General features: G+C 35.2%; 100 protein-coding genes (1 of these 100 only partly in view). 56 read left to right on the top strand and 44 right to left on the bottom strand.

The annotated features are described in order from the left end of the window. Window positions 1–47: 47 nt before the first annotated feature. The 4 genes from ACJJVI_RS02250 to ACJJVI_RS02235 all read right to left on the bottom strand — a co-directional run bounded on the left by ACJJVI_RS02250 (window position 48) and on the right by ACJJVI_RS02235 (window position 3,577). Window positions 48–866, bottom strand: coding sequence for a GIN domain-containing protein (locus tag ACJJVI_RS02250; RefSeq protein ID WP_397300536.1), 819 nt, complete (start codon window positions 864–866; stop codon window positions 48–50). Between the two features lie 115 nt (window positions 867–981). Further along, the gene (locus tag ACJJVI_RS02245; protein WP_405350076.1) at window positions 982–2,739 is read right to left on the bottom strand and encodes a PspC domain-containing protein; all 1,758 of its coding nucleotides are present in this window, start codon (window positions 2,737–2,739) and stop codon (window positions 982–984) included. After that, window positions 2,736–3,077 (bottom strand): PadR family transcriptional regulator, encoded by a 342-nt coding sequence (locus ACJJVI_RS02240; RefSeq protein WP_006795574.1) that lies wholly within the window; start codon window positions 3,075–3,077, stop codon window positions 2,736–2,738. The genes ACJJVI_RS02245 and ACJJVI_RS02240 overlap by 4 nt, the downstream gene beginning before the upstream one ends. Then, window positions 3,074–3,577 (bottom strand): DUF4870 domain-containing protein, encoded by a 504-nt coding sequence (locus tag ACJJVI_RS02235; RefSeq protein WP_036584445.1) that lies wholly within the window; start codon window positions 3,575–3,577, stop codon window positions 3,074–3,076. The genes ACJJVI_RS02240 and ACJJVI_RS02235 overlap by 4 nt, the downstream gene beginning before the upstream one ends. Before the next feature lie 157 nt (window positions 3,578–3,734). On the opposite strand from ACJJVI_RS02235, the gene ACJJVI_RS02230 reads away from it, so the two are divergent. Beyond that, window positions 3,735–4,187, top strand: coding sequence for a DUF4442 domain-containing protein (locus ACJJVI_RS02230; protein ID WP_405350074.1), 453 nt, complete (start codon window positions 3,735–3,737; stop codon window positions 4,185–4,187). An 87-nt stretch (window positions 4,188–4,274) separates the two neighbouring features. On the opposite strand, the gene ACJJVI_RS02225 is transcribed toward ACJJVI_RS02230, so the two are convergent. Then, entirely contained in the window at window positions 4,275–6,746 is a 2,472-nt protein-coding gene (locus ACJJVI_RS02225; protein WP_405350073.1) for a T9SS type A sorting domain-containing protein, read from the bottom strand. 20 nt (window positions 6,747–6,766) lie between these two features. Beyond that, complete coding sequence (locus ACJJVI_RS02220; RefSeq protein WP_405350071.1) at window positions 6,767–9,325, bottom strand: T9SS type A sorting domain-containing protein; 2,559 nt, start codon at window positions 9,323–9,325, stop codon at window positions 6,767–6,769. 130 nt (window positions 9,326–9,455) lie between these two features. On the opposite strand from ACJJVI_RS02220, the gene ACJJVI_RS02215 reads away from it, so the two are divergent. From ACJJVI_RS02215 to ACJJVI_RS02200, 4 genes are read left to right on the top strand one after another with little or no spacing between them, the layout of a single operon-like run. Beyond that, complete coding sequence (locus tag ACJJVI_RS02215; RefSeq protein ID WP_405350069.1) at window positions 9,456–10,499, top strand: o-succinylbenzoate synthase; 1,044 nt, start codon at window positions 9,456–9,458, stop codon at window positions 10,497–10,499. A gap of 2 nt (window positions 10,500–10,501) precedes the next feature. Continuing rightward, window positions 10,502–11,437 (top strand): CPBP family intramembrane glutamic endopeptidase, encoded by a 936-nt coding sequence (locus ACJJVI_RS02210; RefSeq protein ID WP_405350068.1) that lies wholly within the window; start codon window positions 10,502–10,504, stop codon window positions 11,435–11,437. Continuing rightward, a complete protein-coding gene (locus ACJJVI_RS02205) occupies window positions 11,438–12,487 on the top strand; it encodes an AMP-binding protein (RefSeq protein ID WP_405350067.1) in 1,050 nt (349 codons plus the stop codon). Window positions 12,488–12,507: 20 nt separating this feature from the next. Next, entirely contained in the window at window positions 12,508–12,996 is a 489-nt protein-coding gene (locus ACJJVI_RS02200) for a hypothetical protein (protein ID WP_405350066.1), read from the top strand. Here ACJJVI_RS02200 and ACJJVI_RS02195 read toward each other — a convergent pair. Beyond that, window positions 12,993–13,466 (bottom strand): low molecular weight protein-tyrosine-phosphatase, encoded by a 474-nt coding sequence (locus ACJJVI_RS02195; RefSeq protein ID WP_405350065.1) that lies wholly within the window; start codon window positions 13,464–13,466, stop codon window positions 12,993–12,995. The genes ACJJVI_RS02200 and ACJJVI_RS02195 overlap by 4 nt on opposite strands. A gap of 9 nt (window positions 13,467–13,475) precedes the next feature. After that, the gene (gene dnaA, locus ACJJVI_RS02190) at window positions 13,476–14,903 is read right to left on the bottom strand and encodes a chromosomal replication initiator protein DnaA (protein WP_006795565.1); all 1,428 of its coding nucleotides are present in this window, start codon (window positions 14,901–14,903) and stop codon (window positions 13,476–13,478) included. 205 nt (window positions 14,904–15,108) lie between these two features. On the opposite strand from dnaA, the gene ACJJVI_RS02185 reads away from it, so the two are divergent. Both ACJJVI_RS02185 and ACJJVI_RS02180 read left to right on the top strand, forming a co-directional pair. Beyond that, on the top strand, window positions 15,109–15,522 hold the full coding sequence (locus ACJJVI_RS02185) for an acyl-CoA thioesterase (protein WP_405350064.1): 414 nt from the start codon (window positions 15,109–15,111) through the stop codon (window positions 15,520–15,522). A 50-nt stretch (window positions 15,523–15,572) separates the two neighbouring features. Further along, window positions 15,573–16,118, top strand: a complete 546-nt coding sequence (locus tag ACJJVI_RS02180) for a pyridoxamine 5'-phosphate oxidase family protein (protein WP_405350063.1) — start codon at window positions 15,573–15,575, stop codon at window positions 16,116–16,118. Here the strand turns inward: ACJJVI_RS02180 and ACJJVI_RS02175 are convergent. Continuing rightward, complete coding sequence (locus ACJJVI_RS02175) at window positions 16,115–16,720, bottom strand: YigZ family protein (RefSeq protein ID WP_042270099.1); 606 nt, start codon at window positions 16,718–16,720, stop codon at window positions 16,115–16,117. The genes ACJJVI_RS02180 and ACJJVI_RS02175 overlap by 4 nt on opposite strands. A gap of 85 nt (window positions 16,721–16,805) precedes the next feature. Here ACJJVI_RS02175 and ACJJVI_RS02170 point away from each other — a divergent pair, with 85 nt between their 5' ends. Then, on the top strand, window positions 16,806–17,366 hold the full coding sequence (locus ACJJVI_RS02170) for a hypothetical protein (RefSeq protein WP_036584475.1): 561 nt from the start codon (window positions 16,806–16,808) through the stop codon (window positions 17,364–17,366). 53 nt (window positions 17,367–17,419) lie between these two features. Here ACJJVI_RS02170 and ACJJVI_RS02165 read toward each other — a convergent pair whose 3' ends face one another. Next, window positions 17,420–18,286, bottom strand: a complete 867-nt coding sequence (locus ACJJVI_RS02165; RefSeq protein ID WP_042296208.1) for an EamA family transporter — start codon at window positions 18,284–18,286, stop codon at window positions 17,420–17,422. Continuing rightward, entirely contained in the window at window positions 18,283–19,296 is a 1,014-nt protein-coding gene (gene ribD, locus ACJJVI_RS02160; protein WP_405350060.1) for a bifunctional diaminohydroxyphosphoribosylaminopyrimidine deaminase/5-amino-6-(5-phosphoribosylamino)uracil reductase RibD, read from the bottom strand. Before ribD ends, ACJJVI_RS02165 begins: the two co-directional genes overlap by 4 nt. 272 nt (window positions 19,297–19,568) lie before the next feature. Between ribD and ACJJVI_RS02155 the strand changes: the two genes are divergently transcribed. The 3 genes from ACJJVI_RS02155 (at window position 19,569) to prmC (ending at window position 21,356) form a co-directional block, all read left to right on the top strand. Next, a complete protein-coding gene (locus tag ACJJVI_RS02155; protein WP_405350058.1) occupies window positions 19,569–20,045 on the top strand; it encodes a GNAT family N-acetyltransferase in 477 nt (158 codons plus the stop codon). A 1-nt stretch (window position 20,046) separates the two neighbouring features. Further along, window positions 20,047–20,196 carry a hypothetical protein gene (locus tag ACJJVI_RS02150; RefSeq protein ID WP_405350057.1) on the top strand — a complete coding sequence of 50 codons (150 nt, stop codon included), beginning with the start codon at window positions 20,047–20,049 and terminating at the stop codon, window positions 20,194–20,196. A 314-nt stretch (window positions 20,197–20,510) separates the two neighbouring features. Continuing rightward, window positions 20,511–21,356, top strand: a complete 846-nt coding sequence (prmC, locus tag ACJJVI_RS02145; protein WP_405350055.1) for a peptide chain release factor N(5)-glutamine methyltransferase — start codon at window positions 20,511–20,513, stop codon at window positions 21,354–21,356. Between the two features lie 197 nt (window positions 21,357–21,553). Here the strand turns inward: prmC and ACJJVI_RS02140 are convergent, their stop codons facing one another. Genes ACJJVI_RS02140 through ACJJVI_RS02130 form a run of 3 tightly spaced genes read right to left on the bottom strand, consistent with a single transcriptional unit; the run spans window position 21,554 to window position 27,063 of the window. After that, window positions 21,554–24,052, bottom strand: coding sequence for a glycosyl hydrolase 2 galactose-binding domain-containing protein (locus ACJJVI_RS02140; protein ID WP_405350054.1), 2,499 nt, complete (start codon window positions 24,050–24,052; stop codon window positions 21,554–21,556). Continuing rightward, the gene (locus ACJJVI_RS02135; protein WP_405350052.1) at window positions 24,042–24,773 is read right to left on the bottom strand and encodes a copper homeostasis protein CutC; all 732 of its coding nucleotides are present in this window, start codon (window positions 24,771–24,773) and stop codon (window positions 24,042–24,044) included. Before ACJJVI_RS02135 ends, ACJJVI_RS02140 begins: the two co-directional genes overlap by 11 nt. Window position 24,774: 1 nt before the next feature. Beyond that, complete coding sequence (locus ACJJVI_RS02130) at window positions 24,775–27,063, bottom strand: beta-N-acetylhexosaminidase (protein ID WP_405350050.1); 2,289 nt, start codon at window positions 27,061–27,063, stop codon at window positions 24,775–24,777. 49 nt (window positions 27,064–27,112) lie between these two features. Here ACJJVI_RS02130 and ligA point away from each other — a divergent pair, with 49 nt between their 5' ends. Next, window positions 27,113–29,167: an NAD-dependent DNA ligase LigA gene (ligA, locus tag ACJJVI_RS02125; RefSeq protein WP_405350048.1), complete on the top strand. Its 2,055-nt coding sequence runs from the start codon at window positions 27,113–27,115 to the stop codon at window positions 29,165–29,167. Window positions 29,168–29,170: 3 nt separating this feature from the next. After that, window positions 29,171–29,974 (top strand): hypothetical protein, encoded by an 804-nt coding sequence (locus tag ACJJVI_RS02120; RefSeq protein ID WP_405350046.1) that lies wholly within the window; start codon window positions 29,171–29,173, stop codon window positions 29,972–29,974. Here ACJJVI_RS02120 and ACJJVI_RS02115 read toward each other — a convergent pair. The 3 genes from ACJJVI_RS02115 to ACJJVI_RS02105 all read right to left on the bottom strand — a co-directional run bounded on the left by ACJJVI_RS02115 (window position 29,967) and on the right by ACJJVI_RS02105 (window position 33,134). Next, window positions 29,967–31,250 (bottom strand): ammonium transporter, encoded by a 1,284-nt coding sequence (locus ACJJVI_RS02115; protein WP_036584501.1) that lies wholly within the window; start codon window positions 31,248–31,250, stop codon window positions 29,967–29,969. The genes ACJJVI_RS02120 and ACJJVI_RS02115 overlap by 8 nt on opposite strands. A 160-nt stretch (window positions 31,251–31,410) precedes the next feature. Continuing rightward, window positions 31,411–32,337 (bottom strand): bifunctional metallophosphatase/5'-nucleotidase, encoded by a 927-nt coding sequence (locus tag ACJJVI_RS02110; RefSeq protein WP_405350044.1) that lies wholly within the window; start codon window positions 32,335–32,337, stop codon window positions 31,411–31,413. A gap of 11 nt (window positions 32,338–32,348) precedes the next feature. Further along, on the bottom strand, window positions 32,349–33,134 hold the full coding sequence (locus ACJJVI_RS02105) for a 5'-nucleotidase C-terminal domain-containing protein (protein ID WP_405350043.1): 786 nt from the start codon (window positions 33,132–33,134) through the stop codon (window positions 32,349–32,351). A 38-nt stretch (window positions 33,135–33,172) separates the two neighbouring features. Here ACJJVI_RS02105 and ACJJVI_RS02100 point away from each other — a divergent pair, with 38 nt between their 5' ends. From ACJJVI_RS02100 to ACJJVI_RS02030, 15 genes are all read left to right on the top strand, one after another. Next, on the top strand, window positions 33,173–33,685 hold the full coding sequence (locus ACJJVI_RS02100) for a DUF6913 domain-containing protein (protein ID WP_042270121.1): 513 nt from the start codon (window positions 33,173–33,175) through the stop codon (window positions 33,683–33,685). Window position 33,686: 1 nt separating this feature from the next. Continuing rightward, window positions 33,687–34,568, top strand: a complete 882-nt coding sequence (dapA, locus tag ACJJVI_RS02095) for a 4-hydroxy-tetrahydrodipicolinate synthase (protein ID WP_405350041.1) — start codon at window positions 33,687–33,689, stop codon at window positions 34,566–34,568. 116 nt (window positions 34,569–34,684) lie between these two features. After that, the gene (locus ACJJVI_RS02090) at window positions 34,685–35,479 is read left to right on the top strand and encodes an outer membrane protein assembly factor BamD (protein WP_036584515.1); all 795 of its coding nucleotides are present in this window, start codon (window positions 34,685–34,687) and stop codon (window positions 35,477–35,479) included. 8 nt (window positions 35,480–35,487) lie between these two features. Beyond that, entirely contained in the window at window positions 35,488–35,814 is a 327-nt protein-coding gene (locus tag ACJJVI_RS02085; protein WP_006795545.1) for a DNA-directed RNA polymerase subunit omega, read from the top strand. Between the two features lie 7 nt (window positions 35,815–35,821). After that, on the top strand, window positions 35,822–37,030 hold the full coding sequence (gene coaBC, locus ACJJVI_RS02080) for a bifunctional phosphopantothenoylcysteine decarboxylase/phosphopantothenate--cysteine ligase CoaBC (protein ID WP_405350291.1): 1,209 nt from the start codon (window positions 35,822–35,824) through the stop codon (window positions 37,028–37,030). Further along, window positions 37,005–37,910, top strand: coding sequence for a DUF4835 family protein (locus tag ACJJVI_RS02075; RefSeq protein ID WP_348022349.1), 906 nt, complete (start codon window positions 37,005–37,007; stop codon window positions 37,908–37,910). The genes coaBC and ACJJVI_RS02075 overlap by 26 nt, the downstream gene beginning before the upstream one ends. A gap of 85 nt (window positions 37,911–37,995) precedes the next feature. Continuing rightward, entirely contained in the window at window positions 37,996–39,675 is a 1,680-nt protein-coding gene (gene recN, locus ACJJVI_RS02070; RefSeq protein ID WP_348022348.1) for a DNA repair protein RecN, read from the top strand. 31 nt (window positions 39,676–39,706) lie between these two features. Next, complete coding sequence (locus ACJJVI_RS02065; RefSeq protein WP_036584523.1) at window positions 39,707–40,513, top strand: enoyl-ACP reductase; 807 nt, start codon at window positions 39,707–39,709, stop codon at window positions 40,511–40,513. A gap of 181 nt (window positions 40,514–40,694) precedes the next feature. Then, window positions 40,695–46,409, top strand: coding sequence for a choice-of-anchor J domain-containing protein (locus ACJJVI_RS02060; protein ID WP_405350038.1), 5,715 nt, complete (start codon window positions 40,695–40,697; stop codon window positions 46,407–46,409). Window positions 46,410–46,558: 149 nt separating this feature from the next. Beyond that, complete coding sequence (locus tag ACJJVI_RS02055) at window positions 46,559–53,569, top strand: fibronectin type III domain-containing protein (protein WP_405350036.1); 7,011 nt, start codon at window positions 46,559–46,561, stop codon at window positions 53,567–53,569. 73 nt (window positions 53,570–53,642) lie between these two features. Next, a complete protein-coding gene (locus ACJJVI_RS02050; RefSeq protein ID WP_042247756.1) occupies window positions 53,643–54,641 on the top strand; it encodes a glycosyltransferase family 2 protein in 999 nt (332 codons plus the stop codon). 6 nt (window positions 54,642–54,647) lie between these two features. Further along, complete coding sequence (locus ACJJVI_RS02045; RefSeq protein WP_405350034.1) at window positions 54,648–55,574, top strand: hypothetical protein; 927 nt, start codon at window positions 54,648–54,650, stop codon at window positions 55,572–55,574. Next, on the top strand, window positions 55,571–56,167 hold the full coding sequence (gene coaE, locus ACJJVI_RS02040) for a dephospho-CoA kinase (protein ID WP_405350033.1): 597 nt from the start codon (window positions 55,571–55,573) through the stop codon (window positions 56,165–56,167). The genes ACJJVI_RS02045 and coaE overlap by 4 nt, the downstream gene beginning before the upstream one ends. 113 nt (window positions 56,168–56,280) lie before the next feature. After that, window positions 56,281–57,825, top strand: coding sequence for a sensor histidine kinase KdpD (locus tag ACJJVI_RS02035; RefSeq protein WP_051788726.1), 1,545 nt, complete (start codon window positions 56,281–56,283; stop codon window positions 57,823–57,825). 4 nt (window positions 57,826–57,829) lie between these two features. Continuing rightward, window positions 57,830–58,546, top strand: coding sequence for a response regulator transcription factor (locus tag ACJJVI_RS02030; RefSeq protein WP_036584538.1), 717 nt, complete (start codon window positions 57,830–57,832; stop codon window positions 58,544–58,546). On the opposite strand, the gene miaA is transcribed toward ACJJVI_RS02030, so the two are convergent. The 6 genes from miaA to uvrA form a co-directional block, all read right to left on the bottom strand. Then, window positions 58,543–59,502, bottom strand: a complete 960-nt coding sequence (gene miaA / locus ACJJVI_RS02025; protein WP_348022344.1) for a tRNA (adenosine(37)-N6)-dimethylallyltransferase MiaA — start codon at window positions 59,500–59,502, stop codon at window positions 58,543–58,545. The two genes, ACJJVI_RS02030 and miaA, sit on opposite strands and share 4 nt — an antisense overlap. Beyond that, window positions 59,456–60,319, bottom strand: a complete 864-nt coding sequence (locus ACJJVI_RS02020; RefSeq protein ID WP_405350030.1) for an ion transporter — start codon at window positions 60,317–60,319, stop codon at window positions 59,456–59,458. Before ACJJVI_RS02020 ends, miaA begins: the two co-directional genes overlap by 47 nt. Continuing rightward, a complete protein-coding gene (locus ACJJVI_RS02015; protein WP_405350028.1) occupies window positions 60,319–62,733 on the bottom strand; it encodes a thiamine pyrophosphate-dependent enzyme in 2,415 nt (804 codons plus the stop codon). Before ACJJVI_RS02015 ends, ACJJVI_RS02020 begins: the two co-directional genes overlap by 1 nt. Before the next feature lie 58 nt (window positions 62,734–62,791). Further along, on the bottom strand, window positions 62,792–65,611 hold the full coding sequence (locus tag ACJJVI_RS02010; RefSeq protein ID WP_405350026.1) for an aminopeptidase: 2,820 nt from the start codon (window positions 65,609–65,611) through the stop codon (window positions 62,792–62,794). A 77-nt stretch (window positions 65,612–65,688) separates the two neighbouring features. Further along, window positions 65,689–66,378 carry a TIGR00730 family Rossman fold protein gene (locus ACJJVI_RS02005; RefSeq protein WP_042270141.1) on the bottom strand — a complete coding sequence of 230 codons (690 nt, stop codon included), beginning with the start codon at window positions 66,376–66,378 and terminating at the stop codon, window positions 65,689–65,691. A gap of 106 nt (window positions 66,379–66,484) precedes the next feature. Further along, a complete protein-coding gene (uvrA, locus tag ACJJVI_RS02000) occupies window positions 66,485–69,319 on the bottom strand; it encodes an excinuclease ABC subunit UvrA (protein WP_405350024.1) in 2,835 nt (944 codons plus the stop codon). A 253-nt stretch (window positions 69,320–69,572) separates the two neighbouring features. Between uvrA and ACJJVI_RS01995 the strand changes: the two genes are divergently transcribed. From ACJJVI_RS01995 to ACJJVI_RS01985, 3 genes are all read left to right on the top strand, one after another. Next, entirely contained in the window at window positions 69,573–70,055 is a 483-nt protein-coding gene (locus tag ACJJVI_RS01995; RefSeq protein WP_042270143.1) for a hypothetical protein, read from the top strand. Between the two features lie 83 nt (window positions 70,056–70,138). Further along, window positions 70,139–70,591, top strand: coding sequence for a hypothetical protein (locus tag ACJJVI_RS01990; protein ID WP_042270145.1), 453 nt, complete (start codon window positions 70,139–70,141; stop codon window positions 70,589–70,591). Further along, a complete protein-coding gene (locus tag ACJJVI_RS01985) occupies window positions 70,591–70,794 on the top strand; it encodes a helix-turn-helix transcriptional regulator (protein WP_036584559.1) in 204 nt (67 codons plus the stop codon). Before ACJJVI_RS01990 ends, ACJJVI_RS01985 begins: the two co-directional genes overlap by 1 nt. Here ACJJVI_RS01985 and ACJJVI_RS01980 read toward each other — a convergent pair whose 3' ends face one another. After that, window positions 70,795–71,502 carry a hypothetical protein gene (locus ACJJVI_RS01980; protein WP_042270147.1) on the bottom strand — a complete coding sequence of 236 codons (708 nt, stop codon included), beginning with the start codon at window positions 71,500–71,502 and terminating at the stop codon, window positions 70,795–70,797. A 57-nt stretch (window positions 71,503–71,559) separates the two neighbouring features. On the opposite strand from ACJJVI_RS01980, the gene ACJJVI_RS01975 reads away from it, so the two are divergent. Then, window positions 71,560–72,081, top strand: a complete 522-nt coding sequence (locus ACJJVI_RS01975; RefSeq protein ID WP_042270149.1) for a hypothetical protein — start codon at window positions 71,560–71,562, stop codon at window positions 72,079–72,081. A 124-nt stretch (window positions 72,082–72,205) separates the two neighbouring features. Here ACJJVI_RS01975 and ACJJVI_RS01970 read toward each other — a convergent pair whose 3' ends face one another. After that, window positions 72,206–72,748 (bottom strand): inorganic diphosphatase, encoded by a 543-nt coding sequence (locus ACJJVI_RS01970; protein WP_036584563.1) that lies wholly within the window; start codon window positions 72,746–72,748, stop codon window positions 72,206–72,208. A gap of 193 nt (window positions 72,749–72,941) precedes the next feature. On the opposite strand from ACJJVI_RS01970, the gene ACJJVI_RS01965 reads away from it, so the two are divergent. The 3 genes from ACJJVI_RS01965 (at window position 72,942) to ACJJVI_RS01955 (ending at window position 76,526) form a co-directional block, all read left to right on the top strand. Then, the gene (locus ACJJVI_RS01965; RefSeq protein WP_405350022.1) at window positions 72,942–74,087 is read left to right on the top strand and encodes a vWA domain-containing protein; all 1,146 of its coding nucleotides are present in this window, start codon (window positions 72,942–72,944) and stop codon (window positions 74,085–74,087) included. Between the two features lie 124 nt (window positions 74,088–74,211). Further along, on the top strand, window positions 74,212–75,675 hold the full coding sequence (locus tag ACJJVI_RS01960; protein WP_042270153.1) for a hypothetical protein: 1,464 nt from the start codon (window positions 74,212–74,214) through the stop codon (window positions 75,673–75,675). Between the two features lie 11 nt (window positions 75,676–75,686). Beyond that, the gene (locus ACJJVI_RS01955; protein ID WP_405350020.1) at window positions 75,687–76,526 is read left to right on the top strand and encodes a hypothetical protein; all 840 of its coding nucleotides are present in this window, start codon (window positions 75,687–75,689) and stop codon (window positions 76,524–76,526) included. Here the strand turns inward: ACJJVI_RS01955 and ACJJVI_RS01950 are convergent. Beyond that, the gene (locus ACJJVI_RS01950; RefSeq protein WP_042270157.1) at window positions 76,523–77,272 is read right to left on the bottom strand and encodes a co-chaperone YbbN; all 750 of its coding nucleotides are present in this window, start codon (window positions 77,270–77,272) and stop codon (window positions 76,523–76,525) included. The two genes, ACJJVI_RS01955 and ACJJVI_RS01950, sit on opposite strands and share 4 nt — an antisense overlap. A gap of 154 nt (window positions 77,273–77,426) precedes the next feature. Between ACJJVI_RS01950 and mazG the strand changes: the two genes are divergently transcribed. Further along, window positions 77,427–78,200 carry a nucleoside triphosphate pyrophosphohydrolase gene (gene mazG, locus ACJJVI_RS01945; protein ID WP_405350018.1) on the top strand — a complete coding sequence of 258 codons (774 nt, stop codon included), beginning with the start codon at window positions 77,427–77,429 and terminating at the stop codon, window positions 78,198–78,200. Between the two features lie 58 nt (window positions 78,201–78,258). Here the strand turns inward: mazG and ACJJVI_RS01940 are convergent, their stop codons facing one another. Further along, entirely contained in the window at window positions 78,259–78,414 is a 156-nt protein-coding gene (locus ACJJVI_RS01940; RefSeq protein WP_036584577.1) for a YqaE/Pmp3 family membrane protein, read from the bottom strand. A gap of 186 nt (window positions 78,415–78,600) precedes the next feature. Between ACJJVI_RS01940 and ACJJVI_RS01935 the strand changes: the two genes are divergently transcribed. Then, entirely contained in the window at window positions 78,601–79,299 is a 699-nt protein-coding gene (locus ACJJVI_RS01935) for a hypothetical protein (RefSeq protein WP_405350016.1), read from the top strand. Here the strand turns inward: ACJJVI_RS01935 and ACJJVI_RS01930 are convergent. Further along, window positions 79,294–79,464, bottom strand: coding sequence for a YqaE/Pmp3 family membrane protein (locus ACJJVI_RS01930; protein WP_042247515.1), 171 nt, complete (start codon window positions 79,462–79,464; stop codon window positions 79,294–79,296). The two genes, ACJJVI_RS01935 and ACJJVI_RS01930, sit on opposite strands and share 6 nt — an antisense overlap. Before the next feature lie 185 nt (window positions 79,465–79,649). Here ACJJVI_RS01930 and ACJJVI_RS01925 point away from each other — a divergent pair, with 185 nt between their 5' ends. Continuing rightward, entirely contained in the window at window positions 79,650–80,345 is a 696-nt protein-coding gene (locus ACJJVI_RS01925; RefSeq protein WP_317291758.1) for a hypothetical protein, read from the top strand. An 11-nt stretch (window positions 80,346–80,356) separates the two neighbouring features. Here the strand turns inward: ACJJVI_RS01925 and purB are convergent, their stop codons facing one another. From purB to ACJJVI_RS01890, 7 genes are read right to left on the bottom strand one after another with little or no spacing between them, the layout of a single operon-like run. After that, on the bottom strand, window positions 80,357–81,697 hold the full coding sequence (purB, locus tag ACJJVI_RS01920) for an adenylosuccinate lyase (RefSeq protein WP_405350014.1): 1,341 nt from the start codon (window positions 81,695–81,697) through the stop codon (window positions 80,357–80,359). 56 nt (window positions 81,698–81,753) lie between these two features. Further along, a complete protein-coding gene (locus ACJJVI_RS01915; protein ID WP_405350012.1) occupies window positions 81,754–82,338 on the bottom strand; it encodes an adenylosuccinate lyase in 585 nt (194 codons plus the stop codon). After that, the gene (locus ACJJVI_RS01910; protein ID WP_152565617.1) at window positions 82,316–82,960 is read right to left on the bottom strand and encodes a hypothetical protein; all 645 of its coding nucleotides are present in this window, start codon (window positions 82,958–82,960) and stop codon (window positions 82,316–82,318) included. The genes ACJJVI_RS01915 and ACJJVI_RS01910 overlap by 23 nt, the downstream gene beginning before the upstream one ends. Before the next feature lie 4 nt (window positions 82,961–82,964). Continuing rightward, entirely contained in the window at window positions 82,965–83,648 is a 684-nt protein-coding gene (locus ACJJVI_RS01905; protein WP_348022328.1) for an NAD-dependent deacylase, read from the bottom strand. 9 nt (window positions 83,649–83,657) lie between these two features. Next, complete coding sequence (locus tag ACJJVI_RS01900; RefSeq protein ID WP_405350010.1) at window positions 83,658–84,821, bottom strand: THUMP-like domain-containing protein; 1,164 nt, start codon at window positions 84,819–84,821, stop codon at window positions 83,658–83,660. Then, window positions 84,822–85,925, bottom strand: a complete 1,104-nt coding sequence (locus ACJJVI_RS01895) for an AI-2E family transporter (RefSeq protein ID WP_036584598.1) — start codon at window positions 85,923–85,925, stop codon at window positions 84,822–84,824. It lies immediately after the preceding gene. Window positions 85,926–85,928: 3 nt separating this feature from the next. Then, window positions 85,929–86,567: a DUF4159 domain-containing protein gene (locus ACJJVI_RS01890; protein WP_405350008.1), complete on the bottom strand. Its 639-nt coding sequence runs from the start codon at window positions 86,565–86,567 to the stop codon at window positions 85,929–85,931. A 130-nt stretch (window positions 86,568–86,697) separates the two neighbouring features. Between ACJJVI_RS01890 and ACJJVI_RS01885 the strand changes: the two genes are divergently transcribed. Beyond that, window positions 86,698–86,883, top strand: coding sequence for a hypothetical protein (locus ACJJVI_RS01885; RefSeq protein ID WP_036584600.1), 186 nt, complete (start codon window positions 86,698–86,700; stop codon window positions 86,881–86,883). A 13-nt stretch (window positions 86,884–86,896) separates the two neighbouring features. Here ACJJVI_RS01885 and ACJJVI_RS01880 read toward each other — a convergent pair whose 3' ends face one another. After that, the gene (locus ACJJVI_RS01880) at window positions 86,897–87,601 is read right to left on the bottom strand and encodes a 16S rRNA (uracil(1498)-N(3))-methyltransferase (protein WP_042270171.1); all 705 of its coding nucleotides are present in this window, start codon (window positions 87,599–87,601) and stop codon (window positions 86,897–86,899) included. Then, the gene (tsaD, locus tag ACJJVI_RS01875) at window positions 87,601–88,617 is read right to left on the bottom strand and encodes a tRNA (adenosine(37)-N6)-threonylcarbamoyltransferase complex transferase subunit TsaD (RefSeq protein ID WP_042296255.1); all 1,017 of its coding nucleotides are present in this window, start codon (window positions 88,615–88,617) and stop codon (window positions 87,601–87,603) included. The genes ACJJVI_RS01880 and tsaD overlap by 1 nt, the downstream gene beginning before the upstream one ends. A gap of 146 nt (window positions 88,618–88,763) precedes the next feature. Here tsaD and ACJJVI_RS01870 point away from each other — a divergent pair, with 146 nt between their 5' ends. Further along, window positions 88,764–93,128 (top strand): translocation/assembly module TamB domain-containing protein, encoded by a 4,365-nt coding sequence (locus tag ACJJVI_RS01870; RefSeq protein ID WP_405350006.1) that lies wholly within the window; start codon window positions 88,764–88,766, stop codon window positions 93,126–93,128. A gap of 44 nt (window positions 93,129–93,172) precedes the next feature. Here the strand turns inward: ACJJVI_RS01870 and ACJJVI_RS01865 are convergent, their stop codons facing one another. The 3 genes from ACJJVI_RS01865 to recF are packed head-to-tail and all read right to left on the bottom strand — an operon-like array spanning window position 93,173 to window position 94,945. After that, on the bottom strand, window positions 93,173–93,472 hold the full coding sequence (locus tag ACJJVI_RS01865) for a DUF721 domain-containing protein (protein ID WP_036584608.1): 300 nt from the start codon (window positions 93,470–93,472) through the stop codon (window positions 93,173–93,175). Continuing rightward, window positions 93,459–93,869: a lipocalin family protein gene (locus ACJJVI_RS01860; RefSeq protein ID WP_042247497.1), complete on the bottom strand. Its 411-nt coding sequence runs from the start codon at window positions 93,867–93,869 to the stop codon at window positions 93,459–93,461. The genes ACJJVI_RS01865 and ACJJVI_RS01860 overlap by 14 nt, the downstream gene beginning before the upstream one ends. Next, window positions 93,866–94,945, bottom strand: coding sequence for a DNA replication/repair protein RecF (gene recF / locus ACJJVI_RS01855; protein WP_405350004.1), 1,080 nt, complete (start codon window positions 94,943–94,945; stop codon window positions 93,866–93,868). Before recF ends, ACJJVI_RS01860 begins: the two co-directional genes overlap by 4 nt. 183 nt (window positions 94,946–95,128) lie before the next feature. Here recF and ACJJVI_RS01850 point away from each other — a divergent pair, with 183 nt between their 5' ends. After that, the gene (locus tag ACJJVI_RS01850; RefSeq protein ID WP_348022321.1) at window positions 95,129–95,917 is read left to right on the top strand and encodes a tetratricopeptide repeat protein; all 789 of its coding nucleotides are present in this window, start codon (window positions 95,129–95,131) and stop codon (window positions 95,915–95,917) included. A 4-nt stretch (window positions 95,918–95,921) separates the two neighbouring features. Next, window positions 95,922–96,443, top strand: coding sequence for a 6,7-dimethyl-8-ribityllumazine synthase (gene ribH, locus ACJJVI_RS01845; RefSeq protein WP_042296256.1), 522 nt, complete (start codon window positions 95,922–95,924; stop codon window positions 96,441–96,443). A 35-nt stretch (window positions 96,444–96,478) separates the two neighbouring features. Here the strand turns inward: ribH and ACJJVI_RS01840 are convergent, their stop codons facing one another. Beyond that, window positions 96,479–100,081: a S8 family serine peptidase gene (locus ACJJVI_RS01840; RefSeq protein WP_405350002.1), complete on the bottom strand. Its 3,603-nt coding sequence runs from the start codon at window positions 100,079–100,081 to the stop codon at window positions 96,479–96,481. Window positions 100,082–100,317: 236 nt separating this feature from the next. Between ACJJVI_RS01840 and ACJJVI_RS01835 the strand changes: the two genes are divergently transcribed. From ACJJVI_RS01835 to ACJJVI_RS01820, 4 genes are read left to right on the top strand one after another with little or no spacing between them, the layout of a single operon-like run. Further along, entirely contained in the window at window positions 100,318–100,599 is a 282-nt protein-coding gene (locus ACJJVI_RS01835) for a hypothetical protein (protein ID WP_036584620.1), read from the top strand. A 9-nt stretch (window positions 100,600–100,608) separates the two neighbouring features. After that, entirely contained in the window at window positions 100,609–102,441 is a 1,833-nt protein-coding gene (mutL, locus tag ACJJVI_RS01830; RefSeq protein ID WP_036584623.1) for a DNA mismatch repair endonuclease MutL, read from the top strand. A 1-nt stretch (window position 102,442) separates the two neighbouring features. Beyond that, window positions 102,443–103,144: a rhomboid family intramembrane serine protease gene (locus tag ACJJVI_RS01825; RefSeq protein WP_405349999.1), complete on the top strand. Its 702-nt coding sequence runs from the start codon at window positions 102,443–102,445 to the stop codon at window positions 103,142–103,144. Next, entirely contained in the window at window positions 103,144–104,007 is an 864-nt protein-coding gene (locus ACJJVI_RS01820; protein WP_405349997.1) for a rhomboid family intramembrane serine protease, read from the top strand. Before ACJJVI_RS01825 ends, ACJJVI_RS01820 begins: the two co-directional genes overlap by 1 nt. Before the next feature lie 62 nt (window positions 104,008–104,069). Here the strand turns inward: ACJJVI_RS01820 and ACJJVI_RS01815 are convergent, their stop codons facing one another. Together ACJJVI_RS01815 and ACJJVI_RS01810 are read right to left on the bottom strand one after the other, a co-directional pair. Continuing rightward, window positions 104,070–104,678, bottom strand: a complete 609-nt coding sequence (locus ACJJVI_RS01815; RefSeq protein WP_036584631.1) for a trimeric intracellular cation channel family protein — start codon at window positions 104,676–104,678, stop codon at window positions 104,070–104,072. Further along, complete coding sequence (locus ACJJVI_RS01810; protein ID WP_405349994.1) at window positions 104,679–105,401, bottom strand: RDD family protein; 723 nt, start codon at window positions 105,399–105,401, stop codon at window positions 104,679–104,681. Window positions 105,402–105,438: 37 nt separating this feature from the next. On the opposite strand from ACJJVI_RS01810, the gene ACJJVI_RS01805 reads away from it, so the two are divergent. The 9 genes from ACJJVI_RS01805 (at window position 105,439) to ACJJVI_RS01765 (ending at window position 113,913) form a co-directional block, all read left to right on the top strand. Then, window positions 105,439–106,419 (top strand): stage II sporulation protein M, encoded by a 981-nt coding sequence (locus tag ACJJVI_RS01805; protein WP_036585375.1) that lies wholly within the window; start codon window positions 105,439–105,441, stop codon window positions 106,417–106,419. Beyond that, window positions 106,388–107,320 carry a hypothetical protein gene (locus ACJJVI_RS01800; RefSeq protein WP_146128689.1) on the top strand — a complete coding sequence of 311 codons (933 nt, stop codon included), beginning with the start codon at window positions 106,388–106,390 and terminating at the stop codon, window positions 107,318–107,320. Before ACJJVI_RS01805 ends, ACJJVI_RS01800 begins: the two co-directional genes overlap by 32 nt. Next, window positions 107,317–108,075, top strand: a complete 759-nt coding sequence (locus tag ACJJVI_RS01795; RefSeq protein WP_036584635.1) for a DUF4129 domain-containing protein — start codon at window positions 107,317–107,319, stop codon at window positions 108,073–108,075. Before ACJJVI_RS01800 ends, ACJJVI_RS01795 begins: the two co-directional genes overlap by 4 nt. Continuing rightward, the gene (locus ACJJVI_RS01790; RefSeq protein ID WP_397300361.1) at window positions 108,072–109,385 is read left to right on the top strand and encodes a DUF4350 domain-containing protein; all 1,314 of its coding nucleotides are present in this window, start codon (window positions 108,072–108,074) and stop codon (window positions 109,383–109,385) included. Before ACJJVI_RS01795 ends, ACJJVI_RS01790 begins: the two co-directional genes overlap by 4 nt. Before the next feature lie 6 nt (window positions 109,386–109,391). Beyond that, on the top strand, window positions 109,392–110,546 hold the full coding sequence (locus ACJJVI_RS01785) for a MoxR family ATPase (RefSeq protein ID WP_036584639.1): 1,155 nt from the start codon (window positions 109,392–109,394) through the stop codon (window positions 110,544–110,546). After that, complete coding sequence (locus tag ACJJVI_RS01780) at window positions 110,546–111,892, top strand: DUF58 domain-containing protein (protein ID WP_405349991.1); 1,347 nt, start codon at window positions 110,546–110,548, stop codon at window positions 111,890–111,892. Before ACJJVI_RS01785 ends, ACJJVI_RS01780 begins: the two co-directional genes overlap by 1 nt. Before the next feature lie 158 nt (window positions 111,893–112,050). After that, window positions 112,051–112,311 (top strand): hypothetical protein, encoded by a 261-nt coding sequence (locus ACJJVI_RS01775; protein ID WP_405349990.1) that lies wholly within the window; start codon window positions 112,051–112,053, stop codon window positions 112,309–112,311. Between the two features lie 116 nt (window positions 112,312–112,427). Next, window positions 112,428–112,835 (top strand): DUF2141 domain-containing protein, encoded by a 408-nt coding sequence (locus ACJJVI_RS01770; RefSeq protein WP_397300350.1) that lies wholly within the window; start codon window positions 112,428–112,430, stop codon window positions 112,833–112,835. Window positions 112,836–113,001: 166 nt separating this feature from the next. Then, window positions 113,002–113,913 carry a TIGR01777 family oxidoreductase gene (locus ACJJVI_RS01765; RefSeq protein ID WP_036584647.1) on the top strand — a complete coding sequence of 304 codons (912 nt, stop codon included), beginning with the start codon at window positions 113,002–113,004 and terminating at the stop codon, window positions 113,911–113,913. 89 nt (window positions 113,914–114,002) lie between these two features. Here ACJJVI_RS01765 and ACJJVI_RS01760 read toward each other — a convergent pair whose 3' ends face one another. After that, entirely contained in the window at window positions 114,003–114,656 is a 654-nt protein-coding gene (locus tag ACJJVI_RS01760; protein ID WP_036584648.1) for a YceI family protein, read from the bottom strand. A 237-nt stretch (window positions 114,657–114,893) separates the two neighbouring features. Between ACJJVI_RS01760 and ACJJVI_RS01755 the strand changes: the two genes are divergently transcribed. Further along, window positions 114,894–115,343 carry the 5' portion of a nucleotide exchange factor GrpE gene (locus tag ACJJVI_RS01755; protein WP_405349987.1) on the top strand. Its footprint extends 111 nt past the window's final position, so only the first 450 of its 561 coding nucleotides appear in the window; its start codon is at window positions 114,894–114,896; its stop codon lies beyond the right edge, outside the window.

Below are 115,343 nucleotides of genomic sequence, written 5' to 3'. Positions count from 1 at the left end.
TTAAAATTGAGTTGTTGATTATTCAGTTCAACAAATGCAATCAACGTTTATTTTTTTATCAATTGCGTTTTTCCTGTAAATTTTTCTAAGATGACTTTAGGTGAATTGAATAGTTCTACTTTAGAACTATCGCTGGCAGCTAGAGTTAATTCATCTTTTACATTTACCTCGCAATCGGTATTTTGAGACGCTTTCATATTTAAGTTGTTAAATACTAGGTTATCGCCTTGAAAGCTGGCTTTATTTTCAAGTAATAAAGTACCTGATTTTACATCTCCTTCTAATTTTGCAACTGTACGACCTTTCATTGTTAGGTTTAAATCTTGAAATTTTAGCAATGCCTTTACATTAGCCTTATCGTCAAAATTAATCTTAGCATCATTACCTCTTAAATTCAACTCAGATCTAGAGTCTCCTTTTAGATTAAGAGTTAAATTACTAATGTTTGCGGTTAGAAATAATTTTGCATCATCACGTACTTCAATTTCTAACTTGTCCATTTTTAGTTCAGTGATAGCGCTTATCTCTGCCTTTTCTTTAGCAACGATTTTAGTTAGTCCAGCAGGATAAATTAAGCGTATCGTCATCTCTTTTTTAGAACGTATGTTTGCGGTAGAGCTAATACTTAAATTGCCATCAACTACAGCAACTTCTAAAAACTGATGTAGATTTGAATCTGTGGTGATTTCAACTTGAGGAACCACACCTTCTACGATTGCTACTTCATAATCACCACCTATTTCAATAACCGTAAATGGATCAACATCTGTAATAACGGTGCTAGGTTCGCGATTTCCTTTTACCTTTTCTTGTGCTTGAGAAACTGCAGCGGTAAGAATCAAGATTGCTAGTAATAATTTTTTCATTTGAGAGATAATTTGTTTAACAAAGGTAAAACAAAAACCGCTCCAAATGAATGAAGCGGTTTTCTAGTCAACAAGAATCTCTTAAAATACAGTTGACATCACATGAATCTTTATTCTAGAAACTTTCTTCTGTTTCTATTTCTATAGGTCCTAAGTCTATCGATGTTTTAATAGTAGTAGTTTCAGATGTTTTATTTTCCTCGTCTTCGTCATCTTCATATTTCCACTCATTATCATCTGTTGATCTAGAAGGTGAATTGATTTCATCTTTTTCAATGTCATCTTTACTTTCTTCTACAACAGGACAGTCTAGGCATACTGCTTTGCCATCTTTTACTTGATAAGTGTAAGAGTCATTACTACCTAGAGAGAATGCATCATTACTGATGTAATCTCTATAATGGTTTGCAAACTCATCATTCATTCTAGCTTTTGAACCTTCGGGAAGATTTACAATGATCTCAATTTTGTGGTTATTAAGACTACCACTATTAATTTTAAAGAAATCATCTAGTGTAATGATAGAATCTGTAATCACATAATTATATTCTATTTGAGAAGCTTTTTCTTTAGCCTCTTGAATAGATGGTCCTTTTGCCTTGAACTTAACGTTTATAGATGCAACGCTATCAGTAGTAGCAGCAATCGCCGTTTTAATTCCCATTAAACGTATTTCTTTAGCACCATCAAATTCTCCTATACTAAAATGAGAACCATTTACATAGATATTATCATAGCCTTCTAGAGTGCTATCTTCCATGTTAAGTTGAAACACTTTCTCTTTATTCACAGGGAATTTTTCTAAACTGTTTACGTTCCCATCAAAAGCTTGTGATGTTCCTATAGTTGCGATAATCACACACAGTCCAATTACAGATGCTACCCAAAGTAATCCTATAATAACTTTAGCCGTACGACCTATGGAAGCTAGATTAGATACTAACAATCGCAAACCTAAAACAGCAATAATAAAGAATGGAATCCCTATTAAGAAAAAGGCTGTTAAATAAATCCACCATGTAGATAGGTTAGAAGGTATGCTCATATTCATAAGTAACATAAAATCATCACTTTGTAATTGTGCTGTACCTATACCTATCAAGCTAAAGAATAATGCAATTAAACCTGTAGCACCTAGTAGGAACATAAACAGCCCTATGATCTTAGCTATAGCTTTAAAAATACCTTTAATAAAACGTCCTAAAAAACTAAAGAAACGTACTGTTCCACGCTTTCCCTTTTGACCTACAATACGGTAGTCGGCGTCGGTCTGCCCATCGACTACATCATCAAAACCCGACTTAAAGTTTTCACCTATGTTTGAGATATTTACTTCTTTACCCATCATCGCTAGACGTTGGTTTGTAGTGACAGCATCTTTAGCAACGATCCAGAAGATGATGTAAGTCAGTACATTAAACGGGAATGATATAAATGATATGACTACAAAAAAGATTCGTACCCATATGGCATCTATACCTAGAAAATGACCTAGACCAGCACAAACACCACCTATGTAACCGTTCAAGGTATCTCTAAACAACGGTCTGCTGAAACGTGATTTCATCTCTTGAGCAGTTGATTTTCTCTCACCTTCAAAGATTTCTTCATCTACCTCATAGTCTTCTGGCTGTCCCATTATGGAAATCACATCTTCGACATGAGTGATGGAAATGACTTGTTGTTCGTTAGCTCTTTTTTCTAAAAAAAGTTCAGCAACACGAGATTCTATGTCTGCCATGATCTCTTCAGATCCTTGCATACCGCTAAATGAGCGGCGCACAGCGGCTAGATATTTTTGTAATTTATTATAGGCATCTTCATCGATGTGGAAGAACAGCCCTGCGAGGTTTATATTTATGGTCTTGTTCATGATTTCTTAGTTTTTGTGGTGGTTACCAGGTTAACGGCGTTTTTAAGATCATCCCAGGTACTGGATAATTCTTTAAGGAAAATCTTTCCAGTTTCTGTCAGTCCATAATATTTACGTGGTGGACCACTGGTGCTTTCTTCCCATCTATAATTAAGTAAACCTGCATTTTTTAATCGGGTTAATAATGGATAGATTGTTCCTTCTACCACTAGTAACTTTGCATCCTTAAGAGTATCGAGAATCTCTGCTACATAAGCATCTTCTTCTTTGAGGATGGATAGAATGCAGTACTCGAGTACTCCTTTACGCATTTGCGCTTTTGTGTTTTCTATCTTCATGTTGTTGTGTTATTAGATTCTGTTTTTGTGCTTAAAAACGGGATCGTTAAAGGGTATTTAAAAAGCACCCCATCATTTGCTTGCATCGCTCCTCTAATTGTATAGACTAAATCTACAATACCGATGAGTAAAAGCGCACCGCCAAAAAGAATCCCTACACCTATCATGGTAGCAAAAATTCCCATATGTTCACCATGCATCCATTCATCGCCATCCATTCTATCTAGTCCTTCTAAAAATTCAATTCCACCAGATGCAAATGCAACTACCAGAATAATCGCTGCGATAACAGCTAGAGCTATTGAGTAAAGCGTCATGCTTAATTGAAAGTTGATGACCTGTTTTCCGTGATGATCTACAAAGTCAGATTTTTTTGAATTCACCATCCATAATAAAATGGGTAAAATGAAATTCCCTAAAGGAAATAACCATTTCCCAAAGCTCAACAAGTGCAAACATGTCGCTAAGTTTCGATGATTATTTTGTAAAGTATTCTCCATGGCATATTATTTTCTTATGCAAATATATATCTAAAAGATAGTATTATGCAATACAAAGTACCATATATTTTTATTTTTGTGAGATATTTTTTATTTCGCTTTCGCGAAAGCGTAACAACAACGCGCCTTTTGATTACATTTGTACAAAATGTTAAAAATGATAACTCCTAAGAAAATAAATGCATTTACCTTCTTAAAACTACCTAGTGCATGGTGGGCAGGTGTGCGATGTAAGACCATAAGTGAGGAATCTTGTACGGTAAAAGTGCGTCACAAGTGGTTCAACCAGAATCCATTCAAGAGTATGTATTTTGCTACTCAAGCAATGGCTGCTGAACTTTCTACAGGAGCATTAGTGATGTCATTTATTCAAAAAAGCGATGCAAGAGTTTCTATGTTAGTAGCCCGTAATGAGGCTACTTTTACTAAAAAAGCAACGGGCATCATCACATTTACTTGTAATGATGGTAAAGCTATTCAAAAAGCCATAGAAAAAACGGTAGCCACTGGTGAAGGTCAAACCGTATGGATGGAATCTCGTGGTGTGAACCAGGATGGAGTAGAGGTAAGCCAGTTCAGATTTGAATGGACGGTTAAAAAAAAGGCATAATTAAACCTGTCTCACATTATTTAAGTTAGATATTCTAATCTTATTAAATGGTAAGACAGGTTTAAAATAGTTAAATTAAAAGAGTAATTACTTTTTAATGAATTTTAAAACTTGAGATTTATTACCAGAAGTAACTCTAATAAAATATACTCCAGTATCTAAGTTGCTTACGTTAATATCTTTATCAGTTGTTTCTATTAACAACTGTCCTTGAAGATTCATAATTACAGCAAAATCAATTTTTTCTGACGTTTGTAATTGTACTATGTCTGCTACAGGATTAGGGTAGAGACTTATATTTAGAAATTCTTGATCGCTATTAGAAAGTGTTTGTACAATAGTAGTTGTAGCGGTATTGGTTATAATAGCTTCATTAAAATCAAAATATATATGAGCAGTGTTATCTATAAAATCACCAATTACTAAATTTTGTTTAGGTTTAATGCGGTAATAAATATATCCATGACTTAATGGCTCATTAGTAGTACTATCTGGTAAGTTGATATTAGGAAAATCAAAGTCGATGAATCTCTTGTTCTCAATATGAATCTCTCCTACATCATGACTCATGTCTATAGGTTCAAAGGTATCCCAGTCTAGGTTATCAGACAAGGTATCTTTAACGGTAACATTTATCGCACTAGCATTACCTGTGTTTTGAAACCGTATTCTGTAATGTAAGTATTCATCTAACTCTGTAGGTAGTATTTCTGCGCCTTCAAAAACGGTTTTATCATTAGGATCATAAGAGTTAACAATATTGTTATTATAATAGAAAACATTGTCTTGTGGATTTGCGTCACCAGGTATTGGGTTAATCGTCGCTGTCCATGCTTCTGTTTCTCCACCTATTAAAACAGGTGGTTGAGCTACTAGGAATTCTACATCAATACGTAATCTTTCAAACGGGCCTAAATTATATGACCAGTTCAACATACCCGTGGATACTGTATTGGCTGCTGGTACACTAGTTTGATAAGTGAAAAGATTACTGTTATATGGTAATTCAATGGTTCCAGATACTGGTACAGATCCTTTGTTAATGGCTATGAGTTTATAGCCTGCTGTAAATCCAGGTCTGGTAGCAATGGTTGCTATAAGATCTATAGAGACATCTTGAACCGTATTGGTAGTCTGTGCTTCAAAATCACCACTAGCCACATTACCGTATCCTGTAAAGTTGTTATTAAAACCATTTGCTGGTGTAAATGCAAACATGGATAAGTCTTCTACATCTGTATTGATATTACCAGTTCCTACATAATTTGAATAATCGCCATAGGCTTTAGAAAAGGTTGTACTAGTTCCCGTACTGTGTGTGCTAAATACTTTATAGTATGGAACTACTGCATCTGTAGCTGGTGAATAATCACCACTACCATTAGTGTCATAGTAGATAGTACCACCTATTACATTAAGTTCACATTCATTTGCTATTTCTTGTTCTGAAGCACATCCGGTTGCATTTCCATTAATAGTAGCTGTAGAAGTGGTGCCACTCAGGTAATTACAAACAACTGGCACATCACAAATGGCTAGCAATGGATTTCCTACAATACGCATGCCTGTTAAAAAATTAGCATTACTTCCACCTATGGCATTAATATCTGTTAATAATGGATTGTTTTCGATACTGATATAAGTTAAAGTGAGAGCATTTTGCAATCCATTTAAACTAGTTATAGAATCTACTCGTGTTACACGCAATATTCTTAACTGTAAGATAGTGTTGAAAAAAGATAAATCTTGAGATCCTATCATTTGATCTAATTGAATTGTGTCAACAGTTTGTATAGAACTAAAGCCACTAATGTCACTCAAGTTGATGTTTCCTTTTATAATAAGGTTATTTTGTATGAATCTCAATGATTGAAAAGATTGCGATATCGTTGATAGTTGCGAATTACGTAAAATAGATAGATTATCAATCATTGTCATCGTTCCAAAACCGTCTATAGAAGTCAGGAAGTCATTATCTTTAATAATCATCCATTCTACTTGATCCACAAGGTCAAAGGAGTTGATACTTGTTAAACGAGTATTGTCTAATTCTAAAAAATTAAGAATGACTAATTGATTCAATCCTGATAAATCATTGAGAACTGTATCATCTACAATCCATAGTTTATGAACGTCATCAATATTTGATAAACCACTAAAATCTGTTACAAAAGATCGTTCTAGTTTAATATCATTAATACTCGTTATCCCTTGAAATCCATTGAAATTGGTGATGCCTGGATTATTAAATAGATAGATATCTTCTAATTGTGTAAGTGTTGAAAAAGCGGTGAGATCATTCAGTAGCGGATTGTTAAGGATGTTTAATCCACCATCTAGTTGCACTAATCCTTGTAAATTATTAAGATTATTAATATCTGAACTTCCAGTAGCAGGACCTATTTGTAACCCATTTAATATTTGAGTACAGTTAGGATATGTTGATTGAAAGGCATCCACATCTGCTTGTGTTTCTAGTACGATAATACTGGTAGGACATTGTGCATGGCTGCATAAAGAAATGGTAAAGAATAGTAATATGGAGTAAATGTATTTCATGACTTAAGTAGTTTCTTTGGTTAGTTTTTTATGAACTTTAGTGACTGAGATTGACTATTTGAATGAATGGTTATAAGGTAAATACCGGAATTTAAATTGTTAACATTAATGTTTTTGGAATTGGTCTTTATCAATTCCTGTCCTTGAAGATTATAAATTGAAATTGAATCAATCTCTTTATCAGTTTTTAAAACTAGGGTTTCTTTAACTGGATTAGGATAAATGCTTATTCCTAAAGGTTCTTCATCATTTCCAGAAAGAGTTTGTACTAATGTGGTAACAGTAGTGTTTGTAACAATAGCTTCATTAAAGTCAAAAAATATGTGAGCCGTATTTTCCATTTGGTCTCCTATCACTATGTTTTGCTTTGGTTTAATGCGGTAATAAATGTATCCATGACTTAACGCTTCATTTGCAGTACTATCTGGTAAGTTGATATTAGGAAAGTCAAAGTCTATAAATCTTTTGTTTCTAATATGAACCTCACCTACATCGTGACTCATATTTATAGGTTCAAAAGTGTCCCAGTCCAAGTTGTTAGAAAGTGTATCGGTAACTTTTACATGAATAGCACTTGCTGTTCCAGTATTTTGAAAACGAATGAGGTAATGTAGATATTCATTTAACTGATTAGGTAGTATCTCATTGCCTTCAAAAACAGTCTTATCATTTGGATCATAAGAATTCACTACAGTTTGAGAAAGGACGTCATTGTTATTAGTAGCATCTACATCTGTAATTGAAGGTGTTATTTGTGCATTGAAATCTAGAATTTCGCCACCTATTAAGGTAGGTGGTAAGGCTACATCATATTGTATCTGTATGATTCTAGTTTCAAATAAGTTGAGGTTGTTATAGTTAAAGGTTATTAACCCTGCAGTTTGATTAATCGCTGTCACACTACTGCTGTTAAAAGTTAATTTAGTAGCGTCATAGTTAACGGTTACTACTCCAGATGAATTTTGTGTTCCTTCATTTTTTAAAATTAATCTATATCGAGCTTCAAATCCAGGTCTTGCTGCATTAGTAGGAATAATTTGAACAGACACATCGTTAAAAGCATTACTAATAGAGCCTTCAAAATTTTTATTTACATCTTGATTTCCTACACCACTAAAGTTTGAACTGTGACTGGCTGGCGCAAAAGAAAAGTTGGAAACAGCATCTATAGTGGTGTTTATAGCGCCATCATCAGTGAAATTATCATAAGAGCCATTCTGACGTGTGTAAGTAGTAAAAGTATCTGTTCCATTATCGCTAGTAATTTTAATATTTTGAACAGGAAGATCGCTTGAGTCAAAGATGTTATTACCATTTAAATCATAATATGCGGTACCACTAATTATATTTAAGTTACATCCAGTAGCGACTTCTAAAGGAGAATTACATCCTGGAGCGTTATCTCTTATCTCAGCATTTGCATTATTAGAATTGATATATTGACATATACTCGTTAGGTTACAAGTTGAGATAAGATCATTATCTACAATTCTCAAACTATTCAGCAACGTGAAGTCTGCATTTGTTACCGCGTTGATATCATTTAGAACAGGATGGTTAGATATATTTAAATATTGAAGTGGTCGTATATTTTGAAAAGTATTGAATTGCGTCAAAGCTAAGTTTGACGAAACGTTTACTGAGTTTACGTTGATTAGATTATTAAACCCAGTCAAACTTTGAAGACTATTATTGTTAATGAAAGTGATGCTTTGTATACTAGTCAATGCATTGAAATCATCAAAAGAAGTCATGCTAAAATTATTACCGATTGTAAGTAAACTATTGATGGTAGTCAGGCTAGAGAACGCATTATTCATGCTTATCAAGCCATTATCGTATATTCTAATTCTATTGACCTGTATTAAATTACTAAAGTCATTTATAGAAGATAGCATGGGATTGCCATTGATTTCTAAATTTGAGAGTACTTGCACATTTTGAAATGCATTTAAGCTGGTTAATACGAGATTATCATCTATTTGTATACTAGGTGTCGTAAATGGTGGGACACCTGTTAAATTTTGAAAAGCATTAATACTTGTGAGTTGACGGTTATTATTTATATCAATAAAATTGATGTTTGTAAAATGATCAAAACCACTGAGATCAACTAATACTTCATCAAATGCAATTCTTAATTGATTAAGAGACGACAGATGATTTAAAGCACTAAAATCACTCGTGTGATTATTGAAAAGCCTTAAATTTTCTAATGCGGTTAGGTTTTGTAAGCCATTTAAACTCGATAAGTAACTCTGTGAGATCCATAATGAATCTAAACTGTTTAAGTTAATTAAATCACTTAAATCAATAAGTTGATCTACTTGAGAAATTTGTAGTCTACCTGCTATAGAGGTAATCCCGTTAAGAGCATTTAAATTATTAATGTTGCTAAATGAGGATGTAGAATAACTACCTATGTATAAATCACCTAATATTTGAGTGCAATTGGGATAGTTAGATTGAAATGCGTCTACATCTGCTTGGGTTTCTAATATGATATTGCCAGGTGGACATTGAGCCATCGCAACGGTAGCAATACATCCTATTAAAATGACGAGTATTTTTTTGATCATGGCTTTTTTGATTGGTTATCAAATAGATGCATAACTACTCGATAGGTTGCGTGATGAAAATTTTAAATCACAGTATTAAATTTTATTAAAGCAATAGGTAACTCCATATTATGATGTTTATATTGCAGGAATGCAAGCTCAATTTAAAAAGTATATTTTAGAATTTAAGCGTCCGGCTGGTACCTCTCGAGGTGTTTTACGCATTAAAGAAACCTATTTTTTGTATCTATCAAATGGCGATAAATATGGCATCGGAGAATGTAATTTATTTAAAGGATTATCTATAGATGATCGACCTGGCTATGAAGGTAAGTTACAATGGTTATGTGATAACATTCATCTAAATCCGGCAGATTTATATCATAGCTTAATGGAATGGCCATCTATTTTATTTGGCTATGAAATGGCGCTCAAATCCCTGCAATCATCAGATGTATTTACACTTTTTCCATCGCTATTTACAGAAGGTATGGATACCATTAATATTAATGGATTAGTATGGATGGGTGATCAAGATTTTATGATGCGACAGCTTGAAGAAAAGTTAGCTAGTGGTTTTAACTGTATAAAATTTAAGATAGGAGCCATAGATTTTAATAAAGAATTAGAATTGCTGGATGCTGTACGGTCTCGCTTTCGCGAAAGCGAGATAACTATAAGAGTAGATGCAAATGGAGCCTTTACACCTGAAAATGCCATGGGGAAATTAGATGCACTTGCTAAGTATCAAGTGCATAGTATTGAACAGCCTATAAAGCAAGGACAATGGCAAGAGATGGCGTCACTTTGTCAACAATCACCTATAGATATTGCCCTAGACGAAGAGCTTATAGGTTTATATCATACCGAAGAAAAACAACGTTGTTTAGAAACCATAAAACCACAGTATATCATTTTAAAACCAGCGCTAGTAGGTGGATTTCAAAGTTGTAGAGAATGGATTAACATAGCTGGAAATAATAATGCTGGCTGGTGGATGACCAGTGCGCTAGAATCTAATGTAGGGCTTAATGCCATCGCTCAATTTACTTATACTTTAGGTAATTTGATGCCGCAAGGATTAGGGACTGGTGGATTGTTTACTAATAATATTGAAGCGCCATTAGAAATAAAAAATGGCACTTTAAAATGTAACGATATCTCAATATGGGATACTAAGAGTTTAAAATTATAAGAATGTATATAGAACAAGGATACAAAGGCAATCTAGGCGTGTGGAATTTCTTTTTAATTCCGGTAGGCTTCATGCTGTTTATGGTATTTAATTATTTTTCTACTCAAATGCTTGTGGAAGAGCAAGGTCAATCTGTAGAAGAGATTATGGCGCAAATGATAGAAATGATGGGGAAAATGCCTTTTCTTATTGTGAACTTATTGACTTTTGTAGTTGGTTTAGCCTCCATATTTGTTTGGGTTAAATATATACATCAACAATCAATAACATCGTTAACAACGAGCAGAAAAAAAATAGATTGGAAGCGTATTGGCTTTATGTTTCTCTTTTGGGCAACCATCTCTGTCGCAACCATGTTATTGAGTGTTTATAGTGCACCAGAGAATTTTGAATATAATTTAAATTGGTCAAAGTTTATACCACTAGTTGTAGTGTCGTTTTTATTGTTTCCATTTCAAACTAGTTTTGAAGAGTATTTATTTCGTGGTCAGCTTTTACAAGGCCTAGGGATACTAACTAAAACGAGATGGGTTCCATTTATACTTACTTCTGTATTATTTGGTGTTATGCATGCTGCAAATCCAGAGGTAGAAAAACTAGGTATGGAGGTAATGGTGTTTTATATAGGTACAGGTTTATTGCTAGGTGCCATGACCTTAATGGATGAAGGTCTTGAGCTTGCTTTAGGTTTTCATGCGGCAAATAACATTACTGCGGCACTTATGGTAACATCAACTTGGACAGCTATACAAACAGACTCTGTTTTCTTAGATGTTTCACAACCTAGTTTTGGTCTTGCAGATATGTTACCTATCGTTATAGGTTATCCAATAATTTTGTTGATTTTAGCTAAGATTTATAAATGGTCTAATTGGAAAGAAAAGCTTTTTGGCAAAGTGCTTTCTAAAGAAGAATTTGATAATTTAAACGCATCATAAATGATTCCTAAAATACATCCAACGTTTAAGCTTAATGGTCGTCATCTTAATCATCAAGGAGTTATGATTGTCGCTTATTCTTATGTAAAAGAAGGCACAGAATGGGAGAAAGAAGTAGGCGATTTTCTATTAAACTGGTTGGATGATTTTGATGTGATGACTGTTTTTACAAGTGGTTCTACAGGTTCACCTAGACAATATAAGTTGAACAAACAGCACATGATTAATAGTGCAATAATGACTGGTGAACATTTTGATCTAGGTCCAGGAACAGAGGCTTTATGTTGTCTACCATTAAGTTATATCGCTGGTAAAATGATGATGGTACGTGCGTTAATGTTGGGATGGGAAATAGACTTAGTGAAACCTAATTCAAATCCACTGAAAAAGGCAGAAAAACGTTATGATTTTACAGCAATGACACCTATGCAGGTGAAAAAATCATTAAAGAATATCCATAAAACTAAAATGGTATTAATAGGTGGAGCTGCAATAAGGTCTCAACTTATTGATGACTTACAACATAAACATACTAAAGCATTTCACTCTTATGGAATGACAGAGACAGCTTCTCATGTAGCGATTAAACAGTTGTATCCAAAATTTGAGAACGAATATACCGCAGTCGGTGATATTAATTTTTCACAAGATAATAGAGATTGTTTAGTCATTAATGCACCGTCGTTAGGAACTAATAATTTGATTACTAATGATATTGTTGAATTAATTGATGAGCATAAATTTAAAATACTAGGCCGTATTGATGATGTCATCAATACTGGCGGAATTAAAATTCATCCAGATATGGTGGAGCAGAAGATGGCAGCGCACATCGCTCAACGCTTTTTTATCACTGGAATGAATGATGAAGACCTAGGTGAAAAAGTTATTTTGATAGTGGAAGGTAAGGAGTCTGATCTACAACAGGCTTTTACTGCACTAGATAAATATGAAATACCTAAAGAGGTCTATTTCATCAATTCTTTTGAAGAAACGCATACTAAAAAAGTAGACAAGCGATCTACGTTAGAGCGTTTGTTTAGGAAGTAAAATTTTGCAATTATCTAGGAATGAATTATTACAAACTAATACTGTTATTTCTTGTTTTGCCTTTTGAGTCAGATTATTGTACTTGTCCACCTCCAAGACATTGGGAAAAAGCAGCTTCTATTGAATATGAATATTCAGAAGTAGTATTTGTTGGTGACGTGAAATCGTTTTCTAATGATAAAAACAAATTTACTATTGAAGTATGTGAAGTTTTCAAGGGAGATTTGAAGTCTGGACAAATAATTTTAGGTAAAAATTTAAGATCATGTTACCCTTATATAGATAGAGGTGGATCGTGGCTTTTATTTGGAAATCATTCTCAAATATTTGAGGTTAATGAATGTGGAATTTCTTCAAATATTGAAAAGCCAAGACAACTTATGATTCCAATAAAACCACCAAGTGTTATTAGTAAAAATAGAAGAATCGAAGAAAAAACACAAAGAGAAAATGATGCCAAGGAAGCTATGCAAAATCTTTTAACGCAATTGCGAAATATTGTTCTTTAGAGGTTTGTTAAAGAATCTAACTTCTTAGCAATAACATTACTCACATGATCGAGCATGCGATAAACGTTTTCAAAACCGCTATCTCCTCCATAATATGGATCTGGTACGTCTAAATCTTCATTAGGAAAAGCCCAATCCATTATTTTATGAACTTTAGCCCGTTGCTCGTCGTTTTCAGCAAGAGCTATGACATCTCTGTAGTTAGAATTATCCATTACAAAGATGTAATCAAATTTAACTAAATCTTCAGCAACTAATTTGCGACTAGCTTGGCTAGAAATATCTAGGCCATTCTTTTTTGCAACGGCTATAGATCTTTTATCTGGAGCTTGTCCACGATGGCTACCACTAGTTCCTGCACTATCAATATTAAACTTAGTAAAGTTCAGTTTAGAACGCATGATACCTTCTGCAAGTGGAGACCTGCAAATGTTACCCAAGCATACCATTAAAATGGACGTCTTACTCATCACTAGTTCTTAGTTGGTCAGCTTTTTACTTAAGTCTTCAACATACTTGTTGAATTGCTTATCAGTAGAGGCAAGGTTGTCTACTGTTTTACAAGCATGTAAAACTGTGGCGTGATCACGTTTTCCGATTTGAGAACCTATGCTTGCTAGTGAAGCTTTAGTCATTTTCTTAGAGAAGTACATAGCCAACTGTCTAGCTTGAACGATATGACGTTTACGTGTTTTAGACTGTAAAGTTTCAACATCCATCTGGAAATAATCACTTACAACTTGCTGGATTTGATCTATAGAAATCTCACGTTTAGTATTCTTAACATAGTTTTCTACAATCTTACGGGCAAGATCAATCGTAATATCCTTACGGTTAAAAGAAGAATGAGCAATTAATGAAATAATAGCACCTTCTAATTCACGTATGTTAGTTTTAATATTGTCAGCTAGATAATGTATAATATCATCATCCATTTCTACACCATCGCGATATAGTTTATTCTTAATGATAGAAACCCTAGTTTCATAATCTGGATGATTAAGCTCTGCACTAAGTCCCCATTTGAAACGAGAAAGCAAACGCTGCTCAATATCCTGCATGTCCACAGGTTTCTTATCACTAGTAAGAATAACCTGTTTACCATTTTGATGTAAATGGTTGAAAATATGGAAGAAAACATCCTGAGTACTCGCTTTTCCAGCAAAGAACTGTATGTCGTCAACGATAAGCACATCTACAATCTGATAGAAGTGTATAAAATCGTTTCTATTATTCTTACGGACAGACTCAATATATTGTTGTGTAAACTTTTCAGCACTGATATAAAGAGCTGTTTTGTCCGGATAATTTTCTTTAATTCCTACACCAATTGCATGAGCAAGGTGAGTTTTACCTAATCCTACACCACCAAAAATTAGTAAAGGATTGAAAGAGGTTCCACCAGGTTTATTTGCAACAGCCATACCAGCACTACGTGCTAATCTGTTAGAATCACCTTCTAGGAAACTATCAAAGTTATACGATGGATTTAATTGAGATTCTATTTTCACATTTCTTATTCCAGGAATAATAAATGGATTCTTTAATTCAGGACTTTTACTTCTTACTGGCGCATCTACAGATTGGGAAGACTGTATAGAGCGATTACTACTAGGTATTTTTTCAGTAAATGGTTCCATACCTTTTAAAGTATTTTCCATTTTTATGGCATAAATTAATTTTGCGCCTTCACCTAGCTCTCGTGTAAGAGCTGTTTTTAATAATTTAATATAATGTTCTTCTAACCATTCATAGAAAAAACGACTAGGAACCTGTATACTTAATGCAGTCTCAGTTAATTTAACAGGTTTAATAGGTTCAAACCACGTTTTGTAGGCTTGAGGATTTATATTATCTTTTATAAATAGTAGGCAATTTTCCCATACCGATGCTGCCGTCGATGCCATAAAATAAATTACTTTTAAAAATTAAGATTGTTGGGATTAAAAAAGTGGAAAATGAGGACAAAATGCTTCTTTCTAATCGATGACAAATATGTGAATAAAAAACCTTAAAAAAAACTAGAAAAGTGTTTGATTTATCTAAAATATTGTTGCAAGTAAATCGGCCTTTTTTCTTCTCACTGAATATACAATAATTATTATAAATAGAATGAAGAGTACACTTACAAAAATTACTACCAGATATGTAGAAACCGATCAAATGGGAATTATTCATCATTCTAACTATTTGATTTACATGGAGCAAGCAAGACTCGAATGGTTGGATGCTCTAGGTTTCTCCTATAAACGAATGGAAGAAAATAAAGTCCTTTTACCGGTTTATCAAATCGATATCAAGTATAAAAATCCGATGAAGTTTGGAGAGGAAATTACTGTCAAAACCACCCTTAAGAAACCTCCTACAACTAGAGTGGAATTTGAGTACGAAATTGTAAATCAAGATGGTGTAATCTGTGCTACAGCAGATTTAACTCTGGTGTTTACAAATGCATTAAATTTTAGACCAATGAAACCTCTTCCTGATTTTCTTATAGCATGTAAATTATTGTTCGATGGGAGATAGGTGCTCTAAAAAAACACAATTTATTACTCTTTACTATTTAAGCTATTGTGATGTTAAATAATTTTTTTGAAGAATTGAAAGCCGAATTTAAAAGTGCTCTCTCTAAACGCAATCATCCTTTCAAATACATAACGTTATCAACAATTGATGGTGATTTAAAACCGCAATCGAGAACGGTTGTTTTGAGAGAGATACATGATAATTTAGATTGCATCATATTTACAGACTCACGCACTGATAAAGTAAAACAGTTAAATGATAATGCACAAGCTTGTCTTCTAGCTTATCATCCTAAAAAATTATTGCAACTTAAACTCAATGGTAAACTGTATCCGATTGAAGATCCAATTGAAACTAAAAGGCTATTTCAAAAAGTTGGTGAAAAAGCTATTAAAGACTATACCACTATACAAGCTCCTGGTACATCTATCTTAAATCCAGACCATGTTGATTATAGAGAGCGCGATGAAAATCATTTTCTGGCACTAAAATTTGTTCCAGATCAGTGGGAAGCATTGAAGCTTAAAAGGCCTCATCATTTAAGAGCTATTTTTGATAAGGACAACGATTGGAAAGGTAAATGGTTAGTACCCTAGTCTAGAGCTTTAGCCTTAATAGGATACATTTTATTAATAACTTCGGTAATAGATTCTTGCTGTGATTGTGGTACTGCTATCGTTATAATACAACTAACAGTTAAGTTTTGAGAGATTATATTGTATTTACCTTCATCAATAAATCGCATGACTTGACTCATTTGTGGATATTCAAAGCTAATTTCTACAGCAGCCGTAATGGTTCTTAACCTTATATCTGCAGTATCTAATGTTAATTTGGCAGTTTCTCTATAAGCACTAATCAATCCGCCTACACCTAGCTTTGTACCTCCAAAGATTCTTGAAACCACCACTAATATGTCGCTCAATTCATAAGAGTTGATTTGTCCTAATATAGGATCACCTGCACTATGACTAGGTTCTCCATCATCATTTGCTCTATAATTGTGATCATCGGCACCTAATTTCCATGCATAACAATGATGTCCAGCTTTGGGATGTCTATTACGCAATGGTGCGATTAACTCATTAACCTCGTGATCACTCTTTAAGGGAAAAGCATAACCATAAAACTTACTTCCCTTTTCTTTAAAAAGAATTTCCTCGGTAGGTTTTATAATAGTTTTGTAAGAATCTGCCAATGTTAAAGTTTTGGTAAAGAATTAGTGAATGTAAGTTTTATCATGAGAATCTATTTCATTTGCAATGTAACCTAAAAACCAAAAAATGAAAAAGTTATTTATCATCTTAATTTCAGTTGTAGCCTTAACTAGTTGTGAAACAGAGGCTCTTGATCCAGGATTAAATCCTGTTGCTGGTGGTACTGGTGGTGGTAATGTAGATACTGCATTGTTAGTAGGTAACTGGTTATATACAGATGTAGAAACTAATACAACAACGACTACTACTGTTTCTGGGACACCAGTATCGATAACAGGATCGGTAGAATATGTAAGTTCAAACGCTATAATGACTTTTAATGCAGACGGAACATACGCTATAACGGGTGATCTAGAGTTTGAAGTGATTAATCAAGGTGTTTCTCAAGGTAATCAAACTAATACTTTTAACGACTTAGGAACCTATACCGTTACAGGTGACATATTAAGATTCAATAGCGCATCACCTAGTAATGTGACTCCTTTTGATGATACAACAACACTAACTATTACCACTTTAAATACCACAGATTTATCAATTGATATCAATGGGTTGTCTACGCAAACTACTGGTGGTGCTTCCATAGAGATTTTAATTGATGGGTTTGCAGATTTTGAAAGACAATAAGCAATACCAACTTTACTATATCAAAAGCTTTTCTTAACAGGGAAGCTTTTTTTTTACGCTTTCGCGAAAGCAATCATCACAATAGCTACAATGGCTACCACTATTCCTATATAATTTTTAGGAATCAGTTTTTCCTTAAAAATGACAATACCTAACAAAGATGTGAAGAGTACTGTTCCCACGTGATTTATAGGATAAACCACACTACTTTCCATTCCGTTTTTAAGAGTTTTAATGATGAAATAAATAGAAAAATAGTTAGGTATTCCTAATGCAATTCCGCCAATTATACTGCGCATAGTCAATAAACGTTTTTGAGAAGCTTCATAAATAAGAATTATAATTCCTATTATAAAAGCCATTGCAAAACACATCGCACTAAAAAGAGGTTCTTCGCCATCTGGCACATGCATCTTTTCGGCATACTTAAGTGTGGTGTCTATTATACCGCTACCTAGGAATAATATGATCGGAAATATAAGTAATCGTTTATCTAGCTGTATACCATCTTTTGTTTTAACAGAGGTCAAATAAACAGAGATTAGAGCAAGTAAGATTCCGATTATTTTCATCCAGCCTATGGACTCGTCATAGAGCCATATGCCTGCAATAACCGGTATAACCAGTGACATTTTACCTGCGACGGCAGCTACCGACAGTCCATTTTTTTGACTGGTAAGTGCCATAATATTGAAGATGAAGATAAACAGAGCTCCTAAAAATAGGGCATAATACAACCAGTCTGCATTTATAATTTGCTCAAAATTTGGTACACTACCATAAGCAACAAAACCAGTAATACAAGCCACTATATAATTAATGATTATAGCATGTAGTGTGTTGATTTTAAATACTTCAAAGTATTTAAAAATCACATATAAAAAGCTTGAAACCGTAATACTTAATACGAGCCAAATCATTTTTTTCTATATATTTTAAGCACATCGTTTGCTATCATTTTTCTAGAATGCAAAGAGTAATCACCACTTAAAACAGGAGCTTGTAAACCTTGATGAAAAAGAACATCAGTTCCCATAAATTGATACGCTTCATCCCATAAACCAGCATCAATAAATGATTGAATGGTAGTAGTTCCTCCTTCTATAATAACAGATTGAATGTCATTTTGATAAAGACTATTGAGAATCTCTAGCGTGTCAGAAGAACTGAGTTCAAGTTTTAAAGTGACCGCAGCATCATCCATAACTTGATAGTCAGATGTGATGCTATTTCTAGAATCTAGAACAACTCGCAAAGGGTTTTCTCCATTCCAGTCGCGACAGGTAAGCGATGGGTTGTCATCGATAACTGTTTTAGCGCCTACTAAAATGGCATTTTCTTGGGCTCTCAGTTGATGCGATAGTTGTCTAGAATATGGATTAGTAATCCAAATTGGTTTTTGTTCGTTCTTAGTTTCTGGTGCAATAAAACCATCAGAGGTTTCGGCCCATTTTAAGATGATGTAGGGACGTTGTTTTCTGTGAAACGTGAAGAATCGTTTATTGAGTTCGTTACATTCTTTTTCTAAGATACCTACTACGCCTTCAATCCCAGCTTCTTTTAATAAGGCAACACCTTTTCCGGCAACTTTATCATGTGGATCTAACGTTCCTACGACTACTTTTTTAAAGCCTTTTTGGACGATCATTGATGCACATGGTGGTGTTTTACCAGTATGTGAGCATGGTTCTAGATTGACGTATAATGTCGCTTTCGCGAAAGCGTCTCCATCATAGCCCTTTTTTTCTGCATCGCTTACAGCGTTTACCTCAGCATGCGGTTCTCCAGATTTGAGATGCCATCCTTCACCTATAATCTCATCATTTTCTGAAACAATCACGCTTCCTACTAGCGGATTAGGATACGTCGTTCCCAATCCATTTTGCGCCAGTTGCAAGCAGCGTTGCATGTATTTTTCTTCTGTAGTCATCTATAGCAAAGGTAAGTGACTAATAAAAATATAAACTTATACTTAAACTTAAATTTAAAGCTCAGTATTAAACATTTAGATTGAGTAGAGTGCTGTCACATTGAGCATGTCCAAGTGTAGTCAAAGTTCAGTTTTGAAAATTTAAATAAATACGATTAATTACACCTAGTACTTCCATAAATTCAGCGCAAACTTGTCTAATTAATTTCTAGGGCTAAAATCTTTTAGAATTTATTAAATAAAATTGAAGCTCATATTTCTAACTTCGCTTTATGAAAATTCGCAAAATTCTTCCTGAAGATAATCAAGCTATCAAAGAGATTATCCAAGCTTCTATTTTAGAACATGGTGCACCCAAAATAGGAACCGCCTACAGCGATGCGGCAACACAAACGATGTATGAACAATATCAAAAACCTCGCAGAACTTACTACGTGATAGAAGTCGATGGAGTAGTGGTAGGTGGCGCAGGAATCGCACCACTAGATAATTACAACGGTAATGTGAGCGAACTTCAAAAGATGTATTTTAAACCTGAAGTACGCGGTAAAGGTTACGGTAAGAAATTAATGATGATTTGCCTAGAACGAGCCAAAGAATTCAAATTTGAAAGTGTTTACCTAGAGACTATGGATAATATGTACGATGCCCAAGGTTTATATAAACACGTCGGTTTTAAATTACTTGATGGTCCATTAGGTGATACAGGTCATTTCTCTTGTCCTGTTCAGATGATTTTAAAATTCTGATATGGCAGAAATATTTTCACGAATTTTATTTTGGCCACTCATAAAAATTGGTTCCTTTATCTGGAGTTTCATTGATATAGGTGGATCTGTTAAAGAAGGAATCGATCAAAATAAAGCTCCCCATGGGAAAGATGGACAGCCAAAAAAGTAAAAACTGATTTTTAATAATAAAATGATAGTTTTTAAAAAGGCATTGGAAAGTCTGTTGTAAAAAATGATAATGTGTGAAACGTTAAAAGGAAAAGAATCTCTCAATAATAATTAATTGCCAGATATGTTTTCTAGTCCAAGATTTTGTAATTCATAGATCTTGGTGTTTTCCTTAGTGAGCACATTGAAATTTTTAGACAGGTGTTCCACAGTCTAGACTTTTTTGGTTCGTTTTTGCGGCAATGGCAAAAATGAACAAAGCTGTTATTATTGAATTAATGTTTTAATACCAGATATCATATTTACCTTTACAAAATGACATTGAATCAAGTAAAATCCCTTTATCAAGAACAACTGGCTCCAATATATCCAGAAAATGAGATCCACAGCATTCTTCAAATCGTTTGTGAAGACTTATTGAACTGGTCACGCTCTGATTTTATGATCAAGGATCGAGAAGAACTGAGTCATCTTCAAGAAGAAATATTACAAAAGTCGTTAAGAGAACTGCGTACTTCAAAACCTGTTCAATACATCACCGGAAAAGCTCATTTTTATGGTCATGAGTTTATGGTTAATGAACATACGTTGATTCCGCGTCAGGAAACAGAAGAACTGGTTGATATGATCATCAAAGATCATAAAGCAGAATCTTATTTGAATATTATAGACATAGGAACAGGAACTGGATGTATAGGATTATCACTTAAAGCAGCAAAGCCTGATTGTATAATCACATTGATGGATGTTTCTGAAGAAGCACTCGTTATTGCTCAATCAAATGCAAATCATTTAAAAACCCCAGTTAAAACGATTCTGCAAGATGTCTTGGCTTTAGATGAATTGTCTGAGAAATATGATATCATCGTGAGCAATCCACCGTATGTGAGGGATTTAGAGAAGAAAGAAATACATGATAACGTATTAGAAAATGAACCACATCTAGCGCTTTTTGTAGAAGATGATAATGCATTAATTTTCTATCGTAAAATCATGGAGCTGTCTAAAAACGCTTTACAACCTAACGGAATACTATACTTTGAAATCAATCAATACTTACCAGAAGAAATGAAAGCACTCGCCACAGAGTTAGGTTTTGAATCTGAAGTTTATAAAGATTTGAATGGAAATTATAGAATGATGAAGTGTTGGAGAGAATGAACTTCAACTTGAATTTGAAAATAGACCTTAATTAAAAGTTGTCACGCTGAATTTATTTCAGCGTCTCCTAATTACAGCGGTATAAGGCTATTAGTTCATACAAGTCTTAGGTTTTCATTACCGTCAGATTCTGAAACAAGTTCAGAATGACAAGTTTTTGGTAATGTCAGTTGCGCAAGACGGAACTTAGCATTGGCTTAATTCTTCATCAACCCATTCAAAGTCTTATACCTAAAATCAGGCTCTTCATCACTATCAGTCTCAAAGATGATGGTCTTTTTTGCATTAGGTTCTAGACTAAAAAAGTTGTCTATGAAATGACCTTTATTATCTGTATAAAGAAAAACATCTTTTGCAAATACATCGCTTTCTATCGTAATTTCAAAACCGTTTTCTATTTGTTTAGTGGTCATTTCAATTTTTGCTGGTAGCAGTTTTAAATTTTTAGGTCGTTCTAGAAATGAAATCACTGTTTGATTGCCAAATTTAGAAACGACATAAGTATCTGTCAAATTAATGTTCAAAGTTTTCAAAGCTATAAAGCTAATTTCTCTGCTTAATGTAGCAGGAACGGCTGAATGACGACTTTCAATCTTATGATCAACTAAAACATTACCGTTGAAATCTTTAATAATAATTTCCAAATTTTCCTTTAGTGTCTCAAGATTATCATTCACCACATAAGTTTTCAATGTATCATTTTCCACTACATTACTAATCAACACATTCTCAAAATCACGTTTCACTTGATAATGTAAGGCTTTCCAGTTACCAAAGTAATCAATACTGGACCAGCTTACTGCAGGCCAGCAATCATTGAGTTGCCAGTAAAGCGTTCCCATGTTGTAAGGTCTTTCTCTGCGGTGCGCTTGAATTCCTTTGGACATTCCATAAGCTTGTAATAGCTGACTTATATAAACGTAATCTTCATCATTAGTCGGTACAGGAAAATCGCGCTCCATATATTCTCGTATCAACTCATTTCCACGAGGGTGTTTTTGATGCGAGGCATAATCCTCTGATTGGATATTAACCGTTCCATTTTTATTAATATATCGTATCGCCTCATAAGATGGATGAGACTGAAAACCAAACTCACTCATAAATCGAGGCACGTGCTTTTCAAAATGCTCAAATGGGTATGCATCATGCCACACGCGCCAGTCGTGCGCATCGCCTTCAAATTCATATTTAGGATTCCCACGACCGTATTCTGGCGAGCTTTCCCAGTAAGGCTCTTTGGTAAGTTCGCTCACATATTTAGGCATTGCGATTTGAAATACGGCTCGATAATCTTCCCAGATACTATCGCGTTCGGCTTGAGATCTTCCTTCTTGCCAGCCCCAATTGTGCCACGCCTCACTAGTTTCATTATTACCACACCATAGCGCAATACTGCTGTGGTTTCTCAACCTAGTGATTTGCTGAGTGATCTCGTTAGTTACGCTTTCGCGAAAGCGTGCATTACCAGGATACATCGCACAAGCAAACATAAAGTCTTGCCAAACCAGGATGCCTTTCTCATCACATTTCTCATAAAAAATATCGTTCTCATAAATGCCTCCGCCCCAAACACGAAGCATGTTCATGTTAGCTTCCTTGACATCACTCAGCAACTTTTCATAATGATCATCAGTAACCAGATCTTGCATCGAGTTTTGCGGAATGTAATTAGCACCTTTCATATAAACAGGTACATCATTTACCTTGAAGAAAAATGAAGTTCCGTGCTCGTCAGGTTCGTTCACTAATTCTATGGTTCTAATTCCAGTTTTAAGCTTTTTAGAATCGATGAGTTCATCATTTGTAGAAACCAAAACTTCTATATCATATAAATAAGGCTCACCGATGTTGTACGGCCACCAAAGCTGCACTTGCGGAATCTCAAAATGGATTTCTTGCGTTGCATCTTTGTTGGAAACAGATAAAGAGTCGGTAATTTTAAACGGATATAGGCTGTCATTTACCTTAATTTGGTAAGTAACCTGTTCTTGTAGAGGTTTAGATAACTTAATTTGTGCCGTGAGATTTGCCGTAGAATCTTGTACAAAATTCTGTTTGATGTAAACATCATCGATTTTAAAATCGTCATAAGCCTCTAAATAAACCGGTTTCCAAATTCCCATGGTATTGAGTTTTGGTCCCCAATCCCAACCGTATTGATATTGTGCTTTACGCGTGTAAACTCGGTTGCCTTCTGGTAAGGTATATGGATTTGCTTCGGCTTTTTGTTCTTCAATTTCTATAGGTGATTTTATAGTAACGTAAAGCTCATTTTCTTCTTCAAGAAATGCTTTTACATCTACTTGCCAGTTGAGAAAAGCATTGTCTGTTTCAAGAATTTCATGACCATTCAATTCTATACTAGCATAAGTGTCTATTCCTTCAAAATTTAAAGTAATGTGTTTTTTGGCAAGTGTTTCTTTATCAACCGTGAAAACCGTTTCGTAGATCCAGTTTTCCTCTGTAATCCATTGTAAACTATCTTCATTATTTCCTTGAAAAGGATGTTTGATAAAAGGCAACAACTCTTTATGAACGGAAGAAGGCACTTGAACCGAATCTGATATCAAACTATAGTCGGCTTCTTTTAATAGCGACCAGTTGCTCTCTAAATACTGGCGTTCTACATTAGGACGTTCTTCTTTACAAGAGCTTATGAATATCACTAAAACTAATAATAAACTAATCCTCATTTTCAAGGTTTTTAAAGATAGCCGTTATATTCTCTGAATTAGAAATCACTTCTATGTTTTCTTGAAGAAATTTAGGCGAATTCATAGGAACTTTTTCTTCGTGAGTTTGCTCAATGATTTCTGTTGCACTGGCGTGGATTTCTTTGAATTCCGCTTCCGCGAAAGCGGAACAATTTCCAGCATTAATTCCACCACCAGGCATAATGATTAACTCATTACTTGCAATTTCTTGATAACGCTTTAAGTTTTCTATTCCGTCTATGGCTTTAGAATGCTGTCCAGAAGTAAGAATACGTTTTGCGCCTAAATTCACTAAATCCACAACGGCTTGTTCTGGATTTGTGATATGATCAAAAGCTCTATGAAAGGTAAAAGGTAATGGTCTGGCGAGTTCTATCAATTCACTTGTACGCCTGATGTCAATTTTAAAATCAGCAGTCAATACACCAGATACAATTCCAGCGCAACCTAATTCTTTACACAATTCAATATCACGCTTCATGATATCAAAATCGGCATCGCTGTACACAAAATTCCCAGAACGTGGACGTATCAATACCATGACTGGAATAGTCAATTCTTCCATTACTTTTTTAAGCAATCCATAACTAGGTGTGATGCCACCTACTGCAAGCTCGCTGCATAATTCTATGCGGTGCGCACCAGCTTTTTGAGCGTTTATGGCGCTTTGATAATTGGATGCGCAGATTTCTAGTAACATACTATTTAATGATGATTTCGTCTATAAAAGTCCATGCTTTGTTTCCAGCACCTTGATGGCCGTCTGGAATGATGCCGTAATTTGGGATTTTAATTGTCATTTTTTTATATTTTGGTGTAAATGCCTTTGGAGTGAATAATTTATGATTCACTTCAAAAATGCTATTGGAATTATTTTTTACATCCATTCTGTCAATTACAGTTTCATCAAAATCTGTCTTCAAAACCATTTCATATCTTTCAGGTGAATAAATCCACTGACCAGGCGCATTATAAAATCGTAACTCAATCTCATTGATCTCAACTGGTTCTTTAAAATTGATTTCGATTTCAATATCTTCTCCCCAAAATCCTAACCATTCACTATCGCCATATCGAGAGTCACTTCCTTTAATTCCGTTGATCAATCCATTAGCACCACTTCCGGGATAAGATTTATGTGGCTCTTTATTGATACTAATTGTCGCGCCTACACCTTTATGGTAGAGAAACTCTTGAGTAAATAAACGACCGAGTGAATCGTCATCTTCAAATACTTGAGCTTTTAAAGTCATATCTGCAGTAAAAGGAATAGGAGAATCATAAACCGTAGAAGATGAGTCAGGATCAGACCCATCAGTTGTAAATCTTATTTCTTTTCCGATAGTTTTGGTGCTTAACTCATATGCTTGACCTTCATTTAAGGTTCCTTCAATTTCATATAAATGGTTGGCATAGTTGATATCCATCTCATCTAATCGTTTATGAAAAAATTCCACGCGATTTATAAAACTGTCATAGTTTTTATTTTCGTCTGCACTCCATGCAACTTCGCTCATCGCCAGCATGCGTGGAAAAGCCATGTATTCTACTTGCTCACTGGTCGTCATATATTCTGTCCATACATTTCCTTGAACTCCTAAAACATGAATAGCTTCTTCATCGTTTAGTTCTACAGGAATTGGGTTAAAATGATACACTTTCTCAAGCGGTAAAAATCCGCCTATCGCTAGTGGTTCATCATCATTTTCACTTTGATAGTAATCAAAATAAGCGTGCGAAGTAGGTGTCATGATTACATCGTGACCAGCTTTTGCTGCCTCGACAGCTCCTTTGGTGCCACGCCAGCTCATAACTGTAGCATTAGGCGCAAGTCCACCTTCTAGAATTTCATCCCATCCTATGATTTGGCGACCTTTAGAATTGAGATATTTTTCCATGCGCTGGATGAAATAGGATTGTAATTCATACTCATCAGTTAATCCATTTTCTTTAATGACTTGCTGTGCTATGGGACTGCTTTTCCATTGTGTTTTAGGCACCTCATCGCCACCTATGTGAATGTATTTGGATGGAAATAATTCCATCACTTCGTCCAGTACGTTTTCTAGGAATGTAAAAGTTTCTTCGCTAGGGCAGTAGATGTCTTCAAAAACGCCCCATTTCATAGCGACTTGGACATTTTCTCCAGTACAACCCAATTCTGGATAGGCAGCGATAGCGGCTTGTGCATGACCAGGTATTTCTATTTCTGGAATGACGTTGATGTGTCTCGCTTTCGCGAAAGCGATCACCTCACGAACTTCTTCTTGCGTATAAAAACCGCCGTAGCGTTTACCGTCATACTGGTGTGGTGTGTCATTATAATGACCAACCAGCGTGGAGTCTCGAAAGGCAGCCACTTCTTGAAGACGAGGATATTTCTTAATTTCAATACGCCAGCCTTGGTCGTCTGTAAGATGCCAGTGGAAGTTGTTCATCTTGAGCATGGCCATCGCGTCGATGTATTTTTTGATAAAATCAACATCGTACATATGTCGTGACACATCGAGGTGCATCCCGCGATATTTAAAACTTGGCTCGTCTTTTATCGTGACTGCTGGAATGTGAATTTCTGTGCGGTGCGCTATATCGACAGGCATTAATTGTAGGAGAGATTGTACTGCGTAGAAAGCGCCTGCGTCGGTACTGGCTTTTATAGTTATATTATGCTCGTTACTTTCAATCGAATATCCTTCTTTTGATGAAATACTGTCATCGTATTCCAAAATTATCGAGTTAGTCTCGCTGTATTTTGTTTTCCATGTCCGACCTGTTGCGTGTTCTAGAAAGTTGTTAAGGAAGTTGTAAGAAGCTGTAAAATCGTCGTTATTACTCAGCGTAGTTTCTTCATTAATAGTGAAGTGTCCAGCATTTACTTGTAAGGATTGAGGTGCAGGAATAATGGACGGACTTAATAATTTTACCTGAGGCTCAGCACATGAAAACAGTGTTAATATCAAACTACAAAGAATTAGAAATCTAGCGCTCATTATTGTATTTTAGAATCTTAAAATTTGAGCAGAAGATAGCACATTTTCTATGAGTCCAAAAGAACAAATACAATCCTTGCGTGATGAGTTGCGCGACCACAATTATAATTACTACGTTAACGATAATCCTACCATATCAGACTTTGAGTTTGATAAGAAACTGGAGCAGTTAAAAACGCTAGAAGCTGCTCATCCAGAGTTCTATGACGCGACCAGTCCATCTGTACGTGTAGGTGGTGAGGTTACTAAAAATTTCAATACCGTTAAGCATATCAATCGCATGTACTCGCTGGATAATTCTTATTCCATAGAGGATTTGCGCGATTGGGAAACGCGTATCAAAAAAATAGTAGATGGCGAAATTCAGTACACTTGCGAGCTTAAATATGATGGTGCTAGCATAAGTTTGCATTATGAAAACGGAAAGTTTGTTCAAGCAGTAACTCGTGGTGATGGAAATCAAGGTGATGAGGTCACGGCCAATGTGCGTACCATTAAATCAGTGCCATTGCAATTAAAAGGAGATGATGTACCTGACAAATTTGAAATACGTGGTGAGATTGTGCTGCCTTGGGATGGATTTCATAAAATGAATGAAGAACGTGCAGAGCAAGGACTGGATTTATATCGCAATCCGCGTAATACGGCTAGTGGTAGCTTGAAACTACAGGATAGTGCTGAGGTGGCAAAAAGACCATTAGATTGTTTGCTATATCAACTTGCTGGTGAAAATCTACCAGTAAAAAGTCAGTTTGATTCTTTAATGCTTGCGCGAAAATGGGGTTTTAAAGCACCTCAAGAAAGTAGATTAGTCAACTCCATAGAAGAAGTATTTGAGTACATCAATCACTGGGATGTAGCTCGCAAAGAGCTACCATATGAAACCGATGGTGTTGTGATAAAAGTGAATTCGCTTGATCAACAAGATGAGTTAGGCTTTACTGCCAAAGCTCCTAAATGGGCGATGGCTTATAAGTTTGCGGCTGAGCAAGTATCGACGAGACTAGAGGAAATTACCTATCAAGTAGGTCGTACTGGCTCTATCACACCAGTAGCCAATCTAGAAGCTGTAGAAATATCTGGAACTACGGTAAGACGTGCAAGCCTTCACAATGCAGATCAGATAGAAAAACTAGATATAAGAGTAGGCGATGAGGTATATGTAGAAAAAGGTGGTGAGATCATTCCTAAAATAGTTGCTGTAGATTTAACTAAACGACCAGAAAACTCCACTCCTACTGTTTATGCAACGCACTGCCCAGAATGTAATACAGAGTTGGTACGTACCGAAGGAGATGCAAAGCATTACTGCCCTAACGACTTGGCCTGTCCACCACAAGTGAAAGGTAGGATTGAGCATTTTATTTCTCGCAAAGCGATGGATATTGATGGGATAGGAGCAGAGACTGTAGGTCAGTTAGTCGACGCAGGTTTCATCAACAACTATGCAGATTTGTACGATCTAACGGTGGAGCAGGTTCTACCGCTAGAACGCATGGCACAAAAAAGTGCCGAGAATATGATTAATGGAATAGAGGCTAGTAAGCAAGTGCCTTTTGAGCGTGTGCTGTTCGGGCTAGGAATTAGATATGTAGGCGAAACAATAGCTAAAAAACTAGCTAAACATTATAAAAATATTGACTCGTTATTTAATATGCCAGCAGAACCAGAAAAGACTTCTATCGATTTATTTGCTGATGTTTCGAGTGCCGCAGATAAGAAGATGGAAGAATTAACCGCTGTTCCAGAAATAGGAGAAAGTATTGCTCAATCTCTAGTGGAGTTCATCCAGAATGAGGATCAAATGGCGATAGTAGAACGCTTAAAAAATGCTGGTCTACAATTTGCATTGAGTGAAGAGCAATTAGAAGGCCAGACTGACAAGTTATCTGGTAAAAGTTTTGTGATTTCAGGTGTTTTTAAAATGTCTAGAAATGATTTAAAGAAACTGGTAGAGGATAACGGTGGTAAGAACTCTAGTTCTATCTCTAGTAAAACGGACTATTTGATCCGTGGTGATAAAATGGGACCGTCTAAACTTGAAAAAGCAGAGAAATTGGGTATAACGATGATTAGCGAGCAAGAGTTTCTGGCAATGATTTAAAATATGAAAAAGGTATTGGTATTTGTGGTGTTGTTAAGTTTCGCTTTCGCGAAAGCGCAAACCTATTCTTCAAAAATCATCCCTAATAATACGATGTTATTACATGGATTCATCGATGAATATCCCATTACTATGTATGTGGAAAGCAATGGTTATTGTGAATATGAGCAAGAATTCTCAGGCTGGTATAAATATGATAATAGTACAGAGTCTATTCCTATCCTTTTTTATTACTCAGCATATCCTGAAGAAGATTCCTTTAAAATTTATGCCAAATATGACGGTGATTTTGAAACTGAAGTTGATGAAGAGTATGCTTGTCAAGTATTAAATTATGATGAGGTCTTTGAAACTACTGCAGTGAATGGTATTTTCAATGATTTAAAATGGCATAAAAGTAATTCTAATACGATATTAAAAACTTGGTTTGAAGGTAATCCACATGAGCAATTTTGGGAACTAGGAAGTCAAGAGGTTTACCTGACTAGAGATGAACAAATTGTTTTAGATTTAGGAGCTTTAGATTTCTCCTATGCTTACGCTGTTGATGTTATAGGCCATAAAATAGTAGACGATGTCAATCATCTACTATTAGATATTTCTGTACCGTCTAAACCTGGTGGCAATGGCCGAGGAATGTGCGGTGGTGGCGAGGAAATTTACATTTTATACATCAGACTTGATGAGAATGATAAGTTGATTTATAGTGATCAAGCCAAGGTGATAAGTTGTTTTACAGAAATAGATGAATCTGCATTCATCTATGACGCAGCTTTTCCCGAAAAAGGTATCACTAGATCTAACTAACTTCTTCACCATGCTGGCTAGCATCTAGTCCGCGCTCTTCTTGATCGTCTCTTACTCTTATAGGTATCAATATATCAACCAGTTTATAGAATAACAAACTACCACCGAAGGTAAATACAGAAACACCTATAAGTGCTATGATATGCCACATAAAGGTTTCTGTCTCGCCGTGGACGAGTCCAACATCTTTTGCAAAAACAGCAGTCAGAATCATACCTACTATTCCGCCAACTCCATGACTAGGGAAAACGTCTAGTGTATCGTCAATACCGGTTTTAGAAAATAATGAAATAGCGATATTACTAGTAATCGCAGTAGCAAATCCTATAAATATACTTTGTGAAATAGTAACAAACCCAGCTGCTGGAGTAATGGCAACCAGTCCGACAATAGCACCGATACATGCGCCTACAGCACTCATTTTGCGATTTGAGAAACGTTCATAAAACATCCAGGTGATCATGGCGGTGGCACTAGCGATATTCGTATTGGCAAAGGCTATGGCGGCATCTGCATTTGCGGCTAACGCACTACCAGCGTTAAAACCGAACCATCCAAACCATAGCAGTCCAGTTCCTAAAATAATGTACGGCACATTTGCTGGGTCGTGTGTGATTTTTTTACGTTTTCCTAAATAAACTGCTCCTGCAAGAGCTGCAAATCCTGCACTCATGTGAACTACTGTTCCGCCGGCAAAATCTAGTACTCCTAGATTGCGCAATAATCCGTCAGGATGCCAAGTCATGTGTGCTAAAGGCGTGTAGATGAAAATAGTAAACAATACCATAAACAAGATATAGCTTCTAAAACGGACACGTTCTGCAAAGCTACCTGTGATTAAGGCAGGTGTGATAATGGCAAACTTGAGCTGGAATAAAGCAAATACTAAAAAAGGTACAGTTCCTGCAAAATCTGGGTTAGGAGCAAGACCTACATCTTTAAAATTAAAATAAGTCATCGGATTTCCTATGATTCCATAATAGCTTTCTCCAAAGGCAAGTGAGAAACCTACAATTACCCATATTATACTAACTACTCCTAAAGCTACAAAGCTTTGCAGCATCGTGGAAATCATGGATTTTTTATTCACCATACCACCATAGAAAAAGGCAAGTCCTGGCGTCATTAATAATACAAATGCTGAAGCGATTAACATCCATGCAGTATCGCCACTATCAATGGCGCTCATATCACCATTTTCTGTATAGGGATTGCTAAATGTTAAACTGATAAGAACTAAAACAGCTAAAACTATAAAATTGACCTTTTTGCCCATTGGAAAAACTTTGGATTAGTTTTCAAATATAGGGTATGAAGATTTAAAATATATTTTATTTTATCAACAGCCCCTATTTTTTTAGGGTAAGTTTTGTTTTTAGGATTAGTTTTTTTTAATAGTGGTCTGTTTTTAAGGGGTGTTTATTGGTGGAAGATGTTTATATTTCATAAACTACATCAACGCCTTTATCGATCTTTCCTTCTTTAAAGTAAAAGTCAATACGACCGAGATTGATCCCATAACAGCCTACTTGATTCACCATAACATCTTTACCAGCGGCATTTTTAACGATTTCTGGTGCGTCCAGAAAAGTATGTGTGTGCCCACCTATGATAAGATCTATACCTGATGTGGCTGCTGCAAGTGATAAGTCAGATACTCTGTCACCTCTATATGAATAACCTAAATGCGACATGCAAATTACTAGATCGCATTTTTCTGTTTCACGCAGTGTTTTAATTTGGTCTTTTGCGACTTCTATAGGGTCATTGTAAACGGTTTCCTTATACATTTTTGGGTCTACTAATCCGTCTAGTTTTATTCCTACACCGAATAGCCCGATGCGCACACCATCTTTGACCATTACTTTATAGGGTTTAGTGTGTCCATCCATGATGGTGTTTGAGAAGTCGTAATTGGAGATCACAAAGTCAAAATCTGCATTAGGTAATTGCTTATACAGGCCTTCTATACTGTTATCAAAATCGTGATTCCCTATGGTGGCAGCATCATATCCCATCATAGACATCAATTTAATCTCAAGCTCACCGCCATAGAAATTGAAATATGGAGTACCTTGAAATATGTCACCGCAGTCCAGCAATAAAGTATTGGGGTTTTCTGTCCGTACTTTATTAATCACAGCAGCCCTGCGAGCAACACCACCACGACTGTCGTTACGACCGCCAGAAATAGGTTCAATGTGTGAGTGTGTATCGTTAGTATGTAAAATGGTGATTTTTTTAGTTCCAGGTTCTAATTCTGGTCCTGTAAGAATACCATTTGCAAGAGCGTAGTTAGACCATAGAGCCGCACCAGCTACCATTCCAGCACTTGTATTGCGTATAAATTTTCTTCTTTCCATTTTCTTGCTTATTAATCGATAACCTCAAATCGGTTGTCACGTTCAAATTTAATTGTGTCCACTTTCTTGAAGTAATCTATAGTTGCATTACGTATTTTGTAATCTATTTTCACCATAGGCGCATCTTTAAAAAAGCTCATATCATCACCACCGCTATACAAGTAATCGCTAGTTGCTACGGTATATATTTTATCTTTATCTAGCGGCTTGTTTTGTATAGTAACCATATTAACGCTGTTGTCTGCGTTTAAAATAATTTGCATTCCGTCAAATGGATGGGCTTTTTTACGATCGATGATGTAATTGATTAATTCATTCATCTTTTCGCCAGTAAGTTCAACGATGGTTATTTCATTGTCAAATGGCATGATTTCATAAGCCCTTCTCATTGTTACTGGTCCGGCAGGCATTCCTGCTCTAATACCACCATGATTTAGTAAAACTACATCTATGTCTTTCCCTGTACGAGATTTATAAATAGGAGCTCCTTGTTCACGTACGATTGCTGCGAGCATGTTACCGATAGGAGTGTTGTACTTATAATCGTTTTTATTCATGGAAGCAGGATTGAAGCTTAATTGTTCATCCATTTGAGCGTCTAACGATTTTTTGAACGGTGCGATGTACTCATCTATTTGTACGACGCTTTGTAGCGTGCTGTCGATATGAGTCTGCGAGCTCGATATTTTAGTAAGTTGTAAATGATCTGATTTGCAAGAGGTTGTGATTAATAACGCTTTCGCGAAAGCGAGATAGAAAAAAGCCTTTCCCAGTCGCTTATAAATAGATGTTTTCATGTCCTATTGTGCTACATTTGTACAGTTAGTAAAAGTACATGATTTTTAACGGAATTAAGCGCCGCTGGTTGCGCAAAGAACTGCAGAAATTGCAAAAGGAGCAAGTTAGGCCGTCTATTAAATGGCCTCAATCGCTTGTGGTGATATATGACGGTCAGCAGGTTTCTGACATAAGTCCTTTTTTAAAATGGGCAGAAGAGTTAGGGATAAAAGAAGATGCGGTAACATGTATAGCTTACGTAAATGATAAAAAGAAATCTACTATAACTGACGCTCATTTAATTGATCGAAAATTAATCAAATGGTCTGGTGGTATTACTGATTCTGAAACAAAGGAATTACTAAGTAAAACGTTTGATTTACAGATCAATCATTTTAATACTGATAATGATTTGATAGACTATGTGAGTCTGGCGTTGCCGTCTGGTTTAAAGGTGGCTTATGGTAGTGATAATGAATCTCTTTTTGATCTTTCCATAAGTGTTGATCTTAAGGATTATAAAGGATTGATAATAGAATTAAAAAAGTATTTAAAAATATTAACTCAATAAAATGCAAGATTTAATAGGAACTGGTGTAGCATTGATTACACCTTTTACTGCCGCTGGTGAGGTAGATCACAGCGCATTAGAGCAAGTGGTGAATTATCAAATTGATAATGGAATTGATTATTTAGTAGTATTAGGTACTACCGGAGAGAGTGTAACTTTAACTCTTGAAGAAAAAGAGGCTGTAAAATCAACGATAACTAAAGCAAATGCTGGAAGATTGCCTATGGTGTTGGGTATAGGTGGTAGTAATACGGCTGCTGTAGTTGAAGAAGTTAAAAACACAGATTTAAACGATTATATAGCCATCTTGTCTGTTTCGCCAGCTTACAATAAGCCTACGCAAGAAGGTATTTACCAGCATTTTAAGGCTGTGGCAACAGCTACAGAAAAAGCAATTATTTTGTATAACGTGCCTGGTAGAACGGCGTCTAACATGGCGGTTGAAACAGTTGTGCGACTTGCACATGATTTTGATAATATAGTGGGAATCAAGGAAGCAGCTGGAGATATTGTACAAGCCATGAAATTAATTCAATATACTCCTAAAGATTTTCTAGTGATATCTGGTGATGATATGATTACATTGTCCATGGTGCTTGCTGGTGGAGCTGGAGTTATATCAGTGATAGGTCAAGGATTGCCTCAAGGTTTTAGTGATATGGTGCGTTACGGTCTTAATGGTGATGTTGAAGAGGCGTTTGAATTGCATTATAAAATTGCTGCAAGTATCGATATGATTTTTGAGCAAGGTAATCCTGGTGGAATTAAATCTTTGCTAGCTTCTCTAGGGTTGATCGAAGAGTATCTTAGGTTGCCATTGGTGCCTGTAAATGAAAACTTAAAGTCTAGAATAGATACATTCTTAAAGCAGTATGAGGCTTAAGGTAGATTAATTAATCTTAAGCATTATACTTCATTTCAATTATATACGTTAGTTGCATAGACAACTAAGAAAATATGTATAAAAATTGTACTTTTGCAAACCATTTAAAATTGAGTATGAAAAACTATATTGTTTTACTTCTTTTAGCGATTATGGCAGTAAGCTGTGGACCTTATCAGACTGCTTTAAAGTCTACCGACAATGAGGTGAAGCTAGCTATGATTGATACACTTCTTAAAAGAGAGAAGTATAGCAAGGCTGTTAATCTTTTTGATCAAATCATACCGCAGTATCGAGGAACAGATAAAGCTGAAGCGTTGTCTATTAAATATGCAAAGGCACTCTATGAAACTAGAGATTACCCTAATAGTGCATATCAATATGAGCGATTTGTGCAATCACATCCTGCGAGTGATAATAGGGAATATGCTGCCTTTATGGGAGCAAAAAGTCATTATCATATGTCTGCTGTTTATTCAAAAAGTCAGGTGAATACGGATCGGGCTTTGGCAAAATTGCAAGACTATATCAATTTATATCCAGATGGAGAGTATGCAGAACAGGCAAACGGTTTAGTATCTGAATTGAGATTTAAATTAGATCGAAAGGCTTATGAGATTGCAAAGAATTATCATCACCGTAATAGATATATACCAGCGATTAAGAGTTTTGAAAACTTCATTGTACAACATCCTGGTTCTGAATTTATGGATGATGCACAATTTTATCTGATAGATTCACAATATTTATATGCTTTAAAGAGTAGAAATGAGCTAGTTCCAGAAAGATTAGAGCTTGCTACAAAATATTATAATACCTTTGTCTCTCGTTTTCCAACCAGTGAGTATCGTGAGGATGCAGATGAGATCATGGAAAACATCAACGATTATAAAATAAAGAATAACATCTAATTTCAGTTATGGATACTAAAAACATAAAAGCGCCAGCAAGTACTATTACTTATAATAGGGATAATTTAACTAATCCTACAGGTAATATGTATGAGGCTATTTCAATCATAGCTAAGCGTGCTGAACAAATTAATACCGATGTAAAGGAAGAGCTTATTGAAAAGTTAGAAGAATTTGCTACCTATAATGATTCTCTTGAAGAAGTTTTTGAGAACAAAGAGCAAATTGAAGTTTCTAAATTTTATGAGCGTCTACCTAAGCCTCACCAGATTGCTGTTCAAGAATGGTTAGACGGTAAAATATATTTTAGAGATACTTCTAAATCAGAAGAGTAATCTAATGATTTCGGTTCTAAGTGGTAAAAATATATTGCTAGGTATAACCGGTGGTATTGCTGCTTATAAAACAACTTACCTTGTGCGCCTGCTTATAAAAGCGGGCGCCACTGTTAAGGTGGTGATGACTCCATCTTCTAGAGAATTTGTCACGCCATTAACACTTTCTACATTATCTAAAAATCCTGTTTTATCATCTTTTACAAATGAAGATGATGAAAATGATACATGGAATAATCATGTTGAGTTAGGTTTATGGGCAGATTATATGATCATCGCACCAGCAACTGCAAATACCATGAGTAAAATGGTTTCGGGAAATATTGATAATTTTCTGTTAGCTGTTTATTGTAGTGCAAAATGTCCGGTTTACTTCGCTCCGGCGATGGATCTTGATATGTATAAGCATCCTTCTACACAATATAATTTTGAGCAGCTATCTAGTTATGGCAATAAAATGGTGCCTGCGGGCACTGGAGAGCTTGCTAGTGGTTTGACTGGTGAAGGTCGTATGGCTGAACCAGAAGATATCGTAGCTTTTATTGAAAAAGATATCGAATCACAATTGCCGTTAGTGGGAAAAATATGTCTTATTACGGCTGGCCCTACCTATGAAGCAATTGATCCTGTAAGATTTATAGGAAATCATAGTAGTGGTAAGATGGGAGCTGCACTGGCTATGGAGATGGCTTCTAAAGGTGCGCAGGTCATTCTAATCATGGGACCTAGCCACGTATTAACTGACAACCATTTAATTCATAGAATTAACGTTAAGACTGCTCAAGAAATGTACGATCATGTGCATGAAAATATCAATAAAGCAGATTATGCTATATTTAGTGCTGCAGTGGCTGATTATAAACCTATAAATCCTGCTGATCAGAAAATAAAAAAGAAGTCCGAAACGTTAACAATTCAGTTGGTTAAAAATCCTGACATATTAGCTAGTGTTGGTGCCATGAAAAATCGCCCTTATCTAGTCGGTTTTGCTCTAGAGACGGAAAATGAGCTGGAGCACGCTTTCGCGAAAGCGGAAAAGAAAAATACAGATTTACTTGTATTAAACTCTACTCGTGATAAAGGTGCAGGATTTGGTAAAGACACAAATAAAATTACACTGATTGATAGGAATCAAAAAACATCTGTTTTTGATACGAAACCTAAAACAGAAGTGGCAAAAGACATCGTTAATGAAATTATTAAAAGAACTCTTTAAAATATTGCCCTTATTCTTCTTGATAGTTATGGGGACTTCTCATGCGCAAGAGTTCAACGCAGTGGTACAGGTTAATGCGCAGAATGTTGCGCAACCTAATCAGACTATTTTTAGAACCTTAGAGACTTCTATGCAGGAGTTTATTAATAATACGGAGTGGACTGATCAAGATTATAGAGATGAAGAAAAGATTAATTGTTCTATTGTTTTTGTAATTACTGATTATGACAATGATCGGTTCAAAGGGAATGTTCAAATATCCCTTTCTAGACCTGTTTTTAACTCTTCTTATTCATCTCCTATATTTAATTTTAAAGATTCAAATATTGAATTTGAATATCTAGAGTATGCACCGTTTTTTTATAATGCAAATCAGTATGAAAATAACTTAACATCATTGATCTCATTCTATATTTATACAATGTTGGGGATTGATGGGGATACGTTTGCTCTTAACGGTGGTCAACAGTATCATATTGAAGCGCAACGCATTGTTAGTCTGGCGCAGCAAAGTAATTCTGTAGGATGGAAGGCCACAGATGGGCAGGGAACTCGTTTTCAATTAAACGATGATATGCTTTCTCAAACTTTTAAGGAATATCGTGAAGTGTTGTATGGATATCACAGTAAGGGTATGGATACTTTTGCAGAGGATCAAAAGAAGGCTAAGTTACTCATCAGTGCTGAAATTTTAAAATTAAAAGCTCTTAACAGCCGAAGGCCCAATAGTTTAATACAGAGGTTATTCTTTGATGCTAAGGCAGATGAGATTTTAAGTATATTTTCTGGAGGACCAGCTGTCGATATTAGAGAGCTCAAAACTACTTTACAACAATTAGCGCCTAATCAGTCCTCAAAATGGCGTAATATTAAGGTCTAGAGCTTTGGTAAGATGTTTTAAATTATCTAGATTTAAACATTGTAACGTAGTACAGCTTTTGTACTGCTTAATGTCTTAAAATCAATTGCTTAAACATATTCACATTGAGAATTTTGCTCTGATCGATAGCCTCGATTTGGACTTAAAGAATGGGCTTACCATGATTACTGGTGAGACTGGTGCTGGTAAATCTATTTTATTAGGTGCGCTTGGGTTAGTTCAAGGTAAAAGGGCGGATTTAAGCGCTGTGAGAGATACAACACGTAAATGTGTTGTGGAGGCTCAGGTGGAGGTGTCTAGTTTAGCGTTAGATGAATTATTAGAATCATATGACCTAGATGTTGAGCCGGTTTGTTTTTTAAGACGCGAAATTTTACCATCAGGTAAAAGCCGTGCTTTTATTAATGATACACCAGTTACACTTGCTACAATGAGTGAAGTTGGTAATCGTTTAATTGATATTCATTCTCAACATCAAACTTTACAACTAGCTTCTGATGATTTTCAAATAGATGTTTTACAATCATTTGTCAATAAACTAACTGAGAAGGCTAAAGAACCAGCCTCATTTCTATTAGACTCTTTTAGAATAGAATGGAGTCAGTACAAGGCACTTAAAACACAACTCAATAAATGGGTAGAAGAAGAACAATTGTCATCTAAAGAAGCAGATTATAATAATTTTTTATTAGAAGAATTAGATAATGCTCAACTAGATCAGCTTGATATTACAGCGCTAGAGCAAGAAAATGAACAGTTAAGTAATGTAGAGGAGATTCAACTTGTATTACAGGAATTTCAATCTATGATGGATCAGGATGATAATGGTTTGTTAGATCAATTAAGATTACTTAAAAACAGATTTACCCAGATTTCAAAATATGATTCTGATTTTGAGAATGCTAATCAACGGCTTCATACCACTTTTTTAGAATTAGAAGACCTCAGTGAAGAAATGTCCCGTAAAGCGGATAGTGTCGAGGCTGATCCGGCTAGATTAGAAATCATTAATCAACGCCTAGTCTTAATTGAGCAACTGCTGAAGAAGCATCATCAAGAGGATGTTAATGGACTTATCGTATTGAGAGATGAGTTAGCAGATAAGGTTTTTACCAATCAAAACATCTCTAAAAAGATTAAACAGGCAAGAGTTCAGCTAGATACAGCTCATAAATCTTTAGAGCAACTAGGAGATAAGATACATCAACAACGTGTTCAACAATCAACCTTATTAGAAGAAGAAGTTCTTGTTATTATCAAGCAGCTAGGGATGCCGGAAGCGTCTTTTAAAGTCAACATCGAAAAAAAAGACAGCTTTAATTCTTACGGTATGGATGAAGTAGAATTTAGATTTACCGCAAATAAAGGAACTGCGCTGTTACCATTAAATAAAGCAGCCTCTGGTGGTGAATTGTCTAGATTGATGCTGGCTATAAAGGCATTGCTATCTAATTATAAGAATTTGCCAACAATCATTTTTGACGAGATAGATACAGGTGTAAGTGGTGCTATTGCAGAGAAAATGGCGTTTATAATGCAACAAATGAGTACTAGCTTACAGGTGATTACTATCACACATTTACCTCAAATTGCAAGTGCAGGTAATGATCATCTAGTTGTTAAAAAAGCAGTTAAAGACGAACAAACAATTTCAAACATTTACAGATTAAATATAGAAGAAAGAGTAGAAGAAATAGCGCAAATGTTAAGCGGTGGAAAAATATCTGATGCCGCAAGGGAAAATGCACGTGTATTACTTCAATAAGAATTTTATATTTGTCACTTATATTTAAGATATGTCATACAACTTACTAAAAGGAAAAAGAGGAATTATATTTGGCGCACTAGATGAGAACTCTATTGCCTGGAAAACAGCTGAGCTTGCTCATGCCGAAGGTGCAACCTTTGTGCTTACCAATGCACCAATCGCAATGCGTATGGGGACCATTAATGAGCTAGCAGAGAAAACAGGTAGTCAAATTATACCGGCCGATGCTACTAGTCTCGAAGATCTTCAAAACTTAGTGTCTCAATCAGTAGAGATTCTAGGTGGGAAGCTTGACTTTGTTTTACACTCTATAGGAATGTCTGTAAACGTGAGAAAAGGAAAAGCCTACACAGATCAAAATTATGATTGGACTCAAAAAGGTTGGGACGTTAGTGCTGTATCTTTTCATAAGGTAATGCAAACCTTGTATAAGCAAGATGCTATGAGTGAATGGGGTAGTATCCTAGCTTTAACTTATATGGCTGCACAAAGAACATTTCCAGATTATAATGACATGGCAGATAATAAAGCTTATCTAGAATCTATTGCTAGAAGCTTTGGTTATTTCTTTGGTAAAGATAAAAAGGTACGTGTTAACACCATTTCACAATCTCCTACACCTACCACAGCTGGACAAGGAGTTAAAGGGTTTGATGGTTTCATAAGCTATGCCGAAAAAATGAGCCCTTTAGGTAATGCTACGGCGCAAGAATGTGCAGAGTATTCCATAACGTTATTCTCGGACTACACTAAAAAAGTTACGATGCAAAACCTCTTTCATGATGGTGGATTCTCAAATACAGGAGTAAGTCAAGAAGTTATTGAAAAGTTCTAAGTATCTACTTCAGTTATCATTAATAAGCCTCTGTTTTTACAGGGGCTTTTTTTTACGCTTTCGCGAAAGCGTAATTAATTTAATATTGTGTTGCTATGCTTCCCTACAACATTTGAAATTTAACAGTGTTAATTGATTGTAAAATATTATATTCGACATTATTAAATCAAACTACTAACTCATGTTAAAAAAACTACTTTCAATTGCATTGTTGTTTACTGTAGCATTAGCTTCAGCACAATGTAATTACTCTCTTGAAATGAGAGACGCTTTCGGTGACGGATGGGGAAATGGTGCACAAATTACAGTTACCATTAATGGTACTCCTGCTGTGTATACAGTCCCTAATCCTCCTGGTAATCAAAATACTGTTTCCCTAACTGTTAATGATGGAGATACATTAGTTCTAGACTATATCGCAGATGCGGTAACACCTGGAGATAATGAATTTACCCTTTTTGATTCTGAAGGAATAATTGTAATTGATTCTGGATTTTCACCGGCAACAGGTAATTATTTCAATGGATCAGCCTCATGTCCTACATGTCCTGCGGTAACTACTATAACTGTAAATAATGTGGTTGCTGATGCAGCTGAAATCGGTTGGACCCAAGTAGGAACTGAAGTTGAATGGGAAATAGAAGTAGGGCCAGCTGGTTTTACAGTAGGTTCAGGTGTGGTTACTACAGCAACTACGAATCCTGCAACCGTTAACGGTTTAAGTGCAATTACGAATTATGATGTTTATGTAAGAGCTAAATGTTCTGCTACAGATTTAAGTAATTCTCAAGGACCTGCAAGTTTTACTACTACAGAGTCTTGTCCTACGCCTTCTAATTTTGCTCCTGTAACTCAAACAGCTACGAGTGTATCATTTATATGGGACGCAAATGGAAACCCTAGTACCATTGCAGATATTGAATATGGGCCTGCTGGTTTTACTCAAGGTTCAGGTACAATGGTACAGCAATTCACAGCGCCTTTTGCAGATGTAACAGGTCTTGCGGCAAATACTACTTATGATTTTTATGTGCGTATTGATTGTGGGATGGGTGATTTAAGCCTTTGGGCTGGTCCTTATACTGCTACTACAGCACAATCATGTCCAGATATTTCTGGTATTACATTTTCTAACGTTAGTCAAACATCTGTTGATGTTGCCTGGACTGCAGGTGGAACAGAGACAGAATGGAGTATAGAATATGGTCCTGCAGGATTTGTTGCTGGAACTGGTACTACTGTTACTTCAATGACTAATAATCCATTTACTCTTACTGGGTTGTCATCTGGTGTGAATTATGACGTTTGTGTAACTGCTGTTTGTGGTCCTATGGATTTATCTACACCTGTTTGCGCAAGTGTTTTAACGCCGGCAGATTATTGTGCAGGTGATTTACTAGTAGATTCTGGTGGAGTAGCAGGCGACTATGGCGCAAGTGAAAACTTTACATACACTGTTTGTCCAGATAACGCTGGCGATGTTGTTTATGTAGATTTTACTGCTTTTGAATTGGAAACTTCCTTTGCTGGTTGTTGGGATAGTTTAACAGTATACGACGGACCAGATACATTGTCTCCTACCATTAATCCTCCTGGTGGTGGAACAGAATGGTGTTGGGACGCAGGTTCTGGAACTGGAGATTTAGTTCAGGAATTATTAATAGGTAAATTACCTTCTGGTTGTTTGACATTTGTTTTTGAATCTGATGGTGGTGGACAACGAGCTGGATTTGAAGCTGCAGTTACTTGTGCGGCTCCGCCTACATGTCCAGTAGTATTTGGTCAAATGATTGATCTTTCTTCTGCAACATCTTTAGATCTTTCTTGGACTGCTGGTGGTACAGAAACCGAGTGGAGAGTTGAATATGGTGCTCCTGGATTCGCAATTGGGTCTGGAACACTAGTAACACCTAACCCAACAATGGCTAGTACGTCAATAACAGGTTTAACGAGTGATACTGCTTACGAATTTTATATAACGGCTTTATGTGGGCCTGGTGATGAATCTATCCCGGTTTCATTAACTGGTTCTACTACAAAGGATTATTGTGCAGGAGATGCTTTTACTGATGCTGGTGGAACAACTGCTGGCTATAATGCTAGCGAGAATACAACATATACAATTTGTCCAGATAACGCTGGAGATGTAGTTTATGTAGATTTTACAGCATTTGATACTGAGGAACGTGAGTTTTCTAATGATTGTTATGATGGATTGACTATTTACGCAGGTCCAGATGACACCTTCCCAGTAATCAGTCCTCCTAATGGAGTTGGAGATGTATGGTGTTGGGATCCTGCTAGTACAGCGGCGTTCCAAGGTACTGGTGATTTAACGCAAGTTATGTTAATTGGTGCTCTTCCTTCTGGATGTATTACGTTTGTATTTACATCTGATGGTTCTGTTCAAGAATCTGGATGGGAAGCAGCTGTTACTTGTGCGGCTCCGCCAGCTTGTCCAGTGCCTAGTGCCTTTGCAGTTGATTCTTCAACTAGCGATACTATTAACTTATCATGGACGGTAGGATCGACAGAGACCGAATGGGATATAGAATATGGTCCAGTAGGTTTCGTGCCTGGTACTGGAACTGTGGTCACAGTAACAACTAATCCATATGCAGTTTCTGGTCTTACAGAAAATACAGAATATGATTTCTATATCACAGGTAATTGTAGTGCGACTAATGTAAGTGCACAGGTTGGTCCATTAGCAGGTCGTACTACTTGTCTTGCGTTTACAGTACCATTCTCTGAAGGGTTCAACTCTTCAAGTTCAACTCAAGATTGCTGGACTGTAGTTGATGCTAATGGTGATGGAGATGCGTGGGATATGGATTATGCATCAAACCCTAGTGAAGGTGATGAAGTAGCAGCTATATCTACTGACTTTAATGGTGGAGCTGACGATGATTATTTGATCTCTCCAGCGATTACATTAACGGGTAATGAAAGAGTTCGTTATGATTACAGAGTACAAAGTGCAGGTGAACCTAATGATATGGAAGTTCTAATATCAACAGCGACAAATGCCCCAGCAGATTTTACTACTCAATTGTTACCGGTAACTAACTTTGCAAATGTTACTTACATGACAGAGTCTATCGACTTATCAGCTTATACTGGTGATGTATATATTGCTTGGAGAATACCGCCGGGAACAACTGACGGATGGAGAATGTATATTGATAATGTTAGGTTTGAAACAATACCTAATTGTGATGAACCGTTGATGTTATCCACTTCAAACATAACAACGACAGATGTTGATATCGCATGGACAGAGCAAGGAGCATCTACAGCATGGGAAATTGAATATGGAGCTGTTGGTTTTTTACCAGGTACTGGTGTTGGAACAATTGTTTCTGCAACTACTAACCCTTTTACATTAACTGGGTTATCTCCTAATCAATGTTTTGATTACTATGTAAGGTCAGTATGTAGTACTACTGGTTTTAGTCCATGGTCTTCAACTGGTACTTTCTGTACGGCATGTGTCGCGTTTAACGTGCCATTCCAAGAAGGGTTTAATACTGCGAGTACAACAGAGCAATGCTGGACTGTATTAGATGCAAATGGTGATGGTGATCAATGGGATATTGATTACAGCTTTAATCCATTTGAAGGTGATCAAGTAGCTGCAATAACAACAGACTTTAATGGTGGAGCAGATGATGATTATTTAATTTCTCCACAATTAAACTTAACAGGCGCGCAGCGTTTGAAATATCAGTATAGAGTACAAAGTGCAGGTGAGCCTAACAATATGGAAGTGTTACTTTCTACAACAGGTTCAAATGCTGCAGATTTTACAAACACTTTACTTCCAACTACTTTATTTAGTAACGTGACTTATGTAGAAGAGATTATTGACTTATCTGCTTATACTGGACCTGTGTATATTGCATTTAGAATTCCGCCATCAACAACTGATGGATGGAGAATGTATATTGATGATGTTATTGTTGAAGATCAACCTACATGTCCAGATCCTTTGATGGTCGCAATTGATTCATTCACTAATGATTCGGCTACTGTTTCTTGGACTACAGAGCCACTTGCCACGGCAGTAAATATTGAATATGGACCTTGTGGATTTACACCAGGTACAGGAACTACTGTTGTAGCAACTGGGAACCCATATACAATTACAGGTTTAACAGATAATACTTGTTATGATGTTTATGTAACATTTGATTGTTCAGGTGCTCCTAGTGTTGCTTCTGATGTTAGAACATTTACGACAGTATGTAATCCTTTAACGGCTCCATATACTGAAGATTTTGAAACTTTCACAACGACTACTAGTGGTTTCCCTGGTGCTGCAGATTTCTTTAATATAGAGAACTGCTGGTCTGCTGTAAATACAGCTAGTTTAGGTTGGGTTGCTGCGCCATCAACTTTAACCGCCTCTGGAGGAACAGGTCCTGCACCTGCAATCAATACAGGAAATTATATGTATGTTGAAACGTCAAGTGGTGTACCAGGTGAAATAGCAGAATTATATTCTCCTATCGTAGATATATCTAGTTTGACGAATCCAGCATTGACATTCTCTTACCACATGTTTGGTATTAATATGGGTAATTTACATGTAGATGTAAATGACGGTACAGGTTTCGTTAATGATGTACTAGTTATTAATGGACAACAGCAAACAGCAGAAGGTGATGCTTATTTAAATTCAACATTAGGATTAACTCCTTTTGGTGGAGGAACGGTTCAAATTAGATTTAGAGGTGAGCGTGGAGCTGGTTTTGAATCAGATATAGCCATTGATAATTTTATTATTGAAGAATTTACAGGATGTCTATCGCCTAATTCATTAGTATTAAATTCGGTTACAGCAACTGGAGTTGATTTTGGATGGAATGCTGGTGGTACAGAAGCCGCTTGGGAATATGTTGTTCAAGCTGCAGGAACTGGAGTGCCTACAGTTTCTGGTACACCTGTTACTGTTACCAATGCTGCAGAGTCTGGTTTAACCGCAATAACAATGTATGAAATTTATGTAAGAGCAGCTTGTGGTATGGGTAACCTAAGTGATTGGGTAGGACCACTTAACTTTACTACGCCTTGTGATGTTATCCCGACTCCTTATGGAGCAATATCGGGTGCTGCAGGAAATGACTTTACTAATTTTCCAGGAGCATGTTGGGAAGAAGGTGATGATACCACTGTGACCGTCGGGCCAAACGGGCTTAATGGTGCATGGCAATCAGATGATTATGCAAATGTTTTTGGTGGTGCTAATGGATCTGCTGCAAAAATTAATATATGGGCTACTGGTGCAATTAATGATTGGTTAGTTACTCCTGAGTTTGATTTAGGAGCTACAGGTCATAATATGAGTGCGTTGTTTGATATCGCTTTAACAGAATTTGGTGACGATACAGGGATTCAGGCTAGTTTAGGAAGTGATGATGAAGTTCAATTCTTAATTTCTGATGATGCTGGGCTTACTTGGACAGCACTTCAAGTATGGAACAATTCTTCTGTGATAGCGCCTACAGGTCAAAATATAGAAATTGATCTTTCGGCATATTCAGGTGTAGTAAGATTAGCGTTCTGGGGAACTAACGGTGTTACACCTGATTCAGAGGATAATGATTTCTTTGTAGACAATTTTACTATTGATGCAACAGCTAGTAATGGAGACGCTTTCGCGAAAGCAGGTCTTAAATTATTCCCTAACCCTTCAACAGGTATTGTGAATATTAATGGAACTGTAGTCATCGATAGTGTTACCGTAACAAACTTATTAGGGCAACAATTGAAAACAATTTTTGTTAATAATGAGAATGCAGTAATTGACATTTCTGATTTAGCGACTGGATTGTATCTATTTGAAATTCAATCAGGTTCGAGTAGTGCTATTAGAAGAGTAGTTAAAAAATAAATTAATAAATTCATTTTTGTTAAAGAGCTGCCGAAAGGCAGCTCTTTTTTTGTCTAGATATTTATCAGTTTATCGATTAAAAGCTTTTCTATTATTTTATGATAATATTAAGTGTTATTTTGAGCGTTAAATAACCTTTAAATTTTACTATGAAACATTTTTATGCTACTCTTTTAGCTTTATTCACTGTTTCTATGATGGTTGCCCAGTGTAACTATTCATTAGAAATGCTGGATAACTTCGGTGATGGTTGGGGTAATGGTTCACAGATTTCTGTGACTATTAATGGTGGTACACCTCAGGTGTATACAGTTCCTAATCCTCCAGGAAACATTAACACAGTATCTATTACTGTAAATGATGGTGATACGATATCATTAGATTATGTCGCTGACTCAGTGACACCTGGTGATAATGAATTTACACTTTATGATTCTGAAGGAATTGTTGTGGTAACTTCAGGCTTTTCACCAGCAACTGGTAACTTTTTTAGTGGTGCTGCATCATGTCCTTCATGTCCAGCAGTTACTAATATAACCTCAAACAATGTCGTTGCAGATTCTGCTGAGATTGCTTGGGTGAATGGCGGTACTGAAACACAATGGATTATTGAGTATGGTGTTGCACCATATACTTGTGGTTCTGGTGGTACTCAGGTTACAGCAAGTTCAAATCCATTCACAATTACGGGTTTAAGTTCTATAACTACATATGATGTATATGTTATAGCTGTTTGTGGAGCAATGGATCAAAGTGCTTGTCAAGGTCCAATTCAGTTAACAACGACTGAATCTTGTCCAAGCCCATCTAATTTTGCGCCAGTAACACAGACTGCTAATAGTATTTCATTTGTATGGGATGCAAATGGAAATCCAAATCCTACTTTTGAAGTAGAGTATGGACCTTCTCCTTATACTCAAGGCTCTGGTGGAACTACAGTTCAACAATTTACGGCACCTTTTGCAGATGTTACTGGGTTAGCTTCAGATACTAGTTATGATTTTTATATCCGCATAGACTGTGGAATGGGTGACTTTAGTTTATGGGTAGGTCCTTATACGGCTCAAACTCTTATATCTTGTTTTCCAGTTAGTGCTTTACAAGCTGATTTTGTAGGTTCTGATTTAGCTGACATTTCTTGGTTAGCAGGTCAAACGGAAACAGAATGGGAACTTGAGTGGGCGTTAGCAGGAACAATTACTACACCTTTCTCTACACCTTCTCAAGGTACAGTAGTAAATGTGATGACTAATCCATCTACACAACTTACAGGTTTAACAGATGATACTGCTTATGATATTTATGTAAGAGCAGTTTGTGATCCTGTAGCTCCAGATTATAGCTCTGTTCAAAATATTTCGATTGCGACACAATGTCTGCCATTAGCTGCAACGACAGCTATGCCTTATTCTGAGGATTTTGAGACTTTTACTGCAAACACAGACTTTGAAAGAGAAAATTGCTGGTCTGCAACATTTATGGGGACTAATAACTTCAGTGAGTATGACTGGAATGTAACTACAACTGGTGTAACTCCATCTGGAGGTACAGGTCCTGATGCTGCAAATTCTGGTACAGGATACATGTATATAGAAACATTAGGTAATGATGGTGATACAGCAACTTTGTTTTCTCCAATTATTAATGTTGATGGTTTAACAGAGCCTTCGGTACAATTCTATTACCACTTATTTGGTCCTAACATGGGAGACTTAAGTGTTGATGTGTATGATGGTACAACTTGGCAAACTGGCTTGTTTACAAGTTCTGGTCAAGTTCAAACGGCAGGTAATGATCCTTTTGAACAAGCGATTATTAATTTAGCTGGTTATACAGGCGATATTCAAGTACGTTTTGTTTCCACTAGAGTTGGTTTTACCTCTGGTGATATGGCTATTGATGATTTTAGTGTTGAAGAAGCACCAGCTTGTGCTCCTGTTTCTTTATTAAATACAGGTGTCCTTAACGCAAATGATGCCGAAATTACATGGCAAAGTCAAGGTTCTGAAACAACTTGGATTGTTGAATATGGTCCAACAGGTTTTGTTCCTGGTACTTCGGCAACTGATCCAGATGTATTTGAGGTTTCAGTAACAACCAATCCATACACTATTACTGGATTAGATGATACTACGACATATGATTTTTATGTAACTGCAGATTGTGGTATGAGTACATTAAGTACTCAAACAGGACCAGATACTTTTACTACAGCATTCTTACCACCGTCAGGTGTAAGTTGTCCTGGTATGGATAATGTCTTCGTGTTCCAAGAAGAATTTGAAACTAATGATAATGGGTGGACCGGAGATATTGGAGTAGGTACTACAACAGCTGCTTTGTGGAATTTTAATAGAGCTATATCGCCAGGTTCTACAAATACAGGTCCGGACGCACCATTTAGTGGTGGTGGATTTGCTTATTTAGAGACATCGGGTACGGTTACAACACCTGCTGAAATTGTTTCTCCAGCAATTGATTTAAGTTTTGCGACGGATGGCGCAGAATTAAGTTTCTATTATTTTGCATACGGTGCAGAAATTGATGAATTTACAGTAAATGTAGGTACTTCTCCTACAGGTCCTTGGACAAATGAATTCACAGCTATTGGTCAACTTCAAACCGCTGGTAGTGATCCTTGGGCACCAGTAGGTGTCAACTTGGATGCTTACGTAGGTCAAGTTATTTACCTGCAAATAACTGGTAAAGAAAGTGCGACAAATGGATTTACCGCAGATATTGCGATTGATCTATTGAGAGTAGAGACTTGTGGTGCTTTTTGTTCACCACCTAGTATGTTAGCTGCTTTGAATATTACAGATACAACGGTTGATATAGATTTTGCAGATACTAATGCTACGGCTGCAACTAGTTATGAGGTTTTAGTACAACCGGCAGGCGATCCTGCTCCAGATGCTACAACAACTGGGATTCAACAAACTGCAACAGCTAATCCTTATAACTGGACAGGTTTAACAGCTTTCACTAATTATGATGTTTATGTTAGAACTGATTGTATGGGTGCTGCAGGATTCTCTGTGTGGTCTGGGCCAATTTCTTTCCAAACGGCTTGTGCTGTTTTTACAGCACCTTATTCCGATAACTTTGAGGCGTTTACTGCTTCGACAAATTTCTTAGAAGAGAATTGTTGGTCAGCTGATGCAGATGGAACATATGATTGGAATGTTGATGATAATGGTTCAACACCAAGTACAGGTACAGGTCCTTTAATGGCTTTTAGTGGAACGACTTATTTCTATACAGAGGCTTCATCTACTGGTGCAGAGGCTCGATTAGTTTCTCCAATTATTGACTATTCTGCTTTAACGGCTCCTTCTATTCAGTTTTATTATCACATGTTTGGTGCACAAATAGGTACTCTTCATGTTGATGTTAATGATGGTACAGGATGGATTAATGATGTAGATATGATTGTTGGTGCACAACAAACAGCGCAAGCTGATGATTGGATTCAGAGAATCGTTGATATTAGTGCTATAACTGGTTTAACAGGAACAGAACTATCTGTAAGATTAAGAGCAGAATCGAATGGTACGTTTGCGGGTGATATTTCTATTGATGACTTTAGAGTTGATGAAATACCAACTTGTCCAGCACCATCTGCTCTATTAGTGGATGATGCTTCAATCACGGTAACTGATGCAACTGTTAGTTGGACTGAAAATGGAACTGCTACAACTTATGATGTAGAATGGGGACCAATAGGTTATACGCAAGGTATGCCTCCAGCAGCGCCACTTGGTGGATCTGCAACTGGTGTTACTAATCCATATACTATAACTGGATTACAAGGCAGTACACAATATGATTATTACGTGAGAGCAATTTGTGGTGCAACTGATACATCAGTATGGGTTGGACCATCTACTTTCCAAACTTTATGTGATGCTTTGCCAGCTCCATATTTTGAAGACTTTGAAACATTTGCCCCTAATGTTAATTTCGTAGAGGAGCTTTGCTGGACAGCAACTTCTGTTGATGCTTATGACTGGAACGTTGACGGAGTAGGTAGTACGCCTTCAACAGGGACTGGTCCTTTAAATGCAAATAGTGGTGTGAATTATTTTTACACTGAAGCAAGTTCAGGTACATCAGGTACTAGTGTTGCTACTCTAGTCTCTCCATTAGTAGACCTTAGTCCTTTGACAACTCCTTCCGTTGAGTTTTTCTACCATATGTTTGGTGGTCAAATAGGAACTTTAGATCTTGAAATAAATGATGGTACAGGTTGGGTTAATGTCATAACAATAGGTCCTGGACAAATCCAAACAGCGCAAGCTGATCCTTGGGCATCGCAAATCAGTGATTTATCTGCTTATGCAAGTTCAACAGTTCAATTTAGATTTGTTGCTACAAGTGCAGGTACTTTTGAAGGAGATATAAGTCTAGATGATTTTAGAGTAGATGAGCTACCTGCTTGTCCTAACCCTAGTTTCTTAAGTGTGTCTAACTTGACAGATACTACAGCTGATTTATCTTGGACAGAGAATGGTGGTTCAACCGTTTGGACAGTTGAAGTACAGCCTCAAGGTGTCGCTCAAGGAACTATGCCAGCTGCATATTTAAATGCTGCAGCTACTAATGCGGAAACTGCATCTGGTCTTATGCCAGATACACTTTATGATTTCTATGTAACTTCAGATTGTGGTGCTGGTGCATTTAGTAATACTGTAGGGCCATTCTCATTTAAAACTGAATGTGCGCCATTAACAGCTCCTTATATTGAGGATTTTGAAACCTTTACTGCTAATCTTGACTTCGCTGAAGAAAATTGCTGGAAAGGAAGTTTCGATTCTACTAGTTTTACAGCTTGGGATTGGAATCTAGATGATGCTGGTGGTACACCTACAACTAATACAGGACCTAACTTGGCTTTTAATGGCTCATCTTACTTCTATATTGAAGGTAATGGAGGTGCTGCTGGTAATGAAGCGACATTATTATCTCCTTTAGTAGATGTGTCTACATTAACAGCTCCATCAGTACAGTTTAACTATCACATGTTTGGTGCAGTTACTGGTGTATTACATGTTGATGTAAATGATGGTTCTGGTTTTGTTAATGATGTGGTGTTAATATCAGGTCAGCAGCAAGCTGATGGTAATGCGCCATGGGAATTAGGTGTAATTGACTTAAGTACCTTTACAGGTTCTGTTGTACAAGTTAGATTTAGAGCTGAGCGTACAGATTCTGGTTTTACTGGGACTAGTGATATTGCTCTTGATAATGTAGTATTTGATGAATTACCTGCTTGTGCACAACCATCGATTCTTTCATCAGCTAATGTTTCTGATGTGGACGCAGAAATTTCTTGGAATGAGAATGGTTCTGCCACCTCATGGAATGTAGAATATGGACCTTGTGGATTTACACCTGGAACAGGTACAAGTGTTGTAGCTACTTCTAATACTGGTTTTCTAATATCTGGTTTAACTTCAGAGACTTGTTATGAGTTTTATGTTACAGCAGATTGTGGAATGGGTACATTAAGTGGAACAGCTGGTCCAGCAACATTCACAACAGAGTGTGCTGCAGTAGTAGCTCCTTATACTGAAGGGTTTGAAACATTTACAGTCTCAACAGCTTTCACTGATGAGAATTGTTGGAGTACACCTCAAACTTCTGGTTATACATGGGATGTGAGTACTAATGGTACTACTTCAACTAATACGGGACCAACTTCAGCTGCTACAGGATCTAATTATTTCTTCACTGAAGCATCTTCTGGATCAGCAGGTGATGAGGCAGAGCTTTTATCTCCATTAATAGATATGTCTGCATTGACAAATCCAGCACTTTCATTTGCTTATCATATGTGGGGACCAGATTTCGATACTTTACATATTGATGTAAATGACGGTACAGGATGGACACCGGACGTATTTACTCTTGTAGGTCAACAACAAGCAAATCAAGCTGATGCATGGCAAACTGCTATTGTAGGTCTTGGAGCTTATACTGGAGCAACTGTTCAAATTAGATTTAGAGGTACTCGTGGAGCTTCTTTCGGAGGTGATATTTCTATTGATGATGTTGTGGTTGATGACTTTAATGGTTGTTTAACTCCAACGAATGTTGCAGCGGCTAACATCACTGCAACTTCTGTTGATATTTCTTGGTCTGCTGGTGGTTCTGAAACGGTATGGGAATATGCAGTATTGCCTAGTGGTTCTGGAGCTCCAACTGGAGCTGGTACTTCAACTATGAATACTATGGAGTCTGTTTCTGGTTTAGCTTCTTCTTCAAGCTTTGAAGTTTATGTAAGAGCTGATTGTGGAATGGGTAACTTTAGTTCATGGGTTGGTCCTATTAACTTTGCAACTGATTGTGCTCCTATAGTAGCGCCTTACGGTACAGCTACTGGTGCTCCAGGAAATGACTTTACTGCATATCCAGGAGTTTGCTGGTCAGAAGGTGATGATACAGCTACAACAGTTGGTCCTAATGGTGTAGATGGTGCTTGGGCATCTGATGACTTTGCTAACGATGCGACAAGTTCTAATGGTCAGGCAGCTAAGATTAATATTTGGAATACTGCTGCAATCAATGACTGGTTAGTAACACCTGAATTTGATTTGGGAACATCTGGTAATTTTGAAGCGATTTTTGATATAGCTCATACTACATTTGCTGCAACTGGTGCAACTGCCTTTACTGGTGATCAACAAATACAATTGTTAATTACTGATGATGCAGGTTTAACTTGGACAGCTATTCAAACTTGGGATGCTACATCACCTGCTATTTCAAACACAGGTCAATTAGAAACCGTAAGCCTTAGCAGTTATACCGGAATAGTGCAATTAGCATTCTGGGGTACTAATGGTGTTACTGGAGCCGGTACTGATTCAGAGTTCTTCGTAGATAACTTCACTATAGATGCAACACAAAGTAATGTGTCTATCGAGGAGTTAGGATTTACTTTCTATCCAAATCCTGTTAAAGATGTATTGAATATTAATGGATTGCAAAATATAGATAGCGCATCTGTTATGAATATGTTAGGACAACAGGTTATAAATGTATCACCTGGTGTAACTAATGCTCAAATTGATATGACTACTCTAAGTGCTGGAGTTTATCTAGTTCAAGTAACTACTGACAGTCGTACTTCGACGATTCGAGTAGTGAAAGAGTAAATTTTATATAACTTTTTTAGAAAGGCTGTTCTTAATTGAACAGCCTTTTTTTATTCCCTATTTTTACAACGTGATAGAACTTAATTTTTCCTTTGTAATACCTGTTTATAATCGTCCTGATGAGGTTGAGAAATTGCTTTTGAGTATTTCTCAGTTAGATTATCATAAAAGTTTTGAAGTGGTCATAGTAGAAGATGGTTCTGCTATAACCTGTGAGTCTGTCTGTTCTCGCTTTCGCGAAAGCGTGAATATTTCTTATTTTTTTAAATCTAATTCTGGTCCAGGAGAATCTCGTAATTATGGAATGCAAAAAGCAAAGGGTAATTACTTTATTATCTTAGATAGTGATTGTATTCTTCCTAAAAATTATTTATTAGCCGCTGAAAATGCGTTAATATCTGATTATGTGGATTGTTATGGTGGTCCAGATGCTGCACATGATAGCTTTACATCATTACAGAAAGCTATCAATTATAGTATGACTTCTTTTTTTACAACTGGAGGAATTAGAGGTGGTGGTGAGCAACTTGATAAGTTTCAACCACGTAGTTTTAATATGGGCTTAAGTAAAGTAGCTTTTCAAGCTACCGATGGTTTTGGGAAAATTCATCCCGGCGAAGATCCTGATCTGAGTATAAGGTTGTGGAAAGCAGGTTATCGCACCAGGTTAATTAAAGAGGCATATGTATATCATGAAAGACGTATATCATGGAAGTTATTTTATAAACAGGTTCATAAATTTGGTATGGTTAGGGTTATTTTAAATAAATGGTATCCAGATACATCAAAGCTTATTTACTGGTTGCCTAGTTTATTTTTAATAGGTTTACTTTTTTCTTTAATCTCTTTTTTATTAGGTTATATATGGTTTCTATTTTTAGCTTTATTTTACTTTCTGATTATCTTTATAGATAGTTCTATTAAAAACGGTGCTATAATTGGATTGTATTCTGTTTTTGCTGTAATTGTTCAATTCACCGGTTATGGTCTTGGTTTTTTAAAGTCATACTATTACTTGAATTTTTTAAAAAAAGAAGAAAAAAATCAATTTCCGCAATTGTTTTTTAAATAACATCCTATGAGCCTAGAGTACAGAAAATGGTTGACTTTTTCTACGTTTGTTTTAATAGCAGGTTTATTGTGGTTTTTTTTTAAGTATAAAGAAGTTTATACACAGCATGTTGCTGTGGATGTTTTATGGGTGAATGTACCTAGTAATGTGAAGCTTAAAGATGGTTTATCTTACCAGTTAGATGTTGAATTAACGGGTAACGGTTTTAATTTACTTAAGGCTAGTTATGTTGCTCCAATTGTAGAACTTGATTTTCAGAAATATGTCTATAAAAATGGAGATTATTTTTTTGATCCTAAATCAGTCATGGGTAGTTTAAAAACACAACTATCCAATAATTATAAAATTGGGTACGTCTCAGAAGAGCTTATAACTATTAAGGTCGATGAGTTTATTTCCAAAAAAGTGAGTTTGAAATCAAAAATTAAAACGGTCTATGAGGATAATTATTTACCAGTAGTGAGCCCTTACTTTATCCCAGATTCTGTGGTTATAACTGGAAATGATTTGTTGATTAAAGATTTAGATATACTAGAAGTGAGTCATACTGATGTTGCAATTAAAGATACTTTGGTGATTAAACATATTGATCTCGTTGAACTGTATCCCGATATTAAAGTTGAGCCTTCTAATGTTGACTATGTAATTAAAAGTGCAGTAATGACTGAAGGTGCGTTTATGGTACCAGTAGACGTGATTAATAATAAGGATAATGTTGCTGTTAAGATTATACCTTCAGAAGTTGAGGTTGTTTTTAATTGTAAGTTACAGGAGTATGAAATGATTGATGTAACTGATTTTAAAGCGGTTGTAGATTATAATGATCTGAGTGAAGATTATAATCTAATAACGACAGATGTGAAGATACTTAGTGATAAAGTTTCTTCTATAAGGTTTTCCCCTCAACAAATTCAAATTTTAGTAATGCGATGATAGTCATAGGTCTTACCGGAGGAATAGGTAGTGGTAAAACTACCGTTGCTAAAGAATTTGAAAAGTTGAATGTGCCTATTTATATAGCCGATGAGAGGTCAAAGTATATTTTATCTAATGATGCTGAGGTTATTGAAAAAGTTAAATCTTTACTAGGTGAAAAGGCTTATGTTGAACTTAATGGTAAACTAGAGGCTAATAGACCTTTTATTGCTAGTAAGGTGTTCAATAATAAGAGTTTGCTGGAAGGGCTTAATGAAATATTACATCCTGCAGTACATCTGGATTTTGATAAATTTTGTGTGAAACATAATAATGCTGCTTATATCTTATATGAAGCTGCGATTCTATTTGAAACTAATGGAGATAAAAGGTGTGAAGCAACTATTTTAGTAACTGTAACATTGCAAGAACGATTGAAAAGAGTGATGGATAGAGATGTCGTGACTAAAGAAGAGGTTCTAGCTAGAATGAAAAATCAATGGTCTCAAAAAGAAAAACTAGAGTTAGCTGATTTTGTAATAATTAATGATAATATCGATTTATTAACTAGTAAAGTGTGTTTAATTCATCGTTTTATGTTAAATAATTAAGGATTGTTATTTTTATTATAGATGTTAACATTTGGTTAAACGCTTTTTAACACTTTACGATAGTGTTAAATTTGTGCGTGCAACAGAAATTACTTTATACATTAATCGCTCTGATGAGCCTTTCATTAGCAGGTATTATTGCGGTCCAGATTTACTGGATTGTGGATAGTATCAATGGAAGAAATGAACAATTCTCCTTTGCGGTAAGACAATCATTAGTAAATGTAGCTAAAGAAATAGAAGACCAAGAAGTTGAATATTATTACAGAGCTGTAAATCGAGCTATAGATAGTTTAGATATAGCTCCCAACTCAATGAACATGAGTTCTCTTTTGATGCGTATAAGGGATGCAAATGTTGATGAGGCAATTACGTATTCTAATAGTATTCAAGGTGAGAGTTACAAGCTTAACGCTCCTATATTAGATATAGAAATGGATAGCGTGATGTTTACTAAGTTGTTAAATCGTCGTGTCAAAACTATTAAGCGCAATACTTCATTAGACGGTGCACCTGTTAATTCTGAAGAGTCCTATGAGAAATTAAATCAATGGGACATGTTGAGTAAAAAAATGTTCATGGAATCCATTGCAGATCAATCTGCGAGTCTTCCTATAACCCAGCGAGTAACTAATAAACAGGTTGAGGAATTACTAAGTAAAGAATTAAAAGAACGTCAGATAAATTCTAGTTTTGAATTTGCTATACATCAGGATAATTTTCCTACCAGAATTCAATCTGCTAATTTTGATGTCGATGATTATTTTACATGGGGAATTCCGGTTTTTAATTCTGATAGCGCAAATAACCAGTCCTATAAACTATTAATCAATCTACCAGGAAGACAAAAGTTTATTTTGTCATCTGTTTTAGGTATGGCTGGTCTTTCATTAGTATTTACTCTTATTATTGTAATTGCTTACTCTAGTGCTATATCCCAATTGTTTCAACAACGTCAGATATCACAGATTAAAACGGATTTTATAAATAATATGACGCATGAGTTTAAAACACCTATTGCGACCATTAACCTGGCATTAGACTCCTTAAAACATCCCAAGATAAGTTCAGATCCTGAAAAGGTTGCTAATTATCTTAGAATGATTAGAGAAGAAAATAAAAGAATGCATTCACAAGTAGAGAATGTTTTGCGTATTTCTAAATTAGAAAAGAACGATTTAGATATTCAAAAAGAGAATTTAGATCTCAACGATGTCTTAGAAGATAGTATTTCACACATAGCCTTAATTCTAGAGCAAAGAGGTGGCTCTCTACACCGTCACTTTGGTGCATTGCGCACGACTGTGCTTGCAAATGAAAGTCATTTGAGTAACGTATTTGTTAATGTTTTAGAAAACGCAATTAAATATACTGATGAATCTGAAGCTCCTGTCATAGATATTTATACAGAAAATGTCAGAGATAAGATTGTCATTAAAGTAAGAGATCAAGGAATAGGGATGAGTAAGACAGCTCAACGCAAAGTATTCCAAAAATTCTTTAGAGAACATACTGGTAATATTCACAACGTAAAAGGACATGGTTTAGGTCTAGCATATGCTCAACGCATTGTTGATGACCATCATGGCGATATTTATGTGGAGAGTGAAAAAGGCCAAGGAAGCACATTTATAATTAATTTACCTTTAATAACTTAAACTTATGGAAACTGTAAACAAAAAGATTCTTCTTGTTGAAGACGATCCCAACTTTGGGACAGTATTAAAAGATTACCTAATGATGAATGACTTTGACGTGGTGCACGCAAAGAATGGAATGGAAGGGTTTGAAAAATTTAAAAAAGATAACTATGATCTTTGTATCCTAGATGTAATGATGCCATATAAAGATGGTTTTACACTAGCCAAAGAAATAAGAGAAAAAAATGAAGAAGTGCCTATCATTTTCTTAACTGCAAAAGCAATGAAAGAAGATGTTCTTAGAGGTTATAAGGTAGGAGCAGACGACTATTTAAATAAGCCATTTGACAGTGAAGTATTGCTTATGAAAATCAAAGCAATCATTCAACGTAAAGGAGCAGATAGTCTAGCAGATTCTAAAGAATTTGAATTTCAGATTGGTAACTTCCATTTAAATTCAAAACTTAGATTCTTAACTCTTAATGATAAAGAGCCTATTAAATTATCTCCTAAAGAGAATGAGTTATTGCGTTTACTCGCATTACATCTTAATGATCTAATGCCTCGTGAACTTGCACTTACTAAAATATGGAGAGATGATAATTACTTTACCTCTCGTAGTATGGATGTATATATTGCAAAACTACGTAAGTATTTAAAATCTGACGAGAACGTAGAAATCGTGAATATTCACGGTGAAGGATTCCGTTTACTAGTAAAAGATCAAGTAGATTTTTAATTATTAAAGTCCATAAGTTTTTCACTTACTCGCTGCACAATATCTGTGTGGCGAGTTTTGTAGTGAAACCACATCACGTCTTGGTCCTTACGATACCAGGTCATTTGTCTCTTTGCAAACCTGCGTGAATTTCTTTTAATTAACCGTATTCCTTCTTCTAAATTGTAACTGTTTTCAAAAACACCCATCAATTCTTGATAACCAACAGTTTTTAAAGAGGTGAGATCTTTAAAGAGTAATAGTGATTTAGCCTCACTAACAAGACCATTGTTGATCATAATATCAACTCTAGCATTGATACGATCATACAATTCATCTCTTGGAGCTTCTAGACCGATTTTAATGATATTAAAATCTCGTTGCTGCTTAACACCAGATCGATATTGAGTAAATGTATTTCCTGTAGCTCTACAAATTCCTAAGGCGCGTATTAATCTTCTCGGGTTTTGTAAATCAACCTGATTATAGTATTCAGGATCTTTCATTTTTAGTTCCTCTTGTAAAGCTTCAATCCCATCTTCCTTATAAAGTGATTCGATCGCATCATTTATTGTATCAGGAACTTCTGGTAATTGATCTAGACCGTGTGTCACCGCTTTTTCATATAATGCACTGCCGCCTACCATGATTACTGTGTCACGTGATTTGAATAAGTTTTCTAGCAATTTAACAGCATCTCTTTCAAAATCTCCAACTGAATAGGAATCATGAATACTTAAGTTTTGAATAAAATGATGATTAGCTTCTGCGAGTTCTTCCTTAGATGGAACAGCGGTACCTATCGTCATTTCTTTAAAAAATTGCCTAGAGTCGCAGGAAATAATTTCTGTTTTATACGCTTTCGCGAAAGCAATACTTAAAGCAGTCTTTCCAACTGCGGTAGGCCCTACAATAACAATAAGATTTTTTTTAGTCATGTAATGGATAGCCACATTTGTGACAGAATTGAGCAGCATCTTGATGCTTTTTGGCTAGACAATTTTGACAGACTTGAGTATTCACATGTCTATAATTAGGGCTTTCAGATCCAAGGATGTCGCTTTTGCTTTTTAAATCTTGAGCATATTCAGCACTTACAATTCCTGTGGGTACTGCAATAATTCCGTAACCCATAATCATAATCAAGGTAGCTAGAAATTGACCTAAAGGTGTCTCTGGAGCGATATCACCAAAGCCTACGGTAGTCAATGTAACGATACACCAATAAATTGATTTAGGGATACTGTCAAAACCATGTTCTGGTCCTTCAACAAGGTACATTAAGGTTCCAAAGATGATTGAAACTACCATGACTGCAAATAGAAAGACCGCAATCTTGGGGCCACTAGATTTTATGGCTTTACTTAATTTATCTGCTTCACCTATATATCTAGTTACTTTTAAAATTCTAAAAACTCTTAAAAGTCTCAAAGATCTTACAGCCAGTAGCGCACTGAAACCGCCAAAGAAAAAAGTAAGATACAAAGGTATGGTCGATAAGAAATCGATAATCCCGTAAAAGCTAAAAATATACTTGGTCGGTTTATTAATTGAGATGACTCTCAAAATATACTCGATAGTGAAAAAGATGGTTACTATCCACTCTGCAGTGATAAACGTAATAGCATATTTTTCACCTAATCCAGGTATGCTCTCTAGCATTACCAGTATTAGACTTATGACAATAAGAACTAACAATATAACATCAAACCACTTTCCAGCAGGCGTGTCTGCTTCATAAATTATTTCATGAATCTTACGTTTCCAGGCAGGTGCAGATGTCGTATTATGCATTAATAATTTTTAGGATATTTTGCAGGTTGAGCTTCATTCATGATAGCATATACTTTATCAAATATATCATCTACACTAGGTTTAGAGAAATAATCGCCATCTGTACTATATGCTGGTCTATGTGCTTTTGCAGCTAGAGCTTGTGGTTTACTGTCTAGGTATCTCCATGCATTTTGTTCATCAACGATTTTTTGTAAAATAAATGCACTAGCGCCGCCAGGTACATCCTCATCGATTACTAATAGACGATTTGTTTTTGCAACGCTATCCTTAATTTCTTGATTTATATCAAAAGGTAGTAAAGATTGTACATCGATAATCTCTATGTCAATTCCGGCTCTTTCTAATTCAACTGCAGCTTCTTCTATAAGCCTTAAGGTTGATCCATAAGATACTACGGTGATATCTTTTCCTTCCTTAAGAATTTCTATTTGCCCAATAGGTGTTTTAAACTCACCTAAATTGACAGGTAGTTTTTCTTTAAGTCTATAACCGTTAAGACACTCTACAATTAGCGCAGGCTCATCACTCTCTAACATGGTATTGTAAAAACCAGCGGCTTGCGTCATGTTACGTGGTACTAAGACGTGAATACCTCTTACAGAATTGATGATTCCTCCCATAGGTGAACCACTATGCCATATTCCTTCTAGTCGGTGACCACGTGTTCTTATGATAAGTGGAGCTTTTTGTCTTCCTGCCGTTCTATATTGAACAGTAGCAAGATCATCACTCATTATTTGTAAACAATAGAGTAGGTAGTCTAAATATTGAATCTCTGCAATAGGTCGTAAGCCACGCATTGCGAGACCTATTCCTTGACCTAATATCGTCGCTTCACGTATGCCTGTGTCAGACACTCGCAGCTCACCATATTTTTCTTGCATGCCTTCCAACCCTTGATTTACATCACCTATCTCTCCAGCATCTTCACCAAAAATCATAGTATCTGGACGAGAGGCAAAAATAGCATCAAAGTTATCTCTCATGATTAAGCGAGCATCTACTTCTTCAGAGTCATCATTATATTTTGGTACAACAGCTTCAATTTTAGTAGCTGCCTGGGCAGATTCACTATATAAATGACTGCTGTATTTATTTTGAATTTCTTGACTATAACCATTCAACCATTGGTTAAGAGCAGTGATAGCTTCACTATTTTCTTTTAACGTATAGCGCAATGTTTTACGCACTGTTTCAAGAATTTCTTTACGGATGGGCTCTTTAGTAGATTTAAGGTTTTCTATCATCGGTTTGATAAAAACACCATCTGCAGACTGGTTAGCTACATTTTCTAATAAAGGAAGTACGGCATCACGCTCTTGTACAATAGGATTGATAAAAGCAGACCATGCAGCTTTCTTTCCATCGCGTACTTGCTTTTTAATATCCTTTTCAATAGCTGATAACTCATCATCAGTCGCAAATTCATTATCTAATAACCATTTACGGAACTGTACATTACAATCATAAGTACGTTCCCATTCCAGACGTTCTTCATTCTTATAGCGTTCATGAGATCCACTAGTACTATGTCCTTGTGGCTGAGTTAATTCTTGAACATGGATCAGTACTGGTACATGTTCTTCGCGAGCAATTTTGCTTGCCTTTTCATAGGTTTCTACTAATTCTACATAATCCCAACCTTTAACGGTCATGATTTCAAAACCAGCATCCTCATGATCACGCTGGAAACCAGCTTGTATTTTAGAAATGCTTTCTTTTGTTGTCTGATGTCTAGCATGTACAGAGATACCATATTCATCATCCCATACACTTATAACCATAGGTACTTGTAAGACACCTGCGGCATTAAAGCTTTCCCAGAAATGTCCTTCACTCGTACTTGCGTTACCTATCGTTCCCCAAGCTACTTCATTACCTTTATTTGAAAAGCCGTTATCTTCAGGAATTAAGTCATTATGTCTGTAAACCTTAGATGCTTGAGCAAGCCCCAGAAGTCTAGGCATCTGTCCAGCAGTAGGAGAGATATCTGCACTTGAGTTTTTCTGGTCGATCAACCTTTTCCAGCTTCCATCTTCATTTAAACTATGTGTTGCAAAGTGTCCACCCATTTGACGACCAGCGCTCATAGGTTCTTCTTTGATATCTGTATTTGCATAAAGACCGGCAAAAAACTGTTCTATAGTTAATTCGCCTATTGCCATCATAAAAGTTTGATCACGATAATATCCACTACGGAAATCACCATTTTCAAAAGCACGTGCCCATGCTAATTGAGGAATTTCTTTTCCATCACCAAAAATTCCAAATTTTGCTTTACCGGTAAGTACTTCACGACGTCCTAAAAGGCTACATTCACGGCTAGTTACCGCAATCTTGTAATCTTTAATCACTTCTTGTTTGAAGTCAGATTTTACTAGTTTTTGTTCTTGGATTTCTTCTGTTTGCATAGCGCTTTTTCTATAATTGCAAAGGTAATGATTAAGCAGTCGAGATGCAATAGCCTTTCTAATACCAACGCCTCGTAAACAAACCAGTAAGAGTATTTAAATCTAGTGTGAGTATAAATCTTACTCGCTGGTCATAATCGCCTTGACCTACTTCCCAGCCATTGCTACTATAAATAGGTAAGTAGACTTCAAAATAATCTTGTAATAAATTTAATCTTAAACCAGAATCATAAACGCCAGCAAGTGGAGTGTTACGGTTTTTAACCACACCTACATCTGCATATGCAAATACATATTTCCAGATACTATATGATGTATTAACCGTGCTTATAAATTGGTTTGCGTATGGTGTTTCTAGTTGTGATTTAAAACCACCTTCGGCAATGATAAGTTGTTGTGAGAAGAAACCACTTTCATCTGAGCGACCATAATAATTATAATCAAATAGGTAATCTGTAGGTCGGTCTAGTGCAAATGAGAAAAAGTTTCCATCATTTTGAGTCTCGTTATGTAAAAATGCACCGCTAAAAAACCTGATGTTCAATTGTCTATTGTCTTTAAACAGTTTTCTCCACTGTGTTCTGAATGTCGCCTTACTAAATCTGCTAGAGACTTCAACGCCTGCGTTATAGCTAAAATACCTCTTAAAGTTACGATCTTGATTATTATAGTTGATTGAGAAAACGTTATAATCGGGCTCATTAACTGGATTTGCAGGATCTCTATCCCTATCTACTAATACGTTTCTGAAGGTAAGAAATGATCTTTTATTGCTACGCAAATCTTTAGGTCTGAAACCTAAATTAAGCCAGGCACTCGCACGACGATAAAGTAAATCATCTGCATAAGAAAAACGATTTGCAGACACGCCATAGCGCACAAAATAAATGCTCTCATCATGTTTTTCTAAATTATGTGTATAAGATAAACCGACAGATCCAATTACTTTGTTAGAGTTCAGACCATAAATAGGTTTTATAGTATATCTGAATGGCTTAGGTAATAATGTCCCATTTGAAAATCGTGCTCCTACAGTGACTCCATCATACACATTAAATCCTAAGTCAGGCATTAAGAAAACTTGTGCTCTTTCTGGATCTTCAATGTCTTTAAAAAGTCTGAATTCAATAGGTCTATTTTGAGCAAATCCTTTTAAAGTTTTATAGTTATCATGCATGGTAAACTCTGGTATGAGTTTTTCATAATTGAGAGAAATTCTGTTGGCACGCTTTCGCGAAAGCGTAATCACAGTATCTTCTACAACATGATCAATCCATATTTTTTCAACGATACTATCTTTATCGAGACTGTAGAGAGCTATAGGAAGATCTCGATCTGATTTGTTTTTAAGAAATACTTTTACGGAATCACCTATGTTTTTTACTCGCTTGATTTTCCAATCCATGCGAGTGTATTTTGTAATATAATCTTTAAAGAACCAGTCGATGTCTTTAGTGTTCTTACTTTCTAGAATAGTTTTAAAATCACTGACGTGAGATAATTTCAACTTGTTTTTTTGATAAAACTCTTTAATCGTCTGGTCTACAGAATTATTGCCAGAATAATCTTGAAGATATTTTAAGCCTATAGCAGCTTTATTGATGATTCCTAATTGTTGATTGTACTTTACCAGTGAGTCTGATCTAGTTGTGATACTTTGATCTAGATTCAATCGAGCGGTGTTTAAGTATAAAAAGTTATACTGATCATTAAAATCTAATTGTGTGATATTGAATCCTCTTATTCCCCAAATATTACTAAGCTTACCTGCTATTTTTAAATTTGGATAATAGGTCTGGTTATATTGTTGTAATAAATAGACCATCATACCATCTTGTAGCCAGTTTTCATCTCTGGGATGTAATCTGGCACCACTTTCTAACCATTTTCTGGTCATGGCTTTAATGACTTTTATTTCATAAGTAAAGCCAGCAGGAAAAGGATTGATAAAGCTAGGTAGTGAACTTAAACCATAAACAGGATCTTCTCTATAATATCGATCTGTAATGAGCATATTAGGATATGCATATGACCCTAATTTTTCATTCAAAAATCCAGAAATACGGTCAATGAATAAAGCTTTTAATTCTGGTGGTACATCACCATCTTCAATATCTGTGGTAACATTTAAATCAGGAACTCCAAAGTTTTTATAACGTTGAAGATTTTGTTCAAGGTAAAGCTCTACATGGGCTAGGTGGTTGCCTTTTAATAAGTAACTGTTTTTGTAATCTGTTAATCCAGAAGTTATAATAGGTGCATTAGTCACTACTTGATGAGAAGTAGGCAGGTGCAAGGATATAGAGTAATTTGCTAAAGCTGGATAGTAGTCGTTAATTCCTTTATGCGAGAAATATTGCCATTCATCTTGATCAAATACTGCTGGCGTGATATACCAGTAACGCAATGCATAATTGCCTGTACTACTTTTACCATAACCTGTAAAGTCATCTTCTGGTATTACTATATCATATTGCCAAACAATTGTTTTAGATGCGCCTGGTAATAATGGCTCATTAAGTATTAACTCGATAATATCAACTTGATGAGGTAGCCTTTTTATTGTAAAGTCTAAATTTGCTGTGGAAGATTTAAAGACCGTTTTACCACGATCATCTTCTGGAGCAAATTGAAATTTATTTTTAAAATCCTCGGCAAATCGATTGGCTAGCGGTGTATCTTTAGAACTGAAAGCATGTGCCCAATCCAGCATTACTATTTTATCCCAACTCACATCGCTGTCGTTTTTTACAATCATAGAGTCTTTGATGTGCAAAACATCAGACTCTGATTCTAAAGTAGCGATCACATGGTGTGAGTGCTGTGCTTGTGAAATACAAGACAACATCAAAAGCAAAATAAACGTAAGTTTTCTCAAATCGTTATGGTATTTGCTTTGGTAGGTTAGCAGTGTACAGAATATTAACGAATAAAATACGAGATTAGTTTTAAGTTTTAGAAGTTAGGACTTAAATCATACTTCTGATAAAACTCATTGATAATAGCAACAGCCTCATCTGATGTGTCCACAACATGTAGTAAATCGATGTCTTCAGGACTAATAGTAAAGAACTTCTTATCTAGTGTGCCTTTAATCCAATCTAGTAATCCACTCCAGAATTCAGTTCCTACTAGAATGATAGGGAACTTACCAATCTTATTAGTTTGAATTAAGGTAATTGCTTCAAACAACTCATCTAATGTACCGAATCCACCAGGCATAACTACAAAACCTTGAGAATATTTTACAAACATTACTTTTCTTGCAAAAAAGTAGTCAAAATCTAGACTCTTATCGTGATCGATATATGGGTTATCATGCTGTTCAAAAGGCAATGCTATATTTAAACCTACAGATGTACCACCATTAAGGTGGGCACCTTTATTACCTGCTTCCATAATACCAGGTCCACCACCGGTGATAACACCATAGCCATTATCTACAATTTTACCAGCAATTTCTGTCGCTAGTTGATAGTATTTATTATCTGGTTTTAATCGTGCGCTACCAAAAATAGATACACATGGACCGATACGACTCATGCGCTCAAATCCCATTACAAATTCAGATAATATTTTAAAAGTAGCCCAACTGTCGTTAGTCTTCTTTTCATTCCATCCTTTTTCTCTAGCTTCTTTTCTCATAATATTTTTAATTTCTTAATTAAACTGGCGCTTTACCACTTAATCGTTGTGTTTTATATTATTGCTATTAATGATTAATAGCAAAAATTCTTTTATTGAAAGTCCATCACATGCCTAATTCTTTCTTCAAGAATCGTGCAGTGTGACTCGTTTTATGTTTTGCGACCTTTTCTGGTGTTCCGGTAGCGAGAATTTCTCCACCACCACGTCCACCTTCTGGACCTACATCTATAATATGATCAGCAATTTTAATCACATCCATATTATGCTCAATAATTAGTACTGTATTTCCTTTATCGACTAATTTATTAAGAACTAGCAATAATACTCTAATATCTTCAAAATGCAATCCTGTAGTAGGTTCATCTAGTATATAAAAAGTATTACCAGTATCTCTTTTAGATAATTCACTGGCAAGTTTAATACGTTGCGCTTCTCCACCAGATAGAGTAGTGGATTGCTGTCCTAGCGTGATATACCCTAGACCTACATCTTTTATTGTTTTTAATTTGCGATAAATTTTAGGAATAGGTTCAAAGAAGTCTGTTGCTTCATTAATAGTCATATTAAGAACATCACTTATTGATTTTCCTTTATAACGTATTTCTAGTGTTTCCCTATTGAATCGTTTTCCCTGACAGGTCTCACAAGTGACATAAACATCAGGTAAAAAATTCATTTCTATCACACGCAATCCACCACCTTTACAGGTCTCACAACGTCCGCCCACTACATTAAAGCTAAATCTACCTGGCTTATAACCACGTATCAATGCTTCTGGAGTTTTAGCAAATAGACTTCTTATCTCGTCAAAGGTTTTAGTATAAGTTGCTGGATTGGAACGTGGTGTTCTTCCTATAGGACTTTGGTTAATGTCAATTACTTTATCTACTGCATCTAGATTTTTAATGCTTTTATAAGGTTTAGGTATTTTTACTCCATTAAAAAAATGAGCATTCATGATAGGGTAGAGCGTCTCATTAATCATGGTTGATTTACCGCTACCAGAAACTCCAGTCACGACAATCATTTTACCTAGTGGCAAATCGATAGAAACATTCTTAAGGTTATTACCGGTGCAACCTTTAAGCGATATTTTCTCACCGTTTCCTTTACGTCTTGTTTTAGGGACTTCAATTTCTAGCTTACCATTCATATATTGAGCGGTAAGTGTATCATGATTAAGTATTTCTGCCGGTGTACCTTTTGAAATGATTTCACCACCATATTTTCCTGCCCGTGGACCTATGTCTATGACATAGTCTGCACGCTCAATCATATCTTTATCATGTTCTACAACTACCACACTGTTACCAGTATCCCTTAAAGACTCTAGAGAATTAATTAATTTCTCATTATCTCGTTGATGTAGTCCAATACTAGGTTCATCAAGTATATATAAAACACCTACTAATTGTGAACCTATTTGAGTAGCAAGTCTTATTCGTTGTGCCTCGCCACCTGAAAGTGATTTGGCACTACGGTTTAGCGATAGATAGTCCAGTCCTACATCTAGCAGAAATTGCAATCTAACACGTATTTCTTTTAAGAGCTCTGTGGCTATCTGTTCTTGCTTTCGCGAAAGCGTGCTTCCCAAATCATCGAACCATTCTACCAGTTCTGCGATGTCCATATTTGCTAACTGCGCGATGTTCATTTCATTAACCTTGAAATAGAGCGATTCTTTGCGCAATCGTGCTCCTTCACAAGATGGACAGTCTATATGATCCATAAACTCTTTTGCCCAACGTTGTAGAGAGGTACTATCATTATTTGTAAAAGTCTGATCTATAAAGTTTGCAATACCTTCAAAATCTATTTTGTACTTACGTTTTACACCTAGGTCTTTAGAATTAACTTCCAAAGACTCATTACCACCATAAAGAATCATTTGAATAGCCTCTTCTGGAATTTTATTTATGGGATCAGTAAGTTTAAAATTAAACTTTTGAGCGATTAGATCCAGCTGCTTAAAAATCCAATCCTTCTTCATGGTAGGATAAGGCGCGAGACCACCTTTAGAGATTGAAATGCTGTGGTCTGGTAATATTTTATCTGGATTTACCTGGTATAATTTCCCGATACCATTACACTTTGGACAGGCACCTTTAGGTGAGTTAAATGAGAAGTTATTAGGTTCAGGTTCTGGATAAGAGATGCCTGTTTCTGGACACATTAATGTTCTAGAGAAATAACGTCCTTCTTTATCGCCAGCTTTAACCAGCATAAGAATATCGTTCCCGTGATACATTGCTGTATTTATGGAAGCATCTAATCTTTTAATATCTTCTTCACTATCGCCAGGTACAATACGATCTATGACTATTTCAATATCGTGTGTTTTATAACGGTCTAGCTTCATCCCTTTTTGAATGTCTAGAATGACACCATCTACACGTACTTTTACAAAACCTTGTTTTGCAATAGATTCAAACAGCTCGCGATAATGTCCTTTTCTTGAATTAATGACTGGCGCAAGAATATTGATGCGGTCTCCTTTATACTCATCAATAATAAGGTCCCTTATTTGCTCGTCGCTATAGCTTACCATCTTCTTACCTGTGTTATAAGAATAAGCATCACTGGCTCTTGCAAAAAGCAGTCTTAAAAAGTCATAAATCTCTGTAATCGTTCCTACTGTACTACGCGGACTTTTACTGGTCGTTTTTTGTTCGATAGCGATTACTGGAGAAAGGCCATCTATTTTATCTACATCTGGACGTTCTAATCCACCTAAAAACTGGCGTGCATAGGCACTGAATGTTTCTATATAACGACGCTGACCTTCAGCATATATAGTATCAAATGCTAGCGATGATTTACCTGAACCAGATAAACCAGTGATCACCACTAATTGCTCACGTGGTATATCAATATCGATATTCTTAAGATTGTGTGCTCTTGCACCTTTTACTTCAATAAATTCTTGAGGTCTCGCCATAGTTTTTTGCAATCTTGCGAAGTTACTTAAAGCGCTTTAATATAGAGTTTAAAGTCTACTTAAAGTTATGTGATAATGTTTATAGGATTGTTACGTTGATTAACTTATTTAACGTACTGTTCATCCTTTTTATGTTAATTGATTTATACGGTTAAACAGATAAAATGGGAAGTGGTCTAAAAAACAACTTTTTAAAAACCAAAGGAGAATTAAACACGTCTATAATATCTATTAATCTTTAAAATACGCTTTTATGAAGCATTTATACCAAACCCAAAATGACCAATTCTCTGTCGCTTATTTCCTTTTAAGAACAATTCTAGGTGCATATTTAATCTATCATGCTAGTTTAAATCTTTTTGATTTTGATGCTTTTTACCTAGATAGTATTAATTATTCTAATAAGACCGGTTTTCAAAGTTTACTAGGAATAGTATCCCCATTTCTACCATTTGTTGAGCTGTTTATAGGTGTCCTTATCTTAACCGGTTTATATACGTCAGTATGTTTGCGCTGGTCTATTATTTTAGGGATTCTGGTAACTATTTTTCTTCATATAAGTGGAGATTATCAAGCGGCGCTATGGCATACCTACTTAATTGTCGCTAAAGTTATATTAGTTAGTAATCTATATTACAATAGATTATCTGTAGACTATTATCAACTTTGGCAAGTATATAATGAGACAGAATCTGAAGATGTAGAAGAGTACATCAAATATGAGACTATTGAGTAAATAAAAAAAAATAATTTGTAAAGTATAGTATTTTTTCCATAATGTAAAGTATATTTGTCATTATTATAAAATAACTTTACAATATGAAAAATTCTGTTTTAAAAAGATTTTGCGAGTTAGAAAAAAAAGGTGGTGCATTTCCATTATTACCAGCTTCATTTTTATGGATAGGTATAGGAGTATGTGTTCTTTCTATTCTTACAATGACAATAGTAGCCTTACAGGCAGGTGATCATGTTCTTTTTTTTAAGGAATTGTGTATGCATTTTATTTTAGTTGGTCTTTTTATGATGACACTAGCTAAAGATAAAAATGAAGATGAACGCATTAAAAGATTAAGGTATCGAGCGTTTGCTTTTGCATTTGTATTAGGGACATTTACGCTATTGATGATGAGAATAGTAGTCGTTACAATTAATAGTATCAAAGATGAGTTACCACAGGAATGGGAATATGATCAGAGTTTTTTCTTTATTATCTCTTCATATCTGTTTTATTATCTAATGTACTTTCAGATTTTTAAAAAGCAGTTGTAATGAAGAATACAGTTCATGTACAACGTGCGATCCATCAGATGAATCAAACAGAATTAGCTCAAGCTATTGGTGTATCTAGACAAACGATAAGTTCTATTGAGAAAAATAGATATGTACCATCGACCGTACTAGCTCTCAAAATGGCTAGACTTTTTAAAGTACCTGTTGAAGATATTTTTATTCTTGAAGAAAGTGATGAGTGATTATTTAATCACTTTCACATCAGTAACGGGTATTTCTATACCATACAGGCTACGTGTAGTTGGTAAAGGAAAACCACCATCCGTCATTTTCCAATCGCTCCATTTTGCCTCGATACCATCAAAAGGGATAATACTTACCCACATTTTAAAAGCTATAGGAACATTGTTCTCATCAACTTCCCATAGGTAAACGTCACCAGGAGTTGATCCACCAGATTTATAACGTACTAGTAGTTTTCTTTTCCCATCCTCTTCAATGAGCTCGCGCTCTGTGCCAATATCAAAAATTTTATATGGCGCAACAACCCAAAAACTATCATTATTAAAGTTTTTTGAAGCATAGGCAATGGCATCTTCTAGTTCTTTACCACTCAGTTTTTGATCACCTTTCCATGCAAAACTTATTTGTGGATATTGAGTTGCATAAGCAACTTTATAATCTTCCCAGTAAACATCCACCGCATTTTGCTGGACTTTCCATACATATTTATTGACACCTCTAAAAGTCCAATGAATTTCTTTTACTTGCGTAAAATCTTTATTGTTAATCGACTCAAGGATAGCATATCCTAGCTCATCTGCCGCAGCACCTTTTTCTCCTTGCGGTACATCGTCATTAAAAACTATTTTTAAAACGATAAAAACGACTAAAAGTAAAGCAAGTATCCCTAGAACGATTTTTAATAAAATTCTTCCGATTTTTTTCAAAGCTGAATGTTTTTGTGCAATTTCGGGTCAAAGATAATGGACATAATAATATAACAAATGAAATTACTAGGAATAGGCTCAAGAATTAATCATGACTCATATGGTTTTGGTGTCGTTACTAATGTTACTGCAAAACATTATTGGGTTACTTTTCAAAAAGGCGGATTAGAGACATTAGATCTGGATGAAGAATTTGAGGTTATTGAGGCCTGTGAGGATGACGTGGATACGGTAAGTTTTTATGACGTAGAGAAAAGCTTAAGAGAGATATTAGAACGATTCTCTGACGTGACGCAAATCGTTCCTCTTGCAGATAAGTATAAGAATGGTACTATGGTGCTCAAACCAGCAGATTCTAACCTGTCTGTAAAAGAAATACCTATTAACACTTTCTGGCATAAAATTGTCATGCTGCGAGATAGACTACGTGTTATGGAGCAAAAGATCAATAGCTCAGATCTAGATGATCAGGCTAAAGTTGATTTACAACAGTACATTACAAGGATATATGGTAGCTTAACGACATTTAACGTATTATTTGCTAGTAAAGAACAGCAGTTTAAAGGTAGTGGTAAGTAGTTTATGGAATAGCATCTTCAACTTTGAGCTGATGAATACTGCGGTAAAATATTTTCAAAAAAAAATCCAGCTCTTAGAGCTGGATTTTTTTTACATCACTACTTAAAGTAGGTAAGTAGAAGGCCTATTGATTGTTAGGAAACTTCTTTTTATAATCTTCAATAGATTGTTTAACGATTTCCATCGCCTTATCACGACCTTGAAACTCTTCAACCTCTACAGTTTTATTTTCTAATTTTTTATAATCTTGGAAGAAATTACGCATTTCTTTTTTCCAGAATTCTGGTAATTCACTTACATCATTAAAGTGAGCAACAGACATATCGTTTGCAGCAACAGCGATAATTTTATCGTCCATCTCGCCACCATCTAACATTTGCATGACACCTATTACTTTAGCCTCTACCAAACACATAGGTACAATCTCTATTTGAGAAAGTACTAGAATATCTAGTGGATCTTCATCATCACAATAGGTTTGTGGGATGAAACCATAGTTGGTTGGATAATACATAGAAGAATAGATAACTCTATCCAGTATCAACATACCAGAATCTTTATCTAATTCATATTTTGCTCTTGTATTCTTAGGGATTTCAATAATTCCCATTACTTTTTCTGGCGCATCTTCGCCATAACTTACATCATGCCATGGATGTTGTCTCATAGTTCTCTGTTTTTCAAGGCAGCAAAAGTAGTATGGTTTACGCTTTCGCGAAAGCATTTTCTGATTAACTTATCGATAAAAGTGGTCAGTTTACACCTAAAACAGATTTTTTTAACCATTTCTAAACTTTAAACCCATGTTAAATTGAATCTTCAAGGAAGGAAATGCCATTTTTCACGACTATCTTTAACCTATGATGCAAGAAAGAGCAGGATTTAAATTTGAACTTTTTAACCCTAAAGATGTTGATCCATTTGATAAACTATTTGGGATTTTTAAAGAACTTATTACACACACTTCAGGTGATTTTGATGAGGCCATTGACTGGCTGCGTGAGCTTGATAAAGAATATAAACTTACCACACCAGATTACACTGTTGATGATTTTATTAATGATCTACTAGAACGTGGATTTATAAAGCAAGAAATAGATCCCAACGCCGGCGGTGATGGAAGTGGTGATGATGAAAACCCAGCCGGTTTTACAATCACTGCAAAGACAGAACAACTATTACGCAAGCATGCCCTAGAACAAATCTTTGGTAACATGCGTAAAGGAAATAGCGGGAATCATAAAACAGGTAAACTAGGCCAAGGTGATGAACACAGTGGAGATTATAGAGCTTATCGTTTTGGTGATGGATTGGACCTTATTTCTATGACTGAGAGTTTGCGCAATGCGCATATCAATCATGGTATGGGAAACTTTAACCTGACTGAAGATGATCTAGTGGTAGAAGACACACAGTTTAAAGCCCAAATGTCTACCGTGTTAATGATCGATATCTCACACTCCATGATTTTGTATGGAGAAGATCGCATCACACCTGCAAAAAAAGTAGCGATGGCACTGGCAGAGTTAATAACGACTCGTTATCCTAAAGACACTTTAGATATTATCGTTTTTGGGAATGATGCGTGGCCTATTAAAATAGCCGATTTGCCTTACCTCAAAGTAGGTCCTTATCATACCAACACGGTAGCTGGATTACAATTAGCCATGGATATACTGCGTCGCAAGCGTAATACCAATAAGCAAATCTTTATGATCACAGATGGGAAACCGAGTTGTTTGCGATTAAAAGATGGTCGATATTATAAAAACAGTAATGGACTCGATGAGTACATCGTAGAGAAGTGTTATACCATGGCGGCACAAGCACGTAGATTACATATTCCTATAACCACATTTATGATTGCCAACGATCCTTATCTACAACGATTTGTAGATGAATTCACCGAAGCTAATCAAGGAAAAGCCTTTTTTACCGGACTGCAAGGTCTAGGTGAAATGATCTTTACAGACTATGAAGCAAATAGAAAGAAGAGATTGAAGTAAAATTAAACAGAAATATCATAAAATAATATACAATGTCAGTCAGAGCTTGTCGAAGGCTATGTTTTAACTAACCATAAATGTTAATACAAACTGTAAACTGCCTACTGTAAACGGAGACAAAAACATGAACATAGAAAAAATAAATACATTAGGTCAACTTAAAAAGTCAGGATGGAAATCGAGATCTATAAAAGATGAACTAAGAGATAACCTAAGAGAAAATATAAAAAATGGTATCGATTCTTTTACAGGGATTCATGGTTATGAAAATACCGTAATTCCAGAATTAGAGCGAGCGATTTTATCCAGGCATAATATCAACTTACTAGGATTGCGTGGTCAGGCAAAAACCCGACTTGCTCGATTAATGACAGGTTTGCTAGATGAGTATATTCCATATATATCAGATAGTGAGATACATGACGATCCATTAGCACCATTATCCAGGACTGCCATTGAGTTGATAGAAAAACATGGTGACAAAACACCCATCTCGTGGTTGCATAGAGATGATCGTTTCTATGAAAAACTTGCCACACCAGATGTTACCGTGGCAGATTTAATAGGTGATATAGACCCTATAAAAGCGGCAAACCTTAAACTAAGCTATGCAGACGACCGAGTGATCCACTATGGAATGATACCACGTGCCAATCGATGCATTTTTGTAATTAATGAATTGCCAGATCTACAAGCACGTATTCAAGTAGCATTATTCAATATTCTGCAAGAAGGCGATATTCAAATACGTGGTTTTAAGTTGAGGTTAGAGCTCGATATGCAATTTCTATTCACGGCAAATCCTGAGGATTATACCAATCGAGGTAGTATCGTTACACCGCTTAAAGATCGTATAGGTTCACAAATTTTAACGCACTATCCAGAAACCATAGAAATCGCCAAAACGATTACACAACAAGAAGCTCGTAAGGATGAACGTACTGAAAACACCGTAATTGTTCCAGAATTAGCAAAAGACTTGTTAGAACAAATTAGTTTTTGTGCACGTGATAGTGAATATGTAGATGAAAAGAGTGGTGTAAGTGCACGTATGAGCATCACTGCTTATGAAAACTTATTGAGTACTGCAGAGCGTCGTGCACTGATGAATGGAGACGATTCCACCACATTACGCTTCTCAGACTTCACTGGTGTCATTCCTTCTATTACTGGTAAAATAGAGTTGGTCTATGAAGGCGAGCAAGAAGGTGCTGCCTTTGTTGCAAATGAATTAATAGGAGATGCGACAAAGAAATTGTTCCCAGAATATTTTCCTGAAATTAAGAAACTTCAAAAACCGGATGAAGAAACGCCTTATGACAAGCTACTAGAATGGTTCTTTAATAATGATGGCTTAGAATTACTTGATGAACTCAATGATGCAGATTATAAAGCATTATTAGATCAGGTAACGCCATTAACAGACCTAGTTGAAAAATACCAGCCAGAATTCCCTATGGAAGATCGTTATCTCTTGAAAGAATTTATTTTATGGTCTTTGGTAGAGTTTGATAAATTAAGTAAAAAACGATTTACTGAAGGATATCAATTTAATGATTTATACAGTAGTTTTATCAAAGGGATTTAAAATAATAACTTTTGAAAAGATTACTATTATTCATTATACCGTTATTTCTGTGGAGTTGTGCTGATAAAGTGCAACTTCAAGAAATGACAGAAAAACTAGCTAATATTATTCAAGATGCTTATAACCATGACAAGGCAGCTGTTTTATCTGATTATTTTGATGCTATTGAATTCTCAAAAAGGGTAAGAATACCTGAATTGCGACCAGGTGAAAAACCACCTCAAATTGTATTGAACATTATTCACCAGATGTTTGAAACATTTAATAATAATTTATTTGAACATCTTGCTGTAAATGCTTCAAAATTAAATTTGTTACACATTCATAAAAAAGACGATGTCATAAGGCTTACTTACATTCTGGAGAATGAAGAATCTTTCTATAATTATTTAGTTTTCTATATTTCTCCTAATAGTCAAAAGGGATTTGAAATAGCAAACATATATAGCGTTTATGATGGATTAAGTCTAGGTCAAAACGTAAATCAATTTGCCAGTAGATATGGATCTAATTCTATGATTTTTTTAAATGGCTTAATGGAGGCAAATAATATCTATCTAGAAGCAGAGTCGTACATGAATCAAGGTGACTTCAAAAAAGCATATCAATTATTGGACTCCATCGATGATAAACATAAGAATGTTCAAAAATATGCCGCCTCTAGGTTAAGATTGTCTGAGTATGTTGATAATGATACTTATAAGAAAGAGCTTCAAAATATGCAATCCATTTCACCTAATCGACAAAGTAAACTATTATATCAATGTATTATTGATGGACTGGATAATGAAGATGAAGAACGATATATAGAATGTTTTATTGAACTAGAAAACCTGCTTTTTGAAACTTAAGCTTCTAATTTTGTAATCAACTCCTCAATAATTCCGGTAAACTCATTATTCTTTTCGGCTTTTCTTTTTGCTTTTTTAGCCATTTTAAGAGCTTTTCTATTTTCACCATTTTTAGCGAGTAAGTGCGCATAGGTTTCTAGGTTAGAAGTAAACTCTTCAAGCTCTATTGAGCGTTGAATTAAAATAAGTGCGCAAGCTATATCTTGTGGATCAGTAAGTTTTTGATAAATTTTCCAAGATAATGCATTGAGTTGGTGCGCATCATACCAGATGGTCTCTAGATTTTCTACTGTAAGTTTAGGGTTTGCACCTGCAATTAATTCATGTTTTGAAGGTTTGCCACGGTAGGCAAGTAGGTTTCCTTCAATAGTCATGTCGTCATGTCTTTCTATCATATCAACCATATCTTCACGTTTAACGGCGCTACCTGTACGACCAAGCACACGCCCGTTTTTAATAAAAAAGTAGGCAGGAATCGAATTCACTTTTAAAATATCGTCGGCAATATTACTGTCGGTATCCATAAAGTATACTGTGGTATCCACGGTTTCATCCTCATCAATGTCTTGCATGATAGGTTTCATATAACGACATGGACCACACCAGGACGCTGTAAAGTATAAAACCTTAAGCTGGTTGTCCTCTAGCATTACAGTTTCTTCCATACTTTCATCAGTGACCCAGTTTTGGGCTAGAGTTGGAATGGTTATAACAAGTGCAAAAAAGCTTAAAAGTATCTGTCGCATATCGGATTGTTTGATATAATAGGAACTAATTTTATGCCATCTTTATTGTGGCGATAGGATTGTTTGAATTACGCTTTCGCGAAAGCGTAACAAATATAACTGCTATACCTCACAATTTAATAATAGAAAAACCATTTACATAGTTATAGAAAAAATGAATAATAGAAAAGAGCAACTCGCAGCACTGGATAGGTTATTAACTATAATGGATGAACTGAGAGAAGGTTGTCCATGGGACCGTAAGCAAACGCTAGAATCTTTACGTCATTTAACCATTGAAGAAACCTATGAGTTAGGTGATGCAATTTTAGACAATGATAGAGTAGAGATTCCTAAAGAGTTGGGCGATTTACTATTGCATATTGTCTTTTACTCTAAAATAGGATCAGAGACTGATGAGTGGGATATAGGTACTGTGGCAAATGGTATTTGTGATAAATTAATTTCTAGACATCCACACATCTATGCAGATGTTGAGGTGGCAGATGAAGAAGAGGTAAAGAAAAACTGGGAAGCTCTTAAACTTAAAGAAGGAAAAAGCAGTGTTCTAGAAGGTGTGCCTAAATCCTTGCCAGCACTGGTTAAAAGCTCTCGTATCCAAGATAAAGTAGCAGGTGTTGGTTTTGACTGGGAAAAACCAGAACAGGTAAAAGAAAAGCTAGACGAAGAACTAGATGAATTGCAAGTTGAGGTTGATAAAGGAGATCAAGATAAGATTGAAGCCGAATTTGGTGACGTACTATTTTCTTTAGTCAATTACGGAAAACATCTAGGAGTCAATCCCGAAGATGCCTTAGAGAGAACCAATAAGAAATTTATAAAACGCTTTCAGTATTTAGAAACCAAGGCCAAAGAAATAGGGAAGCAACTAAATGATATGACACTGGCAGAGATGGATGTGTACTGGAATGAAGCTAAGAAGATGTAATATAAAAAAGCCAACTTTTGATAAGTTGGCTTTTTAAATATATATATGTTTTGTGGCTTTATTTGGCAGTTACATAGAAGGCATGTATAACTCCTGGAACAAAAAATATTAGGGTAAGAATTAAATTTATTATAAAATCTTTACCTATTCCTTTATTCATTGCGACACCTACTGGTGGAATAAAAATGTTTAAAATAATGGTTAGAATACTCATGATTGATGTTTTTGATTTACTCAAAGTTATATGAATTTTTAACTTTTTTTCTTAAAAATTATTGAATTGATAATATATTAACTTGTTTAGTGTGTTTACGTAATAAGACTTGTTGAATGTATTATCGTTGTTTTATAGAACGATTATATCTATATTTTTCTATTTTAGTTGCTGTAAACTACACATATGAAACATTTTTTACTTTTTTGTTTTTTCAATGCAAGCTTATTCTTAAGTGCTCAAATAGTTATAAATCCCAATCCAGTTGATATTAATTCTGGGATTCTTACCATTACTTATGGATCACAAGGTGATTATTCCTTATTTGATCCTATGGGAGATCCTAATTTACTTCTTTATACAGGACTTCAAACAGATGCTGATCCGTTAACATGGGATTATCATGATGACTTTAGTGATACCAATACATTTGTGGTTTTTAATTTTGACACCACCTTAAATGCATATGTTGCACAAATTGATGTGGCTGGTAGAATGTATCAAGAAGAACCTAGTTTAAACGTGGTGAACTTACCAGCCAATACTGTTGTAAATGATTGGTACTTTATTATCGCCACGACTGATCTATCTAGACAAAGCGCAGATTTGAAAGGATCTGATTATGGATGGCAAGCGGCTACATTAAGTAATAAGATTGCCAATAAGGATTTAGGTGTTAAAGCTGTAAAAAACGTATTGCTTTTTAGTAAGAAAGAATTTTATGAGATTGAATTGTATGACCTTACTGGTCGTTTAGTGTTGAAAATCAATAGAAGAATGGAAGAAGACTATCTCGAGATTTTAACGATGCAACCTAAAACATTTTATATTATTAAAATTAGTGGATTACAAGGTCAGCAAGTATTTAAACATTACTTTTTATAAAACTCGGTTTTTTTGTCTAGTAATATAAAAGGCATGAATAATACCTGGTATAAAGAAGAATAAAGTCAATAAAATACTAATTGCAAAATCGTTATGAACTCCTCTTTTCATAAATACACTTACAGGTGGAGCTAGAACGTTAAGAATTATAGTCAGAGTACTCATTGCTTTTTCCTACAAAAGTATAGTGAACATGTTTCCTTTCGTGTTAAAATTGATATAAAATAAATTTATTAAGTTGACAGGTATGATTAACTCGCTTAATAGTGCATTTTTACGTAGGATTTTATCATTACAAAGTTTTTTGTGTTCGTTGACATACCCTTTATTAATAGTTTACTCCTTATTCCATGTTGAAATATTTAAAAAGTTTAGACCTATTTGCTGAGGAACGTTATTTCTTATTGAAAGAGAAACAGCAATCGTCTGGCTACTTTTTTTTAGCTAGTATGATTATAATGATTGGTTTAGTTATTCTCATTTATTGGGATTGGGAATCTATAGATTTCTTTAAAATTATATTGATTTGGGTAGGTATTCAATCCTCATTCATGATTTATCAAAAATTGAATTATGAAGAACCTCGTGATATCGATGCCTTTATACCCATAAATAATGTGTCTTTAAGTTGGTATGATAAATCGAAAAATATTTTCTGGATTGCAGTTTCAACATGTTTCATTGGTTTTTTCGTTTATAATGCAATTCAAGCCTGGATAAGTGAAGATTTTAACCCTTTTGAAGGTCTTTATTATCTATTACCATTTATAGTAATAGCGGTTAATGCTTTTACACCACCTATACCATCGATACAAATATATTTTCAAGGGGCTCATTTAAAATTTGTGATGAATTCAGTCATTTACTATGAGTCTAAAACTGATTTTCAAGAAATACGATTGAGTAAAGAAATGATTAGTATGAAATCAATACATGGTAAGGTAGATCGACTTTATCAATATAATTGGAATGATGATCAATTAGAGCAACTCAAAAGCTTTATAAATAAAAAAGCACCTCATATAGAAGTGCTTATTATAGATTGATATTTTTGAAATTATATACCAGTAAAGGTAGCTGGTGTTATGGCTTTCATTTCACTTCTAATAGTTTCACTTACGTCTAGGCCATCGATAAATCTAGCAATACTATCACCTGTGATTTTCTCATTAGTACGTGTTAATTCTTTTAAGGCTTCATAAGGATTTGGATAAGCCTCACGTCTCAATATCGTCTGAATCGCTTCTGCAACTACTGCCCAATTATTCTCTAAATCTTGAGCAATCTTAGCTTCATTAAGAAGTAATTTTCCTAAACCTTTCATTGTTGCCTTAATAGCAATAATGGTATGTGCAAATGGTACACCTACGTTACGTAATACAGTTGAATCTGTTAGATCACGTTGCAATCTAGAGATAGGTAACTTTGCAGCAAGATGCTCAAAAATAGCATTTGCGAGACCTAGGTTTCCTTCACTATTTTCAAAGTCGATAGGGTTTACTTTGTGAGGCATGGCGCTAGAACCGACTTCACCTTTCTTAATTTTTTGCTTGAAGTAGTCCATGGAGATATAAGTCCATATATCTCTGTCTAAGTCTATTAAAATGGTGTTGATGCGTTTTAAAGTATCAAATAGAGAAGCCATGTGATCATAGTGCTCTATTTGAGTAGTTGGAAAACTGTGCGTTAAACCAAGTCTGCTTTCTACAAAATCTTCACCAAAATTTCTCCAATCTACTTGTGGAAAAGCAACATGATGTGCATTGTAGTTTCCTGTCGCACCGCCAAATTTTGCTGCATGTTGTACTTTATCGAGCATGTTTAATTGCTCATCTAGTCGTACTGCAAATACATAGAATTCTTTTCCTAATCGAGTAGGAGAAGCTGGCTGCCCGTGTGTGCGAGCTAGCATAGGAATATTTGCCCAATCTGCAGAAAGCTTTTCTAAGGTTTCTTTTAGTGCTTCTATTTCTGGTCGGTAAATTTCTTCTACAGCATCTTTTATGGAAAGTGGTATGGCTGTATTATTAATATCTTGAGAAGTCAGTCCAAAATGGATGAATTCTTTATGAGCTTGTAAACCTAGTTTGTCGAACTGTTCTTTAATAAAATACTCTACGGCTTTTACATCGTGGTTGGTGACTTTCTCGATGTCTTTAATGGCTTGTGCATCTTCATCTGTAAAGTTGCGGTACAAGTTTCTTAACTGCTCTTGAGTATCTTCAGGAAATGGTTGGAGTTGTTTGATTCCGCTTTCGCTTAAAGCGATAAAATATTCAATCTCAACCAAGACACGATAACGTATCAAAGCAGATTCTGAAAAGAAAGGAGCAAGTGTGTCGACTTTTGAACGGTAACGACCGTCTATAGGAGAAATAGCTTGTAAAGCAGTAGGCATAAGTTCTATCTTTAAAGCGTGCTAAATTACAATTTTAAAAGCTGATTTATCTCTAATTAGTAATCTATTTTTGCAATGATACGTCTGGCGCTAGACTTGAAACCATTACCGTAATTTTCGTCTAGTTTTTGAAGTAAAATAGGTTTAAGCTCTGGATAAATCCAGTCAAACTCTTTTCCAAATTCAAATAGTGAATACACCGCATAAGCCATGTTTGCGGTCTTGTCTGTAGTGATTAATACCTGAAAACAACCTTCTACCATTTGTTCACGTATAGTTTGAGTCAATAAGGATTTTACAATGCTTTCTTTTTTGCAGTAGTACTTTTTAGAAAGGATGCTTGAAATTTTACAAAGCGCTCGCATTCCCGAGGAGTTGATGGGCATTTCATATAAAGCTCCTATTTCTTTGAGGTAAGGATAACACGAATCTTCGTGAAGTAAGAAAGATTGTTCCAGCGACCAGCAGGCTTGATGAGAAACGCCGCTTTCAGGTTTACATAAGTCGATTAGTTCTGATAGTAAATTACTTTCTACTGCTGCGACACCTAATCTCACGCGCTCGTCTTTATAAGCTTTGAGGTTTTGGAGTTCTTTTTTGAGTTGGTTTGCGGTCAAGCTATTCTTCTTTATTTTTTTCAAACATAACAGTTGCGATCTCATTTTCCATTCCCATCATATAATGACCACCGGTTATAATATGATAGATGCGATTGTCTTTTAAAATCATGATAGCCGGGCATTTCCAATCTACTGCAATTTCCCAATCTTTACGAAGGTCTTTTTTAACCTGCATGAGTTGATCATAAATGGACTGTGCAATAGAGTCATTTTTAAAAATATACTCAATCACTCTTCCACGAGGTCTAAAGTTTCCTCGCATTTTTAATTTACTATTTAAAAAGATGGCATTTCTACCTGAAACAGATTTATCTAACTTTTTGAGTCGTTTTCTAATCTTGTCAAAAGCTATATTTGATTCATCTTTAAAATAAGAGAATCCATTTTGAGTATTCTTATACCAGTAACTAGAATCAACTGTTACTTCATATTGATACTTAGAATTCTCTAATTTAATTTGATAAATCTCCATATGAGAAGTGGTATCCAGAAAAATTATTTCAGGAACTTTTTCTTCTTCTATTATAGGTTCTTTTTTTTGAATTGTAGAGTCGATAGTTTCTTCAATTATTAAAGCTTCTTTTTTCAACTTGTTACAAGCTGTAAATAAAATGATTGATAATAAAAGGAGAATGTATTTCATATTGTTACAACTCCATATTCAACAAATCAGCCACCTTTTGAACACCAGTACTCGCATTCTCAGCAAACACTTTAAGTCTACCATTACTCTCTAAAGATGGATGTGGATCTACAAAATAAATAGGGCAGTGGTCAGGAGCATAATCTTTTAATCCAGCAGCTGGATAAACTTGTAATGATGTACCGACAATGAGTAACACGTCTGCTTTTGCGGTAATTTCTATCGCTTGTTCCATCGCAGGAACTTCCTCACCAAACCAAACTATATGTGGTCGCAATTGTGATCCAGCCTCGCAAAGATCGCCTAAATGTAAATCATCTTTCCAGTGTAGCTGGTCATGATAATTCTTGCTACTGCGCACTTTGCGTAACTCACCATGCAAGTGTATCATATTACTAGATCCTGCGCGTTCATGCAAATCATCTACGTTTTGTGTAATCACGTGCACATTAAAATTACGTTCCATTCCGGCAATACAATGGTGTGCTAGATTGGGTTCGACCTCTTTCAATTGTGCTCTACGCAGGTTATAAAAATTTAAAACAAGCTCAGGATTTGCGGCAAAACCTTGTGGTGACGCTACTTCCATCACATCGTGTCCTTCCCATAATCCACCAGAATCTCTAAAGGTTGAAATACCACTTTCTGCACTTACTCCAGCGCCTGTTAATACAACTAAGTTTTTCATGCATACAAGTTATAATTTCTTTGCTTGTATTACAATAGGTTTTCCCATAGAACTGGTAAAGAAAAGATAATCGGTCTCGTGTTCTTTGAGTTGATATTTTGTGCGTAGTTGGTGCACGCTTTCGCGAAAGTTTCTGGTGACGACAGCGCGATGACTTTTGGCATATGTGCGCTTGATATCTTTGGGTTTATATGCCTTTACCTCTTCTATGATAAAGGTTCTGCCAGGGAAATCGGTGCTTTTTTTACCAGTAAAAAGATGTGCGTCTTGATCGATTTTTGAAACTCCATACGTTTCACACAGGTGACCGAATGCTTGTGATTTCATTATAGCGGCATTAGGTTCATAAAGATAATCCAGTGGTTCACTGAGTTCAATACTAGCGGTATCGCCATGATTTAATATCAGGTCAGGTTGTTGGCTTTCTAAGTTCACGCAATGAATAATCACCTCATTTACGTCTTTTTCTAGAATCCATAAAAGTTCTTTTACATCATTCTTTACAGCGATGATATGTATTGCACAAACGTTTTTAAGTTGCTTTAATCCAGCTGTTATATCTAGCATGGGTGATGTTTTGATCATCACTTTCTTTCCTTTAGAAAGTAGTAGATCTAGATTCTTAATAACATTAGGCTCATAATCTTCTAACTGTATCGCTTTGCTTTTTGTGTCGGTTTTGCGACTGGGATCTATATAGATTAAATCATATATAGATGTGCTTTCAATAAGATATTGCAGTCCGTCACCAGCATAACTTTTGGTGGTTAATTCTTGTGCAGTAAATAATTGTTTAGCTAGTCTTTGTAAGTCTTTATTAAGTTCTATATGTGTGGTGTTGGTATACGCTTTCGCGAAAGCGGAAGTATCAATGCCAAATCCACCGGTAAGATCTATCATTTTCTCACCATGAAAAAGGTTTGCCTTGTAAGTAGCGGTAGACCAAGAACTGGTTTGCTCTAAGTTTACCTTAGGAGGGAAAATTACTTGATCATTGATGAATAGCGGTTCAAACTTTAAACGTGCTTTTTGCAATCCGACAAGCTGTTGTGTAAGTTCTTGCGGACTAATACCTTCAAAGGGATGTGACTTTAAAAGAAATGAAGCAGCGTTTACATGGAGATGTTCCAATAAATATTCTCGCACTATAGGCTGTAACAGCTTTAAATTCATCTATAGATTGCGTGTCAATTTTTGAACAATCTTGTACTCGCTCAAGAATTCTTTAGAAATCACTTTTAAAGCGGTATATGTGGGAATAGCAAGTACTAGTCCTATAATGCCAAACAATAATCCAGCGATTAATATAATTATGAAAATCTCTAAAGGATGTGACTTTACACTTTTACCAAATATAAGTGGTTGGTTAATAAAGTTATCTATTAATTGAACAATAGAGTATCCTATGGCTACTATGACCAGCTTAGGTAATATGGTATGTGTAAAATCTGCTCCTAGATTATCACTAATGACAAATCCCATCATTAAAATAGAACCTATTGCTGGACCCAAGTAAGGAATCAGATTTAATAGGGCACAGAAAAAAGCTATGATTAAAGCATTTTCTACTCCTACAATAAGTAAAATGATACTATAGAGAATAAATAGAACAAATACTTGAAGAACCAAGCCTATAAAGTATCTAGAAAGCAGTTTTTTTATTTTGTTGAACGCTCTTAGGAATTGTCCTTCGGTTCCTTTTTTTGAGAAAACGAGTACTCCTTCAACCAGTAGTCTACTATCTTTAAGTAAAAAGAAAGCGATAAAAATAACTGAAAATAGTCCAATCATGATATTACCTAACGTTCCAAAAATTCCATTTACAAACTGAGGAATTAACTCTACATCAAAGTTTTGTACATATTCTAATCCTTGAATGCGCTCAAAAATATTAACACGTTTAATCCCAAAGTATTCACTTATTTCAATATTAAGAACCTCGAGGTTACCTTTTACTTCTTCAATATCAATGCGGCTTAGATTCTCACCTTGTTCTAGCATGATTGGTATAATCATATAAGTAACTCCGGCAAGAATAAGTAGGATGAAAAATATAGTGATTATGACTGCTAGGGTATTATGAAATTTTAATCGATCTCTCAAGAAGACTACAATTGGTCTACCGATTAATGAAATAACAGCTGCAATTCCTATGTATAATAATACCGATTGAATTTTCCAAATAAACCATAATAATACAAAGACACCACCTATAATAAGTAGGGCTCTTAAAATACCATATGCTATGGATTTGGAATTAAGTAATGGTGTAGACATAGATTAGTTTGTGAAAACGTATTTAATAATATTAGCTCCCATGTCTAGCGCTTTCTTGCGCACAGCTGGTGGATCATTATGTACTTCTGGGCTTTCCCAGCCATCTCCTATATCTGATTCAAAGGTAAATAATAGGACTAATCTTCCCTCATGAAAAATACCTAAAGCTTGTGGACGTTCACCATCATGTTCGTGAATTTTAGGTAAGCCCTGTGGGAATTGAGTATGATTATTAAATATCTCGTGACTAGCCGGTAATTCAATAAGTTCTTTATCTGGAAATAATTTAAGTAGTTCTTTTTCTAGATATGGTTTCATTCCATAATTATCATCAATATGCAGAAAACCGCCGCTTAACAAGTAATTTTTAAGATTAGATAAATCATCTTCACTAAAAACCACATTACCGTGACCAGTCATGTGTATGAAGGGATATTGAAAAATATCAATGCTGTTTGCTTCAACAGTAGCGATGTCTTCAGAAAGTGTAGTTCCTATTTCTTGATTACAATAGGCAACTAGGTTAGGAAGTGCTGTAGGGTTAGAATACCAATCACCACCACCATTATACTTAAGTACAGCGACATCTTGTGCCATAACAAGGTATGTAGAGCAAAAAAAGAGTAGTATAAAATTCTTCATATGTTCAAATATCTAACAATCTTAATAAGCAAGGATACATTATTAACAAATAATTGTTAGATAAAAGTGAAATTAAGGTTAAGTCGTTACGATTAATTATATATATTTAAATCCCCTTAAATCAATTATCATGCAAATTAACACTTCGTTAAGAATCATTATTCCCACTTGTTCTATGTTACTCGCATTAGGAACGGTTGCTTTTCAAAGCATTGAGGATTATTCAAAGAAAGAACAAAAAGAAAATATTCATCAAATAGAAGTTCAACAACAAGTTGATCTTGATGGTGTTTTGCTCATTGAAAATGAACAATAGGTTTAAATAGACCTTAATTGTTTATAATATTCAATGTTGCTGCGGTGTAAACACCTGCTGTTTCTGTGCGCAATCTAGTTGCACCCAAACTTACTGGCTTAAAATTATTATTTAATGCTAGTTCAATTTCTAGTGGCGTAAAATCACCTTCTGGTCCTATAAGTACTGTTGCCGAATTACCTTTACTTATCATATTGATGAGGTGGTTTTTATCACCATCTTCACAGTGAGCTATAAACTTGGAACCTGATAGGTCTGAGTTTATAAAATCTTCAAAAGTGGTAAGCTCATCTAGTTTTGGCTTATGGAATTGTAGTGATTGTTTCATCGCACTAATGATAATACGATTAAAACGATCTAGATTAATTTTTTGTCGTTCGCTATGTTTACATAAGATAGGTGTAATTCTAGTGATTCCCATTTCTGTTGCTTTTTCAAGAAACCATTCCATGCGATCATTCATTTTAGTAGGAGCAATGGCGATGTGTAATTGATATGGTAATGGTGGATACGCTTCCGCGAAAGCGATATCTAAATCACATCTATTACTAGTGATGTGATTTATAGTTCCATGATACAGATTGCCCTTACCGTCAGTAAGATTAATTTTATCACCGATTTTCTTGCGTAAAACTTTAAATACATGTTTGCTTTCTTCTCGATCTAATGTGAAGGAAGTGGATTGAGTATCTAATTGAGAATTATAAAATAATTGCATTACATATGTATTCTAGGTGAAGCAGTGGTATCTAATCCTGCAAAATCATTATTTAGAAACTTAAAATAACCTGCAATCCCTATCATGGCTGCGTTATCTGTGGTATACTCAAATGGCGGGATAAAGGTTTTCCATCCTTTTGATTCCATAGATTTAAGATGTTCTCTGATACCAGAGTTTGCACTTACACCACCACCTATAGCAACTTGTTTTATACCTGTTTGAATAACTGCTTTTTCTAATTTTTTAAATAAAATTTTAATTAAGGTATATTGAATACTGGCACAAATATCTTCTAGATTTTCTTTTATAAAGTCTTCGTTTTTTTTAGTCTCTCTTTGAAGAAAATATAAAACAGCAGTTTTAAAACCACTAAAGCTGTAATTAAGATCTGGTGCTTTAGGGACTGGAAACTCAAATTTTCTTGGGTTTCCTAATTTAGCTAATCGATCAATTTGCGGTCCTGCTGGGTAACCTAGCCCCAGAATTTTACCTGATTTATCAAAAGCTTCACCAACCGCATCATCTTGAGTTGTACCTAGTACAACTAGATTACTAGAGCTATTGACTTGAACTATTTGAGTGTGTCCACCACTTATAGTAAGTGCTAAAAAGGGATAACTAGGTTTTTCCTGACCATCATCTATAAAATGCGCTAGAATATGACCATGCATGTGATGTACATCTAGTAATGGTATATTTAACGATAATGCTAATGATTTTGCAAAACTGGTACCTACTAATAGACTGCCCATTAAACCTGGACCTTTAGTAAATGCAATGGCGCTTAATTGTTTTTTGTCAATTTTTGCTAGTTTAAGAGCTTCCTCAACAACAGGAATAATATTAGATTGATGTGCTCTAGAAGCGAGCTCTGGCACTACACCACCATATTGTTCGTGTATTTTTTGGTTAGCGACGACATTAGATAAAACGCGGTCATTTTCTAGAATTGCACAAGCAGTGTCATCACATGAAGACTCAATTGCAAGAATGTATGTATTTTGTGTGGGCATTATGATACTAAGGCATAAAAATTGGTGACATTTGCAAAAGTAAATCATCTACTACTATTAAAAGGATTTTAAAAATATTACTAAGGATACTACTAGTGCTACTGGTGCTATTTATTATTCTAGTAATCGCATTCAGCTTTCCATCAGTGCAAACTAAAGCAGCACAATGGACAACTACATATCTTAATGATAGTTATGATACTGACATCTCTATTGATAAAATCCATGTCAGTTATTCTGGTAATGTCTCCTTAGAAAACGCATTAGCGCTGGATCACAGAAAAGACACAGTAATATTTGTAAGAAATTTAGAAACCTCTATTGTAAGTTTTAGCGATTTATTTAATGGACAACCAGATTTGGGGTCTGTAGAATTAGATGGGTTGTATTTAAACATTCATAGATATAAAGAAGATGCAAGAGATAACTTAAGTCTTTTCATAGATAAATTTGGTAGTAGCGAAAGTTCAAGTAACGCTCCATTTATTTTAGAAGCAAGTGAACTGAATGTTACTAATTCTCATATTATAGTATTTGATGAAACTATCAAATATCCAGAATCTTTTAATGCAAGAAATCTGAACATGGTTGCTAGTGATTTTAAGATTGATGGTGGTGTGATTACTGCAAGTATTGAAAACTCTGATTTCTTAATGCATACAGGTGTTATGAAAGAAGAAAATGGTGTGACTGATTTAATAGTCAAAAACCTAAAATCTAATTTCACTTATACAAGTTCTCAAATTCACATTGCCGATTTATATATAGAAACCGCAGGATCAAAGTTAGAAGGAGATTTAAAACTGAATTACCAGAATAATAATTTCTCTGATTTTACAAATAAAGTGGATTGGGACTTTCAAATTGATGAATCTATTATAGCAACTAATGAGTTGCGATTATTTTATAATGAGATTGTTAAAAATGAAACAGTAGAACTTAGTGGTCATATGACTGGAATTCTCAATGATTTTAATGTAGATCAGATGAAGGCCAGAGCACTTAATGATATCTCTATTGATGGAGATATGCATTTTGTAAATGTGGTAGATAATCTCGATGAATTTTATATTGAAGGAGACTTTAATCAATTAAGAGTTAGTAATAAAGATTTAAAAGCCTTTTTGCCAAACATATTAGGTAAATCTTTACCAGTAGAAGTTGACGCATTAGGTACCGTTAATGCACAAGGTTATGCATCTGTAAATGCAAATACTGTAGTGTCACGTTTAAAAGGTACTTCTCGTAAAGGGTCTTTTGATACCGATTTAGTGCTTACTAATATTCAAAGTACTCAACCAGGATATAAAGGAAAGGTTCAAGTAACAGACCTAGACATTGGCTCTCTACTCGGAGTATCGTCTTTAGGTAAAACAACCCTTAATTTAATTGTGGATGGAAAAGGTTTTAATCCAGATCAATTGAATACTAATATAAACGGTGGTGTCATTAACCTAGAGTATAACGGTTATGTTTATCGTAACATTAAAGTTAATGGAACACTTAAAAAGCCATTGTTTGATGGAAGCTTATCTATTAACGATCCCAATATTAAAATGACCTTTGATGGGTTAGCAGATCTTTCACAAGAAACTAATAAATATGACTTTAAGGCTAGCATAGAATATGCAGACCTAAATGCTATAAATATTTTTAAAAGAGATTCTACGGCTATATTGAAAGGTGATATTGTAATGGCGATGCAAGGAACTACAATCAATGATGCGTATGGTTTTGTTGAGTTTAAAGATGCCAGCTATAAAAACGATAATAAAGAATATGTATTTGAAGATTTTAAAGTAGTATCCTCATTTGATGAAGACGTGCGCAAAATCACAATTAATAGTCCTGACATCATAGAAGGAGAATTGTCTGGTAAATTTAAATTAGAAGAAATACCTGAGCTTTTTAAAAACGCTATTGGTAATGTATATACCAATTATAGATCAGAAACCGTGACTAAAGATCAATATCTAGATTATGAATTTCAGATATATGATAAAATAGTAGATCTTGTTTTTCCAGATATCGCTCTAGGCGAAAACACAACATTAAAAGGTCAAGTAGCATCAAATGAAGCTCAGTTTAAAATGACTTTTAGAACACCAGAAATTAAGCTTTTTGACGATATTAAGTTAGACAAGGTTAATGTGCAAATCAATAATCAAAACCCTTTATTTAATACCTATATTAAGATTGATAACGTAAAGAATGGTGTTTATGATGTTAATGATTTTAAACTAATTAATGTAACTAATAAGGATACCTTATTCTTTAGAACCGAATTTGCCAGTGAAAAAAGGGAATCAGATAAATACAACCTTAGTTTTTATCACACGGTAAACGATAGTAGTCAATCTGTGGTAGGAATAAGAAAGAGCGATATTAAATTTCAAGGCAAGAAATGGTTTTTAAATAATGATGATAAAGAGGTACAGCTCACCTTTGATCATGATTTTAAAAAATTTAGCCTAGATACTTTAGTATTTAAACACTCAAAAGAGTTTATTACTCTAGCAGGTGATGTAAGTGGTAAGGATAATAAAGCACTTCATTTAGATTTTAAAGATGTGCGTATTTCTAGTTTAACATCGCCTATAGATAGTTTAAAAATGAAAGGCCTCATAAATGGATCTTTAGAACTAAATCAAAGTAATGGTAAATATGCACCTACCAGTGATTTTACGGTATCTGATTTTGAAGTAAATGATACTCCATTAGGAGATTTTGAATTAGTTATTGCAGGAAATGAGAATTTAACCCAGTATAAAGTAAATGCTCAATTAAAAGATGACGTACAGCGCACACTTTGGGCAAATGGTACGGTTAATACTGCCGGTGATCAATCTAAGATTAACGTCGATTTTAATTTTAATGAATTCAATTTAGTCGCTTTAAGTCCATTAGGTGGTGAGGTGCTCGATAATATGAGAGGATTTGCGACAGGAGAGATAGGTCTTACAGGTTTATTAGTAGAACCTAATCTTAGTGGTGGATTAGTGATAAAAGATGGTGGATTGAATATACCATATCTTAATACAGATTTTGACTTAGCTCAAAATAGTGAAATTACTGTAAGTACTGATTTATTTGACTTCAATACTATTGAACTAACAGATACTAAGTATGGTACTAAAGGAACGTTATCTGGAGTTATAAAGCATAAGAATTTTGGCTTCTGGGAATTAGGGCTCAACCTTAGCTCTGATAGATTACTAGTTTTAGACACAGGATTAACGCCAGAATCTTTATACTATGGGACCGCATTTATAGACGGTACAGCAAGTATAAGTGGACCTACAGATAAATTGTTTATCGACGTAAATGCTACTACCGGAGAAGACACCATATTTAAAGTACCCTTAAATGATGCCGAAAGTATAGGTGATAATTCGGTCATTTACTTCTTAAGTCCAGAAGAGAAAGAAGCTCGTGTATCAGGTGAAGACATTCAAATAAAAGATATTTCAGGTTTAGAATTAAGGTTTAATCTTAAAGTAACTCCTGCTGCCGAGGTAGAAATTACCGTAGATCAAGAAAATGGAAGTTACTTAAGAGGAAGTGGCGCTGGTAATTTATTACTTGAAATTAACACCTTAGGTAAGTTTAATATGTATGGTGACTTTATAGTCTATGATGGTATTTATAATTTTAAATATGCCGGTATAGTTAATAAAGAATTTACCATTCAACCAGGTGGTACCGTGGACTGGAATGGTAGTCCAACAGAAGCTAACATAGATGTAAGTGCAACTTATAAAACACAAGCAAATCCTGCGATTCTATTAGATAATCCTAATATAAATTCACAAATTCCGGTAGAGGTTATTACAAAGTTAGAAGGGAATTTATCCTACTTTGATCCAGAGTTTGAAATCAAATTCCCGAATGCCAACTCTGTAGTAAGCTCAGAGCTTCAATATCGTTTAGAAGATAAAGCACAACGTTATTTACAAGCTATGTCTCTCATTACTGGAGGAACATTTTATAATCCTAACAGTATAGGTCAAAATGCTGTAACTGGTAACCTAGTAGAAAGCTTATCTGGTATAGTGAATGATCTGGTAGGTAATCGTGATGGCGATATTCAATTTGGTGTTAATTATGAAGCTTCAGAGCGTAATCCTAATAGTGATTTACAGCGATCAGATCGTTTCGGTGTAACCGTGACAACTCAAATCACAGATCGTGTTTTGATAAATGGTAAACTAGGAGTTCCAGTAGGTAGTACTAGTGCCACAGAGCGTGCTGTCATAGGTAATGTAGAAATTGAGTTTTTACTTAATAAAGATGGATCATTAAGACTTAAAATATTCAATCGTGAAGATAACCTGCAGCAAATAGGTGATATAAGTGGATATGCTCAAGGAATAGGTTTATCATGGTCAGTAGACTTTGATACTTTAAAAGAGTTATATCAAAAAATCTTTAATAAGAAATTAGAAATTGAAAAACAACAGCCTAAACAATCTGCATCAACAACTTTAAATAATGGACCTGTAAAATTCTAAGGTTGAGTTGAGTTACGCTTTAGCAAAAGCATAGTTATAAACCTTTATCTCAATACTAGCTTTTCAATCATATTACTACCTAAATGCTTGTTGAGGTTTTCCATGATTTTAGTACGTCCATAAAGTAACTCTTCTCTTAAAACAGATGATGACAGGCTTATAAATAGAGTAGTGCCACTATATTTAATCTGTGTTGTGTAAGTCATGATACCATTACCCATAACTTCTTTCCATGCCGTTTCTACATCAACACGAGCAAACCCTTTTTGAAGTTTATTTTGAGCTTTAAAATCATTTAAAGCCTCGCTCATATTTAAGAAGTCGTCTTTTTTATTCTTGCGCATTCTCGTGTGCTTTATATATGTATTCAGTTCCGTTATCATGCAATAAGATAAGTGTTGATCCATTACACTTTTTTAAGGTCTGTTGGTATCGACTATCTCCATCTTTAAATGTTAATACAACATCTTGGTCAACAACTTCCCATGTAAAGGCAACAGGACTTCCATAATTAATAAAGCCTCCATCATAAGTAGGACTTACTCTATTTTTAACACCATTATATCCTTCAATTTCAAAATGATCCATATGATTTGAAAAAGGAAATTCTCTCTCGCTACCGTCAGGTAAGGTGACCGTTTCTATATTCCAATAACCTTCCATGGCATTTACCATTTCTTTACTATTATTACTGCAAGCAGTAACGCTGATTAATATCAATAATAAAATTAAATTTCTCATAATTTAAAAATCTTATACGATTGGTGTATCTCTTTTACCACTTGTTCTGTACGTTCAGGATGCGTATCACTTATGAATAATTGACCGAATTGTTCATCATTCACCATATTGATTATTTGAGAAACACGATTTTCATCTAATTTGTCAAAAATGTCATCGAGCAATAGAATAGGAACTGTACCACTTTGAGATTTAATAAACTCAAACTGGGCTAGCTTTAAAGCCGTTAAAAAACTTTTTTGTTGTCCTTGACTACCGTATTTCTTAACGGCATGCCCATTAAGTAAAAAGTATAAATCGTCTTTATGTGTTCCAGCGCTGCTATATTGTAATTGCATGTCTTTTTGGAGTGCTTTTTCAAACACTTCTTTGGCAGCGGTTTCATTAAGATCAGATTTATAATAAATATTTACATCTTCCTCACTCTGTGAAATATAGGCATAATATTTCTTAAAAATAGGAGTGAAGGATTCTAGAAAGTCCACTCTAGTTTTATGTATAAAGGTAGCCAGTACGATGAGCTGTTCATCATATACTTCTAATCCGTCTCTATCAAAAGTACGGTTGGCTTGAAAATATTTTAACAACGCATTGCGCTGTTGAATCAACTTATTATAAGTAACCAGTTGATTTAAGTAATTTTGATTATCTAAAGATATAACGCTGTCCATAAAACGGCGCCTAGTATCACTACCTTCAATGATTAAATCACGATCTGCAGGTGATATAATAACCAGTGGAATCAGTCCTATATGTTCACTTAATTTTTCATAAGCTTTACCATTGCGCTTTACGACACGTTTATGACCTCTTTTTGCACTTACGACCACTTTCTCTTCATGGTCATTTTTATTAAAACTTCCATTAATGACAAAAAAGTCCTCGTCATGTTTAATGTTTTGAACTGTAATGGGATTAAAGTAACTTTTTGCAAATGCAAGATGGTAAATAGCATCTAGAACGTTGGTTTTTCCTACACCATTGTTACCTACAAAACAATTAATCTTCTCATCCAGCTCAAATTCTGCAGATGCGAAACTTTTATAATTTACTAAGCTCAAAAAATCGAGATGCATATATGATTGATAATGTTTTGAATTGCAGTGTGTTGAGGTTGTTTCGCTTTCGCGAAAGCGTGATTTAAAGCTCACTTTTCAACCTCCCGCAAAGGTATGGTTTGAAACTAAGAAGAATAAAGCTTTAAACACATTTTTAATTATGGATAAATATTATATTTTTGCGCGTTCAATAAATAAACTATGGCAACCTATAATAAACGAGGATACAAACCTAAAACTAAGAAAGAGAAAGAAGTTGTAGAAGAAGTTCTAGAATCTGAATCTACTACAGCAGAAGTTTTTAGCACCTTAGATGAAGGAGCAAATAAGACGGAAGAATGGGTAAGTAGAAATCAAAATACAATCTTATATGTTATAGGTGGACTTGCTGTAATAGCTTTACTATGGTGGGCTTACACACAATTCATATTAGGCCCTAAGTCTGAAGAGGCTGTGGCAGAGATGACCCAAGCAAACATTTATTACAATGACGCTATTGTTGCTACAGGTGATGTTCAAGATTCACTATACACTCTAGCTTTAGAAGGTGGAAATGGTAAATTTGGTCTTACTAGAATCATCGATGAGTACTCTGGTACTGATGCAGCTAACCTTGCAAATTATCAAGCTGGAATGGCATATCTAAATTTAGGTGGAAATAATTATCAAAAAGCAATTGATCATTTAACTGCTTATAAAGGTGGAGATTCTGTATTAGAATCTATTTCTCTTGCTGGAATAGGTGATGCACTAGTACAAGTTAATCAAACTGCAGATGCTGTTTCTTATTACATGCAAGCTGCTGAGACCAATCCTAACGATTTTACTTCTCCTAAGTATTTATTAAAAGCTGCTAATGCTGCTCTTGCTACTGGTGATAAATCAACAGCGATCGAGGCCCTAGAAAAAATAGAATCTATGTATGCTGATGCAGATGAGGCTAGTACTGCAAAAGTACTTTTAGGTCAGGCACAAGCATCAGGTAACTAGTTACATGGCAACACAAGGAAAAGATTTATCACATTACGATAAAAACAATTTACCCGATGCCGCAGCAATGCGTATCGGGATTGTTGTTTCTGAATGGAATGAAGATATTACAGAAAACCTTTATAAAGGTGCTGTAGAGGCTTTAATGGACTGTGGTGTTGACCAGTTTAATATTCATAGAATGAACGTTCCTGGTTCTTTTGAGTTGATCTATGGATGTAAAACGATGCAGCACAGATCTTATCCAGTGGTTAATAGAAGAACTAAAAAACCATTAGACGCGATAATTGCTATAGGTAATGTGATTAGAGGAGAAACCGCTCATTTTGACTTTGTATGTCAAGGTGTTACTCAAGGAATTAAAGATCTTAATTTAAATAAAACTCGTATTCCTGTTATCTTTTGTGTTTTAACAGACGATACCCATGCGCAATCTGCTGCTCGTAGCGGTGGACAACATGGAAATAAAGGGTCTGAGGCGGCTATAGCTGCAATAAAAATGGCCGCTATTAAAAACGACCATTAATTAGATACTTTTTTATAATAATATTTGAAAGCTGATTATTTTATAATCAGCTTTTTTGTTGTTTGTAATTCTCCAGTGCTAACTCTAACAAAATATAATCCTGATTTATAATTACTCACATCTAGCTTTGTAGTCATTGAACTTTTGACTTTATCAGCTTGTAGAATCACCTGACCTAAACTATTCATAATTTGAATATCTACAGTTTCTGCGGTAAGTTTATCTATTTCTATAAATGCTATTGTATTTGCTGGGTTAGGATATAAATTTACAGCACTTGCTAATTTGTTTTCTTTATTTGATAATGTGCTATTTAGAGATATGTTATCAATATATGTACTGTTACTGTAATCATTAAGGTTAACAAACCTTAATACTATATCATTACCTACAAACGAGCTTAAGTCTATACTTTCTTGTCGCCAGTCTGAAGCACTGCTAGGTGTCCAAGTACTATTAGTATAGGGTACCGTGGCAAGTGTTAAGCCATCTTTAAAATAAATTTGATTGTATGTGCTACCGCAATCCGTAGATAATTCTACTCTTAGTCCATCATTGTAGGTTGCAGACCATTGTGCTTTTGCTAAATCAAAAGTAAGTGTAGCGGTACCATTAAAATTTAAATCATAATAATTTGTAGTAAAAGAATCTGTTTGTCCACGTGAGGTATAGTTTGCACCATCAATGAATGCAGCTGTTGTCGGATTTCCATTAACTCCTATAACATTCATCTCTTCAGTCCATGTCGTATTTCCATCTGGATTATCAAGTATCCATCCTGTAGGTAGTACACCATTTACATCAAAAGGTTCTACAATGTCTAATGATTCACTTGTTGCTGTTGCAAAATAATCAAGTGTTTTTTCATCGTTTACTAATTGTTCATCATTAGTTGTACTTACCCAAACACGTAATGTGCCTGCACCATTTGCGTTCACAGTTGCTGGTGTGTTGAAGTTATATAAAATGGAAGAACCTGCATTAAGAGTTCCATTATAAGTCTCTTGTATAATAGCATTATTATCGATTTGATATGATATTGTAAAGTTAGACTGGTCTTGTGATCCTAGGTTCTCTATACTGGCCGATACAATGATAGGTCCAGGATTACAAATGGTTTGAAAATCTGCTGTGGTGTTCAAAATACTTACAACCGTTAAATCGTTGCTTAGTGAGCAATTTAATAATCCACTGCCGTCATATTCTATAGCATTGGTACGCAGACTAGTCCATCCATTGCCGCCAGAAGCGCTGATGGCTATCCATTGTACATCGTTAATGTTTGTAATAGGTATACTGTAGCTTAAAGTTGTACTGCTACCATTTACTTCCATAAATTGTTGTCCTAAAGTATATATGTCATATGAAGTGGCACCTGGCATCGCGTTCCATGATACATTAATATATGTCGGGCATACTTGTGTAATGCTTAAACCTGTCACTCGTTGAGCAATAGAAAATGCAGCGTCACTAGTGTCTGTATTACCATTACTATCAGTTATTCTTACGAGACATTGACCAGAGACATCATTAGGTACGGTCCATTCATATAATAAACTTGTATTACTTACAGTTGCGATTGCATTCCAACTCGTACCGTTATCAGAGCTATATTCTAATGAGAGATTACCGCTAGTATTAGTAGCATCCCATTGAATAAACTCTGTACTACCTGGTGTTAAAGATTCACCACCATTAGGATATGTGATGTTCAGTTGGTCTTCTATTATTTCATAAACGACATAAAATTTTTGGATTCCCATGGGTATATTAAATCCTGTAATATCTACAGTATAATCACCAGCGATAGGATTATCAATTACGACTTGTTCCATGTTATTCAGTCGATCTATTCCAGTAGTAGCTGGAACATTAAGAGTCACAGCATTTGGGTTGCTATTGAGAACCCATGGATTGTAAATAGAACCAGCTGGATCACTCACCACTAGATCTAAGTCGTTAACTAGAGCAGTGGAAACACCAGTAGCAGCTGCCGGATCATTCCAGTATAGCATTATTCTAACTTGTGAAGCATTTTGTGGTACAGGAACAACACGACTTTGTGATGTGCCTTGTGAAACTGTTCTGCTAAAAAAATTACGTCCTTCAATAGTTTTAACAGCTCTTAACCCATTTACAATTCCCCAGCCGTATTGAAAATCAGGACCAGTATTACCTACGTCATTTGCGGTATTAAGCATGATAGCTTTTATTAAAGCTGACTCTGGTAAAACACCATTTGCTATGGTTTGATAAGCATCATATAATTGAGCCGCTACACCTGCAATTCCAGGTGCCGCACCTGAGGTTCCTCCAAAAGATAAATAACCGTTGTTTTCATTAGTTGATATATGACCTTGCCCATGAGCTGTAATATCTGGCTTGATACGTCCATCTGTAGCAGGTCCATTACTACTGCTTCCCGCAAGAGTACCATCATCATTTACATTTGCGGTTGCAATTACATTTTTACCTTGTTTGTGTCCACCCGTTATATTTCCCCATTGGCCACCAGCACCATACCCGCAATCAGACCCATTAGAATTTCCTGCAGAAAATACATGTAATAATGAAGGTGTATTATTAATTTGAGTATCGACAGTATTTGCAGTTATGGTATAGCCTGCATTACATCCATTTCCATAAGAAGAGTTGGTGATTTGAACATCTCCATTTGCGATAAGTGATGTCGTCGCGCTATCTAGAAAAGAAGAAGCATAATTTGAGACATAAACATTAGATCCAGCTGCCATACCGCGATTTTCTGGATTGAGGTTTCCAGCACCAGCTAAAATACCAGCAACACCATCGCCGTGCGTTTGTCCTGAACCACTAGCCTGTGAGTTGTCTATGCGGCCTTCAAAATCGATATGCGGTCCAACAATTCCATCATCTCTTACTAGAACACCAATTCCAGCACCAGTGTAGTTTCTTCCACCAACTTGTTGCGTGTCTAGATTATTAGACCTGTGTAAACCTCTTCCATCAGTATCTTCTTTTATAGATGGAGGCACGATGATGTCCATATATTGAACATAGTTACGAGAGGCAATCTCATTAATACGATCATTGTCAATAGCGACCATGACGTTGTGACCACTTGTAAAAACTTCTATAATATCAATGCCATCGTTTTTTAAGTCTATACTAATTTCCTCTGGAGTAATTGATTTGAAATATTGTATCTGGATAAGGGTTTTATCTCCTCGAATAGCCCAATTACCGATAGTCTCATTTTTAAGATCATGTGATAATTTCATGCGATTATCATAAGGTCTAATTGTAATCACTCCTTTTTGTTTTAAAAATATAGGACTTACTTCTTGTGATGCTGTAAAAGCATAAGTTCTATGAGGTAAATAGGCTTCAAGTGTAATTCCTGCAGCTTTTAATTCTTGTTGAACTATGTAAGTAGGAGTTTGTGCAAATTGTATCCATCCAGTATAGCTGTTTTTTAACACACTATTTGATGGAAATTGTGACCATTGAAAGTTATCGATATTAGTTTCCATGGTAATGATATCTCCTTGAAAATCTATCGGATATGAGTCTTGAGAAAAAGATAACGTACTAAAACAAATGATTAGAAAAGAGATAGTCCCTTTAAGGATGCTGTTTACTGGATTGGTTAGATTCATGTTATAAAAGTCTTTTTTGGAATCCTTAAATATAATGCCTAAACTTCACAAAAAGATTACACTGTTATAGAATGGGTTGACTTGTTGATGATTACGCTTTCGCGAAAGCGTAATTATTCAACATAACACGTCTTTAAACGGCTATTTTTTAATTATTAGTCATATTGTTGATAGTCGGTATGGTGTTTGACGTATCTACAATAGCATATTTATTAACTTTGTAATAAACCATAATCATGGGAATTCTAACACGTCGCAAAAATAAAAAGTATAGTTACGAGCCTCGCTTTTATAAGCAAGAGGAAGGAACACGACCGTTTGAAATTAAACATAAATTTGATGAACACCGATCAACTATTGATGCTGGTGGTTTAAAAAATAGGTTTAATACAGCGATGAGTGATTATAAGCAAGGTGTAGATGCAGGTGTTAAAAAACGCTTATATATCATTGTAGCTGTGCTTGTATTAGTCTTTTTATGGTTAATTGATTTTGATTTATCCATATTTAAATTTTAGATTGACTTCATGTCAGACATTATAAGATTATTGCCCGATCACGTGGCCAACCAGATCGCGGCTGGAGAAGTTGTGCAACGACCTGCCAGTGTTGTAAAGGAGTTGTTAGAAAACGCCATCGATGCTGGAGCCACACAAATTTCTTTAATTATTAAAGATGCTGGTAAAACACTTGTGCAGGTCATTGATGATGGAAAAGGGATGAGCATGACTGATGCTCGTATGGCGTTTGAAAGACATGCTACTTCAAAAATCACTAATGCAAATGATCTTTTTGATTTGCACACAAAAGGGTTTCGTGGTGAAGCGCTTGCTTCTGTAGCGGCTATTGCACATGTGTCGTTAAAAACCAAGAGAGAAGATGATGATCTAGGTACTATTCTTGAAATAGAAGGTAGTAAGGTTGTCAATCAAGAACCTGTCGTAACCACAAAGGGAACTATGATTAGTGTTCGCAATTTGTTTTACAATGTACCAGCACGTCGTAAATTTTTAAAATCTGATAATGTAGAATTACGCAACATTACTGATGAGTTTCATCGTGTTGCTATGGCGCATCCTCAAGTAGGACTTAAATTCTCTAGTAACGATACAGAGCTATTTAATTTACCAATTAGTAATTACAGACAGCGTATTGTAAATATTATGGGAGCAAAGACTAATGAAAAGTTAGTTCCTGTAGAAGAAGAAACAGAACTAGTTAAAATATCTGGTTTTGTAGGTAAACCAGAGTTTGCTCGTAAAACTAAAGGTTTACAGTATTTCTTTGTTAATGACCGATTTATTAAGCATAATTATCTACATCACGCCGTGACTAGTGCTTTTGAAGGCTTGCTTAAAGAGAAAAATAATCCAACATATTTTTTATTTTTAGATGTGCCTAAGGATAGTGTGGATATCAATATTCATCCTACAAAAACTGAGGTCAAATTTGACGATGAGCATAGTTTATATGCCATTGTTAGAGCAAGTGTAAAACATGCGCTAGGACAGTTCAGTATTAATGCGATTGATTTTGACAAAGAACCTCAATACGAGGTTCCTTATGAGTATACTAAGAAAAATACCAGTTCTCCTAAAATAGAAGTCAATCCAGATTTTAATCCATTTTCAAATACTGGCAGTTCTAGTTCTAGCACCAGTAAATCAACTCCATCTTATAGTAAACCTGCGCCGCAAGCATGGGAATCGCTATATGCTGGATTAGATGATTCTTCAACCTTACTAGATGAGACAGAAGAGGTGTCTATGACTACATCGATGTTTGAGGATGAGAAAGTAACGCGCAATATTTTTCAATTACAACGCAAATTTATCATCAGCACATTAAAGAGTGGTATGCTGGTCATTCATCAAAATCGTGCTCACGAACGTGTTTTGTATGAGCAATTATTAAAGCATATCACTGTACAAAGAGGTACAAGTCAACAATTATTATTTCCGTTGAGACTTAATTTACCTGTTGATGAAGTGTCTATTTTAACACAATTACAAGAACAGCTAGAGCAGACAGGTTTTATCTTTAAAACATTAGCAAATAATGTCGTTGAAATTGTAGGCTTACCTATCCAGTTGAAAGAAAAACACGTGCCAGAAGTTCTGGAAACTATCATCAGAGATAGCGAATTAGATTTACCTAAAGAAAGTTTTTCTCAATCAGATCGGCTAGCAGCTACCATGGCTAGAGGAATGGCCATCAGAAGTGGAGAATCTATGAGTCAAGAGGCTATGGAGAATCTTGTCGATGAATTATTTGCTTGTAAAGAGTCAGAACTTACCGCTCAAGGAAAAAAGGTGTTCATAAATATCACGGGCGAAAGCCTAAATTTAAAGTTCAACTAGTATGTTTAGTAACATGACGCCTGTAGTAAAAGGTATTATTATTATTAATGTCGTTTTTTATATAGGGACTGTTTTTATTGCTCCAGGATTATATGACACATTTGCTCTTCATTTCTTTGAAGATCCAAGGTTTCAAATATGGCAACCAATATCTCACATGTTCATGCATGATTCTGCAAATTTTCTACATATTTTAATGAATATGTATGTGTTAGCTATTTTTGGTCCGCCACTGGAACGCTGGATGGGAAACAATAAGTTTATTTTCTTTTACTTAAGTTCTGGAATAGGAGCTTATTTATTAACTACAGGAATAGACTACTACGAGTATATAACATGGACTAGTGAGGCGATAGAAGCAGGCGCTACTCAAGCAATTGTAGATCAACAGCTTTTTGGGACCGCTAGTGACCCTAATTTTTGGGGTGTAATGGTAGGCGCAAGTGGATGCACCTTTGGTGTGCTGGCAGGATTTGCTTTTTTATATCCTAATGTGAAATTACAAATTCTATTTATTCCTTTTCCTATTGCGGCAAAATGGTTGATAGGTGCCTACTTTGCATATGAGACTATAGCGACATTAGGTATTACAGGTGTACAAGATAATATAGGTCATGCAGCACACGTCGGTGGTGCTATAGTAGGCTTTATAATTACCTGGTACTGGAAAAGAAATAGCATGGACAAATACCGTTGGGATTAATGACTTTCATAGATGATTTAAAAAGTAAGTATGCACAGCAAACAGCATTAGGTCAATTAATTGTTGTCATTGTAGCCTTGACTTTAGTGTCGTGGTTACTACAATATGTATATGCGCCATCATACTACTGGTTCAGGTTACCACCAGGTTTATGGGAGACTTTATTACAACCGTGGTCCATAATAACCTATGCCTTTTTACATTCTGGTATTTTTCATTTATTTTGGAATATGTTGATACTGTTCAGTTTTGGACAGATGATGCTTAATTTTTTTAATAGTCGTCAACTAATCACTTTATTCTTTGCAGGTGTTTTAAGTGGAGCTGCTTTTTATTTATTAGGTGAAAGCTTGTTTTCTACCTATGTAAATTCAGCTGGATTAGTAGGAGCAAGTGCTGGTGTTTATGCAGTAGCCTTATTTGTATGCTCATATCAGCCAGATACAGAGGTGCGATTGATTTTCTTTAATTTAAAACTCAAGTATATAGGATACTTTTTATTAGTCATGACGATTGCTGGAATTTTTGCTCGTGATAATGTCGGCGGAAACTTAGCACATCTAGGTGGTATCGCTATTGGATTTTATACCGCACATAAAATGCGTGATGGTATAGATATTTTGAAAGGACTCTCATCAGTTGGTGATTGGTTTCAATCAATGTTTAAATCGACTCCTAAAAAGGAAAAGAAGGCGCCTATGAAAACGGTTTACCGCAATAAGAAATCTACTAATAGTACTGCTAAAGAGAAGTCTACACAGCAAAAGAAAATCGATGCTATTCTAGATAAAATATCTGCAAGCGGTTATGAAAGCCTTAGTAAAGCAGAGAAAGATTTTTTATTTAAAGCAGGTAAGGATTAAGCAGCGATGTCTTTAAATGACGCTTTCGCGAAAGCGTAATAATTCTACCAATACTTTCAAAATTAATCAAGGTAAGGACGTGGTAATTGCCATTTAAATTTAACGGCCAGCATACGAATCACAATAACCGAAATACCTGACACGATAAACGTGATGTTTTCTGGAGCCTCAAATTTTCTAAGAATAAAGTAAATACCGCCACCAGCGATACATGCGGTAGCATAAATGTTTTTACGGAAAATCACGGGAATCTCATTTACTAGTATATCCCTGATCACACCACCAAAACAGGCCGTAATACAACCTAGTGTGACACAAATAAACGGATGTAGTCCTGCAGTGATTCCCATTTCTAGACCTACAACGGTATATAAACCGATACCTATCGTATCAAAAAAGAAAAGTGTTTTGCGCAGTTTTAACAACTTCTGACTAAATATGAAAGTTACCAGTACACATATCAATATAGTATAGACTAGATTCATATTAGTCATCCATGATACGGGACTCACACCTAGTAAGATATCTCTCAATGTGCCACCACCAGCAGCGGTAACAAATGCAATGATAATAATACCAAAGGCGTCTAGTTTTTTATTGTATGCGGCAAGAGCACCAGATATGGCAAACGCTACCGTTCCCAATAAATCAATTACTTGTATAAAATCCATCTAGCGTCCTTGTGTGAGGTATGTATAGTCTTTAAGGATCGTACGTATAAAAATACCATCTCTCAATTCTGAATTAGTCTGCAATAGCTCTTCTACTTTATGACGTAATTGGTGTAGAGCCTTAAAGTCACGACTCTCTGCAGCGAGTCTATAAATTTCTTTAATCTCGTTAACATCATTGTCACTTAGATTATTAACCATCATAAAGGTAGGTTCATAACTCTGATCCACTTCTTCTAAGATGGTATGACTAATTTTAGTTGTTTTGCGAGCGTCGATAACAATAGTATCTGAAGCAGAGTCTCCTAATCGCTGATTTTTTTCTGTAAAAATGATAGCAATAATTCCCACGCCGCCGTTAGTAGACCAGATATCTATTAATCTTATAATCCATGTGGTTAAATAGTCAGACCATCTAGCTGGTGATCCGTCTATTTTAACGACTCTCATTTTCATAATAAATTTACCAGGAGTACGACCACCAAATACGATATTAAAGAATAAACTATAAAAAGCTACTGGAAGGAAAAGTAATTCTGAAATACCAAAATAAGTGTTGTTATCTACTATATCCCTAAAACCTAAACCGATGTAATCAATTACAATTAAATACACAGCCATGACTAGCAGGTCAATAATAAATGCGACGATACGATATCCTAGACTAGAAACCTGATAGTTAATATTAACATTTTGAGCTGTATTTACATTTGTGTTGGACATGCTGAAATTAGTTTTTATCTTAGCCAAAAAACGTGCTATGCGTGAAGCAGCTTTTGTGAAGCAAAATAAGGAAAAATGGGTGGCTTTTGAAAAGGCTCTAGACTCAAATTCTAAAATTGATCCAGATTACCTTGCAGAGCTCTATATACAATTGACTAACGATTTATCATTTGCCCAAACTTATTACAAAAAAAGTAAAACTTTACTGTATTTAAATTCTTTAGCAAGTCAAGCGCATCAAAAAATATATGTAAATAAAAAAGAAAGTGGTAATCGTATTGTAGATTTCTGGAAGACAGAGTTCCCTTTATTTTTTGCAGATCATCAACGTACGCTTTTTTATGCCTTTGCTATTTTTATGATAGCAGTAGCTATAGGTGCCATAAGTACTATATATGACGATTCTTTTACTAGACTAATATTAGGTGATCGTTATGTTAATGAAACTTTAGAAAACATAAGAAATGGCAATCCTACAGGCATATATCAAGATGATGGTGCGTTGGGCATGTTTTTATGGATTACTAAAAATAATATTCAGGTAGGAATGTTGTGTTTTGCCGCTGGACTGTTGACATCTATAGGTTCGGGTTATATTTTATTTAATAATGGTATAATGGTAGGGACCTTTTTTGCTATGTTCTCAAATGAAGACGTAGCTGTAGAGGCGTGGAGTGTAATTATGTTGCACGGTACTATAGAACTGTCTGTAATCGTTATTTGTGGTGCTGCCGGAATGATCATGGGTAATTCTATATTGTTTCCTGGCACTTATTCTAGACGGGTATCTTTTGTAAAAGGTGCTAAAAAAGGACTTAAAGTATTAATTAGTACTATACCTCTTTTCATAGTTGCTGGATTTATTGAAGGGTTTGTCACCAGATATGCTTTTATGCCTTCGATCCTTAAATATGCAATTTTGTTATTAAGTTCTGTTATTATTGTAGGATATTACATTATTTATCCTAATTACCTAAAAAGAAAAAATGAGGAAGTATATAGAGCCCAGATTACGTAGGGACTTTGGAGGAATAATATCTGCATATTTTGATTTTTTGAAAGGAAACTTTAAAGAAATCATCAATATGTTCGTAGGATATAATGGCATCTTTGTCATTTTTATATTAATCAGTGTTTATCTAATGATCACTGGTATTGTGGCTATTGCTATCGCACAAAATAGCTATTCTATAGGTGGATCAAATGCAGAAGAGTCTGCAGCGATGATTACGGGAATAGGTGTGATATTATTAATACTGGTGTTATTAATTGCCACATTGTTAAATTATACTTTATCTAGTGCTTACGTCAGTTTATACGAGGAGCGCAAGGTTAATAATATACCACGTAAAGATGCTTGGGAAAAGGCTAAACGTCATCTTGGAGGGATTTTTCTAGTTGCTCTAGTAGCTGTTGGACTTTATATTGTTTATATAATCGTTCAAGTTATACTAGCATTTATACCATTCTTAGGCTCTATACTTAGCATCTTCATAGGTTTAGGGTTTAATGCGTGGATCAGTCTCACTATATTTAGTTATGTTCACAATGAAGATTCTACCGTTTTTGGAGCATTTGGTGAAGCATGGGATTTACTTTTTAGTAATTTTTGGAAAGCGATAGGAGTGAACTTTGTGTTAGGATTAATTATCCAAATAGCCTTAATGGCTCTAAACCTACTACCAGCGATACTTGTAGGTGTGTATATTTTCCATACGGTGGAGTCAGGAACTAGTCTTGATGAAAGCGTCTTTGGTCAAATATTATTGGTGGTAGTAATAAGTTTATTCTGTTTAATGTTGATGTTTATACAATTGTTATCGCAAACCATTAACGCTTTTGTATATTTCAATTTACATGAATTTAAGCACAATACTTTTTTGCGTTCTCGTATTGAAAAAATAGGTGAGAACATATGAGAAAATTAGTGCTTATAGGTATTGTTTTGATATCCGCTTTCGCGAAAGCGCAATCACTACAAGATCTTATTCCTAAAATAGAGGAACGACCTCGAGAAATTACCGACACGTTAAACCGAGATTATGATAATCGTAGTCTGGACATACCGGATATAGGTGATGACCTGAGAGAACAGTACACCGGTAATGATTTTTTCTACTATGAAGTGTCTGATGAAGGTGATAATTTTTTCACTAGATTTCTTAATGGTGTTTTCAATTGGATAGGTGATGTATTTGGAATCGATATTAATCCTTTTTGGGCAGACGTTTTAAAGATTTTAATATTTATAATAATGGCCGCTGTAGGGATCTACTTTCTAGTAAGATTGCTCTCTAAAGAAAGCGCCCAATCGTTATTAACTCGCAATGCTAGAGTTGCAGCAACCGTAAATATGGAAGAAACTCACATCGAGCAAATCGACTTGAGTCAATTAATTAAAGACAGTGTTGCTACTGGTAATTATAGAAATGCGGTCCGCTATTTATATCTAGACGCCTTAAAGTGGTTGAGTACTAATAAGAAGATTGAATGGGATTTTCAAAAAACAAATTCCGACTATTATCGCGAACTTAACGAGCCTGCGCTCAAAGAGCATTTTAAGAAAATATCCTACCTCTATGATTATGTTTGGTATGGAGAGTTTGAACTTAATGAACATACATTTAACGACGCTAGAACAAAGTTTGAATCTCTTAAAAATCAGACATCATGATAGATAAGAGAGCAAAAACGATACTATATGTACTGCTAGGTGTGGTGGTTATGCTTTTCTTTTTTGAAAGCAGTAGACCTAGACCATTAAACTGGCAAAAGAGTTTTACTAGTGGTGACAAAATACCATTCGGTGCGTTTGTATTATATGATCAGTTAGATGAAATTTTTAATAGAGATGATATCACATCTGTTGATGAAGTGCCTGTCGACTTTTTACTAAAGAATGATTCTATAACAAATGCCAACTATATTTTCATAAATGATTATCTCAGTTTTGATAGTGTAGAAAGTGACTATTTAATGGATTTTGTTGCGCGTGGTAATAAAGTGTTTATTGCCAGTAATGGCGCTTATGGCACTCTGGCAGACACATTAGGATTGGAGACCAACTCTTCTTCTTTTTACTCTTATTCTAGAAGGGATACAGTAAGAACTAGACTGGTTAATAAATCTTTAAAAGATAGGAGTTATGTCTATGATAAAGGTGCAGATTATAAGTTTTTTGAAGTTTATGATACCTTAAACACTAAAGTGTTAGGTGAGGTGCTAGCCTTTGAACCTTCTAAAGGATACATTGCAGATTATCTTGAAGAAACTATTGATAATGATGAAGGTGAAAAAGAAGAAAAACTTGATATTAATGTAGATGATAAAGAAGAGAAAAGATTAACCAGAGAGACTCCACAAGTTAATTTTGTCGAGATAAAGGTTGGAGATGGTGCTTTTTATTACAATCTCAACCCTATATCATTTACTAACTATTACATGCTCAAAGATGGTAAACACCAGTATGCTGTAGAGGCTTTAAGCTATATGAACGATGGTCCAGTATTCTTTGATGACTATGGTAAGTCTGGTCGCAAGGTTATTACCTCACCCATGCGTTTTGTGCTATCTCAACCTGCTTTAAAATGGGCTTATTATATAGCATTGTTTGGTGTGATTATCTATATGATTTTTGCTAGTAAACGTAGACAGCGCATTATACCTATTGTAGAACCACTTAAAAATAGTTCGGTAGAATTTACAAAGACGATAGGTAGTTTATATTATCAAACAGGTGATTATAGCGGTATTATTGATAAAAAGATTAATTACTTTTTAGAACGATTGCGTTCTAAATATTTTGTAGACACTCAAAGATTAGACACTACTTTCATAAAGAGACTAGCGGTCAAATCCGGTAGATCACAGAACTTTACAGAAGATGTCATTTTATACATCAATAAGTTGCGTGCTAAATCAGTACACAATGAATATGAATTAAAACAACTTAATAAAAGGATTGAAGCCTTTTTAAAGGAATAAATAACTATGGAAGAAAATAAAGACCAACTCCAGCCACAAGATAACCAGCCACAATCAGATCAAGATACTAATTCCCAACCTGTACACGAGGCCGCACAAGAGCAGTTTGTTCAAACACCAGATCAAGAGTCTGGATCTTCTGCTTTTGTTCCAGATCAACCTGAAGTAGAAGAAGCTACTCAGTCAGATGGATTAGCTTTTAAAAATAGGCTTGACCTAACAGAATTGTCTGCTGCAGTTGTTAAAATTAAAGAGCAATTAGGTAAAGTAATAGTCGGTCAAGAAGAGATGATTGACTTATTGATAGTTTCTATTCTAGCAAATGGACATTCCTTAATAGAAGGAGTTCCTGGTGTAGCAAAAACGGTAACAGCAAAATTACTTGCCAAAACCATGCAAATTGGTTTTTCACGTATTCAATTCACACCAGACTTAATGCCTAGTGATATATTAGGTACAAGCGTTTTTAGTATGAAGAACAATGAATTTGAATTTAAGGCAGGACCTATATTTTCAAACATTATTCTTATTGACGAGATCAATCGAGCACCAGCAAAAACACAGGCGGCACTATTTGAAGCGATGGCAGAGCGTCAGGTAACTATTGATGGACATGAGTACAATTTAGATACACCATTCTTAGTATTTGCAACTCAAAACCCAGTAGAACAAGAAGGAACCTATAGATTGCCAGAAGCGCAACTAGACCGTTTCTTATTTAAGATTAACGTCGATTACCCTAATCTAGACGAAGAAATTAAGATACTAGAAGGTAATCACGCTAGAAAAAATGAAGATCCAGAAACGCTGATTGAAGGAGTACTATCAGCAGCTGCAATTAAAAAATATCAAACTATTATTAAAGACATTATCATTGAAGATAATCTAATTAAATATATAGCAGAGATTGTTCTTAATACACGTAATAATGCAAATCTTTATCTAGGAGCATCACCACGTGCATCAATTGCTATAATGAATGGGTCTAAAGCTTATGCGGCTCTTATGGGACGTGATTTTGTAACACCAGATGATATTAAATACATTGCAAAATCTGTTATGCGACACAGAATTATTTTAACTCCTGAAAGAGAAATGGAAGGCTTCACTGCAGATCGAGCTGTAGCACAAATCTTAGAAACCATAGAGATTCCTAGATAGTGAAAAAGAAACTACATAAATTCTATAAGAGTATTTACTTCTCAAAGCGCTTTTTTCAAGTGCTTATTGGGCTTGTGATATTATTGATAGTCTCTTTCTTATTCCCGGCTATTTTTAGCTATTTAAAGTTTGCGTTTTATCTGTTTATAGCACTTACTATTCTCGATGTTATATTAGTATATCGACTTCAAAAAGGTATTAAAGCAAAACGTAATATTCCTGATAAATTATCTAATGGAGACGATAACCCTATAAATATTGCTATTGCAAATCAATATCCTTATAAAATTGCAATTAAAATTATTGATGAATTACCTGTTCAGTTCCAGAAGCGAGACTTTGTTATAGACACAACTATTGAGTCAGGTAAGTCTAGAGAGTTTAATTATACAGTGAGACCTGTAGAACGCGGTGAGTATCACTTTGGGTCTTTAAATGTCTATGTATCCAGTTTTTTAGGTTTTATAGAACGGCGTTATCTTTTTGATGCAGACGCTATGGCGCCTACATATCCATCTTTTTTACAAATGCGTAAGTATGAGTTGATGGCTTTTACCAATAAACTCAAAGACTACGGAATGAAAAAAATACGTAGGATAGGGCACACTATGGAATTTGAGCAAATTAAAGACTATGTGCCAGGTGATGATGTGCGCAATATCAACTGGAAAGCCAGTGCAAAACGTGGGCAATTAATGCTTAATCAGTATCAAGATGAAAAGTCGCAACCAGTTTACTCTGTTATTGATAAAGGACGTGTCATGAAAATGCCTTTTGAAGGTATGAAATTGATTGATTATGCGATTAATGCAACTTTAGTGATTAGTAATATAGCCTTAAAGAAAGGTGACAAAGCTGGTATGTTTGGCTTTTCAGACCGCATATCTAATCAGGTGGTAGCTCAAAAAAGAGCTTCGCAAATGAATCTTATTCTCGAGACACTTTATAATGTTGATACAGATTTTAAAGAAAGTGATTTTTCTAGATTATATATAGACGTAAAACGCAAGATTACAAATCGTAGTTTACTCCTATTATATACAAACTTTGAAACACTTGATGCTTTACATAGACAATTACCATATTTACAAGCGATTGCTAAAAATCATTTACTAGTGATCATATTCTTTGAGAACACAGAACTTAAAGAGATGCTTATAGAAGAAGTAGATACGACTCGTGAGATATTCGATAAAACCATCGCAGAAAAGTTTATCTATGAAAAGAAACTCATTGTTAATGAGTTGAACAAATATGGTATACAAACCATTCTTACAGAACCGCAACACCTTACAGTAAATACCATTAATAAATATCTTGAGATTAAAGCAAGAGGTCTTTTATAATCTTATAAATGAAGATTGCTAAAAAGTTTTATTTTTTTAATACCAGGTGGCGTGCCTATCCTAGATAGGTTCAATGGTGTCTTTCTATTGCTATTGGGATACTGATTGTATTTCCACAATTTATCGTTCCTGATCTTTGGTTTGGTATTCCAGGTGTGGTGCTATATTTAATAGGATTAGCCTATTTAATATGGTTAGCAACTCGCAAAAATGCTTTACATTGGAAAAGAGATGATCAAGTTAAACTTAAGATAGATGGTAAGACTTTAGAGCTGGACATGAAGTTTATATCGCAGGTTTGGGTAGAAGATCAACATTTACTAATACGTCGTATCAACCGTGTGGACTCATTTCCTATACATCAATTACGTCCTGCAGATTTAGATAAATTAGTAGCTATACTTAAGGAATATGAGTAACAACTTGATTAAAAATACAACTCGGTAGTTATTTATGACAGTTGGGTCGTTTAAAGTTCGCTTCCGCGAAAGCGTGATGCATATTTGTCTCATCAAACAACAAAAACCACACAATTATGAAAACTATCATCACAACAATCGCATTATTTATTTCACTATTAAGTTTTGCTCAAGAAACAACACACACTTTAAAAGTTACCGTTCCTAACGCGACTAGCGATAAAGGTGAAATGGTGTTTGCACTTAATACTAAAGAAACATTTATGGTAGCAGCACCTGTGCAAAGCGCTGCGGTAAAAATTGAAGATGGAGTAGCGACTGTAACTTTTGAAAATGTTGCTCCAGGAGAATATGCTATTATAGTATTACATGACTTAAATGGTAATCAAAGAATGGACTTTAAAGACGGTATGCCTGCCGAAAATTATAACGTAAGTGGAGGACAGATGAGTTTTGGACCACCAGTTTTTGGAGATGCAAAATTTACCTTAAAAGAAGATACAGAAATGACTATCAGACTTTAAACTTAATACCTTTTTTAAAAACCCATTACTTTCTTTAGTAATGGGTTTTTTTAGTTCAATTAGGTACATAAAAGAAGGCTTCATTGATCTAGATTCTAACATCTTAAAAGTTAATTCTATACAAAAGCATTTTACATACCAGTCGCTAGCGACTAACTTTACCTATATGAATGTATTAATAACAGGTGCGACAGGTCTAGTAGGCTCGCAAATAGCAGATTTATTTATCTCAAAAGGTCATACAGTTCATTATCTGACCACTCGTTCCAGCGCGATTAGAACAGAACCTAATTATAAAGGCTTTTTGTGGAATGTTAAAAACATGACCATAGATTCTAGCTGTATTGATGGTGTCGATACGATAATTCATCTCGCAGGAGAATCTGTTTTTCAACGATGGACAGCAGCGGCCAAAGAAAGTATTATGTCCAGCCGTATTGATAGTACACAACTATTAGTAGATTTATTGAAGGATAATGATCACACGGTACAGCAAGTTATTACAGCTAGTGCGATAGGTATTTATCCAGATGATCAAGATGCCGAAGCTTTTAAAGAAAACGATATTCCGCCATATGCAGATAATTATCTGGCAGACGTTTGTATCGCATGGGAAAGTATAGCACAACAATTTAGAGAAACAGGCGTACAATTATCCATTGTCAGAATAGGTATAGTGCTAGCGGCACAAGGTGGCGCATTAGAACAAATGGCACAACCGGTTAAATATTATGCTGGCGCTGGATTTGGAAATGGTAAAATGTGGCAAAGCTGGATTGCTATTGATGATCTAGTAGGGATTTTTTACTATCTGTCAGAGAATAGACTAGAAGGCGTTTATAATGGAGTAGCTCCACATCCAGTGCGCAATAGGCCTATGATGGAAGCTATAGGTAAAGCAATGGGTAAACCTGTTTTTTTACCTAATGTACCTAAGTTTGTAATGAAACTTATGCTCGGTGAGATGGCTGCGGTAGTATTATCGAGCCAGCATGTAAGTAGCGAGAGAATAGAAGAAGCCGGATATCAATTTAAATATCCACAACTGGATCAAGCATTAGAGCAATATATAGATTAAGGGAAGTAGTTTACTTTTAATTGTCATATATAAAAAATCCCTGAGCTGCTGCTCAGGGATTTTCCTTTCAATCTACACTCAAATCTTAATTACTTAGTAGCAACTAGATTTACAGTAAGTTTAATATCGTCTGAGATAGCGCTATCTAAAACCTTATCACTGAAAGTCTGTGAACCATATTTAATTCCCCAGTCTGTACGGTTGATAGTAAACTCTTCACTATCTAACATCATCTTATCACCGTCATAAGCAACAGTTACAGCAAATGTTACATTTTTAGTAACATCCTTAAGTGTGAGGTTACCAGATAACATGTTTCCTTCAATTCCAGTTACAACAAATTTTGCAGTAGGGTATTTATTTACGTTAAAGAAATCAGTCTCAGTTCCTTCAACAGTACCAGATAAGTGATTTTTCAATTTCATAGCTCCTTCACCTTCTATGTCAGTTACTTCAATACTTTTCATATCAATAGTAAATTCACCACTTTCTAGTGACTCACCATTAACCGTTACCATACCGCTAGTTAAAGAAATGTTCCCAGTGTGGTCTGCAGTAGGCTTAGAACCTACCCATGCGATATTAGATGCCGCTGTGTCCACCTTATAAGTTATAGATTCAACTGTAGCTTGTGCTTCAGCCTCGGCAGCAGTAGCTTCTACTTCATTTTGTGCATCTTTACATGACATTGTAAACGCTACCACGGCAGCCATTCCCATTAATTTTATTGATGTTGTGTTCATTGTTTATATTTTTTAATTTGAATTGTAAAATTAAATGTACCTACAAATAAAGCCGTTAAAACTATATTAAATATTTCAGTGACATTTTGACATTGATTTTTGTATGGCAGTACTTTTGACTATAGGATGTAGAATGAGCAAAAAGGCTGTTGTGATTACGCTTTCGCGAAAGCATGATTTAAACAAACAATGGCAATATGTTAACCATTAATTCCTAACAAAACTAGGAGACCAGTTATGGCAAAGAATAAAAACGAAGAACAAGAATTAAACGATCTAGAATCGCAAACTGTTGATCAACAGGATGGTGTAAATGATATCACTACAGATGAAGAACAAGAGCAAAAAGATCCTATAGTAGAATTAGAAGAGCAATTGCAACAAGAAAAGGATAAGTTCCTAAGACTATTTGCAGAGTTTGAAAATTTTAAAAGACGCACAGCAAAGGAGCGTATCGAGTTATTTAAAACAGCTGGAGAAGGTGTTTTAAAAGACATGTTGCCAGTTATAGACGATTTTGACAGAGCAATGATTGAGATCAATAAGTCAGAAGATAAAAACCTTATTGAAGGAGTTACTCTTATTTCTAACAAACTGCGCAATACCTTAAATGGTAAAGGATTAGAGCAAATGGAAGTTAGAGCTGGAGACGCTTTTAATGCAGACTATCATGAGGCGATTACACAG

This window comes from Nonlabens sp. Asnod3-H03, assembly GCF_045063665.1.
GTDB classification, from domain to species: Bacteria; Bacteroidota; Bacteroidia; order Flavobacteriales; family Flavobacteriaceae; genus Nonlabens; species Nonlabens ulvanivorans.
Note: the sequence above shows the minus strand (reverse complement) of the source record. Positions and strands in the feature narration are given on the sequence as shown.

Excerpts from the sequence above, each read along its gene's own strand:
- ACJJVI_RS01890 (WP_405350008.1), bottom strand. The coding sequence starts at position 86,567 with ATGAAGAATTTTATACTACTCTTTTTTTGCTCTACATACCTTGTTATG.
- ACJJVI_RS02205 (WP_405350067.1), top strand. The coding sequence starts at position 11,438 with ATGATTCCTAAAATACATCCAACGTTTAAGCTTAATGGTCGTCATCTT.
- recF (WP_405350004.1), bottom strand. The coding sequence starts at position 94,945 with ATGCATCTCGATTTTTTGAGCTTAGTAAATTATAAAAGTTTCGCATCT.
- ACJJVI_RS01820 (WP_405349997.1), top strand. The coding sequence starts at position 103,144 with ATGACTTTCATAGATGATTTAAAAAGTAAGTATGCACAGCAAACAGCA.
- prmC (WP_405350055.1), top strand. The coding sequence starts at position 20,511 with ATGACATTGAATCAAGTAAAATCCCTTTATCAAGAACAACTGGCTCCA.
- ACJJVI_RS02060 (WP_405350038.1), top strand. The coding sequence starts at position 40,695 with ATGTTAAAAAAACTACTTTCAATTGCATTGTTGTTTACTGTAGCATTA.
- ACJJVI_RS01965 (WP_405350022.1), top strand. The coding sequence starts at position 72,942 with ATGATGCAAGAAAGAGCAGGATTTAAATTTGAACTTTTTAACCCTAAA.
- ACJJVI_RS02045 (WP_405350034.1), top strand. The coding sequence starts at position 54,648 with ATGAGCCTAGAGTACAGAAAATGGTTGACTTTTTCTACGTTTGTTTTA.
- ACJJVI_RS02210 (WP_405350068.1), top strand. The coding sequence starts at position 10,502 with ATGTATATAGAACAAGGATACAAAGGCAATCTAGGCGTGTGGAATTTC.
- ACJJVI_RS02225 (WP_405350073.1), bottom strand. The coding sequence starts at position 6,746 with ATGAAATACATTTACTCCATATTACTATTCTTTACCATTTCTTTATGC.
- ACJJVI_RS01880 (WP_042270171.1), bottom strand. The coding sequence starts at position 87,601 with ATGCAATTATTTTATAATTCTCAATTAGATACTCAATCCACTTCCTTC.
- ACJJVI_RS01940 (WP_036584577.1), bottom strand. The coding sequence starts at position 78,414 with ATGAGTATTCTAACCATTATTTTAAACATTTTTATTCCACCAGTAGGT.
- ACJJVI_RS01835 (WP_036584620.1), top strand. The coding sequence starts at position 100,318 with ATGGGAATTCTAACACGTCGCAAAAATAAAAAGTATAGTTACGAGCCT.
- ACJJVI_RS01950 (WP_042270157.1), bottom strand. The coding sequence starts at position 77,272 with ATGCGACAGATACTTTTAAGCTTTTTTGCACTTGTTATAACCATTCCA.
- ribD (WP_405350060.1), bottom strand. The coding sequence starts at position 19,296 with ATGACTACAGAAGAAAAATACATGCAACGCTGCTTGCAACTGGCGCAA.
- ACJJVI_RS01935 (WP_405350016.1), top strand. The coding sequence starts at position 78,601 with ATGAAACATTTTTTACTTTTTTGTTTTTTCAATGCAAGCTTATTCTTA.
- ACJJVI_RS01930 (WP_042247515.1), bottom strand. The coding sequence starts at position 79,464 with ATGAGTACTCTGACTATAATTCTTAACGTTCTAGCTCCACCTGTAAGT.
- purB (WP_405350014.1), bottom strand. The coding sequence starts at position 81,697 with ATGCCTACTGCTTTACAAGCTATTTCTCCTATAGACGGTCGTTACCGT.
- ACJJVI_RS02065 (WP_036584523.1), top strand. The coding sequence starts at position 39,707 with ATGTCATACAACTTACTAAAAGGAAAAAGAGGAATTATATTTGGCGCA.
- ACJJVI_RS01800 (WP_146128689.1), top strand. The coding sequence starts at position 106,388 with ATGAGGAAGTATATAGAGCCCAGATTACGTAGGGACTTTGGAGGAATA.
- ACJJVI_RS01970 (WP_036584563.1), bottom strand. The coding sequence starts at position 72,748 with ATGAGACAACATCCATGGCATGATGTAAGTTATGGCGAAGATGCGCCA.
- ACJJVI_RS01825 (WP_405349999.1), top strand. The coding sequence starts at position 102,443 with ATGTTTAGTAACATGACGCCTGTAGTAAAAGGTATTATTATTATTAAT.
- ACJJVI_RS02215 (WP_405350069.1), top strand. The coding sequence starts at position 9,456 with ATGCAAGCTCAATTTAAAAAGTATATTTTAGAATTTAAGCGTCCGGCT.
- ACJJVI_RS01765 (WP_036584647.1), top strand. The coding sequence starts at position 113,002 with ATGAATGTATTAATAACAGGTGCGACAGGTCTAGTAGGCTCGCAAATA.
- dapA (WP_405350041.1), top strand. The coding sequence starts at position 33,687 with ATGCAAGATTTAATAGGAACTGGTGTAGCATTGATTACACCTTTTACT.
- ACJJVI_RS01910 (WP_152565617.1), bottom strand. The coding sequence starts at position 82,960 with ATGAAATACATTCTCCTTTTATTATCAATCATTTTATTTACAGCTTGT.
- ACJJVI_RS02115 (WP_036584501.1), bottom strand. The coding sequence starts at position 31,250 with ATGGGCAAAAAGGTCAATTTTATAGTTTTAGCTGTTTTAGTTCTTATC.
- ACJJVI_RS02155 (WP_405350058.1), top strand. The coding sequence starts at position 19,569 with ATGAAAATTCGCAAAATTCTTCCTGAAGATAATCAAGCTATCAAAGAG.
- ACJJVI_RS02150 (WP_405350057.1), top strand. The coding sequence starts at position 20,047 with ATGGCAGAAATATTTTCACGAATTTTATTTTGGCCACTCATAAAAATT.
- ACJJVI_RS02135 (WP_405350052.1), bottom strand. The coding sequence starts at position 24,773 with ATGTTACTAGAAATCTGCGCATCCAATTATCAAAGCGCCATAAACGCT.
- ACJJVI_RS01900 (WP_405350010.1), bottom strand. The coding sequence starts at position 84,821 with ATGAATTTAAAGCTGTTACAGCCTATAGTGCGAGAATATTTATTGGAA.
- ACJJVI_RS02180 (WP_405350063.1), top strand. The coding sequence starts at position 15,573 with ATGTTAAATAATTTTTTTGAAGAATTGAAAGCCGAATTTAAAAGTGCT.
- ligA (WP_405350048.1), top strand. The coding sequence starts at position 27,113 with ATGAGTCCAAAAGAACAAATACAATCCTTGCGTGATGAGTTGCGCGAC.
- mazG (WP_405350018.1), top strand. The coding sequence starts at position 77,427 with ATGAATAATAGAAAAGAGCAACTCGCAGCACTGGATAGGTTATTAACT.
- ACJJVI_RS01960 (WP_042270153.1), top strand. The coding sequence starts at position 74,212 with ATGAACATAGAAAAAATAAATACATTAGGTCAACTTAAAAAGTCAGGA.
- ACJJVI_RS02005 (WP_042270141.1), bottom strand. The coding sequence starts at position 66,378 with ATGAGAAAAGAAGCTAGAGAAAAAGGATGGAATGAAAAGAAGACTAAC.
- ACJJVI_RS02140 (WP_405350054.1), bottom strand. The coding sequence starts at position 24,052 with ATGAGGATTAGTTTATTATTAGTTTTAGTGATATTCATAAGCTCTTGT.
- ACJJVI_RS02130 (WP_405350050.1), bottom strand. The coding sequence starts at position 27,063 with ATGAGCGCTAGATTTCTAATTCTTTGTAGTTTGATATTAACACTGTTT.
- ACJJVI_RS02245 (WP_405350076.1), bottom strand. The coding sequence starts at position 2,739 with ATGAACAAGACCATAAATATAAACCTCGCAGGGCTGTTCTTCCACATC.
- dnaA (WP_006795565.1), bottom strand. The coding sequence starts at position 14,903 with ATGGCATCGACGGCAGCATCGGTATGGGAAAATTGCCTACTATTTATA.
- ACJJVI_RS01815 (WP_036584631.1), bottom strand. The coding sequence starts at position 104,678 with ATGGATTTTATACAAGTAATTGATTTATTGGGAACGGTAGCGTTTGCC.
- mutL (WP_036584623.1), top strand. The coding sequence starts at position 100,609 with ATGTCAGACATTATAAGATTATTGCCCGATCACGTGGCCAACCAGATC.
- ACJJVI_RS02200 (WP_405350066.1), top strand. The coding sequence starts at position 12,508 with ATGAATTATTACAAACTAATACTGTTATTTCTTGTTTTGCCTTTTGAG.
- ACJJVI_RS02100 (WP_042270121.1), top strand. The coding sequence starts at position 33,173 with ATGATTTTTAACGGAATTAAGCGCCGCTGGTTGCGCAAAGAACTGCAG.
- ACJJVI_RS01985 (WP_036584559.1), top strand. The coding sequence starts at position 70,591 with ATGAAGAATACAGTTCATGTACAACGTGCGATCCATCAGATGAATCAA.
- ACJJVI_RS01885 (WP_036584600.1), top strand. The coding sequence starts at position 86,698 with ATGCAAATTAACACTTCGTTAAGAATCATTATTCCCACTTGTTCTATG.
- ACJJVI_RS01785 (WP_036584639.1), top strand. The coding sequence starts at position 109,392 with ATGGAAGAAAATAAAGACCAACTCCAGCCACAAGATAACCAGCCACAA.
- coaE (WP_405350033.1), top strand. The coding sequence starts at position 55,571 with ATGATAGTCATAGGTCTTACCGGAGGAATAGGTAGTGGTAAAACTACC.
- ACJJVI_RS02020 (WP_405350030.1), bottom strand. The coding sequence starts at position 60,319 with ATGCATAATACGACATCTGCACCTGCCTGGAAACGTAAGATTCATGAA.
- uvrA (WP_405350024.1), bottom strand. The coding sequence starts at position 69,319 with ATGGCGAGACCTCAAGAATTTATTGAAGTAAAAGGTGCAAGAGCACAC.
- ACJJVI_RS01805 (WP_036585375.1), top strand. The coding sequence starts at position 105,439 with ATGCGTGAAGCAGCTTTTGTGAAGCAAAATAAGGAAAAATGGGTGGCT.
- ACJJVI_RS02120 (WP_405350046.1), top strand. The coding sequence starts at position 29,171 with ATGAAAAAGGTATTGGTATTTGTGGTGTTGTTAAGTTTCGCTTTCGCG.
- ACJJVI_RS02110 (WP_405350044.1), bottom strand. The coding sequence starts at position 32,337 with ATGGAAAGAAGAAAATTTATACGCAATACAAGTGCTGGAATGGTAGCT.
- ACJJVI_RS02105 (WP_405350043.1), bottom strand. The coding sequence starts at position 33,134 with ATGAAAACATCTATTTATAAGCGACTGGGAAAGGCTTTTTTCTATCTC.
- ACJJVI_RS01850 (WP_348022321.1), top strand. The coding sequence starts at position 95,129 with ATGGCAACCTATAATAAACGAGGATACAAACCTAAAACTAAGAAAGAG.
- ACJJVI_RS01760 (WP_036584648.1), bottom strand. The coding sequence starts at position 114,656 with ATGAACACAACATCAATAAAATTAATGGGAATGGCTGCCGTGGTAGCG.
- ACJJVI_RS02030 (WP_036584538.1), top strand. The coding sequence starts at position 57,830 with ATGGAAACTGTAAACAAAAAGATTCTTCTTGTTGAAGACGATCCCAAC.
- ribH (WP_042296256.1), top strand. The coding sequence starts at position 95,922 with ATGGCAACACAAGGAAAAGATTTATCACATTACGATAAAAACAATTTA.
- ACJJVI_RS01975 (WP_042270149.1), top strand. The coding sequence starts at position 71,560 with ATGAAATTACTAGGAATAGGCTCAAGAATTAATCATGACTCATATGGT.
- ACJJVI_RS01895 (WP_036584598.1), bottom strand. The coding sequence starts at position 85,925 with ATGTCTACACCATTACTTAATTCCAAATCCATAGCATATGGTATTTTA.
- ACJJVI_RS02015 (WP_405350028.1), bottom strand. The coding sequence starts at position 62,733 with ATGCAAACAGAAGAAATCCAAGAACAAAAACTAGTAAAATCTGACTTC.
- ACJJVI_RS01995 (WP_042270143.1), top strand. The coding sequence starts at position 69,573 with ATGAAGCATTTATACCAAACCCAAAATGACCAATTCTCTGTCGCTTAT.
- ACJJVI_RS02090 (WP_036584515.1), top strand. The coding sequence starts at position 34,685 with ATGAAAAACTATATTGTTTTACTTCTTTTAGCGATTATGGCAGTAAGC.
- ACJJVI_RS02185 (WP_405350064.1), top strand. The coding sequence starts at position 15,109 with ATGAAGAGTACACTTACAAAAATTACTACCAGATATGTAGAAACCGAT.
- ACJJVI_RS01840 (WP_405350002.1), bottom strand. The coding sequence starts at position 100,081 with ATGAATCTAACCAATCCAGTAAACAGCATCCTTAAAGGGACTATCTCT.
- ACJJVI_RS02230 (WP_405350074.1), top strand. The coding sequence starts at position 3,735 with ATGATAACTCCTAAGAAAATAAATGCATTTACCTTCTTAAAACTACCT.
- ACJJVI_RS02035 (WP_051788726.1), top strand. The coding sequence starts at position 56,281 with ATGAGCCTTTCATTAGCAGGTATTATTGCGGTCCAGATTTACTGGATT.
- ACJJVI_RS02195 (WP_405350065.1), bottom strand. The coding sequence starts at position 13,466 with ATGAGTAAGACGTCCATTTTAATGGTATGCTTGGGTAACATTTGCAGG.
- ACJJVI_RS01795 (WP_036584635.1), top strand. The coding sequence starts at position 107,317 with ATGAGAAAATTAGTGCTTATAGGTATTGTTTTGATATCCGCTTTCGCG.
- ACJJVI_RS02170 (WP_036584475.1), top strand. The coding sequence starts at position 16,806 with ATGAAAAAGTTATTTATCATCTTAATTTCAGTTGTAGCCTTAACTAGT.
- ACJJVI_RS02240 (WP_006795574.1), bottom strand. The coding sequence starts at position 3,077 with ATGAAGATAGAAAACACAAAAGCGCAAATGCGTAAAGGAGTACTCGAG.
- ACJJVI_RS01770 (WP_397300350.1), top strand. The coding sequence starts at position 112,428 with ATGAAAACTATCATCACAACAATCGCATTATTTATTTCACTATTAAGT.
- ACJJVI_RS01905 (WP_348022328.1), bottom strand. The coding sequence starts at position 83,648 with ATGAAAAACTTAGTTGTATTAACAGGCGCTGGAGTAAGTGCAGAAAGT.
- ACJJVI_RS01925 (WP_317291758.1), top strand. The coding sequence starts at position 79,650 with ATGTTGAAATATTTAAAAAGTTTAGACCTATTTGCTGAGGAACGTTAT.
- ACJJVI_RS02085 (WP_006795545.1), top strand. The coding sequence starts at position 35,488 with ATGGATACTAAAAACATAAAAGCGCCAGCAAGTACTATTACTTATAAT.
- ACJJVI_RS02055 (WP_405350036.1), top strand. The coding sequence starts at position 46,559 with ATGAAACATTTTTATGCTACTCTTTTAGCTTTATTCACTGTTTCTATG.
- ACJJVI_RS01790 (WP_397300361.1), top strand. The coding sequence starts at position 108,072 with ATGATAGATAAGAGAGCAAAAACGATACTATATGTACTGCTAGGTGTG.
- ACJJVI_RS01860 (WP_042247497.1), bottom strand. The coding sequence starts at position 93,869 with ATGAGAAATTTAATTTTATTATTGATATTAATCAGCGTTACTGCTTGC.
- ACJJVI_RS02075 (WP_348022349.1), top strand. The coding sequence starts at position 37,005 with ATGAAATTATTAAAAGAACTCTTTAAAATATTGCCCTTATTCTTCTTG.
- ACJJVI_RS02250 (WP_397300536.1), bottom strand. The coding sequence starts at position 866 with ATGAAAAAATTATTACTAGCAATCTTGATTCTTACCGCTGCAGTTTCT.
- ACJJVI_RS02165 (WP_042296208.1), bottom strand. The coding sequence starts at position 18,286 with ATGATTTGGCTCGTATTAAGTATTACGGTTTCAAGCTTTTTATATGTG.
- tsaD (WP_042296255.1), bottom strand. The coding sequence starts at position 88,617 with ATGCCCACACAAAATACATACATTCTTGCAATTGAGTCTTCATGTGAT.
- ACJJVI_RS01810 (WP_405349994.1), bottom strand. The coding sequence starts at position 105,401 with ATGTCCAACACAAATGTAAATACAGCTCAAAATGTTAATATTAACTAT.
- miaA (WP_348022344.1), bottom strand. The coding sequence starts at position 59,502 with ATGCTGCTCAATTCTGTCACAAATGTGGCTATCCATTACATGACTAAA.
- ACJJVI_RS01990 (WP_042270145.1), top strand. The coding sequence starts at position 70,139 with ATGAAAAATTCTGTTTTAAAAAGATTTTGCGAGTTAGAAAAAAAAGGT.
- ACJJVI_RS01865 (WP_036584608.1), bottom strand. The coding sequence starts at position 93,472 with ATGCGCAAGAATAAAAAAGACGACTTCTTAAATATGAGCGAGGCTTTA.
- ACJJVI_RS02220 (WP_405350071.1), bottom strand. The coding sequence starts at position 9,325 with ATGATCAAAAAAATACTCGTCATTTTAATAGGATGTATTGCTACCGTT.
- ACJJVI_RS02235 (WP_036584445.1), bottom strand. The coding sequence starts at position 3,577 with ATGGAGAATACTTTACAAAATAATCATCGAAACTTAGCGACATGTTTG.